The 111988-nt window shown below is 65.1% G+C and carries 114 protein-coding genes, 3 tRNA genes and 1 pseudogene (1 of these 118 cut by a window edge); 82 read left to right on the forward strand and 36 right to left on the reverse strand.

The genetic code is table 11. The features are described 5' to 3' along the window. Positions 1-150: 150 nt before the first annotated feature. Positions 151-447, reverse strand: coding sequence for a ferredoxin FdxA (fdxA, locus tag WS69_RS00475; RefSeq protein ID WP_331457964.1), 297 nt, complete (start codon positions 445-447; stop codon positions 151-153). Further along, positions 392-657: pseudogene (locus WS69_RS35415) on the reverse strand (hypothetical protein). Before WS69_RS35415 ends, fdxA begins: the two are co-directional and overlap by 56 nt. Before the next feature lie 81 nt (positions 658-738). Between WS69_RS35415 and pncB the strand changes: the two are divergent. From pncB to WS69_RS00500, 5 genes are all read left to right on the forward strand, one after another. Next, positions 739-1938 carry a nicotinate phosphoribosyltransferase gene (gene pncB, locus WS69_RS00480; protein WP_059468889.1) on the forward strand — a complete coding sequence of 400 codons (1200 nt, stop codon included), beginning with the start codon at positions 739-741 and terminating at the stop codon, positions 1936-1938. 172 nt (positions 1939-2110) lie between these two features. Next, positions 2111-2773, forward strand: a complete 663-nt coding sequence (locus WS69_RS00485; RefSeq protein WP_059468890.1) for a LutC/YkgG family protein — start codon at positions 2111-2113, stop codon at positions 2771-2773. A 68-nt stretch (positions 2774-2841) separates the two neighbouring features. Continuing rightward, positions 2842-4281 carry a sodium:proton antiporter gene (locus WS69_RS00490; protein ID WP_059468891.1) on the forward strand — a complete coding sequence of 480 codons (1440 nt, stop codon included), beginning with the start codon at positions 2842-2844 and terminating at the stop codon, positions 4279-4281. A gap of 73 nt (positions 4282-4354) precedes the next feature. Next, positions 4355-5344, forward strand: a complete 990-nt coding sequence (locus WS69_RS00495; RefSeq protein ID WP_059469009.1) for a 2-hydroxyacid dehydrogenase — start codon at positions 4355-4357, stop codon at positions 5342-5344. Further along, positions 5341-6816: a DNA recombination protein RmuC gene (locus tag WS69_RS00500; protein WP_059468892.1), complete on the forward strand. Its 1476-nt coding sequence runs from the start codon at positions 5341-5343 to the stop codon at positions 6814-6816. The genes WS69_RS00495 and WS69_RS00500 overlap by 4 nt, the downstream gene beginning before the upstream one ends. Before the next feature lie 226 nt (positions 6817-7042). Here the strand turns inward: WS69_RS00500 and WS69_RS00505 are convergent, their stop codons facing one another. The 7 genes from WS69_RS00505 to WS69_RS35610 all read right to left on the reverse strand — a co-directional run bounded on the left by WS69_RS00505 (position 7043) and on the right by WS69_RS35610 (position 15184). After that, positions 7043-7546 (reverse strand): GNAT family N-acetyltransferase, encoded by a 504-nt coding sequence (locus tag WS69_RS00505; protein WP_059468893.1) that lies wholly within the window; start codon positions 7544-7546, stop codon positions 7043-7045. Continuing rightward, complete coding sequence (locus WS69_RS00510; protein WP_010105369.1) at positions 7543-7818, reverse strand: hypothetical protein; 276 nt, start codon at positions 7816-7818, stop codon at positions 7543-7545. Before WS69_RS00510 ends, WS69_RS00505 begins: the two co-directional genes overlap by 4 nt. A gap of 35 nt (positions 7819-7853) precedes the next feature. Then, on the reverse strand, positions 7854-9152 hold the full coding sequence (gene moeA, locus WS69_RS00515) for a molybdopterin molybdotransferase MoeA (RefSeq protein ID WP_059469010.1): 1299 nt from the start codon (positions 9150-9152) through the stop codon (positions 7854-7856). Between the two features lie 113 nt (positions 9153-9265). Next, positions 9266-9889: a molybdenum cofactor guanylyltransferase MobA gene (gene mobA, locus WS69_RS00520; protein WP_059468894.1), complete on the reverse strand. Its 624-nt coding sequence runs from the start codon at positions 9887-9889 to the stop codon at positions 9266-9268. Between the two features lie 36 nt (positions 9890-9925). Beyond that, positions 9926-11038, reverse strand: a complete 1113-nt coding sequence (gene moaA, locus WS69_RS00525) for a GTP 3',8-cyclase MoaA (RefSeq protein ID WP_059468895.1) — start codon at positions 11036-11038, stop codon at positions 9926-9928. A 139-nt stretch (positions 11039-11177) separates the two neighbouring features. Further along, positions 11178-14324 carry an Rne/Rng family ribonuclease gene (locus WS69_RS00530; RefSeq protein ID WP_059468896.1) on the reverse strand — a complete coding sequence of 1049 codons (3147 nt, stop codon included), beginning with the start codon at positions 14322-14324 and terminating at the stop codon, positions 11178-11180. A 731-nt stretch (positions 14325-15055) separates the two neighbouring features. Next, positions 15056-15184, reverse strand: a complete 129-nt coding sequence (locus WS69_RS35610; protein WP_269434726.1) for a hypothetical protein — start codon at positions 15182-15184, stop codon at positions 15056-15058. Between WS69_RS35610 and WS69_RS00535 the strand changes: the two genes are divergently transcribed. The 4 genes from WS69_RS00535 to WS69_RS00550 are packed head-to-tail and all read left to right on the forward strand — an operon-like array spanning position 15152 to position 18122. Next, on the forward strand, positions 15152-16054 hold the full coding sequence (locus tag WS69_RS00535; protein ID WP_231747046.1) for an RluA family pseudouridine synthase: 903 nt from the start codon (positions 15152-15154) through the stop codon (positions 16052-16054). The two genes, WS69_RS35610 and WS69_RS00535, sit on opposite strands and share 33 nt — an antisense overlap. Before the next feature lie 5 nt (positions 16055-16059). Further along, positions 16060-16719 (forward strand): HAD-IA family hydrolase, encoded by a 660-nt coding sequence (locus WS69_RS00540; protein WP_059468898.1) that lies wholly within the window; start codon positions 16060-16062, stop codon positions 16717-16719. After that, positions 16716-17111 (forward strand): Rieske (2Fe-2S) protein, encoded by a 396-nt coding sequence (locus WS69_RS00545; RefSeq protein ID WP_059468899.1) that lies wholly within the window; start codon positions 16716-16718, stop codon positions 17109-17111. The genes WS69_RS00540 and WS69_RS00545 overlap by 4 nt, the downstream gene beginning before the upstream one ends. A gap of 9 nt (positions 17112-17120) precedes the next feature. After that, positions 17121-18122, forward strand: coding sequence for a S49 family peptidase (locus WS69_RS00550; protein ID WP_059468900.1), 1002 nt, complete (start codon positions 17121-17123; stop codon positions 18120-18122). Between the two features lie 19 nt (positions 18123-18141). On the opposite strand, the gene WS69_RS00555 is transcribed toward WS69_RS00550, so the two are convergent. Further along, entirely contained in the window at positions 18142-18864 is a 723-nt protein-coding gene (locus WS69_RS00555; RefSeq protein ID WP_059468901.1) for an SAM-dependent methyltransferase, read from the reverse strand. Continuing rightward, positions 18861-19508 (reverse strand): Maf-like protein, encoded by a 648-nt coding sequence (locus WS69_RS00560; RefSeq protein ID WP_059468902.1) that lies wholly within the window; start codon positions 19506-19508, stop codon positions 18861-18863. Before WS69_RS00560 ends, WS69_RS00555 begins: the two co-directional genes overlap by 4 nt. Positions 19509-19803: 295 nt before the next feature. Between WS69_RS00560 and WS69_RS00565 the strand changes: the two genes are divergently transcribed. From WS69_RS00565 to nagZ, 22 genes are all read left to right on the forward strand, one after another. Then, a complete protein-coding gene (locus tag WS69_RS00565) occupies positions 19804-20436 on the forward strand; it encodes a DUF177 domain-containing protein (protein ID WP_059468903.1) in 633 nt (210 codons plus the stop codon). A 101-nt stretch (positions 20437-20537) separates the two neighbouring features. Then, the gene (rpmF, locus tag WS69_RS00570) at positions 20538-20717 is read left to right on the forward strand and encodes a 50S ribosomal protein L32 (protein ID WP_012735017.1); all 180 of its coding nucleotides are present in this window, start codon (positions 20538-20540) and stop codon (positions 20715-20717) included. A 139-nt stretch (positions 20718-20856) separates the two neighbouring features. Next, complete coding sequence (gene plsX / locus WS69_RS00575; RefSeq protein ID WP_059468904.1) at positions 20857-21963, forward strand: phosphate acyltransferase PlsX; 1107 nt, start codon at positions 20857-20859, stop codon at positions 21961-21963. Continuing rightward, complete coding sequence (locus tag WS69_RS00580; protein ID WP_059468905.1) at positions 21963-22952, forward strand: beta-ketoacyl-ACP synthase III; 990 nt, start codon at positions 21963-21965, stop codon at positions 22950-22952. Before plsX ends, WS69_RS00580 begins: the two co-directional genes overlap by 1 nt. 73 nt (positions 22953-23025) lie before the next feature. Continuing rightward, positions 23026-23958, forward strand: a complete 933-nt coding sequence (fabD, locus tag WS69_RS00585; RefSeq protein ID WP_059468906.1) for an ACP S-malonyltransferase — start codon at positions 23026-23028, stop codon at positions 23956-23958. Between the two features lie 53 nt (positions 23959-24011). Beyond that, the gene (gene fabG / locus WS69_RS00590) at positions 24012-24761 is read left to right on the forward strand and encodes a 3-oxoacyl-ACP reductase FabG (RefSeq protein WP_059468907.1); all 750 of its coding nucleotides are present in this window, start codon (positions 24012-24014) and stop codon (positions 24759-24761) included. Between the two features lie 144 nt (positions 24762-24905). Continuing rightward, positions 24906-25145 (forward strand): acyl carrier protein, encoded by a 240-nt coding sequence (acpP, locus tag WS69_RS00595; RefSeq protein ID WP_004197638.1) that lies wholly within the window; start codon positions 24906-24908, stop codon positions 25143-25145. A gap of 156 nt (positions 25146-25301) precedes the next feature. Beyond that, entirely contained in the window at positions 25302-26540 is a 1239-nt protein-coding gene (gene fabF, locus WS69_RS00600) for a beta-ketoacyl-ACP synthase II (RefSeq protein WP_059468908.1), read from the forward strand. Positions 26541-26551: 11 nt separating this feature from the next. Further along, positions 26552-27025, forward strand: a complete 474-nt coding sequence (locus WS69_RS00605; RefSeq protein WP_059468909.1) for a hypothetical protein — start codon at positions 26552-26554, stop codon at positions 27023-27025. 90 nt (positions 27026-27115) lie between these two features. Then, positions 27116-27715 (forward strand): RNA polymerase sigma factor RpoE, encoded by a 600-nt coding sequence (gene rpoE, locus WS69_RS00610; protein ID WP_059468910.1) that lies wholly within the window; start codon positions 27116-27118, stop codon positions 27713-27715. A gap of 83 nt (positions 27716-27798) precedes the next feature. Then, entirely contained in the window at positions 27799-28413 is a 615-nt protein-coding gene (locus WS69_RS00615; RefSeq protein WP_059468911.1) for a sigma-E factor negative regulatory protein, read from the forward strand. Positions 28414-28418: 5 nt separating this feature from the next. Continuing rightward, positions 28419-29474 carry a MucB/RseB C-terminal domain-containing protein gene (locus WS69_RS00620; RefSeq protein WP_059468912.1) on the forward strand — a complete coding sequence of 352 codons (1056 nt, stop codon included), beginning with the start codon at positions 28419-28421 and terminating at the stop codon, positions 29472-29474. A gap of 16 nt (positions 29475-29490) precedes the next feature. After that, positions 29491-30999, forward strand: coding sequence for a DegQ family serine endoprotease (locus WS69_RS00625; protein WP_059468913.1), 1509 nt, complete (start codon positions 29491-29493; stop codon positions 30997-30999). Beyond that, the gene (locus tag WS69_RS00630; RefSeq protein WP_082715849.1) at positions 30996-31250 is read left to right on the forward strand and encodes a glutaredoxin family protein; all 255 of its coding nucleotides are present in this window, start codon (positions 30996-30998) and stop codon (positions 31248-31250) included. The genes WS69_RS00625 and WS69_RS00630 overlap by 4 nt, the downstream gene beginning before the upstream one ends. A gap of 213 nt (positions 31251-31463) precedes the next feature. After that, positions 31464-33257 carry a translation elongation factor 4 gene (lepA, locus tag WS69_RS00635; RefSeq protein WP_059468914.1) on the forward strand — a complete coding sequence of 598 codons (1794 nt, stop codon included), beginning with the start codon at positions 31464-31466 and terminating at the stop codon, positions 33255-33257. Positions 33258-33272: 15 nt separating this feature from the next. After that, entirely contained in the window at positions 33273-34166 is an 894-nt protein-coding gene (gene lepB, locus WS69_RS00640) for a signal peptidase I (protein WP_059468915.1), read from the forward strand. Positions 34167-34318: 152 nt separating this feature from the next. Further along, positions 34319-35782, forward strand: a complete 1464-nt coding sequence (gene rnc, locus WS69_RS00645) for a ribonuclease III (RefSeq protein WP_059468916.1) — start codon at positions 34319-34321, stop codon at positions 35780-35782. Positions 35783-35851: 69 nt separating this feature from the next. Continuing rightward, entirely contained in the window at positions 35852-36751 is a 900-nt protein-coding gene (era, locus tag WS69_RS00650; protein ID WP_059468917.1) for a GTPase Era, read from the forward strand. Further along, the gene (recO, locus tag WS69_RS00655; protein WP_059468918.1) at positions 36738-37589 is read left to right on the forward strand and encodes a DNA repair protein RecO; all 852 of its coding nucleotides are present in this window, start codon (positions 36738-36740) and stop codon (positions 37587-37589) included. Before era ends, recO begins: the two co-directional genes overlap by 14 nt. Then, positions 37586-38359 (forward strand): pyridoxine 5'-phosphate synthase, encoded by a 774-nt coding sequence (gene pdxJ / locus WS69_RS00660; RefSeq protein WP_059468919.1) that lies wholly within the window; start codon positions 37586-37588, stop codon positions 38357-38359. The genes recO and pdxJ overlap by 4 nt, the downstream gene beginning before the upstream one ends. A 5-nt stretch (positions 38360-38364) precedes the next feature. Then, positions 38365-38796 (forward strand): holo-ACP synthase, encoded by a 432-nt coding sequence (gene acpS / locus WS69_RS00665; protein ID WP_059468920.1) that lies wholly within the window; start codon positions 38365-38367, stop codon positions 38794-38796. Positions 38797-38823: 27 nt separating this feature from the next. After that, on the forward strand, positions 38824-39852 hold the full coding sequence (gene nagZ, locus WS69_RS00670) for a beta-N-acetylhexosaminidase (RefSeq protein ID WP_059468921.1): 1029 nt from the start codon (positions 38824-38826) through the stop codon (positions 39850-39852). A gap of 46 nt (positions 39853-39898) precedes the next feature. Here the strand turns inward: nagZ and WS69_RS00675 are convergent, their stop codons facing one another. The 3 genes from WS69_RS00675 to earP all read right to left on the reverse strand — a co-directional run bounded on the left by WS69_RS00675 (position 39899) and on the right by earP (position 43534). Next, the gene (locus WS69_RS00675) at positions 39899-41296 is read right to left on the reverse strand and encodes a sigma-54-dependent transcriptional regulator (RefSeq protein ID WP_059468922.1); all 1398 of its coding nucleotides are present in this window, start codon (positions 41294-41296) and stop codon (positions 39899-39901) included. 270 nt (positions 41297-41566) lie between these two features. Further along, on the reverse strand, positions 41567-42124 hold the full coding sequence (gene efp / locus WS69_RS00680; protein ID WP_059468923.1) for an elongation factor P: 558 nt from the start codon (positions 42122-42124) through the stop codon (positions 41567-41569). A gap of 189 nt (positions 42125-42313) precedes the next feature. Further along, positions 42314-43534: an elongation factor P maturation arginine rhamnosyltransferase EarP gene (gene earP, locus WS69_RS00685; RefSeq protein WP_059468924.1), complete on the reverse strand. Its 1221-nt coding sequence runs from the start codon at positions 43532-43534 to the stop codon at positions 42314-42316. A 160-nt stretch (positions 43535-43694) separates the two neighbouring features. On the opposite strand from earP, the gene uvrC reads away from it, so the two are divergent. The 6 genes from uvrC to WS69_RS00715 all read left to right on the forward strand — a co-directional run bounded on the left by uvrC (position 43695) and on the right by WS69_RS00715 (position 48544). Then, positions 43695-45902, forward strand: a complete 2208-nt coding sequence (uvrC, locus tag WS69_RS00690) for an excinuclease ABC subunit UvrC (RefSeq protein ID WP_059468925.1) — start codon at positions 43695-43697, stop codon at positions 45900-45902. Positions 45903-46025: 123 nt separating this feature from the next. Next, complete coding sequence (gene pgsA / locus WS69_RS00695) at positions 46026-46619, forward strand: CDP-diacylglycerol--glycerol-3-phosphate 3-phosphatidyltransferase (RefSeq protein WP_059468926.1); 594 nt, start codon at positions 46026-46028, stop codon at positions 46617-46619. A gap of 157 nt (positions 46620-46776) precedes the next feature. Further along, positions 46777-46852, forward strand: a tRNA-Gly gene (locus WS69_RS00700). A gap of 60 nt (positions 46853-46912) precedes the next feature. Continuing rightward, positions 46913-46988, forward strand: a tRNA-Gly gene (locus WS69_RS00705). Between the two features lie 113 nt (positions 46989-47101). Continuing rightward, positions 47102-47175, forward strand: a tRNA-Cys gene (locus WS69_RS00710). Between the two features lie 172 nt (positions 47176-47347). Beyond that, the gene (locus tag WS69_RS00715) at positions 47348-48544 is read left to right on the forward strand and encodes a site-specific integrase (protein WP_059468927.1); all 1197 of its coding nucleotides are present in this window, start codon (positions 47348-47350) and stop codon (positions 48542-48544) included. 36 nt (positions 48545-48580) lie between these two features. Here WS69_RS00715 and WS69_RS00720 read toward each other — a convergent pair whose 3' ends face one another. From WS69_RS00720 to WS69_RS00750, 7 genes are read right to left on the reverse strand one after another with little or no spacing between them, the layout of a single operon-like run. Further along, positions 48581-48919: a helix-turn-helix domain-containing protein gene (locus WS69_RS00720; RefSeq protein ID WP_059468928.1), complete on the reverse strand. Its 339-nt coding sequence runs from the start codon at positions 48917-48919 to the stop codon at positions 48581-48583. Then, entirely contained in the window at positions 48916-49176 is a 261-nt protein-coding gene (locus tag WS69_RS00725; protein WP_059468929.1) for a hypothetical protein, read from the reverse strand. The genes WS69_RS00720 and WS69_RS00725 overlap by 4 nt, the downstream gene beginning before the upstream one ends. Beyond that, entirely contained in the window at positions 49173-50306 is a 1134-nt protein-coding gene (locus tag WS69_RS29725; RefSeq protein ID WP_082715851.1) for a hypothetical protein, read from the reverse strand. Before WS69_RS29725 ends, WS69_RS00725 begins: the two co-directional genes overlap by 4 nt. After that, positions 50303-50761, reverse strand: coding sequence for a hypothetical protein (locus WS69_RS00735; protein WP_059468931.1), 459 nt, complete (start codon positions 50759-50761; stop codon positions 50303-50305). The genes WS69_RS29725 and WS69_RS00735 overlap by 4 nt, the downstream gene beginning before the upstream one ends. Beyond that, positions 50758-52230, reverse strand: a complete 1473-nt coding sequence (locus WS69_RS00740; protein WP_059468932.1) for a hypothetical protein — start codon at positions 52228-52230, stop codon at positions 50758-50760. The genes WS69_RS00735 and WS69_RS00740 overlap by 4 nt, the downstream gene beginning before the upstream one ends. Further along, positions 52230-52676 carry a hypothetical protein gene (locus WS69_RS00745; RefSeq protein ID WP_059468933.1) on the reverse strand — a complete coding sequence of 149 codons (447 nt, stop codon included), beginning with the start codon at positions 52674-52676 and terminating at the stop codon, positions 52230-52232. Before WS69_RS00745 ends, WS69_RS00740 begins: the two co-directional genes overlap by 1 nt. After that, positions 52673-53032: a hypothetical protein gene (locus WS69_RS00750; RefSeq protein WP_059468934.1), complete on the reverse strand. Its 360-nt coding sequence runs from the start codon at positions 53030-53032 to the stop codon at positions 52673-52675. The genes WS69_RS00745 and WS69_RS00750 overlap by 4 nt, the downstream gene beginning before the upstream one ends. Positions 53033-53293: 261 nt before the next feature. Between WS69_RS00750 and WS69_RS00760 the strand changes: the two genes are divergently transcribed. After that, on the forward strand, positions 53294-53743 hold the full coding sequence (locus tag WS69_RS00760) for a hypothetical protein (RefSeq protein WP_059468936.1): 450 nt from the start codon (positions 53294-53296) through the stop codon (positions 53741-53743). Positions 53744-53879: 136 nt separating this feature from the next. After that, on the forward strand, positions 53880-54077 hold the full coding sequence (locus WS69_RS32805) for a hypothetical protein (protein ID WP_156437879.1): 198 nt from the start codon (positions 53880-53882) through the stop codon (positions 54075-54077). Here WS69_RS32805 and WS69_RS00765 read toward each other — a convergent pair. Further along, on the reverse strand, positions 54074-54283 hold the full coding sequence (locus WS69_RS00765; RefSeq protein WP_156437880.1) for a hypothetical protein: 210 nt from the start codon (positions 54281-54283) through the stop codon (positions 54074-54076). The two genes, WS69_RS32805 and WS69_RS00765, sit on opposite strands and share 4 nt — an antisense overlap. Before the next feature lie 566 nt (positions 54284-54849). After that, positions 54850-55377, reverse strand: a complete 528-nt coding sequence (locus tag WS69_RS00770; protein WP_197419187.1) for a helix-turn-helix domain-containing protein — start codon at positions 55375-55377, stop codon at positions 54850-54852. A 374-nt stretch (positions 55378-55751) separates the two neighbouring features. On the opposite strand from WS69_RS00770, the gene WS69_RS00780 reads away from it, so the two are divergent. From WS69_RS00780 to WS69_RS00800, 5 genes are all read left to right on the forward strand, one after another. Further along, positions 55752-56276 carry a phage regulatory CII family protein gene (locus WS69_RS00780; protein ID WP_059468939.1) on the forward strand — a complete coding sequence of 175 codons (525 nt, stop codon included), beginning with the start codon at positions 55752-55754 and terminating at the stop codon, positions 56274-56276. A gap of 8 nt (positions 56277-56284) precedes the next feature. Continuing rightward, on the forward strand, positions 56285-56677 hold the full coding sequence (locus tag WS69_RS00785) for a hypothetical protein (protein WP_059468940.1): 393 nt from the start codon (positions 56285-56287) through the stop codon (positions 56675-56677). Positions 56678-56831: 154 nt separating this feature from the next. Continuing rightward, positions 56832-59570 carry a VapE domain-containing protein gene (locus WS69_RS00790; RefSeq protein WP_059468941.1) on the forward strand — a complete coding sequence of 913 codons (2739 nt, stop codon included), beginning with the start codon at positions 56832-56834 and terminating at the stop codon, positions 59568-59570. A 279-nt stretch (positions 59571-59849) separates the two neighbouring features. Further along, a complete protein-coding gene (locus WS69_RS00795; protein WP_059468942.1) occupies positions 59850-60647 on the forward strand; it encodes a hypothetical protein in 798 nt (265 codons plus the stop codon). Positions 60648-60865: 218 nt separating this feature from the next. Continuing rightward, positions 60866-61624, forward strand: a complete 759-nt coding sequence (locus WS69_RS00800) for a hypothetical protein (protein WP_059468943.1) — start codon at positions 60866-60868, stop codon at positions 61622-61624. Between the two features lie 88 nt (positions 61625-61712). On the opposite strand, the gene WS69_RS00805 is transcribed toward WS69_RS00800, so the two are convergent. After that, on the reverse strand, positions 61713-62021 hold the full coding sequence (locus WS69_RS00805; protein WP_059468944.1) for a hypothetical protein: 309 nt from the start codon (positions 62019-62021) through the stop codon (positions 61713-61715). Positions 62022-62130: 109 nt separating this feature from the next. Here WS69_RS00805 and WS69_RS32810 point away from each other — a divergent pair, with 109 nt between their 5' ends. The 30 genes from WS69_RS32810 (at position 62131) to WS69_RS00950 (ending at position 89546) form a co-directional block, all read left to right on the forward strand. Further along, complete coding sequence (locus tag WS69_RS32810) at positions 62131-62337, forward strand: hypothetical protein (protein ID WP_156437881.1); 207 nt, start codon at positions 62131-62133, stop codon at positions 62335-62337. A gap of 199 nt (positions 62338-62536) precedes the next feature. Continuing rightward, positions 62537-63115 (forward strand): hypothetical protein, encoded by a 579-nt coding sequence (locus WS69_RS00810; RefSeq protein WP_082715853.1) that lies wholly within the window; start codon positions 62537-62539, stop codon positions 63113-63115. Beyond that, positions 63078-65147 (forward strand): phage terminase large subunit family protein, encoded by a 2070-nt coding sequence (locus tag WS69_RS00815; RefSeq protein ID WP_059468946.1) that lies wholly within the window; start codon positions 63078-63080, stop codon positions 65145-65147. Before WS69_RS00810 ends, WS69_RS00815 begins: the two co-directional genes overlap by 38 nt. A gap of 2 nt (positions 65148-65149) precedes the next feature. Continuing rightward, positions 65150-65356: a phage head-tail joining protein gene (locus WS69_RS00820; RefSeq protein WP_059468947.1), complete on the forward strand. Its 207-nt coding sequence runs from the start codon at positions 65150-65152 to the stop codon at positions 65354-65356. A 1-nt stretch (position 65357) separates the two neighbouring features. Next, positions 65358-66881 carry a phage portal protein gene (locus tag WS69_RS00825; RefSeq protein WP_059468948.1) on the forward strand — a complete coding sequence of 508 codons (1524 nt, stop codon included), beginning with the start codon at positions 65358-65360 and terminating at the stop codon, positions 66879-66881. Further along, positions 66871-68949 carry a prohead protease/major capsid protein fusion protein gene (locus WS69_RS00830; protein WP_231747044.1) on the forward strand — a complete coding sequence of 693 codons (2079 nt, stop codon included), beginning with the start codon at positions 66871-66873 and terminating at the stop codon, positions 68947-68949. The genes WS69_RS00825 and WS69_RS00830 overlap by 11 nt, the downstream gene beginning before the upstream one ends. 66 nt (positions 68950-69015) lie before the next feature. Beyond that, the gene (locus tag WS69_RS00835; protein WP_059468950.1) at positions 69016-69351 is read left to right on the forward strand and encodes a DUF2190 family protein; all 336 of its coding nucleotides are present in this window, start codon (positions 69016-69018) and stop codon (positions 69349-69351) included. Between the two features lie 2 nt (positions 69352-69353). Then, positions 69354-69650, forward strand: a complete 297-nt coding sequence (locus tag WS69_RS00840) for a head-tail joining protein (RefSeq protein WP_059468951.1) — start codon at positions 69354-69356, stop codon at positions 69648-69650. Beyond that, the gene (locus WS69_RS00845; RefSeq protein ID WP_059468952.1) at positions 69647-70072 is read left to right on the forward strand and encodes a hypothetical protein; all 426 of its coding nucleotides are present in this window, start codon (positions 69647-69649) and stop codon (positions 70070-70072) included. Before WS69_RS00840 ends, WS69_RS00845 begins: the two co-directional genes overlap by 4 nt. Before the next feature lie 30 nt (positions 70073-70102). Next, on the forward strand, positions 70103-71041 hold the full coding sequence (locus tag WS69_RS00850) for a phage tail tube protein (protein WP_231747045.1): 939 nt from the start codon (positions 70103-70105) through the stop codon (positions 71039-71041). 58 nt (positions 71042-71099) lie between these two features. Next, positions 71100-71438, forward strand: coding sequence for a hypothetical protein (locus WS69_RS00855; protein WP_059468954.1), 339 nt, complete (start codon positions 71100-71102; stop codon positions 71436-71438). Between the two features lie 71 nt (positions 71439-71509). Further along, on the forward strand, positions 71510-71815 hold the full coding sequence (locus WS69_RS00860; RefSeq protein WP_059468955.1) for a DUF1799 domain-containing protein: 306 nt from the start codon (positions 71510-71512) through the stop codon (positions 71813-71815). A gap of 44 nt (positions 71816-71859) precedes the next feature. Beyond that, positions 71860-74640 carry a phage tail length tape measure family protein gene (locus WS69_RS00865; protein ID WP_059468956.1) on the forward strand — a complete coding sequence of 927 codons (2781 nt, stop codon included), beginning with the start codon at positions 71860-71862 and terminating at the stop codon, positions 74638-74640. Beyond that, a complete protein-coding gene (locus WS69_RS00870; protein ID WP_059468957.1) occupies positions 74630-74968 on the forward strand; it encodes a phage tail protein in 339 nt (112 codons plus the stop codon). The genes WS69_RS00865 and WS69_RS00870 overlap by 11 nt, the downstream gene beginning before the upstream one ends. A 1-nt stretch (position 74969) precedes the next feature. After that, entirely contained in the window at positions 74970-76469 is a 1500-nt protein-coding gene (locus WS69_RS32815; RefSeq protein ID WP_156437882.1) for a hypothetical protein, read from the forward strand. Further along, on the forward strand, positions 76466-77158 hold the full coding sequence (locus tag WS69_RS00880; RefSeq protein ID WP_059468959.1) for a phage minor tail protein L: 693 nt from the start codon (positions 76466-76468) through the stop codon (positions 77156-77158). The genes WS69_RS32815 and WS69_RS00880 overlap by 4 nt, the downstream gene beginning before the upstream one ends. Before the next feature lie 4 nt (positions 77159-77162). Then, positions 77163-77894, forward strand: a complete 732-nt coding sequence (locus tag WS69_RS00885) for a C40 family peptidase (protein WP_059468960.1) — start codon at positions 77163-77165, stop codon at positions 77892-77894. Beyond that, positions 77891-78472: a tail assembly protein gene (locus WS69_RS00890; RefSeq protein ID WP_059468961.1), complete on the forward strand. Its 582-nt coding sequence runs from the start codon at positions 77891-77893 to the stop codon at positions 78470-78472. The genes WS69_RS00885 and WS69_RS00890 overlap by 4 nt, the downstream gene beginning before the upstream one ends. Then, entirely contained in the window at positions 78469-81840 is a 3372-nt protein-coding gene (locus WS69_RS00895) for a host specificity protein J (RefSeq protein WP_059468962.1), read from the forward strand. Before WS69_RS00890 ends, WS69_RS00895 begins: the two co-directional genes overlap by 4 nt. Next, positions 81840-82145, forward strand: a complete 306-nt coding sequence (locus WS69_RS00900) for a hypothetical protein (protein ID WP_080309572.1) — start codon at positions 81840-81842, stop codon at positions 82143-82145. The genes WS69_RS00895 and WS69_RS00900 overlap by 1 nt, the downstream gene beginning before the upstream one ends. Before the next feature lie 794 nt (positions 82146-82939). Beyond that, a complete protein-coding gene (locus tag WS69_RS00905) occupies positions 82940-83233 on the forward strand; it encodes a phage holin family protein (protein WP_059468963.1) in 294 nt (97 codons plus the stop codon). After that, positions 83226-83645 carry a glycoside hydrolase family protein gene (locus WS69_RS00910; protein WP_059468964.1) on the forward strand — a complete coding sequence of 140 codons (420 nt, stop codon included), beginning with the start codon at positions 83226-83228 and terminating at the stop codon, positions 83643-83645. The genes WS69_RS00905 and WS69_RS00910 overlap by 8 nt, the downstream gene beginning before the upstream one ends. Next, positions 83642-84136 carry a DUF2514 family protein gene (locus tag WS69_RS00915; RefSeq protein ID WP_059468965.1) on the forward strand — a complete coding sequence of 165 codons (495 nt, stop codon included), beginning with the start codon at positions 83642-83644 and terminating at the stop codon, positions 84134-84136. Before WS69_RS00910 ends, WS69_RS00915 begins: the two co-directional genes overlap by 4 nt. Positions 84137-84304: 168 nt before the next feature. Next, the gene (locus tag WS69_RS00920; protein WP_059468966.1) at positions 84305-85093 is read left to right on the forward strand and encodes a DNA adenine methylase; all 789 of its coding nucleotides are present in this window, start codon (positions 84305-84307) and stop codon (positions 85091-85093) included. Positions 85094-85201: 108 nt separating this feature from the next. Beyond that, positions 85202-86035 (forward strand): hypothetical protein, encoded by an 834-nt coding sequence (locus tag WS69_RS00925; RefSeq protein WP_059468967.1) that lies wholly within the window; start codon positions 85202-85204, stop codon positions 86033-86035. Positions 86036-86440: 405 nt separating this feature from the next. Continuing rightward, a complete protein-coding gene (locus WS69_RS00930; protein ID WP_059469012.1) occupies positions 86441-86938 on the forward strand; it encodes a glycoside hydrolase family protein in 498 nt (165 codons plus the stop codon). Further along, positions 86935-87372: a lysozyme inhibitor LprI family protein gene (locus WS69_RS00935; protein ID WP_059468968.1), complete on the forward strand. Its 438-nt coding sequence runs from the start codon at positions 86935-86937 to the stop codon at positions 87370-87372. Before WS69_RS00930 ends, WS69_RS00935 begins: the two co-directional genes overlap by 4 nt. 212 nt (positions 87373-87584) lie before the next feature. Beyond that, complete coding sequence (locus WS69_RS00940; RefSeq protein WP_059468969.1) at positions 87585-87827, forward strand: type II toxin-antitoxin system Phd/YefM family antitoxin; 243 nt, start codon at positions 87585-87587, stop codon at positions 87825-87827. Continuing rightward, positions 87814-88107, forward strand: a complete 294-nt coding sequence (locus tag WS69_RS00945; RefSeq protein WP_059468970.1) for a type II toxin-antitoxin system RelE family toxin — start codon at positions 87814-87816, stop codon at positions 88105-88107. The genes WS69_RS00940 and WS69_RS00945 overlap by 14 nt, the downstream gene beginning before the upstream one ends. A gap of 449 nt (positions 88108-88556) precedes the next feature. After that, positions 88557-89546, forward strand: coding sequence for a CPBP family intramembrane glutamic endopeptidase (locus WS69_RS00950; RefSeq protein WP_059468971.1), 990 nt, complete (start codon positions 88557-88559; stop codon positions 89544-89546). 265 nt (positions 89547-89811) lie between these two features. On the opposite strand, the gene WS69_RS00955 is transcribed toward WS69_RS00950, so the two are convergent. Both WS69_RS00955 and WS69_RS00960 read right to left on the reverse strand, forming a co-directional pair. Next, on the reverse strand, positions 89812-90324 hold the full coding sequence (locus WS69_RS00955; RefSeq protein ID WP_059468972.1) for a GAF domain-containing protein: 513 nt from the start codon (positions 90322-90324) through the stop codon (positions 89812-89814). 144 nt (positions 90325-90468) lie between these two features. Further along, complete coding sequence (locus WS69_RS00960) at positions 90469-91374, reverse strand: LysR family transcriptional regulator (protein ID WP_059468973.1); 906 nt, start codon at positions 91372-91374, stop codon at positions 90469-90471. A 132-nt stretch (positions 91375-91506) separates the two neighbouring features. On the opposite strand from WS69_RS00960, the gene WS69_RS00965 reads away from it, so the two are divergent. Both WS69_RS00965 and WS69_RS00970 read left to right on the forward strand, forming a co-directional pair. Next, positions 91507-92373: a pirin family protein gene (locus WS69_RS00965; RefSeq protein WP_059468974.1), complete on the forward strand. Its 867-nt coding sequence runs from the start codon at positions 91507-91509 to the stop codon at positions 92371-92373. Between the two features lie 231 nt (positions 92374-92604). Then, complete coding sequence (locus WS69_RS00970; RefSeq protein ID WP_059469013.1) at positions 92605-93111, forward strand: GNAT family N-acetyltransferase; 507 nt, start codon at positions 92605-92607, stop codon at positions 93109-93111. A gap of 54 nt (positions 93112-93165) precedes the next feature. On the opposite strand, the gene WS69_RS00975 is transcribed toward WS69_RS00970, so the two are convergent. The 4 genes from WS69_RS00975 to WS69_RS00995 form a co-directional block, all read right to left on the reverse strand. Beyond that, positions 93166-94038 (reverse strand): cytochrome c oxidase assembly protein, encoded by an 873-nt coding sequence (locus tag WS69_RS00975; RefSeq protein WP_059468975.1) that lies wholly within the window; start codon positions 94036-94038, stop codon positions 93166-93168. A gap of 10 nt (positions 94039-94048) precedes the next feature. After that, positions 94049-94495 (reverse strand): copper chaperone PCu(A)C, encoded by a 447-nt coding sequence (locus WS69_RS00980; protein WP_059468976.1) that lies wholly within the window; start codon positions 94493-94495, stop codon positions 94049-94051. A 26-nt stretch (positions 94496-94521) separates the two neighbouring features. Further along, positions 94522-95190, reverse strand: a complete 669-nt coding sequence (locus WS69_RS00985) for an SCO family protein (RefSeq protein ID WP_059468977.1) — start codon at positions 95188-95190, stop codon at positions 94522-94524. A gap of 165 nt (positions 95191-95355) precedes the next feature. Further along, positions 95356-95577, reverse strand: coding sequence for a hypothetical protein (locus tag WS69_RS00995; RefSeq protein WP_059468979.1), 222 nt, complete (start codon positions 95575-95577; stop codon positions 95356-95358). Here WS69_RS00995 and otsB point away from each other — a divergent pair. Then, positions 95510-96319: a trehalose-phosphatase gene (gene otsB / locus WS69_RS01000; protein WP_082715856.1), complete on the forward strand. Its 810-nt coding sequence runs from the start codon at positions 95510-95512 to the stop codon at positions 96317-96319. The two genes, WS69_RS00995 and otsB, sit on opposite strands and share 68 nt — an antisense overlap. Next, positions 96316-97692, forward strand: coding sequence for an alpha,alpha-trehalose-phosphate synthase (UDP-forming) (gene otsA, locus WS69_RS01005; RefSeq protein ID WP_059468981.1), 1377 nt, complete (start codon positions 96316-96318; stop codon positions 97690-97692). The genes otsB and otsA overlap by 4 nt, the downstream gene beginning before the upstream one ends. Positions 97693-98022: 330 nt before the next feature. Here otsA and WS69_RS01010 read toward each other — a convergent pair whose 3' ends face one another. Then, entirely contained in the window at positions 98023-99879 is a 1857-nt protein-coding gene (locus tag WS69_RS01010; protein ID WP_059468982.1) for an ABC transporter ATP-binding protein, read from the reverse strand. A gap of 557 nt (positions 99880-100436) precedes the next feature. Between WS69_RS01010 and WS69_RS01015 the strand changes: the two genes are divergently transcribed. From WS69_RS01015 to WS69_RS01025, 3 genes are all read left to right on the forward strand, one after another. Beyond that, the gene (locus WS69_RS01015; RefSeq protein ID WP_059468983.1) at positions 100437-101501 is read left to right on the forward strand and encodes a glycosyltransferase family 4 protein; all 1065 of its coding nucleotides are present in this window, start codon (positions 100437-100439) and stop codon (positions 101499-101501) included. A gap of 292 nt (positions 101502-101793) precedes the next feature. Then, positions 101794-102666, forward strand: a complete 873-nt coding sequence (locus WS69_RS01020) for a hypothetical protein (RefSeq protein WP_059468984.1) — start codon at positions 101794-101796, stop codon at positions 102664-102666. A gap of 55 nt (positions 102667-102721) precedes the next feature. Next, positions 102722-103183, forward strand: coding sequence for a DUF2214 family protein (locus tag WS69_RS01025; protein ID WP_082715857.1), 462 nt, complete (start codon positions 102722-102724; stop codon positions 103181-103183). Between the two features lie 280 nt (positions 103184-103463). On the opposite strand, the gene WS69_RS01030 is transcribed toward WS69_RS01025, so the two are convergent. From WS69_RS01030 to pdxY, 4 genes are all read right to left on the reverse strand, one after another. Beyond that, a complete protein-coding gene (locus WS69_RS01030; RefSeq protein WP_059468985.1) occupies positions 103464-104636 on the reverse strand; it encodes an NAD(P)/FAD-dependent oxidoreductase in 1173 nt (390 codons plus the stop codon). Between the two features lie 98 nt (positions 104637-104734). Beyond that, positions 104735-105883 (reverse strand): branched-chain amino acid ABC transporter substrate-binding protein, encoded by a 1149-nt coding sequence (locus WS69_RS01035; RefSeq protein ID WP_059469015.1) that lies wholly within the window; start codon positions 105881-105883, stop codon positions 104735-104737. A 730-nt stretch (positions 105884-106613) separates the two neighbouring features. Then, a complete protein-coding gene (locus WS69_RS01040) occupies positions 106614-108716 on the reverse strand; it encodes a phosphocholine-specific phospholipase C (protein WP_059468986.1) in 2103 nt (700 codons plus the stop codon). A 481-nt stretch (positions 108717-109197) separates the two neighbouring features. Then, the gene (gene pdxY / locus WS69_RS01045) at positions 109198-110061 is read right to left on the reverse strand and encodes a pyridoxal kinase PdxY (RefSeq protein ID WP_059469016.1); all 864 of its coding nucleotides are present in this window, start codon (positions 110059-110061) and stop codon (positions 109198-109200) included. 185 nt (positions 110062-110246) lie between these two features. Here pdxY and WS69_RS01050 point away from each other — a divergent pair, with 185 nt between their 5' ends. Next, positions 110247-111470 (forward strand): alpha/beta fold hydrolase, encoded by a 1224-nt coding sequence (locus WS69_RS01050; RefSeq protein WP_059468987.1) that lies wholly within the window; start codon positions 110247-110249, stop codon positions 111468-111470. A 291-nt stretch (positions 111471-111761) separates the two neighbouring features. On the opposite strand, the gene WS69_RS01055 is transcribed toward WS69_RS01050, so the two are convergent. Further along, positions 111762-111988, reverse strand: partial view of an LLM class flavin-dependent oxidoreductase gene (locus WS69_RS01055; protein WP_059468988.1) — the 3' portion only. 784 nt of this gene lie beyond the right edge of the window; only the last 227 of its 1011 coding nucleotides appear in the window; its start codon lies off the right edge, out of view; its stop codon occupies positions 111762-111764.

A 111988-nucleotide genomic window follows, 5' to 3' on the forward strand; every position in this document is an offset into this window, starting at 1 on the left:
ACGCCGGCTTGCCGCCCCCGCCAACATGCGGACATTTCATTTGCTACAAAACCGGACATTTCTATTTGTCCGCGACATACCTTTGAGACATACCTTCGAGCATCGGCGTGCGTCGTGCGGTGCCGGGCCGCGTCCCGGTAGCGCTTGCGATCAGCGCTCGAGCAGGTGCAGCTTGTCCTGCACGTCCTTCCACTCGTCGGCGTCGGCGGGCGCGGGCTTCGTCTTCGTGATCGACGGCCAGACCTTCGCGAGGTCGGCGTTCAGTTCGGTGAACTGCTGCTGGTCGCCCGGCACGTCTTCTTCCGCGTAGATTGCGTTGGTCGGGCATTCAGCGACGCACACCGCGCAGTCGATGCACTCGTCCGGATCGATCGCGAGGAAGTTCGGGCCTTCACGGAAGCAGTCCACAGGGCATACATCGACGCAATCCGTGTATTTGCACTTGATGCACGCTTCAGTCACAACGTGGGTCATTCAAAACGCTCCTGCGGCGGTATCTAGGTATGTATGGGGCGGCGAGTGGCGCCAAAAGCGGCATTGTAACTGATGCGTCAAACCCGCATCGCGCGCTCGACTTTCCCGCTTATACCGTTTCGTGATTAGTTTATGGCGGATCGCGCGGTGTGCCGGGCGTTTCGGCACGGATTCGCGCCGCATTCGGGTAACATGCGTCAACCCGGCGGGCGCGCAGGGCGCGCAAACGCTCGGGCTCCGTCTCGATTTTGGCAGTCTGGAATCATGATCATCACTTCGCTGCTCGATACCGATCTGTACAAATTCACGATGATGCAGGTCGTCCTGCATCATTTTCCCGCCGCAAGCGTCGAATACCGGTTCAAGTGCCGGACGTCCGGCGTCGACCTCGTTCCGTACATCGACGAGATCCGCGCCGAGGTCCGCTCGCTGTGCGAGCTGCGCTTCACCGACCCCGAGCTCGACTACCTGCGCCGGCTGCGCTTCATCAAGAGCGATTTCGTCGATTTCCTCGCGCTCTTTCATCTGAACGAGAAGTACATCTCGATCGCGCCGTCGCCGAAGGGCGGCGGCGAAATCGACATCGAGATCAAGGGGCCGTGGCTGCATACGATCCTCTTCGAGATCCCGGTGCTCGCGATCGTCAACGAGGTGTACTTCCGCAACACACAGCGCAGCCCGGACTACCGCGAAGGGCGCGATCGGCTGCGTGAGAAGATCCAGCGGCTCGGCGCGAAACCCGAATTTGCCGACTGCAAGATCGCCGACTACGGCACGCGCCGCCGCTTCTCGAAGGTCTGGCACGAGGAAGTGCTGCGCACGCTGCGGGACGGGCTCGGTGCGCAATTCGCCGGCACGAGCAACGTCTATTACGCGATGACGCACGAGATCACGCCGCTTGGCACGATGGCGCACGAGTATCTGCAGGCGTGCCAGGCGCTCGGCCCGCGGCTGCGCGATTCGCAGACATACGGTTTGGAGATGTGGGCGAAGGAATACCGCGGCGACCTCGGGATCGCGCTGTCCGACGTCTACGGGATGGACGCGTTCCTGAACGACTTCGACATGTACTTCTGCAAGCTCTTCGACGGCGCGCGCCACGACTCGGGCGATCCGTTCGAGTGGGGCGAGCGGCTCGTCAAGCATTACGAGGCGAACCGCTGCGATCCGCGCACGAAGGTGCTCGTGTTCTCCGACGCGCTCGACGTCCCGAAGGTCATGCAGCTGTACGAACGATTTCGCGGCCGCTGCAAGCTCGCGTTCGGCGTCGGCACGAACCTGACCAACGATCTCGGCTACCAGCCGCTGCAGATCGTCATCAAGATGGTGCGCTGCAACGGTCAGCCGGTCGCGAAGCTGTCCGATTCGCCGGGCAAGAGCATGTGCGACGACAAGGCGTATCTCGCGTATCTGCGCCAGGTGTTCGGGATTACGCAGCCGCCCGACGACGACGCGGGCAAGTGACGCCGCCGCGCGGCGGCGCGCGAGCGCGGCCGCATCGACATCGGGACGGAACGCACGCAGGCCGCGCGGGCCGTCCCCGGCCTGCATTTTTCGTATCCGCCGCCACGGGCGCGCGCCGCATCGGCCGGTATAATCGGGCCGGTATCGAAGGCCATCGTCACGAGGACCGTCCATGGACACATCGGCTGCCCGCCGCAACATCCTCGCGCGCGTCCGCGCGGCGCAGGGCCGTCCGGCCGAGCTGGCCGAGGTGGAGCGCGAGCATGCGGCCGATTACGTCGCGCGCCATCCGGCGGGGCCGCGCCCGCCGCTCGAGGGCGATCTCGTCGCCCGCTTCGTCGACGAGGCGCTGCGGCTCGCGACGACTGCCGACACCGTCGCGTCGATGCATGACGCGCCCGCCGCGGCGGCCGCTTATCTGCGCCGGATGGGGCTCGGCACGCAAGCGATCGCGTGGCCGGCGCTCGACGGGCTCGACTGGGCGGGCGCGGGGCTCGCGGTCGAATTCCGCAAGCCGGTCGACGGCGATCGCGTCGGCATCACCGGCTGTTTTTGCGCGACGGCGGAAACCGGTTCGCTGGTTCTGCTGTCTAGTCCGAAGACGTGTTCGTCCGCCGCGCTGCTGCCGGAAACCCATATTGCGCTCGTGCCCGCGTCGCGGATCGTCGCGGGGCACGAGGATGCGTTCGCGCTGATCCGCGCAGAGCGCGGCGTATTGCCGCGCGCGGTGAACTTCGTGTCGGGGCCGTCGCGCACCGGCGACATCGAGCAGACGATCGTGCTCGGCGCGCACGGCCCGTATCGCGTGCACGCGATCGTCGTGCGCGACGCGTGACGCCGTCGCCGCCTTTGCCGCCGTTGCGTCACGCGCCGTATTCCACCCGTATTTCAAGAGGAAATCACATGAAACGACATGCCGCCTGGGCGGGCATGGCGCTGGGAGGCGCGTTAGGCGCCGCTCCCGCGCTCGCATCGGCCGCAACGCTCGACGGTGCCGCGCTTTCCGCGTTCTGGGCGATCCCGTTCGCGGGCATCCTGTTGTCGATCGCGCTCTTCCCGCTGATCGCGCCGGTGTTCTGGCATCACCATTTCGGCAAGATCGCCGCGGCCTGGGCGGTCGCGTTCCTGATCCCGTTCGCCGCGACGTTCGGCTTCGGCACCGCGTTCGGCACATTGATGCACGCGCTCTTCGAGGAGTACATCCCGTTCATCGTGCTGCTGACGTCGCTCTATACGGTCGCGGGGGGCATCTGCGTGCGCGGCAACCTGCACGGCACGCCGAAGCTCAACACCGGCATCCTCGCGCTCGGCACCGTGCTCGCGAGCGTGATGGGCACGACGGGCGCCGCGATGCTGCTGATTCGGCCGCTCCTGCGTGCGAACGACAACCGCAAGCACGTCGTGCATGTGGTCGTGTTCTTCATCTTTCTCGTCGCGAACGCGGGCGGCTCGCTGTCGCCGCTCGGCGATCCGCCGCTCTTCCTCGGCTTCCTGAACGGCGTCGATTTCTTCTGGACGACGACCCATCTCGCGCTGCCGATGCTCTTCATCTGCGGAATCCTGCTCACGCTCTTCTTCGTGGTCGATACGTACTTCTATCGAAAGGGCGGCGAGGAGAGGAAGCCGTTCCTCGATCCGACACCTGATTCGCACGGCGTGTCGATCGAGGGCAAGATCAACTTCGTGCTGCTCGGCGCAGTGATCGCGCTCGTGCTGATGAGCGGCCTCTGGAAGCCCGGCGTCACGTTCGACTTGTTCGGCACGCACGTGGCGCTGCAAAACGCGGTGCGCGACGTCGCGCTCGCCGTCGTCGCGCTTGTATCGCTCGCGATCACGCCGCGCTCGGCGCGCGAGGGCAACGCGTTCAACTGGGCGCCGATCGAGGAGGTCGCGAAGCTGTTCGCGGGCATCTTCGTGACGATCGCGCCGGTGATCGTGATCCTGCGCGCGGGCGGCGACGGCGTGTTCGCGCCGATCGTCCATCTCGTCACGGATGCCGACGGCAAGCCGATCGACGCGATGTATTTCTGGGCGACGGGCGTGCTGTCGTCGTTCCTCGACAATGCGCCGACCTATCTCGTGTTCTTCAATCTCGCGGGCGGCGACGCGCAGGCGCTGATGACGACCGGCGCGACGACGCTCGCGGCGATCTCGGCGGGCGCCGTGTTCATGGGCGCGAACAGCTACATCGGCAACGCGCCGAATTTCATGGTGAAGGCGATCGCCGAGTCGCGCGGCGTGAGGATGCCGAGCTTCTTCGCGTACCTCGGTTGGGCGCTCGCGATCCTCGTGCCGGTGTTCTTGCTGACGACGTGGGTGTTCTTCAGCGGTCAGGCAGGGTGACGATAACGGCCGCGAGGGCGGCGGGCGGCGCGATGCGCGCGTTCGCCGCCCGCGCGGCATGACGGAGACGGCAATGCAGAAAATCCTGGTCGCGCGCTCGATCTTTCCGGACGTGATCGAGCGGCTCAAGCAGTATTTCGACGTCGACTGGAACGACGTCGACGCGCTCCCACCCGACGCGCTCAAGGCGCGTCTTTCGGACAAGGACGGCGCGCTGACGGCGGGCGACGTGATCGACGCGTCGGTGCTCGCGGCCGCGCCGCGGCTGCGCGTCGTGTCGAACATGGCGGTCGGCTATAACAATTTCGACATCGGCGCGTTCAACGCCGCGCACGTGCTCGGCACCAACACGCCCGACGTGCTGAACGAGACGACGGCCGACTTCGGCTGGGCGCTGATGATGGCGGCCGCGCGGCGGATCGCCGAATCCGAGCACTGGCTGCGCGCGGGCCAATGGCGCAAGTGGTCGTACGACGGCTTCCTCGGCGCGGACATCCACGGCGCGACGCTCGGCGTGATCGGCATGGGCCGCATCGGCCAGGCAATCGCACGCCGCGCGCGCGGCTTCGACATGCGCGTGATCTACCACAACCGCTCGCGCGTCGCGCCCGAGATCGAGGCGGAGCTGAACGCCGAGTACGTGTCGAAGGCGGCGCTCCTCGCGCAGGCCGATCACGTCGTGCTCGTGCTGCCGTACTCGGCCGAGAGCCGCCATACGATCGGCGCGGCCGAGCTCGCGCTGATGAAGCCGACCGCGACGCTCACGAACATCGCGCGCGGCGGCATCGTCGACGACGCGGCGCTCGCCGACGCGCTGCGCGACAAGCGGATCGCCGCAGCCGGCCTCGACGTGTTCGAAGGCGAGCCGGGCGTGCATCCGGCGTTGCTCGAGGTGCCGAACGTCGTGCTGACGCCGCACATTGCGAGCGCGAGCGAAGGCACGCGGCGCGCGATGGCGAATCTCGCCGCGGACAATCTGATCGCCGCGTTGGGCGAAGGGCCGCGTGCGGGCCTTCCGCCGAATCCGATCAATCCCGGCGTGTTGGGGAAGGCACGCATATGACCGAAACGCTGTGGTTGGCCGCCGTCGTCGCGCTGGCGGTGGCGCTCGTCGTCGCGCTCGTCGTGCTGTTGCGCGGCGGCTCGCGCGGCGACGGCGTCGAGCGGCTCGCCGAGCAGATCGACGACGCGAACGACGCGCATGCGCACGCGGCCGAGCGCCTCGAGCGCGAACTGCGCACGGAGATCGTCGACGGCGCGCGCCACTCGCGCACCGAGCTCGCCGGCAACTTCGCGCAATTGCAGCAGACGCTCGCCGCGCAGCTCTCGAGTGTCGCGACCGTGCAGAACAACCAGATCGACGGCTTCGCACAGCAGCTCGTGAAGCTCGTCGCGGGCAACACGCAGCAGTTCGACGCGATGCGCGAGACGCTGCAGCGGCAGTCGCAGCTCGCGCGCGATGAGCAGGGCGCGGCGCTGCGGCATTTCGGCGACACGCTCAACCAGCAGTTGACGCAACTGACGGAAGCGAACGATCGACGGATCGGCGAGGTGCGCGCGACGCTCGAGATGCGGCTGAAGGAGATCGAGGCGAACAACGCGGCGAAGCTCGAGGAGATGCGGCGCACCGTCGACGAGAAGCTGCACGCGACGCTCGAGCAGCGTCTCGGCGAATCGTTCAAGCTCGTGTCGGATCGCCTCGAGCAGGTGCATCGCGGGCTCGGCGAGATGCAGACGCTCGCGGCGGGCGTCGGCGACCTGAAGAAGGTGCTGACGAACGTGAAGACGCGCGGCACCTGGGGCGAAGTGCAGCTCGAGGCGCTGCTCGAGCAGATGCTGACGCCGGATCAATACGCGAAGAACGTCGCAACGGTGCCGAAGAGCAGCGAGCGCGTCGAGTTCGCGATCCGCCTGCCGGGGCGGCACGGCGCGAACGAGACGGGCGGCGCGCAGCCGGTTTGGCTGCCGATCGATGCCAAATTCCCGCGCGAGGACTACGAGCGCCTGATCGACGCGCAGGAGCGCGCGGACGTGGCGGCCGTCGAGGAAGCGGCGCGCGCGCTCGAGGCGCGGATTCGCGCGGAGGCGCGCACGATCGCCGAGAAATACGTCGCGCCGCCGCATACGACCGATTTCGCGCTGCTGTTCCTGCCGACCGAAGGGCTCTATGCGGAGATCCTGCGCCGCCCGGGCCTGACCGATCTTTTGCAGCGCGACTATCGCGTGACGATCGCCGGTCCGACGACGCTGACCGCGCTCCTGAACAGCCTGCAGATGGGTTTTCGCACGCTCGCGATCGAGAAGCGATCGAGCGAGGTGTGGCAGGTGCTCGGTGCGGTGAAGACCGAGTTCGGCAAGTTCGGCGACGTGCTCGCGCGGACGAAGTCGCAGCTCGAGACGGTCACGCGCTCGATCGAAGCGGCCGAGCAGCGCACGCGCGTGATGAACCGCAAGCTGAAGGAGGTCGAGGCGCTGCCGGGCGAGGCCGCGAGCGGTCTGTTGGGCGCCGATGGAGCGGAGGCGGACGAGCGCTGAGGTGCGCGTCGCGCGAAAGGCGGACGGATTGCCGAGCGCGCATGCAAAATGAAAAACGGGGCGCCGCGTGCGCCCCGTTTGCTTGGCCGGTTCGATCGAGTGTCGGCGGTTTTGTCCGGCCTCGACCGAGCGGCCCGTCGTTCATCGCCTCGCGCGACGATTGGGCGTCAATGCCAGCCGCCAGCCACGTTACCGTGTGCCGTCCGGCAGCCGCGCCGCGCCTGCGCTAAGCGGCGCCGTTCGCGAGCTGCGCGAGCGCGTCGCCCGTCACGCGCACGACGCGCCAGTCGGACAGCACGTCCGCGCCCATCTTCCGATAGAAGTCGATCGCCGGCTGGTTCCAGTCGAGCACGGTCCACTCGAAGCGCCCGCAGCGGCGCTCGACCGCGATCGCCGCGAGCCGCCGCAGCAGTCGCGTGCCGAGCCCCGTGCCGCGTTGCGACGGCTGCACGTACAGGTCTTCGAGATACAGGCCCCGGCGGCCGATGAACGTCGAATAGTTGTGAAAGTAGAGCGCATAGCCAACGATCGCGCCGCCGTGCACCGCGACGAGCGCCTCGGCCGACGGCCGTGCGCCGAAAAGGGCGTCGGCGAGATCGGTTTCGGTTGCGACGAACAGATGCGTGAGCTTCTCGAACGCCGCGAGCTCGCGCATCAGCGAGAGCATCGCGGAGACGTCGGCGGGCGCTGCCGCGCGGATCGAGATCGTCTCGTTCGCCGTGGCGCTCATGCTTCCTCCGGCGCGTCCGACAGCACGATCTCGATGCCGCCGAAGCGCGATGCGACCCAGTTGTACGCGTGGCACGCAATCCACAGCAGCACGAAGCCGAGGATCGCGTTCAAGAGCAGCGCGCTGAAGATCGTGCTCAGCTCGACGCGCCCGTAGCGCACGAACGCGACGAGAATGCCAAGCAGCACGATCGGCACGCTGAACGTCAGATAGACGAGGATCAGCGCTTTCGCGGTCTGCCCCGGCGCGATCGAAGAGATTTGTTTTTTCATATGCGAGTTGCCCCGTGGAAGTGCTGAGAACGGATTCAGATGGCGCCGTCGAACGGCAGGATGTCGACCGTCGCGCCGGCGTCGACGCGCGCGGCGTCGTGCGCGAGCACGATGAAGCAGTTTGCGTCGCTCAGGCTCTTGAGCGACGCCGAGCTTTGCGAGCCGGCGGGCGTTACGTGCCAGACGCCGCCCGCGTCGCGCGCCGCGTGGCCGCGCAGGTATTCGGTGCGGCCCGCGCGCTTCTTGAGCGGCGCGCTGCAGACGGCCGGATAGCAGGGAAGCGGCTTCGCGTCGGCGCCCATCATCGCGAAGAGCGCGTCTCGCACGATCACGAGGAACGTCGCCGCGACCGCGACCGGATTGCCCGGCAGGCCGAAGAAGAGCGCAGGCCGTCCGTCGCGCCCGCTCGCCCAAATGCGGCCGCAAGCGAGCGGCCGGCCCGGGCGCATCGCGACGCTCGCGAACGTGACGTCGCCGAGCTTGTCGAGCAGCGCGCGCGTGAAATCCGCGTCGCCGACCGACACCCCGCCCGACGTGATCACCGCGTCCGCCTGCGCGGCCGCAGTCTGCAGCACTTGCTCGAGTGCGACGGGATCGTCGCGGACGATGCCGAGATCGATCGTGTCGACGCCGATACGCGCGAGCATCCCGGCTAGCGTCGCGCGGTTGCTGTCGTAGAGACCGCCGTCGCGCAGCGGCTCGCCCGGCACGCGCAGCTCGTCGCCCGTCGAGAAGAACGCGACGCGCACGCGGCGGCGCACCGCGACGTCGGCGATGCCGAGCGATGCGAGCAGGCCGAGATCGGTCGCGCGCACGACGCGGCCGGCGGCGAGCGCGCTCGCGCCGCGTGCGAGGTCTTCGCCCGCGCGCCGGCAGTGGTCGCCGCGCGCGACGGCCGATGCCGGAAAGCGCACGACATCGCCCATCGTTTCGACTTTTTCCTGCGGGATCACGGTGTCGCAGCCCGTGGGCACCTGCGCGCCCGTCATGATCCGCACGCATGCGCGTGGTGCGACGCGCGGGCCGTCGAACGGATGGCCCGCGAGCGCGCGGCCGGCGATCGCGAGCTCGAGCGTGCCGCCGGCGGCCGGTGCGGCGAGCGCCGCACCGTCGAACGCATAGCCGTCCATCGCGGCGTTGTCGTAGGCGGGGATGTCGAACGGCGATGCGACGTCGTCGGCGAGCACGCGGCCGAGCGCATCGCGCAGCACGACGCGCTCGACTTGCGTGACTGGCTCGGCGAAGCGCAACGCGAGCGCGCGCGCTTCGTCGACAGTCAGCGCGACGGCGTTCTCGGACGTGGAGGATGGCGTAGGCGTGGTGTGCGTGGTCATCGATGACGAGGCGCCGCTAGGCGGATTGTATTCGGGGCCGGCGTCCCGGCCGCCGCGCTGTGAAACGCACGCGTCGTGAGCGGCGGGCGGCGCGCGGAACGACGTGCGGCCCGTCATGGACGTTCGAGGCCGGCTAAGTCCCGCAAAGAGTTTGCATTGTAAAACGCCCGCTCGTCGTCAAACGGCACTTCGACCGTCTTGTGGCGTGCGTACCACGCGCGCATCTTGCGCTCGCCGGACGCGAGATACGCGGCGAGATCGTCGGCGAGCGCGGTGTTCACGAGCGCGAAGACCGGCTGCGGAGAGACGTCGCCATGCGCGTCGACGGTCGTCGCGAACGCGATTTCCGCGTGCTGCGCGTCGAGCGCGGCGGCAAGACGCGCGGCGAGATCGGCGGGCAGGAACGGCGAGTCGCACGGCGTGCACAGGACGAGCGGCGTGTCGGCCGCGCGCATGCCGGCGGCGAGCCCGGCGAGCGGGCCGGCGAAGTCCGCATGCGTATCCGCGACGACACGCGCATCAAACGGCGCGCCGAGCGACGCGTACTTATCGAGATGACGATTCGCGCTGATGACGAGCGCGTCCACCTGCGGCGCGAGCCGGCGCAGCACGTGCAGCGCGAGCGGTTTGCCGTGGAGCGGCTGCAGCCCCTTGTCGACGCCGCCCATCCGCGCGCCGCGTCCGCCCGCGAGCAGCAGGCCGGTGATCGTGGAAGAGGGGGCGGCGTGCGGCGGCATCGCGAAAGCGGCGAGCGCGTGAAGCGGGCGGCGCGCCTAGCCGCCGATGTAGGACATTTCGACGCGCTTCGCTTCGCCCGCCGCTTCTTCTCCCGCTTGCGCGCTGCCGCGCAGTTGCGAGTAGCGGTCGGTGCGCGCCTGCCAGACGTGGCCGATCACGGTGGCGATCTGCTCGTCGGTCGCGCCGCCGCGCACGAGACTGCGCAGGTCGTGGCCGGACGATGCGAAGAGGCACAGGTACAGCTTGCCTTCCGTCGACAGCCGCGCGCGCGTGCAGTCGCCGCAGAACGCGCGCGTGACGCTCGAGATCACGCCGATCTCGCCGCTGCCGTCCGCGTAGCCCCAGCGCTGCGCGGTTTCGGACGGTGTGTGCCGTTCGAGCGGCACGAGCGGGAAGTGCTCGGCGACGCGCGCGATCACGTCTGCGGACGGCAGCACCTCGGCCATGTTCCAGCCGTTCGACGTGCCGACGTCCATGTATTCGATGAAGCGAAGTACGACGCCCGTGCCTTTGAAGCGGCGCGCCATCTGCACGATCTCGGCGTCGTTCGTGCCGCGCTTGACGACCATGTTGACCTTCACGGGCGTGAGGCCCGCCGCCCGGGCGGCGAAGATGCCGTCGAGCACGTCGGCGCTTGCGAAGTCGGCGTCGTTCATCCGCTTGAAGAGCGCATCGTCGAGCGCGTCGAGGCTGACCGTCACGCGCGACAGCCCCGCATCCCGCAGGCTTTTCGCCTTGCGCGCGAGGAGCGAGCCGTTGGTCGTGAGCGTAAGGTCGAGCGGCCGGCCCGCGACGGTCGTCATTTGCGCGAGGCGCTCGATCAGGAATTCGATGTTCTTGCGCAAGAGCGGCTCGCCGCCCGTAATGCGGATTTTCTCGACGCCGTGTGCGACGAAAAGCCGCGCGAGACGCTCGATTTCCTCGAGTGTCAGGAGCGCGCTGTGCGGCAGGAACGGATAGTCCTTGCCGAACACGGTGCGCGGCATGCAGTACACGCATCGGAAGTTGCAGCGGTCCGTGACCGAGATGCGCAGGTCGCGCAACGGGCGCGCCAAGGCGTCGCGCAGTGTGCCGCTCGGCGCGAGCAGGGCGCCGGACAGATCGGGCGCTGCGCTGACCGGGGTCACGGGAATGATGCGTCGGGACATGAGCGTTGCAAGATGAGCTAGACCTCCATTCTAGCTGGAAGCGGCAGGCGGGGCCGGGCATGGAAACCCGCAGAATCCGAGCACAGACAAAAAAGCCCGCCTTTTCGGGGCGGGCTTTTTCGTGCGATGGACGACCGAATCAGCGGTGCGTCGTCTCGACTTGCTGCATCGGCGCCGTTTCGACGGGCGGCAGCGGCTTGCGTTCGCGCGGCGCACGGACGGGCGGCGCGATCTGCGCGGCGGCGGCTTGCGCCGCGCGCAGCTTGTCCGTGTCCGTGTTGACCCAGACGAGTCCGGCGGATTCGAGCACCGTTTCGAGGCTCGCGCTCGGGGCTGCTACCGCAGCCGGTGCGACGGCCTCGGCGACGGCCGCCGACGGTGCTTGTGTCTCGGCGACGGTGGCCGGCTCGTGCGCGACGCTTGCCTCGGCAGGGGCGACTGCGGCGGGCGCGGGCTGCGGCTCGACGACTGCCGGGGCCGGCTTGGCGATCGGGGTCGGTGCAACCGCCGGGGCGGTGGCTTCGGACGCTTCCGCGGCAGGCGCTTCGGCCGGCGTGGCTTCAGCGGGAGCAGCGTTGGCCGGAGCGGCTTGCTCGTGCGTGCTTTCGACCGGAGCCGGTTCGGCATGCGTCGCAGCCGGCGCGGCTTCCGCAGGTGCTTCGACGGCACGAGCCGGCGCTGCGGCGATCGGCTCGGCCGAAACGGCAGGCGCTTCGGCGGCCGCTTGCGCCTCGACCTTCACGCCGCGCTCGACGTGAGCGATCGCTTCCGTGGCGACTGCCGCGGCCGCAACCGCCGCCACGCCTGCACCCGCTTGTCCGGCGTGCTGCGGCTCGTGGTCGGCGATTGGCGCGAAGCCTTGCGGCGCTTCGGCTGCGTATGCGGCCGTTTCGGCCGTCGCGCCTTCGCTGGCTTCCGCCGCTTGTGCTGCGCCTGCGGTTTCGTCTTCACGCTCGCGGCGGCCACCGCGGCGACCGCGGCGGCGACGGCGGCGTTCCTCGCCGTCGCGGGCGTTCGAATCCGCTTCGACGCCGGCTTCCGCGCCGGGCGCATGAGCCGGCTGCTCGATCGGCTCCGCGTGGGCGCTTTCGCCGCGGTTCACGGTTTCGAGCGTTGCGACGTGCGGGACCGGCTTGCGGCGCTCGCCGCGTTCACGGCGCTCGCTGCGCGGCGCTTCAGCGGCATCGGCCGTCTCCGCGCGCTCACGCGGCTCACGTTGCTCGCGCGGCTCACGGGTTTCGCGTGCTTCGCGGCCTTCGCGATTGTCCCGGCCGCCGCGTGCTTCACGACCTTCACGACCTTCTCGGGCCTCGCGGCCTTCGCGCGGTTCGCGGGTTTCCTTGGCTTCGCGCTCGGCGCGCGGGGCCTGACCGCGTCCGCCGCCTGCAGCGGCCTGGTCGCGTCCGCCTGCCTGCTGCGCGCCGCCACTGCCGCGACGGTTGCGGTTGCGATCGCCGCCGCGCTCGGCCTTCTCACCGCGCTCACCGCGCTCGCGCGCCGGACGCGCGGCCGGTTCCTTGACAGCGGGCGCCGGTGCGGGCGCCACGGCCGGCTGCATGCCGAACAGGTTCTTCAGCCACTTGACGAAGCCGCCACTTGCCGGCGCGACGGCCACGGGCGCCGCCTCCGGTGCGGGCTGGCGCTGTGGCGCGGGGCTCGGTGCGGGGCGTTCGGGCGTGATGCCCTTGACGGCCGCTTCCTGGCGCGGCTTCGTTTCCTCGGCGCGCTTGCTGTAGCCGGTTTCCGCCTCGAGCTCGCGGGCGGCTTCCTCGGCCATCTTCCACGAGGCGCGCGGATCGTCGAGGCGCGCATCGTCGTGACGCAGGCGCTCGAGCTTGTAGTGCGGCGTATCGAGATGCTTGTTCGGGATCAGCACGACGCCGACCTTGAAGCGCGACTCGATCTTGTTGATTTCCTGACGCTTTTCGTTGAGCAGGAAGGCGGTCACCTCGACGGGCACCTGACAGTGGATCGCCGCGGTGTTCTCCTTCATTGCCTCTTCCTGAATGATCCGCAGCACTTGCAGCGCGGACGATTCGGTGTCGCGGATGTGGCCCGTGCCGTTGCAGCGCGGGCAGGTGACGTGGCTGCCTTCGGACAGCGCCGGGCGCAGGCGCTGGCGCGACAGCTCCATCAGGCCGAAGCGCGAGATCTTGCCCATCTGCACGCGCGCACGGTCGTGCTTGAGCGCGTCCTTCAGACGCTGCTCGACTTCACGCTGGCTCTTCGCCGACTCCATGTCGATGAAGTCGATCACGATGAGGCCGCCCAGGTCGCGCAGACGGAGCTGGCGCGCGACTTCGTCGGCCGCTTCGAGGTTCGTGCGGGTCGCCGTCTCCTCGATGTCCGCGCCCTTCGTCGCGCGCGCCGAGTTCACGTCGATCGCGACGAGCGCCTCGGTGTGATCGATCACGATCGCGCCGCCCGACGGCAGCGGCACCGTGCGCGAGTACGCGGTCTCGATCTGGTGCTCGATCTGGAAGCGCGAGAAGAGGGGGACGTCGTCGTGATAGCGCTTCACCTTGCCGACGTTGTCGGGCATCACGATGTCCATGAATGCGCGGGCCTGATCGTAGATCTCTGTCGTGTCGATCAGGATTTCGCCGATGTCCGGCTGGAAATAGTCCCGGATCGCGCGGATCACGAGGCTCGATTCGAGGTAGATCAGCATCGGCTGGCCGGGATGGCCGCTTTGCGACGCCGCCTCGATCGCGTGCCAGAGCTGCAGCAGGTAGTTCAGGTCCCATTGCAGTTCCTCGGCGCTGCGGCCGATGCCCGCCGTGCGGGCGATCATGCTCATGCCGTCGGGGATCTGAAGCTGCGCCATCGTCTCGCGCAGCTCCTGGCGCTCGTCGCCCTCGATGCGGCGCGACACGCCGCCGCCGCGCGGGTTGTTCGGCATCAGCACGAGGTAGCGGCCGGCGAGCGAGATGAACGTGGTGAGCGCCGCGCCCTTGTTGCCGCGCTCCTCCTTTTCGACCTGGACGATCAGCTCCTGGCCTTCGCGCAGTGCGTCCTGGATGCGCGCGGAGCGCATGTCGACGCCTTCCTTGAAGTACTGGCGGGCGACTTCCTTGAACGGCAGGAAGCCGTGGCGGTCTTCGCCGTAGTTGACGAAGCAGGCTTCGAGCGACGGTTCGATGCGGGTGACGACGCCCTTGTAGATATTGCCTTTGCGTTGTTCGCGTCCGGCGGTTTCGATGTCGATGTCGATGAGCTTCTGCCCATCGACGATGGCGACGCGCAGTTCTTCCTGCTGCGTCGCATTGAACAGCATGCGTTTCATTGAACGACTCCAGGCGGTTCTGTCGGCGGCGCGCTCCGCTTGTCATGCGGAACGCGGGACGACGGCAGGCCGCGCCTTGTTGTGTTGTCACAAGCACGCTGGAGCGGGAACGATGGCGGGAGAATGGCCTGACGAGGCGCGCGCCCATACGACGGGGCGGCGGCCAGAGGGCGCCTGCGAACACGGCTTCAAAGCACACGGCGTCGACACTCCGCGCGCCACTGGGCGCGCTAAGCCTCTGACCGGGCACAGCCGCAGGGCGCGGCGCAAAGTGCGCGCGGCGCCGGATGACGGCATGTACTGCGGCTCGGCCGCAGCGGGGAGTATCGAATCCAGCCCGACTTTCCCGCCTGGGGTGTCCTTCCTTGGTTTTGACGTCGCCAAGTTCCGCGCTATGGCGGAACCACATCGGGCGCACGCCGTTCTATTCGCAACAGGGAGCTGCGTCGGGCTTACATCGCGCCGCGCCGCAGCTTCCTACAAATTCTTTTTGTCCAACATTCCGTTACCGCGGCACGGCTCGGACCGAATCCGCCTGTGGGCGCGATCCCTGCCTGAGCGGGGTGCCGTGCGTGCAACTTGCTGCTTTCATTCATGAGGACGAGCAGCGCGCCCCGGGCGCAAGTAAAATAACAGTTTGCGCTTGCGCCTCGCGCAGTCCGCCCGAAAACCGGCCGATCAGGCCGCTTCGCTACGGAAGGCTGCGCAAAATTATATTCAGTATGAATGAGTTAGGCAAAAAATCCCATAATTCGGTCGCAAGCGGTCAGGTTTCGCTCATCGAGATCGACGACGGCGCCGCCGGTCAGCGCATCGACAACTTCCTCTTGCGTGTCTGCAAAGGCGTGCCGAAGAGTCATATTTACCGGATCCTCCGCAGCGGCGAAGTCCGCGTGAACAAGGGCCGGGTCGACGCGCAATACCGGCTTGCGCACGGCGACGTCGTGCGCGTGCCGCCCGTGCGCGTCGCGGCGGCCGACCTCGCGCGCGCGGCCGGGCCTGGGCCCGTGCCCGCCGCGGAATTCGAGATCCTGTTCGAGGACGACGCGATCATCGCGCTCAACAAGCCGGCGGGCGTCGCCGTGCACGGCGGCAGCGGGGTCGCGTTCGGCGTGATCGAGCAGATGCGTCATGCGCGGCCGCACGCGAAATTCCTGGAACTCGTGCACCGGCTCGACCGCGAGACGTCGGGCATCCTGATGCTCGCGAAGAAGCGTTCGGCGCTCGTCGGACTGCACGAGCAGATCCGCGAAAACCGGATGGACAAGCGCTACTTCGCGTGCGTGCACGGCGAGTGGGCGCCCGACTGGGGCCGCCGCCGCGCGGTGAAGGTGCCTCTGTTCAAGTACTCGACGCCCGACGGCGAGCGGCGCGTGCGGGTTCAGGAAGACGGACTGCCGTCGCATACGGTGTTCAATCTCGTCAACTGCTGGCCGGGCTACGCGCTCGTCGAAGCGGAACTCAAAACGGGGCGGACCCATCAGATTCGCGTGCACCTCGCTCATCTCGGCCTGCCGATCGTCGGCGACGCGAAATACGGCGATTTCGCGCTGAACAAGGCGCTCGCCCGCGCGAACGCGGTGCCGTCGCTCAAGCGGATGTTCCTGCATGCGCACCGGCTGCGCCTCGCGCATCCGCTGACGGGCGAGCCGCTGCAGTTCGACGCGCCGCTGCCCGCCGAGTGCCGGCACTTTCTCGATCAACTCACCGACTTGCGCGATTCCGCGTGACACGCATGGCCCGACAGCAATTTGATCTGATCGTCTTCGACTGGGACGGCACACTGATGGATTCGACCGCGCACATCGCGCAGTCCATCCAGGCCGCGTGCCGCGATCTCGGCTTGCCTGCGCCGTCCGACGAGGCCGCCCGCTACGTGATCGGGCTCGGCCTGCGCGACGCGCTCGCCGTCACCGCGCCGAGCCTCGACCCCGTCGATTATCCGCGGCTCGCCGAGCGCTACCGCTTCCACTATCTCGTCAAGGATCAGCGGATCGAGCTTTTCGCCGGCGTGCGCGAGATGCTCGACGAGCTGCGCGACACCGGTTATCTGCTCGCCGTCGCGACGGGGAAGGGGCGCGTCGGCCTGAACCGCGCGCTCGACCAGGCGAAGCTGACGAGCCTTTTCGACGGCACGCGCTGCGCGGACGAGACCTTTTCGAAGCCGCACCCGGCGATGCTGCAGGAGTTGTCGCGCGAATTAGGGCAGGATCTGGCGCGCACCGTGATGATCGGCGATACGACGCACGACCTGCAGATGGCCGCGAGCGCGGGCGCGGCGGGCGTCGGCGTCGCGTACGGCGCGCATCCGGCCGATGCGCTCGCGGCGCTGTCGCCGCGTTTCGTCGCGCCGGACGTCGCGTCGCTTGCCGGCTGGCTGCGGGAGCACGCATGACAGGCGGCGACGACGCCCGCTTCGTGTGCGCGGCCGACGCGCTCGTCGACGGCGGCGCGGGCGTGCGGCTCGACGCGACGCTGCGCGGCGAGCCCGTCGTCGTGTTCTTCGTTCGCTACGAGGGGCGCGCGTACGGTTACCTGAACCGCTGCGCGCACGTGCCGATGGAACTAGACTGGGCAGAGGGACAGTTCTTCGAATCGTCGGGTTTATACTTGATGTGCGCGACGCACGGCGCGATTTATACGCCGGACACCGGCAAATGCGTCGGCGGCCCGTGCCGCGGCGCGCGGCTGCGCGCCGTTCAGGTCGACGAGCGGGACACGCCCGACGGCCGCGCGGTGTTTTGGCTGCCCGACGGCGAACTGCGCCCGGCCTTCTCTGACCACTGATTTTCACGCATGTCCGATCAAATCAACCCTCCCGATTCGTCATCCCAATCCGCGGCGCGCGCCGCCGCCCGTGAACCGAACTGGGAGCGCGCCGCGCTCGAGCGCATCGCGCTCGCGGCGATCAAGGAGCAGCGCGCGGCGCGGCGCTGGAAGATCTTCTTCCGATTCGCGTTTCTGTTCGTGCTCGCCGCGCTCGTCTTTGCATTTTTCAGCTTGTCCGGCGACGGCGGCAAGCTCGCGAGCGGCCGCCACACGGCGGTCGTGACGATCGACGGCGAGATCGCCGCGAGCACCAACGCGAATGCCGAGGACATCAATTCCGCGCTCGACAGCGCGTTCGAGGATTCAGGCACGGCAGGCGTCGTGCTGCGCATCAACAGCCCGGGCGGCAGCCCGGTGCAGGCGGGCATCGTCTACGACGAGATCCGTCGGCTGCGCAAGAAATATCCGGCGAAGCCGCTCTACGTCGTCGTCACCGACATGTGCGCGTCGGGCGGCTACTACATCGCGTCGGCGGCGGACAAGATCTACGTCGACAAGGCGAGCATCGTCGGCTCGATCGGCGTGCTGATGGACGGCTTCGGCTTCACCGGGCTGATGGGCAAGCTCGGCGTCGATCGGCGCCTGCACACGTCGGGCGAGAACAAGGGCTTCTTCGATCCGTTCTCGCCGGAGACGCCGAAGATGGACGCGCACGCGCAGGAGATGCTCGACGAGATCCACGCGCAGTTCATCAAGGCGGTGAAGGACGGCCGCGGCGCACGGCTGCACGACTCGCCGGACATCTTCTCGGGGCTCTTCTGGACGGGCGCGAAGAGCATCGAGCTCGGCCTCGCCGACGATTACGGGACGACCGACACCGTCGCGCGCGACGTGCTGAAGGCGCCCGACCTCGTCGACTACACGGTCAAGGAAAGCCTGACCAACCGCGTCGCGCGCCGGTTCGGCGCGGCGGTCGGCAGCGCCGCGCTGAAGGCGGCCGTCGCCGGCAGCGAGCTGAAGCTGCGCTGACAGCGCGGCTCGCTCACGCTCAATTCGCGAGCAGCAGGAAAATCGCCGGGCGCTTGTGCAGATCGGGCACAGGCGCTTTTTTCCATGCTCCGGCCGGCCGGCTCGCGATCGTCTCGGTCGGCAGCGTCAGGTCGGCCGCGACGCACACGAGCGTCGACGGCGCGCACGTCGCGACGAGCGTATCGAGCATCGCGTGATTGCGATATGGCGTCTCGATGAATATCTGCGTCTGCCTCGCCTTGCGCGACTGCTGCTCGAGCTCGCGCAGGCGCTTCGCGCGCGCGGCGGCGTCGACGGGCAGGTAGCCGTGAAACGCGAAGCTCTGGCCGTTCAGGCCGGACGCCATCAGCGCGAGCAGGATCGAGCTCGGCCCGACGAGCGGCACGACCTTCACGCCGCGCTCGTGCGCACGCCGCACGAGAAGCGCGCCGGGATCGGCGACGGCCGGGCAGCCGGCTTCCGACACGAGCCCCGCGTCGGCGCCCGCGAGCACCGGCGCGAGCAGCTTGTCGATCTCGCCTGCGGGTGTCTTCACGTTCAGCTCGCGGATCTCGATTTCCTGGATCGGCCGTTCGGCGCCGACTTTCTTCAGGAACGCGCGGGTCGTCTTCGCGTTCTCGCCGATGTAATAGCCGAGCGATGCGGCGCGCGCCTGCACGGCGGCGGGCAGTACGGCCGCCAGCATCGCGGCGTCGCCTTCGCCGAGCGTGTTCGGAATCAGATAGAGGGTGCCTGCCGTCATCGTCCGTCCGCTCCTGTGGCAGCCGGCGCCGGCGCGCCGAAGAGCGGGTAGCCGGCCGCGCGCAGCATCCGCGTGAGCGCGATGAGCGGCAGGCCGACGAGCGCGGTCGGATCGTCGGAATCGATCGCGTCGAGGAGCGCGATGCCGAGCCCTTCCGATTTCGCGCTGCCCGCGACGTCGTACGGCGTCTCCGCGTGCAAATAGGCGTCGAGTTCGGCGTCGGTCAGCGTGCGGAATCGCACGCGCGTCACGATGTCCTCGACTTGCGTCGCGCCGGAGCGGCTGTCGTACAGGCAGAGCGCACTGTGGAATTCGACTTCGCGGCCGCGCATCGCCTGCAACTGCGCGAGCGCGCGCGCGTGCGAGCCCGGCTTGCCGATCTGCAGCCCGTCGAAGGTCGCGACCTGGTCGGAGCCGATCACGAGCGCGCCGTGCGGCGAATTCGCGCGTTCGGCGGCGGCGCGCGCCTTCGCGGCGGCGAGCCGCAGTGCGGTCGCGGACGGCGTTTCGTCCGGCAACGGTGTTTCGTCGACAGCGGGCGTGACGACGTCGAACGGCACGCGCAGGCGTTCGAGGAGCTCGCGCCGGTAGCGCGAGCTGGAGGCGAGAATCAGCCGCGGCGGACTGGAAAGGTTGTCCTGCATGATGGTGTCGGGTGTCGGTCGGTTCGAAAGATCCGGGGTGGAGGGATCGCCGTTGCCGCGCGGCACGCGGGCGCGTCGCGGCGTCGTGTCAGGCGAAGTCTTAAGTGTTTGACTCGAAAAGATAAAACAGGTATGCTCTTGCGCTTTTCATCGGCAGGGGTTTTGCGAGCGCCCAACGCGCCAACGGCGGCGCCGGATGCGTCAGGCATCGGCGCGCGGGACGCGGGGTTGCGCAGGCTGCCTGCACGAACGAGTTGTACCGAGGGTTGATACGGCAGATACGGCAGGAGCGCACATGAACCCGTCCTCAAGCAAGCCCGCGGTTTCGCTCGATCCACACGCGATCGATCTGTTCGAATTTGCACGCAGCGCTCGGCAGGCGGCGGGTGCCGTCCGGCTCTCGCAGTTGCCGCGCATGTTAAACGAAGTGCCGGAGGACGCGCCAGACCGCGACACGGTATTTACCTGGCAGGCGGAGGGCTCGACGCAGCCCGAGCTGCAGGACGACGGCACCGAGGGGGCGCAGCCTTATCTGCGTCTCGCGCTGCATGGCGCCGCGTGGCTCGAGTGCCAGCGCTGCGTGACGCCGTACCAGCAGTCGTTCGATATCGACGTCGTGTACCGGATCGTCGCCACCGAAGAAGAGGCGGACGAATTCCCGCTCGACGAAGATGAAGTCGACGTGATTGTCGGTTCGCGCCAGTTCGATCTCGTGGGCTTGATCGAAGAGGAGTTGCTGCTTTCGCTGCCGCTCGTGCCGAGGCACGATGTCTGTCCGGCGGTGCACGAAAGCCTCGTATCGGGCGCGAGCGGTCCCGCGGCCGATACGGACGATACGTCCGACGAAGCGGCGGGCGAAGGCGGCAGGCCGAATCCATTCGCGGCGCTCGAAGCGCTCAAAAAGGGCGGGGACGGCAACAAACACTAGGCAGTTGGGTTGGGGCGCGGGAAGGCGTGAGGCCGCAGGGCCGGGGTAGCAAGCGCCGGATCGGGCTGTGTTAGAATTCGGAAAATTTTTAGGAGTTAGTCATGGCAGTTCAACAAAACAAGAAGTCGCCGTCGAAGCGCGGCATGCACCGTTCGCACGATTTCCTGACCACCACGCCGCTCGCCGTCGAGCCGAGCACGGGTGAAGTGCATCTGCGTCACCACATCAGCCCGAACGGCTACTATCGCGGCAAGAAAGTCGTCAAGACGAAGAACGACTAAGCGTTTCCGTCTCCGTGGCGCGCGTCTGATGGTCACTCAGGCTTCGCGCGCGACAACCGGTTCGCTTGACACTTTCCTGGCTCAACAAAAAGGCGGCATTCAACTGCCGCTTTTTTGTGCCTGAAATTCGTCGCATTCCATGACTGTAAAGCTCACAATCGATTGCATGGGAGGCGACCACGGCCCGTCCGTGACCGTTCCCGCGGCAGTCAAGTTCGTTCGCTCGCATCCCGACGCGCAATTGATGCTCGTCGGCATCGAAAGCGCGATCCGTGCGCAGCTCAAGAAGTGCAAGGCGCTCGACGAGCCTGCGCTGTCCGTCGTGCCGGCCACCGAAGTGGTCGCGATGGACGACCCCGTCGAAGTGGCGCTGCGCAAGAAGAAGGACTCTTCAATGCGCGTCGCCCTCAATCACGTGAAGGAAGGCGAGGCGCAGGCGTGCATCTCCGCCGGCAACACCGGCGCGCTGATGGCGGTGTCGCGCTACGTGCTGAAGACGCTGCCCGGCATCGAGCGGCCCGCGATCGCGTTCGCGCTGCCGAATCCGACGGGCTACACGATGATGCTCGACCTCGGCGCGAACGTCGACTGCGAGCCGCAGCATCTGCTGCAGTTCGCCGAAATGGGGCACGCGCTCGTCGCGGCGCTCGAGGGCAAGGAGCGGCCGACGATCGGTCTTCTCAACATCGGCGAGGAGATCATCAAGGGGAACGAAACAATCAGGCGCGCGGGCGAGCTATTGCGTGCGAGCACGTTGAATTTCCGCGGCAACGTCGAAGGCAACGACATCTACAAGGGCACCGTCGACGTGATCGTCTGCGATGGCTTCGTTGGCAACGTTGCATTGAAGACGTCCGAGGGCCTCGCGCAGATGCTCGCGGACATCATCAAGGAAGAGTTCAGCCGCTCGCTGCTGTCGAAGCTGATGGCGCTCCTCGCGCTGCCCGTGCTGCTGCGCTTCAAGAAGCGCGTCGATCATCGCCAGTACAACGGCGCGGCGCTGCTCGGGCTGCGCAGCCTCGTCATCAAGAGCCATGGCTCCGCGGACGCGTACGCGTTTGAGTGGGCGATCAAACGCGGGTATGATGCCGTCAAAAATGGTGTGCTGGAGCGCCTTTCGCGAGCGATGGCGGAGAACGCCGCGCCGCTCGGCGAAAGCGGGCGCGACGCGGACGGGGCGGGGCAGGCGAGCCCGTCCGCAGGCCAGCCAGCCGAGCCCTCCGCCGCGCTTTCCTCGAAGACATAATGGCCCAATCGACCCTCTATTCCCGCGTGCTCGGCACGGGTAGCTACCTGCCGCCCGACCGCGTCACGAATCAAGACCTTGCCGACCGGCTCGCGAAGGACGGCATCGAGACGAGCGACGAGTGGATCGTCGCGCGTACGGGCATTCACGCGCGGCACTTCGCCGCGCCCGACGTCACGACGAGCGATCTCGCGCTCGTCGCGGCGCAGCGCGCGATCGAAGCGGCCGACGTCGATCCTCAGTCGATCGACCTCATCATCGTCGCGACGTCGACCCCCGATTTTGTGTTCCCGAGCACGGCCTGCCTGCTGCAGAACAAGCTCGGCATCAAGAACAACGGCGCCGCGTTCGACGTGCAGGCGGTGTGCGCCGGCTTCGCGTACGCGCTCACCATTGCCGACACGCTCATTCGGGCCGGCCAGCACCGCACGGCGCTCGTCGTCGGCGCGGAGACGTTCTCGCGCATCCTCGATTTCAAGGACCGCACGACCTGCGTGCTGTTCGGCGACGGCGCGGGCGCCGTCGTGCTGTCGGCGTCCGAAGCGCCGGGCATCCTCGGCAGCGCGCTGCACGCGGACGGCAGCTACTCGAATATTCTCTGCACGCCGGGCAACGTGAACCGCGGCGTCGTCGCGGGCAGCGCGTTCCTGCACATGGACGGCCAGGCCGTCTTCAAGCTCGCCGTGAACGTGCTCGAGAAGGTCGCGGTCGAAGCGCTGTCGAAGGCCGATCTTGCGCCGGAACAGGTCGATTGGCTGATTCCGCACCAGGCCAATATCCGTATCATGACAAGCACGTGCCGCAAGCTCGGCCTGCCGCAGGAGCGCATGATCGTCACCGTCGACGAGCACGGCAACACGTCCGCCGCGTCGATCCCGCTCGCACTCGACGTCGCGGTGCGCGACGGCCGCATCAGGCGCGGCCAGCACGTGCTGATCGAAGGCGTCGGTGGCGGCTTCACGTGGGGCGCCTCGGTCTTCCGCTTCTGATCGGCTCTTCTCCGCATCCCATCGGCGCGCACGGTCCGTGCGCGCCGCTCGAATCGATTCAATTGGGGACGATATGAAATTTGCATTCGTTTTTCCGGGCCAGGGCTCGCAATCGGTCGGCATGCTCAATGCATTCGCCGACGTCGCCGTCGTGCGCGAGACGCTCGACGAAGCGTCCGACGCGCTGGGTCAGGACATCGGCAGGCTGATCGCCGACGGCCCGGCTGACGAACTCAATCTGACGACGAATACGCAACCCGTGATGCTGACGGCCGCGTATGCGTGCTACCGCGCGTGGCAGCATGCAGGCGGCGAGCGGCCGTCGATCGTCGCCGGCCACAGCCTCGGCGAATACACGGCGCTCGTCGCCGCCGGCGCGATCGCGTTCCGCGATGCGCTGCCGCTCGTGCGCTTCCGCGCGCAGGCGATGCAGACGGCCGTGCCCGTGGGTGAGGGCGGTATGGCGGCGATTCTCGGCTTGGACGACGACACGGTGCGCGCGGTGTGCGCCGAGGCGTCGGCGGCCGGCGTCGTCGAAGCGGTGAATTTCAATGCGCCCGCGCAGGTCGTGATCGCCGGGACGAAGGTGGGCATCGAGAAAGCCTGCGAGATCGCGAAGGCGAAGGGCGCGAAGCGCGCGCTGCCGCTGCAGGTGTCGGCGCCGTTCCATTCGTCGCTGCTGAAGCCCGCGTCCGACAAACTGCGCGAATACCTCGCGAACGTCGACGTGAAGGCGCCGCAGATTCCCGTCGTCAACAATATCGACGTCGCGGTGGCGTCCGATCCCGCGGCGATCAAGGATGCGCTCGTGCGCCAGGCGGCGGGTCCCGTGCGCTGGGTCGAATGCGTGCAGCACATCGCCGGGCAGGGCGTGACGCACGTGATCGAGTGCGGTCCGGGCAAGGTGCTGGCCGGCCTCACGAAGCGTATCGACGCCAATCTGGTCGGCGCGTCGGTGTTCGATCCGGCGTCGCTCGACGAAGCGCTCAAGCTCGTCGCCGCTTGAATTCAAGTCAAGCGCGCAAGCTTGCCGATTCACCTGAAACACGGAACCACTGCATGGACAAGACTCTCGACAAACAAGTCGCGATCGTCACCGGCGCGTCGCGCGGGATCGGTCGCGCGATCGCGCTCGAGCTCGCACGTCGCGGCGCGACGGTGATCGGCACCGCGACGACCGAAGCCGGTGCCGAGGGCATCTCCGCCGCATTCAAGGAAGCCGGGCTCGAAGGCCGCGGCGCCGTGCTGAACGTCAACGACGCGTCGGCGGTGGACACGCTCGTCGAATCGACGCTCAAGGAGTTCGGTGCGCTGAACGTGCTCGTCAACAACGCCGGCATCACGCAGGATCAGCTCGCGATGCGGATGAAGGACGACGAGTGGGATGCCGTGATCGACACGAACCTGAAGGCGGTGTTCCGTCTGTCGCGTGCGGTGCTGCGCCCGATGATGAAGGCGCGCGGCGGACGCATCGTCAACATCACGTCGGTGGTCGGCTCCGCGGGCAATCCGGGGCAGATCAACTACGCGGCGGCGAAGGCGGGCGTGGCGGGGATGACGCGTGCGCTCGCGCGCGAGATCGGCAGTCGTGGCGTCACCGTGAACTGCGTCGCGCCGGGCTTCATCGACACCGACATGACGAAGGTGCTGCCGGAAGAGCAGCAGACCGCGCTGAAGACGCAGATCCCGCTCGGCCGCCTCGGCAGCCCGGAGGACATTGCACACGCGGTCGCGTTCCTCGCGTCGCCGCAGGCCGGCTACATCACGGGTACGACGCTGCACGTGAACGGCGGCATGTACATGTCGTAACGGAATTCGTTTACCATCCGCGCCGTGCATGCGTAACAGCGCATCGGGCGCTTGTTTGGCGGCAAAGCCGGCGCGCATTTTGGGCAGCATCAAACCTGTTAAAATGCGCGCACTTGTAAATCTGAACTTTCCCTCGGAGGGGTAATGGACAACATCGAACAACGCGTCAAGAAGATCGTCGCCGAACAACTGGGCGTCGCCGAAGCTGAAATCAAGAACGAAGCGTCGTTCGTGAACGACCTCGGCGCAGATTCGCTCGACACGGTCGAGCTGGTGATGGCGCTCGAAGACGAGTTCGGCATGGAAATCCCGGATGAAGAAGCCGAGAAGATCACGACCGTTCAGCAAGCAATCGACTACGCTCGCGCGAACGTCAAGGCGTAACACGCGCGTCGCCTGCAAGTTTTTGCACACGCTGCGCTGGATGCGCGATCGCGTCGGCGTCCTTGCCGGCCGAGCTAACAGCCACAGGGCTCGCAGGGGTGGTTCCTGTGGCCGCTGTGGCTTTTGTTTTTGTCATTCAATGGAAAAGAGGTTACCGTGAGCCGCCGTCGTGTTGTTGTTACAGGCCTTGGGCTGATTTCGCCTGTTGGCAATAATGTTGCCGACGGCTGGGCCAATCTCGTGGCCGGCAAGTCCGGCATCGTCAATATCACGAAGTTCGACGCGACGAACTTCTCGACCCGCTTCGCAGGCGAGGTGAAGGGCTTCAACGTCGAGGACTACATCCCGGCGAAGGAAGCGCGCCACATGGATACGTTCATCCATTACGGGATCGCGGCCGGCATGCAGGCAATGCAGGACAGCGGCTTCGAGGTCACCGACGAGAACGCGGAGCGCGTCGGCGTCGTCGTCGGCTCGGGCATCGGCGGGCTGCCGATGATCGAAGTCACGCAGACCGAGCTGCTCAACCGCGGCCCGCGCCGGATCTCGCCGTTCTTTGTGCCGGCGTCGATCATCAACATGATCTCGGGTCACCTGTCGATCAAGTTCGGCATCAAGGGACCGAATCTCGCGATCGTCACCGCGTGCACGACCGGTCTGCACTGCATCGGCGAGGCGGCGCGCCTCATCGAGTACGGCGACGCCGACGTGATGATCGCGGGCGGTGCGGAAGCGACCGTGTCGCCGCTCGGCATCGGCGGCTTCGCGGCCGCGCGGGCGCTGTCACAGCGCAACGACGATCCGGAGACGGCGAGCCGCCCGTGGGACAAGGACCGCGACGGCTTCGTGCTAGGCGAAGGTGCAGGCGTTATGGTGCTCGAGGAGTATGAGCACGCGAAGGCGCGCGGCGCGAAGATTTACGCCGAGGTCGCGGGCTACGGGATGAGCGGCGACGCCCATCACATGACCGCACCGCTCGAAGACGGCGACGGCGCCCGCCGCTGCATGCTGGCCGCGCTGCGCAACGCCGGCATCGGCGCCGGGCAGGTGAGCTATCTGAACGCGCACGGCACGTCAACGCCGCTCGGCGACGTTGCCGAAACCGTCGCGATCAAGCGTGCGTTCGGTGATCACGCGAAGCGCATCGTCGTCAACTCGACCAAGTCGATGACGGGCCACCTGCTCGGCGGTTCGGGCGGGCTGGAATCGGTGTTCACGGCGCTCGCCGTCCATAACCAGGTGTCGCCGCCGACGATGAACATCTTCAACCAGGACCCCGAGTGCGATCTCGACTATTGCGCGAACGAAGCGCGCGAAATGAAGATCGACGTCGCGCTGAAGAACTCCTTCGGCTTCGGCGGGACTAACGGCACGCTGGTCTTCAAGCGCGTCTGACGCGGGGTCGCTTGACGGAGCCGTTCCAAGCCGCATCGGCAGGCGCGCAGCACGTCGTGCTGCGCGCGTCGGTGTGGCTGCGCGTCGCGTGCACGCTGTTCGTGCCCGCCGTCGGCGCGGCGGTCCACGCCGGCGCCGAGGCGCTCGTCGGCGGTGGCGGGGCGGCGGTGCTTGCCGTGCTGGTCGCCGCGCTCGTCGCGCTGCGTGCACGGGCCGCTTGCGGACGGTGCCAGCCAGCGGCGCTGCGGATCGACGTCGGTGCGGGCATGCTTGCCGCGTTCGGTCGCGACGGGCGGCTGCTCGCGCACGGCCAGATCGCCGGCTGCACGCAATGGAGCGATCTGCTCGTCGTGCTGACGGTGCAAGGCCGCAGCCGGCGCGCGACATCGCTCGTGATCCTAGCGGACGCGGTCGACGCGCCCGTGTTCCGCGCGCTCTGTGCGCTGGGCCGGCGCGCCGCGCGCGGGACGCTCGCGGCGGCATGACCGTTTCCGATCGCAAACGCTCATGAGCGGCTCGAGCGGGAACGTTACAATAACGCTCCGCGTTGCTTCCCTCGTTTACGGATTTGTCAGGTGAGTGAAAAAGAAATCGATCAGGTACTGGTCGAACGCGTACAGAATGGCGACAAGGCGGCGTTCGAACTCCTGGTCGCCAAATACCACCGCAAGATCATCAGGCTGATCTCGCGTCTCGTGCGAGATCCCGCGGAGGTCGAGGACGTGGCCCAGGACGCGTTCATCAAGGCGTATCGCGCGTTGCCGCAGTTTCGCGGCGAGTCGGCGTTCTACACGTGGTTGTACCGGATTGCCGTCAATACGGCGAAGAACTACCTTGCGACCCAGGGCCGCCGGGCGCCCACGTCCACCGACGCGGATGCCGAAGAGGCTGAAACTTTCTCCGACGCCGACCAACTAAGGGATATCAACACGCCGGAATCGATGTTGATGAGCAAGCAGATCGCCCAAACGGTCAACGCCGCGATGGCGTTGCTGCCGGAGGAACTGCGAACGGCCATCACGCTGCGCGAGATCGAAGGTTTGAGCTACGAGGAGATCGCGGAGATGATGGGATGCCCGATCGGCACCGTCCGCTCGCGAATCTTTCGTGCCCGCGAGGCGATCGCGGCAAAATTGCGGCCGCTGCTCGATACGCCGGAGGGTAAGCGCTGGTAAGCGCTCGCGGCGGGTCGGAGCGGGTTGGGGTCTAGTTACGGAGTCGTGTATCACGACGGGGTGTGTGCAAGATGGGGAGCATCATGGGGTCGGTCTCTACGCAGTCGCAGGCGTGCTCGCAACGCGAGCGCGTGTCCGCTCTGGTCGACGGCGAAGCGCCTGAAGGCCTTTCGCTGAAACAGATTCTCGCGGGGCTGGGCGACGCCGAGCGCGCGACGTGGGCGCATTATCACGTGATCGGCGATGCGCTGCGATCCGACGAACTCGCGTTCGAGCCCGCCGAGAGCGGCGCGTTCATGGCCCGCCTCTCGGCGAGCCTCGCGGCCGAGCCGCATCTGCTCGCGCCCGCCGCCGCGCCTGTCGCGCGCCGGCTGCTGGCGCTGCGCCGCCGAGCCGTGCCCGCGTTCGCGGTCGCGGCCGCCGCGGCGACACTGACTTGGATCGTCGTGCCGCAGATGCAGGGCGTCGGCGCGCCGGGCGGCGTCCAGGTCGCGTCGGTGAGCCCCGCGCAGCAAGGCGCGCTGCAACGCGTGACGGCCGCCCAGCCGAGCGCGCAGCCCGCGCTGCAGGACGCAAACATCATTCGCGACGCGAGCCTCGATCAATATCTCGAAGCGCATCAACAGTTCGCGCAGCAGCCCGTCGTGACGGGTTCGATGCCGGTCATTCGCACAGCCGTCACCACGCAAGGCCAATAAACTCGATGCGGACGTTGCAGTTGAATCAAGCCATCCTCGGATGGAGACGGCTGCCGGCGCTTTTGCTGTGCGCGGCAGCGCTGTTGTCCGTCCAATCCGCCGCCTTCGCGCAGCAGCCCGACGACCCCGTGGCCACCCCGCGCTCCGCCGCCGAGTGGCTCGATCGCATCCAGCAGGCCGCGCAGCAGCAGAACTACGAAGGGACGTTCGTCTATCAGCGCGGCGCGTACGTGCAATCGTCGCGAATCGTCCATCTTGCGTCGAAGGGCGACGGCGAATACGAGCGGGTCGAAAGCCTCGACGGCAAGCCGCGCACGCTGCTGCGCCACAACGACGATCTCTATACGTTCGTGCCCGAGCGGCGGCTTTGCGTCGTCGAGCGCCGCCAGAACAAGGATTCGTTCCCCGCGCTGCTTGGCGCGAGCGGCGAGCAGGTCCTGTCGGTCTACGAGCCGAAGTCGCTCGGCCGCGACCGCGTCGCGGGCCTCGACGCGCAGGTCGTCGAGCTCGTGCCGAAGGATGCGTACCGCTTCGCGTACAAGCTGTGGACCGACGCGAAGACGGGGCTTCTGCTGCGTTCGCAGACGCTCGACGCCGACGATCACGTGCTCGAGCAGATCGCATTTTCGCAATTGCAGCTCGGCGCCGCGGCGCCGAGCCAGAAGACTGCGATCGCGGCCGGCATGCGCAATCTCGGCGGCTGGACCGTCGTTCGGCCGCCCGTCGCGCCGATCGACATCGAGGCGCAGGGCTGGCAGATCGCGCCGACCGTCGCGGGCTTCCGAAAGATCCGCGAGGTGCGCCGCCCGATGGCCGCGCGCGACGCGAGTGATCCGCCGATTCCCGTCGATCAGGCCGTCTTCACCGACGGTCTCGCGACGATTTCGGTCTTCATCGAGCCCGCCGAAAAGAACAGCCGCAAGGAAGGGGCGGGCAGCACGGGCGCGACGCACGTGCTCGTCAAGCGCCGCGGCGATTTCTGGATCACCGTTCTTGGCGAGGCGCCGCCCGCGACGTTGCAGCAGTTCGCATCTGCCATAGAATACAAGGCTTCCAAGTAACCCTTCGGCTTCCGACATGATGAAACTCTCGCTGCGCACCTGGCTCGTCGCCGCAGCGGTGGCGGCCTCTGCGCCGTTTGCCGCGCAATCGGCGACGGCGGCTCCGAATGCTACGACCGCGCCCGCCGCAACGGGCGCCGCGCCCGCGCCGCGCGCGGGGTTGCCCGATTTCGCGGACCTCGTCGAGAAAGTCGGCCCGGCGGTCGTCAACATCCGGACCACGGCGAACGTGCCGGCCGATACGCGCGGCGCGCTGCCGCCCGGCCTCGACAACGGTGACATGTCGGAATTCTTTCGCCGCTTCTTCGGCATCCCGCTGCCGCAGCCGCCCGGCGGGCAGAAGAACGCGCCGAGCACGCCCGATGCGCCCGACACGGAGCAGAACCGAGGCGTCGGCTCTGGCTTCATCCTGTCGGCCGACGGCTACGTGATGACGAATGCGCACGTTGTCGACGACGCGGACACGATCTACGTGACGCTCACCGACAAGCGCGAGTTCAAGGCGAAGCTGATCGGTGTCGACGAGCGCACGGACGTCGCGATCGTGAAGATCAGTGCGTCGAACCTGCCGACCGTCGCGATCGGCGATTCGAACAAGGTGCGCGTCGGCGAATGGGTCGTCGCGATCGGTTCGCCGTTCGGCCTCGACAACACGGTGACGGCCGGCATCGTCAGCGCGAAGGGCCGCAACACCGGTGATTACCTGCCGTTCATCCAGACCGACGTCGCCGTCAACCCCGGCAATTCGGGCGGCCCGCTTATCAACATGCAGGGCGAGGTGATCGGCATCAACTCGCAGATCTACAGCCGCACGGGCGGCTTCATGGGCATCTCGTTCGCGATTCCGATCGACGAGGCGATGCGCGTCGCCGACCAGTTGAAGGCGTCGGGCAAGGTGACGCGCGGCCGGATCGCGGTCGCGATCGGCGAGGTGACGAAGGAGGTCGCCGACTCGATCGGCTTGCCGAAGGCGGAGGGCGCGCTGGTGAGCAGCGTCGAGCCGGGCGGTCCCGCGGATCGCGCGGGCCTGCAGCCGGGCGACATCATCCTGAAGTTCAACGGCCGTCCGGTCGAAACGGCGTCGGATCTGCCGCGGATGGTCGGCGACACAAAGCCGGGTGCGAAGGCGACGGTGACGGTATGGCGAAAGGGGCAGTCGCGCGATCTGCCGATCACAATCGCCGAATTCCCGACTGACAAGGCCGCGAAGACCGACAGCCGCCAGGCACCGCAGCAGAAGCCGCGCAGCAACGCACTCGGCCTGACGGTCAGCGACCTGTTGCCCGACCAGTTGAAGACGCTCAAGCTGCGCAACGGCGTGCAGATCGATGCGGTCGACGGCCCGGCCGCACGCGCGGGCCTGCAGCGCGGCGACATCGTGCTGCGCGTAGGCGACGTCGATATCACGAGCGCGAAGCAGTTCGTCGACGTGACGTCGAAGCTCGATCCGCAGCGCGCGGTCGCGGTGCTCGTGCGGCGCGGCGACAACACGCAGTTCATCCCGATCCGGCCGCGCCAGAAGTGAGCTCCACCGCGCGCTTCACGCTGTACGGCCGCGGCTGGTGCCATTTGTGCGACGACATGCGCGACGCGCTCGCGCCCGTCGCGGCCGAATGCTCGGCAGGCGTCGACTACGTCGACATCGACGCGGATCCGGCGCTCGTCGCGCGCTATGACGAGGACGTGCCGGTGCTGCTGCTCGACGGCGTCGAGGTGTGCCGGCATCGCTTCGACGATGCTCGGGTCAGGGCGGCGCTCGCGTGGCGTGGGCGCTGAACGAAAAACGGCGCGCCGCTCGCACCGGCGCAAGCCTGTGGCTTCCCACGGCCGTTGAGCGGCCGAGCCGCGCCGGGTGGGCCACGGCACGCCCGAGCGTCCAAAATGCCGCCCCTGACGGGGCTTTTCGGCTAAAATAGGCCGTTTTTTCACCGACTTACAAGGCGTGCTCCGCAGTCGTCGAGCGCGCCTTTTTCGCTTGATCGGCACTGAATGGATCATATTCGCAATTTCTCGATCATCGCGCACATCGACCACGGCAAGTCGACGCTCGCGGATCGCATCATCCAGCTTTGCGGCGGCTTGTCCGACCGCGAGATGGAAGCGCAGGTGCTCGACTCGATGGATCTCGAGCGCGAGCGCGGCATCACGATCAAGGCGCAGACCGCCGCGCTCACGTATCGCGCGCGCGACGGCAAGGTCTACAATCTGAACCTCATCGACACGCCGGGGCACGTCGACTTCTCGTACGAGGTGAGCCGCTCGCTGTCCGCGTGCGAGGGCGCGCTTCTTGTCGTCGACGCGAGCCAGGGCGTCGAGGCGCAGACGGTCGCGAACTGCTACACGGCGATCGAGCTCGGCGTCGAAGTGGTGCCCGTGCTCAACAAGATCGACCTGCCCGCCGCGAACCCGGAGAGTGCGATCGGGGAGATCGAGGACGTGATCGGCATCGACGCGACCGACGCGGTGCGCTGCAGCGCGAAGACGGGCCTGGGTGTCGAGGACGTGCTCGAGTCGCTGATCGCGAAGGTGCCGCCGCCGAAAGGCGACGCCGACGCGCCGCTGCAGGCGCTCGTCATCGATTCGTGGTTCGACAACTACGTCGGCGTCGTGATGCTCGTGCGGATCGTCAACGGCACGCTGCGTCCGAAGGACAAGATCAAGATGATGGCGACGGGCGCGCAGTATCCCGTCGAGCACGTCGGCGTGTTCACGCCGAAATCGCGCGATCTCGACTCGCTGTCAGCGGGGCAGGTGGGCTTCATCATCGCCGGCATCAAGGAGCTGACGGCCGCAAAGGTGGGCGACACCGTCACGCTTGCGAACAAGCCGGCTCCGGAACCGCTGCCGGGCTTCAAGGAGGTGAAGCCGCAGGTGTTCGCGGGCTTGTATCCCGTCGAGGCGAACCAGTACGACGCGCTGCGCGAGTCGCTCGAGAAGCTGAAGCTCAACGACGCGTCGCTGCAGTACGAGCCGGAAGTGTCGCAGGCGCTCGGCTTCGGCTTTCGCTGCGGCTTCCTCGGCCTCTTGCACATGGAAATCGTGCAGGAGCGGCTCGAGCGCGAGTTCGACATGGATCTCATCACGACCGCGCCGACGGTCGTCTACGAGGTCGTGCAAAGCGACGGCTCGACGATCATGGTAGAAAACCCGGCGAAGATGCCGGAGCCCGCGAGGATCATGGAAATCCGCGAGCCGATCGTCACCGTGAATCTCTACATGCCGCAGGACTACGTCGGCTCGGTGATCACGCTGTGCACGCAAAAGCGCGGCTCGCAGATCAACATGCAGTATCACGGCCGCCAAGTGCAGCTCACGTACGAGATCCCGATGGCCGAGATCGTGCTCGATTTCTTCGACCGCCTGAAGTCGGTGTCGCGCGGCTATGCGTCGATGGACTACGAGTTCAAGGAATACCGCGCGTCCGACGTCGTGAAGGTCGACATGCTGATCAACGGCGACAAGGTCGACGCGCTGTCGGTGATCGTGCATCGCTCGCAGTCGCAGTATCGCGGCCGCGAGGTCGCGGCGAAGATGCGCGAGATCATCCCGCGCCAGATGTACGACGTCGCGATCCAGGCAGCGATCGGTGCGCACATCATCGCGCGCGAGAACATCAAGGCGCTGCGCAAGAACGTGCTCGCGAAGTGCTACGGCGGCGACATCACGCGCAAGAAGAAACTGCTCGAAAAGCAGAAAGAAGGTAAGAAACGGATGAAGCAGGTGGGTTCGGTCGAGATCCCGCAGGAGGCGTTCCTGGCGATCTTGCGAGTCGAAGACAAATAACAGGACTGATCCTTTATGAATTTTGCGCTGATTCTTTTTGTGCTCGTCGTTTTGACGGGCATTGCGTGGGTGTTGGACAAGCTGTTTTTCCTGCCGCAGCGGAAGAAGGCGGCGGACGCGGCGGTCGCCGAGTTCGAGCGCCAGCAGGAGCGGATCGGCGAGCGCTTCGCCGACGAGAACGCGCCGCAGACGCGTGCGCGTCTGCGTGAAGAGAAACTGCGCCAGCCATGGTGGCTCGAATACACCGCGAGCTTCTTCCCGGTGATCCTCGTCGTGTTCGTCGTACGCTCGTTCATCGTCGAGCCGTTCAAGATTCCGTCGGGCTCGATGGTGCCGACGCTCCTCGTCGGCGATTTCATCCTCGTCAACAAGTTCGACTACGGCCTGCGCCTGCCGATCACGAATCAGAAGATCACCGAAGGCCGTCCGCTCCAGCGCGGCGACGTCGTCGTGTTCCGCTATCCGAAGGACGAATCGGTCGATTACATCAAGCGCGTGATCGGCCTGCCGGGCGACACGGTCGCGTATCAGGACAAGAAGCTGACGATCAACGGCCAGCCGGTGCCCGAGGCGCAGCTGCCCGACTACTTCGACGAAGAGCGGATGAACTATGCGAAGCAGTTCGAGGAAACGCTCGGCGCGCGCAAGAACGCGATCCTGAACAATCCGGCGGTGCCGCCGTTCGTGATGGGCGCGGACGATTATCCGTATCGCGACAACTGCCAGTACGACAGCCGCGGCGTCGTCTGCAAGGTGCCGCCCGGCCACTACTTCATGATGGGTGACAACCGCGACAACAGTGCCGACAGCCGCTATTGGGGCTTCGTGCCGGACAAGAACATCGTCGGTCGCGCGTTCTTCATCTGGATGAACTTCAGCGAACTGAAACGCATCGGCTCGTTCAACTAGGCCGTGCTTCGAACGTTGCAACACGCCGCGCGCGGGCTGCGCGGCGTGTTGCCGAATGACTTCAAGAGCCGGCGGCAACACCGCCTCGTCACGCCTTTTCGCGCCCGGCTGCGTTTCCCGGCCGAAGCGGCGCCCGCGTTATACTCCTGTCCATGCCCTTATCCCAGTTGGAAAGCCGGCTGCGCTACGAATTTCGCAATGCGGAATTATTGCGCCAGGCTTTGACCCATCGTAGTCATAGCGCCACGCATAACGAACGGCTCGAGTTTCTCGGCGATTCCGTTCTGAATTGCGCGGTGGCTGCCCTTTTGTTTCAGCGCTTCAGCAAGTTGGACGAGGGCGACTTGTCGCGCGTGCGGGCGAACCTCGTCAAGCAGCAGTCGCTCTACGAAATTGCTCAGGCCCTCAATATCTCCGACGGCTTGCGGCTCGGCGAGGGCGAACTGCGCAGCGGCGGGTTCCGAAGACCGTCGATCCTCGCGGACGCATTCGAAGCCATCATCGGGGCGGTGTTCCTCGATGGCGGCTTCGAAGCCGCCCAAGGGGTCATCAAGCGGCTCTACATCCCGATTCTCGACCATATCGATCCGCGCACGCTCGGCAAGGACGCGAAGACGCTGCTGCAGGAGTATTTGCAGGGCCACAAGATCGCGCTGCCGACCTATACCGTCGTCGCGACGCATGGTGCGGCGCACAATCAGCAATTCGAAGTCGAATGCACGGTGCCGAAGCTGGACGTGAAGGTGTCCGGCTCCGGCGCGAGCCGCCGCGCGGCCGAGCAGGCCGCCGCGAAGAAGGCGCTCGACGAGGTGCTGGCAGCTGCGCCGATGCTCGCCGCAAAGCCGAAGCGCTCGAAGAGCGCGCGCGGCGCGAAGCATGTGGAGCCGGAGATCGTGCCGGGCGTGAAGGGCGTGCAGGAGGCGCTCGATTTGCGTTCGCCGGATCGCAAGGAACGCGGCGCGAACCGCGTGGCGAGCGAGGAAGCGAAGGGAGCGGACCCGAAAGCCGTCGACGCGAAGCCGGGCGACGCAAGACCGGCCGACGTGAATGCGGCCGAGTCGAAGCCGGAGGATCCGAAGGCCGTCGAAGCGCGCTCCATCGAAGCGAAAGTGCCTGCCGAGTCGAAATCTGCCGAGATGAAAACCGTCGAAGCGAGGTCCGGTGCGCATGCGAGCGCCGCTTCGTCCGACGGGCCCGCGCAGGCTGACGATGCGGCCGCTCGTGCGCCCGCTGCTGCGCCCGTCGCGGTCATCCGCGCGGCGCATGTCGAGCACTCGGCCGACAAGGCCGAGCCGCGCGCGGCAAAGCCGGCCGACAAGCCCGCTTCGGCAGCGGACAAAGCGGACAAGCCCTTGTCGGACAAGGCGCCGGAAAAAGGCCCGGACAAGGCGCAGGCACTGGACAAGACGCAGGTCCAGGAACCCGAGCAGGCGCAGGACAAGTCGTCCGATCCTGTTTCTGCGAAGGCGTCCGACAAGGCGCTGGATAAGCCCGACGCCGCCGCGGGGCTGGCCGACCGGTCGCCGCGCGCCCGCGACGCATCGCTCGCGCCGCCGTCCGCAGCCGAGCCCGATCTGGCCGCCGCGCCCGTGCGCGTCGCCGATGCAGGTCATTGACATCGTCCCAATCGACATCGCGGCCGCGCACGGATGTGCGGCCGCTTCCGAACCCAGCAGCAACCTGATATGAACGCACCCGCTCCCACCGGTTTCCGTTGCGGCATGATCGCGATCGTCGGTCGTCCGAACGTTGGCAAGTCGACGCTGATGAACGCGCTCGTCGGCCAGAAGATCAGCATCACGTCGCGCAAGGCGCAGACGACCCGCCACCGGATCACCGGTATCCGCACGCTCGACGACGCGCAGTACATCTTCGTCGACACGCCCGGCTTCCAGACGCGCCACAGCACGGCGCTCAACCGGTCGCTGAACCGCGCGGTGACGTCGACGCTGACGTCGGTCGACGCGATCCTGTTCGTGATCGAGGCGGGCCGCTTCGGCCCCGACGACCAGAAGGTGCTCGACCTGATTCCGCCCGGCACGCCGACGCTCCTCGTCGCAAACAAGCTCGACCGCGTGTCGGACAAGGACACGCTGTATCCGTTCTTCCAGAAGATGGGCGCGCTGCGTGAGTTCGCGGAGATCGTGCCGCTGTCCGCGAAGCATCCGGAAGACATCCTCCGGCTGACGGACACGATCAAGCCGTATCTGCCGGAAGGCGAGCCGATCTACGGCGAAGACGACCTGACCGACCGCAGCTCGCGTTTCCTCGCGGCCGAGATCCTGCGTGAGAAGGTGTTCCGCTGGACGGGCGACGAGCTGCCGTACACGAGCACCGTCGTCATCGACAAGTTCGAGGAGGAGGGGCGCCTCACGCGCGTGTTCGCGACGATCCTCGTCGAGCGCGATTCGCACAAGGCGATGGTGATCGGCAAGAAGGGCGCGAAGCTCAAGCAGATCAGCACCGAGGCGCGGCAGGACATGGAGAAGCTGTTCGACGGCCCCGTCTATCTCGAGACCTTCGTCAAGGTGAGGAGCGGCTGGGCCGACAACGAAGCGGGGCTGCGCGCCTATGGGTACGAATGACGGAACGTCCGATGTCGGGATGACCGACGAGGTCGACGCCGACCCGCAACCGCCGGCCGCGCAGCCCGTGCCGGCCACCGACAAGCCGCTGCGCAAGCCGCGCCGCGCCGCCGCGCGTACCTCCGAGTTCCGGATCGCCGAGCAGCCGGCGTTCGTGCTGCACAGCCATCCGTATCGCGAGACGAGCCTCGTCGTCGACGTGCTGACGCGCGATCACGGCCGCATCGCGCTCGTCGCGAAGGGCGCGAAGCGCCCGCATTCGGCGCTGCGCGGCGTGCTGCAGACGTTCCAGCCGCTGTCGCTGTCGTGGTCCGGCAAGTCCGAGCTGCGCACGCTGACGGGCGCCGAATGGGTGGGCGGCATGCTGCCCCTCGCGGGCGACGCGCTGTTGTGCGGCTTCTACGTGAACGAGCTGCTCGTCAAGTTCTGCGCGCGCGAGGATCCGCATCCTCCGCTCTTCAAGCACTATCTCGTCACGCTCACGCGCCTCGCGCACGGCGAGCCGCCCGTGCAGGTGTTGCGTTCGTTCGAGCGCGTGCTGCTGCGCGAGACGGGCTATGCGATGTCGCTCAAGCGCACGGTCGCGCGGCGCTCGGTCGAGCCCGACAAGCTCTACGTGTTCGATCCGGAGCGCGGCGTGCGCGACGCGGGCGACGACATACCGTCGCACTGGCCGGTGATCGCGGGCCAGACGTTGCTCGACATGGAAGAGGACGATTACCATCGGGCGCAGACCGTCGCGCAAAGCAAGACGTTGATGCGCTTCCTGCTCAACACCTATCTGGGCGGCACGCCGCTCGCCACGCGTCAGATCCTGATCGACCTGCAAAACCTATGAGCTTCTTCCTGACCTCGCCGACCGCCATCGAACTGGGCGTCAACATCGACCACGTCGCGACGCTGCGCAACGCGCGCGGCACCGCGTATCCGGATCCCGTGCGCGCGGCGCTCGCCGCCGAGGACGCCGGCGCCGACGCGATCACGCTGCATCTGCGCGAAGACCGCCGGCACATCGTCGACGCGGACGTGCGCACGCTGCGTCCGCTCCTGAAGACGCGGATGAACCTCGAATGCGCGGTGACGCCGGAGATGCTCGACATCGCGTGCGAGATCCGTCCGCACGACGCGTGCCTCGTGCCGGAGAAGCGCTCGGAGCTGACGACGGAGGGCGGCCTCGATGTCGTCGCCCATTTCGATGCGGTGCGTGCCGCATGCAAGCAGCTCGCGGACGTCGGCGCGCGCGTGTCGCTCTTCATCGATCCGGACGATGCGCAGATCCGCGCCGCGCACGAGACGGGCGCGCCCGTGATCGAGCTGCACACGGGGCGCTACGCGGACGCGCACGACGAGGCCGAGCAGCACCGCGAGTTCGAGCGGATCGCGGCGAGTGTCGACGCGGGCATCGCGCTCGGGCTGAAGGTGAACGCGGGCCACGGGCTCCACTACACGAACGTGCAGGCGATCGCCGCGCTGCCCGGCATCGCCGAGCTGAACATCGGCCACGCGATCGTCGCGCACGCGGTGTTCGTCGGCTGGGACAACGCGGTGCGCGAGATGAAGGCGATCATGGTCGCGGCGCGCGTCGCCGCGCTGCACGGCGGCCGCTGACGCGCATGGCGATCTACGGCATCGGCACCGACCTCGTTCAGGTGAGCCGCGTCGCCGCCGTGCTCGAGCGCACGGACGGCCGCTTTGCCGAGAAGGTGCTCGGCCCCGACGAGCTGCATGTCTTTCATGCACGGCGCGCGCGCTCGGAGGCGCGCGGCATCGCGTTTCTCGCGACGCGCTTTTCCGCGAAGGAAGCATTTTCGAAGGCGATCGGCCTCGGCATGCACTGGCCGATGACGTGGCGCGCGCTGCAAACGCTCAACAGGCCGAGCGGCGAGCCGTACGTCGTCGCGTCGGGCGAGCTCGCCGCATGGCTCGACGCGCGCCGCATCACCGCGCGCGTGACGGTCAGCGACGAGCGCGACTACGCGGTGACGTTCGTCGTCGCCGAGGCGCCCGACGATGTCGTCGCCGCGCGCTCGGGCGCCGCTTCCTGATCCATTCTCCGCAAGGACGCTGATTCGATGAAACTGACCCCCGGTCCGGTAATGCTCGACGTCGCCGGCACGACGCTCACGCGCGACGACGCGCGCCGTCTCGCGCACCCGCAAACGGGTGGCGTGATCCTGTTCGCGCGCCACTTCGAGAGCCGCGCGCAGCTCGTCGCGCTGACCGACGCGATCCGCTCGATCCGCGACGACATCCTGATCGCGGTCGACCAAGAAGGCGGGCGCGTGCAGCGCTTTCGCACCGACGGCTTCACGGTGCTGCCGGCGATGCGCCGGCTCGGCGAGCTATGGGACAAGGACGTGCTGCACGCGACGAAGGCGGCGACCGCGGTCGGCTACGTGCTCGCGTCCGAGCTGCGTGCGTGCGGCGTCGACATGAGCTTCACGCCCGTGCTCGATCTCGATTACGGCCGCTCGAAGGTGATCGGCGATCGCGCGTTCCATCGCGATCCGCGCGTCGTCGCGCTGCTCGCGAAGAGCCTCAACCACGGGCTCGCGCTCGCCGGAATGGCGAACTGCGGCAAGCATTTTCCCGGCCACGGTCATGCGGAAGCCGACTCGCACGTTGCACTGCCGACCGATGACCGTCCGCTCGACGAGATCCTCGCGAACGACGTCGCGCCGTACGACTGGCTCGGGCTGTCGCTCGCGGCCGTCATTCCGGCGCACGTGATCTACACGCAGGTCGATTCGAAGCCGGCGGGCTTTTCGCGCGTGTGGCTGCAGGACGTGCTGCGCGGCCGGCTGCGCTTTCCGGGCGCGGTGTTCAGCGACGATCTGTCGATGGAGGCGGCGCGCGAAGGCGGCACGCTCGCGCAGGCGGCGCAGGCTGCGCTCGAAGCGGGCTGCGACATGGTGCTGATCTGCAATCAGCCGGACGCCGCGGAACGTGTGCTGGACGAACTGCGTGCGACGACGTCGCGCGAATCGCTGCAGCGGATCAAACAAATGCGGCCGCGCGGCAAGGCGCTCGAGTGGAGCAGGCTGATGCGCGAGCCGCGCTATCTGCGCGCGCAGGAACTCCTGCGCAGCACGTTCGCGTAACGCGGACGGGCGAGGAGGGCGGCGCGCAGCCGCCCTCGCGTCGACGTCAACTGATCTTCATGCGCTGCAGCTTGTTGTAGAGCGTCTTCGGGCTGATGCCGAGGAGCGTCGCCGCGCGGTGGCGTGTGCCGCCGACCGCATCGAGGGTCGCGCGGATCAGCAGATCCTCGACGTCGGCGAGCGGCGTGCCCACGCGCACCTGCACGCTGCTGCCGTTCAGCGCCGTGCCGGGCTGCGGGTATGTGTCGCCCGCGCGCAGCGTCTCGATGAAATCGCCCGACTGGTCGTACGCGAGCCGTATGCGCTCATGCAACTCGCGCACGTTGCCCGGCCAGTCGTATGCGAGGCATTCGCGGACGAAGCCGGGCGCGATGCGCTTGTCGGTGATGTTCAGGCCGGTGGCGCGTGCGTCGCGGTTCAGGTCGTCGACGAATGCCTCGGCAATCCTGATCACGTCGTCATCGCGCTCGCGCAGCGGCGGCAGGCCGATCGAGGCGGCGTCGAGGCGCAGCCACAGATCCTCGCGCAGCGTGCCGTTCGCGACCGCTTCGCGCGCCGGGCGGCGAGTCGTCGCGATCAGCCGGAAGTCGCTCGCGATCTCGGTCGTGCCGCCGATGCGCATGAAGTTCTGCGAATCGAGCGCGCGCAGCAGCGCCTCCTGTAGCGAAAGCGGCAGCGTGGTGATTTCCTCGAGGAACAGCGTGCCGCCGCTTGCCTGCTCGAACAGGCCGGGATCGCGGCGCTCGACGCCCGTGTACGCACCGCGCTCGCGACCGAGCAGCATGCTCTCGATCGCGCGGCCGTTGGTTTCGATGTTGCGCGGCGACTGAACGGCCGCGCGGCAGTCGAACGCGACGAACGGGCCCTTGCGGCGGCGGCTCAGGTCGTGCAGCGTGCGCGCGGCCGTCTCCTTGCCCGTGCCGGGCTCGCCCCACAACAGCACCGCGGTTTCGGTGCGCGCGTTGTGCTCGATCATGTCGTAGGCGTGCTGGATCGCGTCGCTGCGCCCGACGAGCGAGCCGAAGCGGCCGAGGCGGCGCAGCGACGCGCGCAGCGCCTGCACTTCCTCGATCAGTTCGTACGGGCGTGGGATCCGCCCGAGCAGGCTGCGCAGCCGCGGGATGTTGACGGGCTTCAGCAGATAATCCCAGACGCCATGCCGCAACCCCTCGATCGCGCTTTCGACGGTCGCGTTGCCGGTCAGGATGATCACCGGCAGCGAGCCGTTCGGCTGTTGCTGCGGCAGGTTCTGCAGCAAGTCGAAGCCGCTGCCGTCGGGCAGGTTCAAGTCGACGAGGACGACATCGGGAATCGAGCGGGCGAGTGCGCCGCGCGCCTCGGCGAGCGATGTCGCCGTATCGACCGAGAACCCGTCCGCGGCGAGGAGCGCGGTCAGGCCGGATAAGCTATTGGGATCGTCTTCGACAATCAGGGCGTGTGGCATGGTGTGCGCGAGTTGAAAAGCCGGGCCATCGGCCGGACCGGCATACAGCCCCCATTTCGGGATGAGAAATGAATTTTATGCCCCATCGCGCACTTGGCGTACGGTATTTGTTATCGACTATAAAACAGTTACGGATGATACAAATTGAATCCCGTCAGGGTTTCTTCAAAGCATTGTTTATGATGTGGCGCCTTTATGCAATAAGCGGCGTCGAATAAACAAAAAGCGCCCCGAAGGGCGCTTTGTTCGGCCTGCTCGCGCAAACGTTTCTTATGCGCGGCTGCGATACTCGTTCGTACGCGTGTCGATTTCGATCTTGTCGCCGGTATTGCAGAAGAGCGGCACCTGCAGCTCGAAGCCCGTCGAGATCTTCGCGTTCTTCAGCACCTTGCCCGACGACGTATCGCCCTTGACGGCCGGCTCCGTGTACGTGATCTCGCGCACGAGGATCGTCGGCAGTTCGACCGAGATCGCCTTCTCGTTGTAGAACACGACTTCGCACGCCATGCCGTCTTCGAGGTAATTGAGCGCGTCGCCCATCATTTCCGCTTCGACTTCGAACTGGTTGTAGTCGGCGTCCATGAACACGTACATCGGGTCGGCGAAGTACGAGTAGGTCACTTCCTTGCGGTCGAGCACGACGACGTCGAACTTGTCGTCCGCCTTGTAGACCGATTCCTGGCCCGCGTTGGTCAGCAGGTTCTTCAGCTTCATCTTGACGACGGCGGAGTTGCGGCCCGACTTGTTGTATTCGGCCTTCGAGACGACCCATGCGTCGTTGCCGACCATCACGACGTTGCCTACGCGGAGTTCCTGTGCGGTTTTCATAACTAAAACTATCCTGAACGAGAGAAATTTCCTGAGCGTTGCTCAACGGCTAACGGCGCAAGCGGACTCGACCCGGCAGCCTGGGCGACCGCGTGTGCGATCCGCCGTGGCCGGAACTGGCGGCCCCTTTATCCTGGAGCGTCGCGCCGAAAACGACGCGCTTGCGCGCGTCATCCGTTGGATAACCGTTTATTTTAACTGAGTTTTTGCAAAATTCGCCAGATTTCCGGCGAGGTCGCCGACGGTCGCGAGCTCGTCCGCCCAACTCGCCGCGCGCGCGGCGAGCGCCGCGCGGTGCTGCCAGAAGTCGGCCCAATCGGGCGTGCCGGAACCGTTCCAGGCGTGCCAGAAGCGCTCGGTCGCCGCGCGCGTCGCGTGATCGACGCGCGCGGTGAAGTGCGCGAGCGCCGCGTCGAGCTTCGGCAGGTGCGCGTCGTCGGCCTGCGGGTAGATCTGCCAGACGAACGGCCGGCGCGCCCATTGCGCGCGGACGAACGAATCCTCGCCGCGCACGAAGTTCACGTCGCTCGCCCATAGCAGCAGGTCGTAGTCGGGCTGAGCGACGAATGCGAGGCCATGCGCGGCGACGCTGCCGCACTCCGCGTGCGTGCCTGCGTCGAATGCGCCGACGCCGAAGAAGCGCGCGACGCTCGCCGAGATGCGGCCCTCCGGCACCAGCAGCACGATCGGCTCGCGGCCGTCGCGCCATTGCTCGAGCAGCGCGTCGAGCGCCGGATTCTCGTATGCGAAGAGCGACGCGACCGTCGCGTCCGGGCCCGGCATCGGCGCATCCGCGACGTTTTGCCACCACGTGCGGCGTGCGTCGTCGTTCGCTTCGAACGCGAGCCGGCGCGCGTCGAGGTCGCGCTCCTTCAGCACGCCGCCCGTGCCAGGCCCGAGGCCGGGGAAGTAGAACGTCTTCGTCAGCGGATAGCGCGGGTGCGGCGACGGCCGCAGATGGAAGTCGCAGACCCAATCCTCGGCGCTCAGGTATTCGAGATTGATCCATACGGGCGGCCGCGCGCGGCGCGCCATCGCGGCGACGTACGCGCCCGGCAGCTCGCACGCGAACGCCTCGATCACGACGTCGGCGATCTCGAGCGTATCGCCCGCATGCGCGGGCGCGCGCCAGTGCTCGACGACGATGCCGTCGATGGTCTGGCGCGCGGCGTCAGGCCGTGCGGCCGGCTGCAGCCGCGCGAGCGTCGTGAGATCGTCGACGAAGATCCGCACCTGCCAGCCGTGCTCGGCCGCGAGCTGGCGCGCGAGACGCCAGCACACGCCGATGTCGCCGAAGTTGTCGACGACCGCGCAGAAGATATCGCACGCGATCGGGCCCGACACGTCTTGCGGCGGGCGAACGGCGGCGGTGGCGGAAGCGGGCGGCGCGAGCGGGGCGGACGACGTCATCGGAGCTGTGAAAGCAGGGCGAGATGGGAGCAAACCGGAAAGCAAACGGGGCGCGGCAGGGCTGCCGCGGCGATCGCGCCGCGAACGCGCGCGGCGAATGCTCTAAACTGGCGATTCTAAATGACCTTGTTCGCGCGCGCCGCTCGCGCCCGGATTGAGCATGACATCCCCCGACGCACCCGAATCTCCTTTCGAACCCAAGCCGATCCTCGCCCAACTGCCGCACCTGCCGGGCGTCTACCGTTACTACGACACGCAAGGCGCGGTACTGTACGTCGGCAAGGCGCGCGATCTGAAGAAACGCGTGTCGAGCTACTTCACGAAAACGCAGCTATCGCCGCGGATCGCGATGATGGTCACGCGCATCGCGCGCATCGAGACCACGGTCACGCGTTCGGAAGCCGAGGCGCTGCTGCTCGAGAACAACCTGATCAAGGCGCTCGCGCCGCGCTACAACATCCTGTTTCGCGACGACAAGTCGTATCCGTACCTGAAGCTGACGGGCCACACGTTCCCGCGAATGGCGTACTACCGCGGCGCGGTCGACAAGAAGAACCAGTACTTCGGGCCGTTTCCGAGCGCTTGGGCGGTGCGCGATAGCATCCAGATCCTGCAGCGCGTGTTCCAGCTTCGGACCTGCGAGGACTCGGTGTTCAACAATCGCACGCGTCCGTGCCTGCTGCACCAGATCGGCCGCTGCTCGGCGCCGTGCGTCGGCGCGATCGGCGAAGAGGACTACGCGCGCGACGTCGACAACGCGTCGCGCTTCCTGCTCGGCCGGCAAGGCGAGGTGATGGGCGAGCTCGAACGGAAGATGCACGCGTTCGCGGCCGAGCTGAAGTTCGAGCAGGCGGCGCTCGTGCGCAACCAGATGAGCTCGCTCGCGAAGGTGCTGCATCAGCAGGCGATCGACGTCGGCGGCGACAGCGACGTCGACATCCTCGCCGTCGTCGCGCTGGGCGGCCGCGTGTGCGTGAATCTAGCGATGGTGCGCGGCGGGCGGCATCTCGGCGACAAGGCGTATTTCCCGACGCACGTCGAGAGCGCGCTTGCGCTCGCCGGCGAGGCGGGCACGGAAGCGGACATTGACGCGGGCGGGGAAGCGGACGGTGGAGCGCACACCGAAGCGGACGCGCAGGCCCGGCTCGCCGGCGAAACGGCGGCGGCCGCCGAGCGCGCGGGCGGCGGCGCGGCAGCGCATGCCGGCGCGAGCGCGGGCGAGAACATCGACGAAAACACCGAAGGAAGCGCGGAAGCGGACATCGAAGCGGCGAATGCCTTCGAAGCCGCTGCACCGTCCGAAATCGACGACGGCGCCGCGTCGCAGGAAGCCGAGCCCGGCGCCGCGCCGCTCGAAACCGAAGTGCTCGAAGCGTTCATCGCGCAGCACTATCTCGGCAACCGGGTGCCGCCGATTCTCGTCGTGAGCCACGCGCCCGCGAACCGCGAGCTGATCGATCTGCTCATCGAGCAGGTGGGGCACAAGGTAGCGGTCGTGCGGCAGCCGCAGGGTCAAAAGCGCGCGTGGCTCACGATGGCCGAGCAAAACGCGCGCCTCGCCCTCGCGCGGCTGTTGTCCGAGCAGGGCTCGCAGCAGGCGCGCACGCGCTCGCTCGCCGACGTGCTCGGCTACGAGAGCGACGATCTCGCGCTGCTGCGGATCGAATGCTTCGACATCAGCCACACGATGGGCGAGGCGACGCAGGCGTCGTGCGTCGTCTATCACCACCACAAGATGCAGTCGTCCGAGTACCGCCGCTACAACATCACGGGCATCACGCCCGGCGACGACTACGCGGCGATGCGCCAGGTGCTCACGCGCCGCTACGAGAAGATGGTCGAGGAGGCGGCCGCAGAAGCGTCGGCCGACGCGGCAGCCGGCATCGACGGCAACGCGGTGCATGCGGCCGCGTCGGCCGGGGGGCTGCCGAACATCGTGCTGATCGACGGCGGCCGCGGTCAGGTCGAGATCGCTCGGCAGGTGTTCTCCGAGCTCGGGCTCGACATCTCGATGCTCGTCGGCGTCGCGAAAGGCGAGGGGCGCAAGGTCGGGCTCGAGACGCTGATCTTCGCCGACGGCCGCGCGCCGCTCGAGCTCGGCAAGGAGAGCGCCGCGCTGATGCTCGTCGCGCAGATCCGCGACGAGGCGCACCGCTTCGCGATCACCGGCATGCGTGCGAAGCGCGCGAAGACGCGCCAGACGTCGCGGCTCGAAGAGCTCGAAGGCGTCGGCGCGAAACGCCGGCAGCGGCTGCTCGCGCGCTTCGGGGGCTTGCGCGGCGTCGTCGCGGCGAGCGTCGACGAGCTCGCGAGCGTCGACGGCATCTCGCGCGCGCTCGCCGAGCAGATCTACCGACAGCTACACTGAGCGTCGGGCCATCCGCGCCGCCTCGGCCGGCAAGCCGGGCGGCGCGGCCCGCGCCGGGCGCTTCGCTTGTGGCGGCGCGGGTGACGCGGCACAATGGCAAATCCCTCAACCGTGTCGCGTGCCATGCCGTTCAACTTCCCGATTTTCCTGACGTGGGTGCGAATCGTGCTGATTCCGCTCGTCGTCGGCGTGTTCTATTTGCCGGACGCGATGCTGAGCGCCGACCACCGCAATATGGCGGCGGCGGTGATCTTCATTCTCGCCGCGCTGACCGATTGGTTCGACGGCTATCTCGCGCGCAAGTGGAACCAGACGTCGGCGTTCGGCGCGTTTCTCGATCCCGTCGCCGACAAGCTGATGGTGACGGCGGCGCTCCTGATGCTCGTGCAGCTCGCGCGCATCGACGCGGCGATCGCGCTCGTGATCGTCGGCCGCGAAATCGCGATCTCGGCGCTGCGCGAATGGATGGCGCAGATCGGCGCGTCGAAGAGCGTCGCGGTGAATTCGCTCGGCAAGTTCAAGACCGCGTGCCAGATGGTCGCGATTCCGATGCTGCTGTACTACGGGCGGCTGCCGTTCGGCGGCGGCGTCGCGATCGACACGCGCGTATGGGGCGAATGGCTCATGTATCTCGCGGCCGTGCTGACGATCTGGTCGATGCTCTACTACATGAAGCTCGCGTGGCCGCAGATTCGCGAGCGCGGCGGTGCGGCGTGAACGCGTGAAACGCGCGCCCGGATCGCGCGTCGAAGCGGGCGATGACGTGATCGAAGAAAAAGGGTGCGAAAAATGCTTGACACATAAATCCAGTTTCACCATAATCTCCTTTCTCCGCTGCACGGCGACTGACGCAGTGCGGTGGGTGAAGCAAAACGCGGGAGTAGCTCAGTTGGTAGAGCGCAACCTTGCCAAGGTTGAGGTCGCGAGTTCGAGACTCGTCTCCCGCTCCAGATTTGAAGGCAGCGTTTTGCTTGACGTGTTGTTCGGCAAACCTGCAGATGCAGGACGATGCGGGAGTAGCTCAGTTGGTAGAGCGCAACCTTGCCAAGGTTGAGGTCGCGAGTTCGAGACTCGTCTCCCGCTCCAGAACAAGGGGAAGCCGAGCTTCCCTTTTTGTTTGATAGGCCCGACGGCCTTCAATCAAAATCTGTTGATCGTTGCAAGCCGGCCGGTTTCGCGACGTTTGGCAGTCCGCTTACGGCGCGATAGCAAAGCGGTTATGCAGCGGCCTGCAAAGCCGTGTAGGCCGGTTCGACTCCGGCTCGCGCCTCCAAGTAGCAAGAGATAAAGCCCTGATTCGTCAGGGCTTTTCTTTTTTCTGCAAGTTTCCAAAGATGGAAATGGGTCGCCAAGAGTGGTAAAAAGTCGTCTCTAACCACTCAAGAAACACGCGTAACCACGCCTAAGTCGGCTCTTTGGCCGTATAGGCTAGTTCGCATTAGCGCATGGCGACCAAGCGACTACGACCCTCTGGAACGTGGGAATACATCATCCGACGTTCGAAGCTTCTTCCAAAGCCACTTTCCCTGACGTTTCAATCTGAAGAAGAGGGCGATGCGTACGTCGCCCGGCTGGAGCAGCTGCTCGATGCCGGCATTGTGCCGACGGACGTCGTTGAGCAACGCGAAGCGATCGCAACGACGCTCGACGCCGTTCGAGAATACCTGCGACGTGTGTCGGTGCCTGATTCCGACGCCCAGGTGCTAAATACGTTGCTCGGCGGCCGACTCCCCTCGAAAGCGCTCTCTACTGTGGACTACGATTGGGCGGAACGATGGGTGACGGCAATGAAGCGCGAGCATCATTTGTCGCCGTCGACGATTCGCCACAATGTCGGGGCGCTCGCTCGTTGTTTTGATTGGGTAGTGAAGTCAGGTACTCCGATGCTTGCCGTGAATCCGCTGCGGCTGTTGCCGAAGCGCTACGCGACGTATACCGATGATGATCGCGTGGCAGTGGAGGCGCAGGACCGTGCGCCGAAAGAGGATGTGCATCGAGACCGACGGCCAAGTGAGGAAGAGTTGGCCGAGATCCGGCGCATCATGGCAGGGGGAAAGCCCAAGGACCGGGAGCGGGCGCTTGAGTTGCCGTATCGGCCGGCGCTGGTATTCCTGTTCGATCTGGCGATCGAGTCCGCAATGCGGATGCGCGAGATGTACACGCTCGACGTTGCGCAGTTTGACGTCGGCCGCCGGACGGCCGCGCTCGAGCGGACAAAGAATGGTAGCAAGCGTTCAGTGCCGCTCACGACAGTAGCAGTGGCGGCGTTCGAGCGCTACGTCGCGGCCGTGAACGGTCATGACCCGACGATGTGTGGGTTCTCGTTCGAGGGCGGCAGGCTCTTCCCTTGGGTCGATGAGATCGAGGCGGGCATGCGCGCGAAGAACATGCCAGTTCTCCGTCGGAAAGTCCTTGAACGCGTCACCGTGCGGCTGTCGGGCCAGTTCGGCCGACTATTCAACGCGGCCGGCTGCCCTGATCTGGTTTTCCATGATCTGAGGCATGAGGCGACATCTCGGCTGTACGAGCGTACGACGTTGAGCGACGTTCAGATCGCGAAGATCACCGGGCACACGAATCCCAAGGTCTTGATGCGCTACGCAAACCTGCGGGGGAGTGATCTGGCGGAAAGGCTTTGGTGAGCCCCCGGCCGGGCGGCCGGGGTGGCTTTGGAGCGATCACGCGGCCATCGCGGCCGATGCGTCCAGTTCGGGGAGGCGAGGAAGGGGGCGTGCTTTGCGGCCGGGCCGGCGCGGGTCGGTCTGCGAAAGTTGCTTTCGGATCGCCTTGTCGACCCGCGCATCAGTTTCCGGAGACCCGCACCGGATCTGCTCGATTCGCTTCTGCGTTTGCGCCTGCACCTGTTCGCGCAGGTAGGCGACGACATCGTCCTCCAGAAAGACCCATGCTCGGCCGATCTTGGCACCGAGGATGTCGCCGCGATGAACGATGTCCAAGAGCGTAGTCCGGTCGATTTTCAGGAATTCCGCGCATTCGATCAGGTCGAGCGTCCTCACGCATTGCCTCCTCGATTTGCCGTGATGCGATCGCGCCACTGTTCCAGCTCGCGGATGTATTCGGCATGCGTCGGGCGATCCGCGACTGTCAGCCAGCATTCGTGGCTGCTGAAAGCACCGCCACTGATCGCGTGCGTACTCAATTTGCCGGCGCAGATCTGCGTGGCCAGATCGGTAAGGGCGGTGACCAGGTGGTCGACGGTGTCCGCCTGCAACTCCAGGCGAAACTGGACCGCGCGCTTCGGGGGCGTCGTCATCGGCTACCTCCTGCGCGTGCAGCTGCGCGATCAAGCCGCTCGATCTCGGCGAGGATCAGTGCGCCGGCCTTGACCAGTTCGCGTCGACGGTCATCACCAACCTTTGCGCTCCAGCCAGCAGGCAGGATCGCTTGGCCGAACGTGGCGCCATAGCCGGTATCGGTTGCCGGCCAGTCGCGGACGCCGGCGGGCATCGCGTAGAACGCGGCGAGCGATGCGATTTCGCCGCATGCATGCTCGTCGTCGTGTTCTACCGTCCAGCCTTTTTCGGTGATCTGCCGACGGCGCTCGGCACGCACATCGACCACTGCGGCCGTGACGTCGTGCGACGCGTTTATCACGATTCCGCCGTCCTTTCGCATCATCCAGCCGCGCTTGCCCGGCACATAGTCGCCGGACATAATCGCCGGGATCTCTGCCGGGTCCGCCGCCGGCGCGGGGGTGTGAGATTCAAGCGCTTCGGTTGCCGCGAGGATCGGATTGTTCGCGCTCGACCACTCGCCGACATCCACGTCGAGAAACTCGCCGACCGCTTTTGCGAGACGCGTGCCATCCTCTTCCATCTGGTCGCGCTCGTCAATCGTTCGCGACAGATCGCGTTCCGTCGCCCCTTCTAGCGTCTCGTTGGCAGATGCTGTGCGGGCCGTTAAATCCGACTGGCGCATGGCCATGGCCGCTGCGATGGCCAACGGCGCGTTTCCATGGTTGGGCCACGTTTCAGGATCTGCGCCGATGATCGCGGCAACAGCTTTGCGCGTTTCATTCAGGGCATCCCATGCGGTACGGTGCGGGCCAAGCCACTCCACCCGCTCGTCCGTCGGCGCGAGCGCGGGTTTTGTTTTCACCCACTCGGAACAACCCTCACGCACTCGCGGCAGGTCGCCACCGCACACGCAACCGCCTGCCCGTTCGCAATACCCGCTGGGCGCTGCTGCGGGCTGCTCGGCATGGGATGCTGCGAGGAGGTTGCGCGCGAACAGTACGACGCTCAGATCGCTGCCGTGATACTGCGGGTGCGGGTTGAACTCTTTCCCGTACCGGCTTTCTTCGACGCTGAAGTGCGGCTCGGCGATTGAGAGAATCTGCTCGTCCGTCAGCGCATCAGTGTGGATCTTGTCGGTAGTGTTCATTGTTGGTCTCCGGAGGTGAGTGTAGGCAGGGCGCGGCCGAGTTGCATCAGGCCGGTCTCAAGCGTGACGCCGGCAGTGGTTGCCCATGTGCGGGCCTCCTGCGCGGCTTTGTGGCGGGCGAACGAACCGACCTCGTCGGCCATCAGGTCGAGCAGCTCGACGTCGGCCGCGTGCGAGATCTCGACGACCAGGTCGCGGATCGTGGCGCGAAGCGCTTCGATGCGCTCGGCTCTGCCTCGGCGGGCAACCGCCGAGGCATCGTTCACCTGGATAGGTTTGCGACGCGCAAGCGTCGCTTCGTCCTTCTGGATCGCTTTTGCGGGCGCACGCCCGCGCTGTTCGGTCGCGATTGCCTTGCCGTCGACACTCTCGAGCGCAATCGCGGTGCGCTGTTTTCTGTGTTCCCGCTTACGCGACAGCGGACGTTGGGTAGAAAGAGCCGGGCGCGGGGTCATTTCGCGCCTCCGGACGGGAACGGCCATGCAGCAGCGGGGTCGAGGCCGCGACGTTCCGCTGCCGCCGGGAGGGCGCTATCCAAGAGGGCGCGGCCTGACGCGATCCGACGCTTGTCTTCGATGGCCGTCAGTACGTCGGTCACGTCCGGTCGCTTCCCTCTAGCCGACGCAGTCGCAAACTCGGGCTTCCAGTCAGGGTCGGGCATGTCGATGACATCGTTCGCCCACGCGAGAATCCGCTGGAAGGCTACCTGTTCCGATTTCGTGCTGCCGTGGCTGGGGGACTTGATCATCTTGACGAGCTTTGCTGCGCCCGAGCGAATGGCTTGCACGCGCGTCCATACCACAAGGGTTGCCGACGAGATCTTCAGCGGGCCACTCGCAAAGCTGGTGCCGGTGTTGTACTCGACCGAGTAAATCCATGCACCGGGAGCCGGCTGTGCGACGCGAATGTATGCGAGAGGCCCCTTGATCCTTCCGGTCCGCTCGGGGCCGCATAGCGTATCGGCCGGCTCGCAGCACCCGTTTTCGTCTGGTTCCGCGATGGGCCAGTCCTTGCCAGCAGGTTTGGTATCGAGCAAGTCAGTGAGGGGCATCAGCGCTGTGTGAACTGCTTCGATCGTCGCTTGTGTCAGCTTGCCGAAACCGTCGTCGTGCAACACCGCCTGCAGCGCCTGCAAAAGTTGCTTTGCACGCGGTTCGTCGATCTTCGTTGGTTTGCGCGATGCTGGCTTTTCTGACGGCTTGCCGCAAGCCAGATGTTTCTTTGTGACCTTGCTTTTGCCGGCTTCCTTTGCCTTCGAAAGCCCGGACACGATGCGTTCGAGCGCCTTGTCGCTGCCATGCGCGCGGATCTCTTCAATCGCGAGGGTGCCGGCGATCGAGCCATTTCGCACGAGGTCGTGCAGCTCGGCTGGTGCTTTCTCAAGCAGTGCAGCGTCGCGGATCGACTGCTCAGTGATGTTGAGGCGCGCGCAGATGGTTTTCGAGTCGAGGCCATGAACATCGCGCAGCTCGGCGATCGATGTAGCGAGATCGAGCGGCGAAGACGTCTTCGAGACGTTGCTCACGTAGCCGTCGATGACCATTTCCGCTCGGTTCACCTCGCGCGAGTCCCGCACTACGATCGGAATCTTTCCGAGATCTTTCCCCGCCTTGATTGCCGCGCCGGCCGCGAGGTAGCGGTGCTGGCCCTTGTAGACGTAGAAGTAATCCTTCCCGTCGACTTTTCGCGCGTAGCAATGCAGCGGAGAACCCTTGTCGTACCCGTTCTGCATCATCAGTGCGGTCAGTTCCTTGACCCACTGCGGATCCACCGGACGGACGTTGTCGAGCGGGTCGTAGCGCAGCGCTTCGTATGGCGTCATCCACAGGTCCGCCGACGTTGCGCCGGCGGCTGCGGCAGCGGCTTTGGTATTCCCGGTCTGGATCGGCGCAGTCGGGTCGAGCTGTTGCGTGTGGTCGTTCATCACGCGACCTCCTGCAGTTCAAGGCTGCTGGCATACGCGAGCGAGCAATCGAGCCTGAGTCGCAACTGCGTCTTAGGTCGGCGCAACACGACCTTCGTGCAGTGGCCGTCGAGGTCAATGCGCTCGACGGCCCAGCCAAGCGAAAGAAAACCTGCTACTAACCGATCGGGCGCATCACCGAGCGACATGCTCGGCAGAATTCGAAGTCCCCATTGAGCGCGACCGACGTAGTCTCCGATTTTCCGGCAGTCGACCAGGTGCATCGAGTATCGATCGATGTCGACATAGATCCTCGATTCAGCGAGTTTCGTGAGATCTCGTTCAACAGCAGTAATGTGCTTTGCTGCTCGCTTCAGCTCGGCAATCCGTTGTTCGTGTTGGCGATTGGCAGCGGCGACGATCTCAGAGTAAGTTGTCGGCGGCATGTAGGAGGTCGCGCGCTTCATGCGACCTCCTTCGCGCCGCGCTTGCTGCGGCGCTTTGCCTGTTGTGCTGCAGTGGCGATCGCGTCTTGCGCGGCCTGCTCGGCCGCCTTTCGCTGGCGACGGAATGCATTGATCGCACTCTCACAGTCGGCCTCGCACGGGATGGAGATCTGCGTGCGGACGACGTCGTGGCCGTCCATGATCAGGTATTCGATATAGATGCTGTCCGCGATCGGGCGGCGCATGACGACGGTTTGGCCGACGAGAATCGGTGTCGACGGCCGGCGGGCATCGCGGTCGTAGCGTACGATGGTCCGCAGGCTGAGGGTGTCGCCGCGTGGCGTATCGGGTTCGAAGCGTTTGATCGGGCGGGGCATGGTGTTACTCCTGTTCACTTTCGCCGGCCGCGCGACTCTTCAGGTCGACGTGTCTGGCGTGTGGTTGCTGGTCGCGCGTCCGGAGCGCCGCGCAGTTCGCGAGGCAGATCCGGAGGGCTGGATTGGTCAGGGATGCGGAGGCAGGGCCGGGCAGGCAGCGAAGGCGATGCTCGCGAACGATTTCTTCGTCGGAGATCAAATCCGCCGCTGTCATGGCCGGGTTATCCCGCGTGCGAGCTCGAGGTGACGACGGCGATGTGATTGACCATCGACATTTCCGAGCGAAACGTGCTCACGGAAACGCTGATGAAAATCACGATCAGGGCAGCGATATATGCTCTGCCGTGGCGCGGTTTGTTATGTCGGCTCATTGATGGCGCTCTCCGGATTGCTTTCCAGAAATGGAGCAGGAGTGAGCTATGCTGTCCCTTTCTACAAATGGGGATTCAGATTGCCGATCTTTTTCCGACCGTTGATCATGGCGACACTCACTTCGACGCGTACGTGGATCGTCTGCGTCGGCAGCGGGGCATTTCGTCGGAAGCGGTGAATGTGCTTGAGGATCTGAATGAGTTGCTTTCGGCAAGTCGTGCGCTTGCGAAGGCCCATTTTGGGAGCGATGCATCGCCTGACCATGCCGTTGCACTGTTTCATGTGTTAGCGATGGAAATCCGTCACCGGACAGGCACTCCCCGCAAGGGCACGGAGTGACGTCGTGGCTGAAGGGATGGCGGCCGAAATAGCCGGTGCAGACGATGCACTGGCGGAACCGCTTGTGACCCGGCATCGGATCAGCGTAGCCGGGCGCCGCGTAGAAGTATGACTCAGGGCCGTCCGTGCCAGGCTGGTGAAGCCAGTCGATTTCTTTCATGACCTTCGCCAGTCGGGCCTGCGCCTCGATCGTCCACTCATGCTGATCGAGCCTCGCGACGCAGCAGAGCAGATCAATCGCGGGAACCCGAATGCGGTCTCTCAAGTATTCCTGCAGGCGAGCTTTGAACTCGCCGTCTTTCAGAGTGATCGTGTGCATGGCGATCCCCCTTAAACCATCGGGCGCTGGTGCACGACCGGCGCAACTGGAGCATCGCTGCTCGGCAGGAGGTTCACGAGGATCACGACAGCTGCCGCGACCATCACGAATCGCCATGCAGTCGACGACTCGACCGGCTTGGGCTGCGGAAAGTAACTTTGCTGCATGCGCTGGATCGCGGCCCGACGGGCTGCACCATGCGCGTCAAAAATGGGTTTCATGAAAACCTCCGGTGGGCGCGTCGGGTGACGCGTTCCGCCGGAGGATATCCGCATACGGAATTTAATGTCAATCCGTATGCGGAATTTTAGTGCGCAATAATTGGGGATGTATCAGCTTATGCGGAAGCGACTAGCGCCTCCGGTTCCATAGCATTGCTGCGCAAAATTGGCCGGCGAAGGAGAGTGCGGCATCGATCAAGGGGTACTCGTTGATGTAGGTGGCGGTCACGAACGTCAGCGTCGCGATTGCGGCGAGCGTGGCGGACCCGCGCTGGCGGGGAGACGGGGCGCGTGGGGGAAGCGCGCGCGCCAACTTATCGGTGAGGCTTCTAAGGCCGCGCGTGAGAAAGGGGGCGAACTCTGCTTCTAAGCCGGTAGTCGTGGAGTCCAGCGAGCCGTCGGCGCGTAAAAGGACGAGCGCGGCCGCAACAGCGTAAGTCCCATTAGATTCGAGTCGTGAGCTGAGGTGTGATGCGATTCGCAGGTGCCGCGCTTCGAGATTACTTTGCGCGGCCTGCTTGGTTTGATTCGCGGCAACGCGATCCCGCGATCGATATGACGAAAGACTAGTGACTGTTGCTTGCGCCTCGGATTTTGCCGCGTCTTCGGGCCGGTTGGCTATTGGTCTCATGTTCGCTCAGCGTATCAGTGGTTAGATCACGTTGAGCGACGCGCTCGACGAGCGAGCGCTCGTCATCCGTAGCCGGAATGGTTTCCGACAGCGATTTCAGTTCGTCAGCACCGCCAGTGCTGGCTTCGTATGCAGCAACTACAAATTCGGCAAACGCTCGAATCTTTTCCTTTTCGCTGGCTGGAAGGCGCGCGAAGCGCTTGGGGTCGACAGGAAACGCGGCGATCCCCTCTGCGTCGTTGTCATCGAGCAGTTGCGCGATCGAAATGCCAAACGCCGAGGCCAGCTTATAGGCGGTCGTCAGCTCCGGCTCCGTGTCCTGATGCAGCACGCGGTGAATCGAACTCTGCGACATCTTAGCCCGTGCCGCGAGCTTCGCTTGCGTGTCTGCGGCCGGAACTCTCCCCATCCACAGACGCACCTTGTCTGCTAGGAATTTCCGCATCGAAAGGTCTTTGCTCATGGGGCCAATCATTCCACATGTGGAATTCCCTATGAGGAAGTTTCGATCTTGTGTAAAATTCCGCATACGGAAGTTTTCCAAATTGGGGGAGCTATGAAAAGCAACCGCGAACCGATGCTCGAGACTGTGCTACGCCGTCTGAATCAGGTGAAGGGTGATTGGCCCCGAATCGCAGACGAAAGCACGGTGCCGTACCAAACCATCACGAAGATCGCATGCGGCTTCGTTCGCGATCCGAGGGTATCGACCGTACAGGCGCTCTACGACTACTTCGACAGTCGTCCGGAGCACGCGGCCTAGTCTGCATCGTAGGCCTCAGCCAGCTAGGTAAACAGAATGAAAGTCCACCATCACCAAGAACAGACGGGGCTCCAATGACCTGCAGATACAGCGGGACCGAATGGCTCGACGTCCTCTACACCTCGATTCGAAACACGCCGGGCGGGGTGGCGGATGCTGCGAATTTCCTGACCGCGCGACGCGGCCGATCCATTTCTGCCGAGGCGTTGCGGTTGCGCCTTCGTGCCGTCGATGAGAACCGGCTCTCGATGGAAATGTTCGAGTTGCTGATCGAGTGGATGGACGAGCGTCGGTCAGTGTACGCGCTGGATGCGCTATATGCCCTGAACGAGCGGTTCGGGCTGCGGGCATCCGAGGCTCACGCCATGCCAACCGGAGATCCCGCCGAGGCTCTGATCGACGAAGCACTACAGATCGCGAAGCATACGGGTGAGGTCGCGGATTCCGTGCGTGCAGCGCTCGAAGATAAGGTTGTCAGTGAAGGCGAGGCGACCACGATCACGACGGCGGCCCGGTCGCAGCAGCGTGCCCTGGACCGCCTCATCCGGCTGGTTCGATTTGCCGTTCGTGCCACGAAGCCCCCGTTCCATCGGGACTGAGTCGGCATATGCGATTCAGCAATGGAATGCAGTGCTGCAACCCGTTTCGCGCGGAGGCAGGACTGTCATGCGACTACGGCAACCAATTGTGTTGCGCCAGTAATGCGCTCGAGCGGATGGCGACAAACATGCCGTCCGGTGTTCCACGTCTCATCAATACGCTGCTCGATACGTTCCCGGCTTCGGCCGGATACGTGATGCAGCACGCCTTGCGCTATGCCGATCCCGTCATCGCAATTGACGTCGCAGCGAAATACTGCGCGTCTCTCCCGGCGCGTGCGGATCGGCTGGCATTCAAAGATCAGGTTGCTGGCTTTCTCAGCGGCGAGCAGCTGGCTCAATTCGAAAGTTCGACGCGAGCTGAATTTGATCGGCGCAAAGCATCAACCAACCGGGGGTAACAAAGTGACTTTGCCGAAAATCTCGATCGCGCTTCGTGCGCGTCATATTCGTGCAGCACATCGTTTTGTTGTGGGTCAATCGGCCTTCGTTGCAGGACGCGCATCGTTCCGTCGTCGCCGGGCCGCCCGGATCTTTTCGACGGGGGCGTAAGTCTTGTCCACGATCGATCAGATCATTGTGCAGCTCGACGCTGCAGGGCATCCGCGATTGCCCGACGGACACCCCATCGCGGACGGCAAACCGCACCGCTATGGCCCGAAGAAAAAGCACTGGTACTCGCTGCACGAGATCGTTCGGGGCGGACAGGTCGTCGGCTACACGGGCGCGTTTGGCGAGTGGGGCGGTGACGACAACGGGGCGCAGAAATTCGTGTGGCAAGGCGGTGCGCTCCCTCCTGACGTTCTAGCCGAAACTCGTCGTCGACAAGAGGCGACCGAGCGGGCAGAAGAAGAGAAGCGGCGCAATGCGGCGAAGCTCGCCGCAAACCGCGCGCGCCAGCAGTGGGGCGAGGCTGCCGAAGAGGGCACGTCCGCTTACCTCGAGCGCAAGCAGATCACGGCCGAGGGCGTTCGATTCGCCGAGGACGGGACGGTGTTCGTTCCGCTACTGCGGTACACGGTCGACGATGTTCGCATGGTCGGCCTGCAGAAAATCACGCCTGACGGCGCGAAGCGCTTCAACAAGGGGACCGAGAAGAAAGGCGCGGAGTGCCGCCTTGGCACCCTGAGCAGCGACGACAAGATCGTGATGGTCGCGGAAGGCTATGCTACCGGTCGCTCGATTCGCATGGCGACCGACGAGGCTATCCCGTTGTCAGTGTGCGTCGACGCCGGCAATATCATGACCGCCGCGCGAGCATTGCGCAATGCATACCCCGACGTTCATATCCTGATCTGCGCCGATGACGACTGGAAAGTCGAACAGCAGATGCGCAGTTGGTTGGCCGACAAGCTCGGGTATCGCGGCGACCTGGTCGTCGGTGCGGACCCAGTTGCGATCGAGCATCGCGGCGTCGTTCATCACGTCAGCGCGGAAGTTGCGCAAATCAATGGCGGCGTTCCCTTTCTCGAACTGCGCGTTACTACGGAGTCGCGGCCGGAACAGATCAAGCGGTTCGAGAACACGGGCCGGGCACGCGCGGAAGAGGCTGCGGCGGCGGTTGGCAACGCGAGCGTGACGTTCCCGGTCTTTTCGAACCGCGAGGATCGAAAGCTCACGGACTTCAACGACCTGCATTGCGAGGAAGGCATCCACGTCGTCAAAGAGCAGATCGCGCGCGCGATCCTCGCCGCGCTCGCTCCGGACGAAAGCGATGTGAAGCCGTTTCCGCACTTGCATGCGGTCGAGCGCGGTGTGGACCCGATGTTCGATCAAGCGGTCGCAGCGGTGCGAGAGGCGCATCGTGCGTCCGTCTCGCTCGTGCAGCGGCAGCTCAAGATCGGCTACAACCGTGCGGCTCGCTTGCTCGAAGACATGGAGAAAGCCGGGATCGTGTCGGAAGAGAACGACAAGGGCTCCCGTCGAGTGCTCGGCGCAGGCGACGAGTTACCCCCTTCGTCCGCTGGCGCTGCCGACGATGAACCGCCGATCGGAGAGGAGCGGCCACCACGATCGTGGTACGCGGATCTGCGGCGCACGAACAGCGGCGCGTTGCTTCCGACCGTCGACAACATCTTCGCGATTCTGTCGAACGATCCGAAATGGGACGGCGTCCTCGGTTTCGAGCTGTTCGCGCTGCGGATCGTGAAACTGAAGCCGCCCCCGTTTCCGGGTGGCGAGGTTGGTGAGTGGACCGATCGTGACGACGCGCGCTGCGCGTTGTGGCTCGGTCAGCGCTACGCAGTCAGCCCGCGCGCGGATCTGATCGCGGACGCCGTGTTTTTGGTGGCCGAGCGCAATTCGTATCACGAGGTGCGCGACTACCTCGCGGGCCTGACATGGGACGGCACTCCGCGGCTGAGGAACTGGCTCGTCACGTACCTCGGGGCGGAGGACACGGAATACGTGCAGCTCGCCGGCTTCAAGTGGCTTGTCGCGTCGGTTGGCCGTGTGATGAAGCCCGGATGCAAGATGGACAACGTGCTGATCCTCGAAGGCGCGCAGGATGCGGGCAAGTCGTCGGCGTTCCGGACGATCTTCTCGCAGCGGTGGTTCACGGACGCGAACATCATCATCGGCGACAAGGATTCATATGCCGTGATGGCAGGAAAGTGGGTGATCGAGCTGGCGGAGCTGGACGCGCTATCGAAGTCGGAGTCATCCAACTCGAAGCGCTTCTTTTCGACGGCCGTCGACACGTACCGGCCGCCGTATGCGAAACGAGCCATCGACGTGCCGCGTCAGAGCGTGTTCGCCGGCACGGTCAACTTCGACACATACCTGAAAGACGAATCGGGCAACCGACGCTACTGGCCGGTCAAGGTGGCGGACGTGTTGAACCTGAAGGGGCTTGCGGCCGACCGTGACCAGATCTGGGCAGAGGCATACCAGACCTATTGTGAATGGGATGCAGCCAACATGGAGGCCGACGGCGTGCTGCCCGCCCCGTGGCAGGTCTTGCCCGAGGAAAAGCCGCTGTTCCGCGTCGAGCAGGACGCGCGGTACGAAGGCGACGTGTTCGAGCCGATGATCGCGCGTTTCATCGAACTGCGCGACAAGGTGACGATGGAGGAGATTCTCGGCGAGTGCCTGAAGCTGGACATCTCGAAGTGGACGCCGGCGGAGCAACGTCGCATCGGCAAAGCAATCAAGTCGATCGGATGGGTGCGAAAGCGCGAGTCGAAGGGTGCGCGAGGCTGGTATTACGAGCGGCCGGAAGAGGCCGAGATCGTCGCGCGGCCTGCGTCAGCAGCGCTCGCGGCAGCGGAGGTCGGCGATGAATCGTGCTTCTGACGACCGCATGCAGGGCGCATCGTTCGGCGCGCTGCGTCAGCGTTGCTTGTCGCGCCATACCGGCTATCTTGCCGCGCCTCGTGGGCGCAATCGGCGCGCCGATTATCGTCCCGTGTCCCGACGTCCCAAGCGTCCCGCCTCACGTACGTGCGTGTGCGCGTGCGACGTGCGCGACACGTGCACACGGATGGGCGCACGTCGCAAGCGCGTGCGCGCGCACCTGACCTTCTTTCCTTGGGACAGTGGGACAGTAGGACAACATAGAGAACGGGGTGAGGGATGATCGACCTGAAAGAACAAGCCGGGACCGCGATGAATGTTCAGAGCCAGCTCAACGATCAGGCCGTCAATGCAGAGACCACGTTAGCTGCGCTCGCATTCGCGGGCGATCTCGGAAAGTTACTTTGGCATATGAAGTACGGTCAGGACGTGTCGTATGTGCATGACGTGAAGCGGTCGCCGCTTCGACGTGCGGTTCTGCTGCTGTCACATCGCATTCGAACGTCGCGGAAGTTCTCACGTGCGAAGTTCACTGGCCTCGATCATCAGCAGGCACTCGAAAAGCGACGAGGTCACAAGGTCGACGTGGCGAAGGCAGACATCGTTGAGCGCTTCGCGCGTCGAGTGATCATCGAGTGGTGCGCGGACATCTGCACTGATTGCGATGGTCACGGTGTGATCGGTCGATCACGTCGCGACGAACCGACCGACCGCGACGTTGAGTGCCCGGCTTGTCATGGTCGTCGAAAGGTTGTGGTCGACGAGCAGCGCGTGCCGTTTGCACACAATGGTCGCAGTCCGATGGTGCTGCGCGAGTACGGCACATGCGGCGAGTGCGATGGTGTCGGCAAGATTCGTGTCTCGGCAACCGGTGTTCGCGTTGGGCGGCAAATCTGCAAAAGCTGCGGCGGATCGGGGAAAGCTGCGATCGACGAGCCGGCGCGTGCGCGCGCGCTCGGAATCTCGCTCGATCTCTACCGGGCGCAGTGGCCTCGGCATTTTGTTGCGGCGTTGGCGCTGCTGGATAATGTCGATGGCAGCGTGTCGGACACGGTGCGACGGAAGATGCAACGATGAAAATCTTGCAAACCAAGAAGAGCCCGCATAAAATTCGGCCATCCTTTACCGAGTCACTGGATATTCGCTGGCACCGCGCGTTAGTCGTGCAAACCTCTCGGAGACATAACAACAATTAAGGGTGCCCGTTAGGTCAGTGGGAGGCGCTCGCCTTCACGAAATGGAATTCTCGAAGCCTCGAGTGCGCAAGCCTCGGGGCTTTTTGCATTGGAGGCCGCATGACTGGTGGCTCTTTCACGCTGCGTGTCGATTCGTCTCGCCTCGAAGCGTCGTTCGAAGATCACGTGCAGCGGCAATTACCGTTCGCGATCTCGAAGGCATTGAACGACACGGCCGGTGCGGCCAAAGCTGCTTTGGGCGATGAGATTCGCGAAGTGTTCGATCGACCGACGCCGTACACGCAACGCTCGTTGCGCATCAAGTCGGCGACGAAGAAGCGGCTCGAGGCGCGCGTTGGGTTCATCGACGAATCGTTCAAGGGCACGCCTGCAACGAAGTACCTGATGCCGCAAGTGACGGGCGGCCCGCGTAGCGTGAAGCGAGTTGAAGCGTTGCTGCGAGCGCGGGGATTGCTGCCGTCCGATATGTACGTTGTGCCAGGTGCGACGGCGCAGCTCGACCAGTACGGCAACTTCAGCCGTGGCCAGTACTCGAAGATCCTTTCGCAGCTGCAGGCGTCGCGTGATCGAACGCAGAACGAAACGGACCGGTCTCGAAAGCGTCGCAAGCGCGATCCGCTTCGCGACGCGCGCTACTTCGTCGGTCGACCGGGTGGAGGCAGGATGGCGCTCGGCGTGTGGGCGCGATACAAGTTCGCTTCCGGCTATGCGATTCGGCCGGTCCTGATGTTCGTTCGTGCGCCTCGCTACGGTGTGCGCTTTCGATTCAATCAGGTGGTCGAGAACACGACGGTGCGCACGCTGCCGACCGCCTTCGAGGCCGCGTTGAAGTTGGCGATGGCAACACGGAAACCTTGACCGTGTTGGGAGGCAACTCGAGTCATTCATTGTCCCGGCGGGTAGGGCCGCCGGGAGTGCAACCTAGAGGTCTATATGATCAACAAAATCAGAGAATTGGCTTCCCTGCTTCGAGCTCTGCTTGCTTCTGCTCGAAAAATTCCCGACCGACGAGATGGATCAACTCAGCGAATCGCGCCTCCTTTGTCAGAGCGCTACCGACTTGTGCTAGGTACGCACGGCCAGGTGCTTGGGTTTCGGATGCTTGATGAGCAAGCCAATCCGCGAGATTAGCTTTCTGCTCAGGCGACAGGATGGTGTCGACAATGTGGGCCGTAATGCTTGATGCGCCGGCCAACATGTTGTAGAGCCCTGCAATGTTGATCTCGAGCTGTTCGATTTTCTTATTGATGTCCATTAGCGCTCCGTGGCGTGGTTAAGGAGCCCGTAAACTAACATCAACGCTGACATCGGCTTCGGCAGGTCAGTCGAGTAGACGTTGATCTCAATGCACGTATGGAGAAAGCATGGAACTGATCACCGTATCGCAATGTGAATTGACGGATGTATTGACCGAGATGCAACGGAAATACCGTGAGTCTCCCGAGCTGTTTTGGACGACCGAGGAAACACGAGCTGGCACGCCGGAGGAATACGGTGCCGCGCTTTCTCGCTATATCGTCGAAGAGGTAAGGGAGCGCCGTGGAATGCCTGCCAGTCCCGGTTCTCAGTGACCGGTGTGCCTGAAGTCGGATGGGGTAGGGTTTTCACGGGTCCTCCCTGGCCCCCTGCCGATGCGGGTAATTCGAGCCACGTCAGACGTGCAGTGTCAAAGATATTTCAGGGTGGTCACCGGGGTGGTCAGGTGGTCGGTTTTGGTGGTCAACGGGTGGTCATATGGCTGAGATGAGTCAACGCGGTTTCGCGCGTCACATGAACGTTGCGCTCAACTCGGTCCAGAAAGCCATCAAGGCTGGGCGGATCTCGCTGAACGCGAACGGCAAGATCGACTCCGATGCGGCCGAGGTCGCATGGCGACGCAACACTGACGAATCGCGCCGATCGTTCGAAGATCTGTCGCGGGCGACGCCTGCGCTTTCCTCGGCTTCTCTGCCGTCGCCGCTGGGCGACGACGAAGACGACTTCCCTGCTGGCGCGAAGAACGAAGACCCGCACATGGCGAAGTATCGCGCTGCACGTGCGCATCGCGAAGAGACTCGCCTCGAGCGCGAACGCATGGAGCTGGCGCGAGAGCTCGGCAACACGCTTGCGCTCGCGGATGCGCAGCGGATTGCCTTCACGACCTTCCGAACGGTGCGCGACAACGTGATGAACGTGCCCGTGCGCGTGAAAGACATCCTCGCGGCCGAGGACAGCCCGGCCCGAGTTGAATCAATACTTGAGGAGGAACTCGCACGAGCGCTGTCCTCGGTCGACGTAGACACGTTGATGCAAGATCAAGACGGTGACGCCGATGGGAGCGATCGAAGCCTTCCTGAAGACGATCAATGAGGCGATTCAGCCTGACGACCGCATCGGTATCGCCGAATGGTCTGAGCGGCATCGCATCTTGCCCGAGAACAGCCCGGAGCCGGGTCAGTGGCGAAACAGTCGGACGCCGTACCTCGTCGGCATCATGGATGCGCTGTCCGGCATGGCGAGCAACGTCACGCGATACACGCACGACGATCTGCGTCCGTTCGACAACAGTTGGGTCGTGGTCGTCGGCCTTCAGAAAGGGCACCAGCTCGGCGGCTCGGCGCTCGGCGAGAACTTCATCGGTCGCAGTATCACGACAGCGGCCGGCAACATCTTGTGCGTGTTCGCGACGAAGGACGACGCTGAGAAGTGGGAGATGGACCGCTTCGAGCCGATGAGGCTCGCGACGCGTGCGCTGCGCCGCCGCGTGAAGGATTCAAACCGGAAGAACAGCGCCAACACCAAGCTGCGCAAGCGCTATCCCGGCGGCATGATGAACCTCGTGAGCGCGACGCGCGCAGGTCGCCTCAAGTCAACGACGGTTCGTTACGCGTTGCTCGAGGAGGTTGACGAGTACGAGCTCAACGTCGACGGACAGGGCAATCCGATCGACCTTGCCGTCAATCGGACAAGCAACTTTGGCCGCCGGGCAAAGGTGTTCGCGAACAGCACGCCGACGATCAAGCGTCGGTCGCAGATCGAGAAGCTGCACGAGCAAGGGGACCAACGCCGGTACTTCGTGCCATGCCCGCATTGCGGGCATCCGCAGTTCTTCGATTGGCACAAGGGGATGAAGTACACAGCGGGCGAGCCGGAAACCGTGCGCTACTACTGCGAATCATGCGGGGCCGGCAGTCGTGAGCACGAATGGAAACGGGGGTATGACAGTGCGTACTGGATGCCGACCGCGAAGGGCGACGGAAAGACTGCCAGCTTCCACCTTAGCGCCATCTATGCACCGCTCGGCTGGCGTCCGTGGGACGAGATGGCGGCCGAGCACGAGGCCGGTAACCTCGACGTCGAGAAGAAGATCGCTTTCTTGAACAACGGCCTCGCCGAGACGTACGAGGACAAGGCCGCCGAGATGAAATGGCAGACGGTTAAGCGCCGCTCGCAGCCGTACAAGCTGCGTACGATCCCCCTCGGGTGCCTCATCCTGACTGCGGCTGTCGATACCCAGAACGATCGTCTCGAGGTCGAGATCGGCGGCTGGGGGCGAGGGATGCGGAACTGGACGATCGATCACATTGTGCTGCGCGGAGATCCCGCGACGAAGGCTCCATGGGCCGCGCTCGACAAGCTGCTCGAGACACCGATCGTCAACGCTTTTGGTGTGCCGATGCGCATCGAGCTGTGTGCGGTCGACTCGGGCGGTGGCCGCACGCAGGACGTGTACGACTACTGCCGGCTTCGTAAGCACCGTGGCGTGTTCGCGATCAAGGGGGCGCGTGACAAACACAAGCCGATCATCGGACGCCCGACCGATCAGGACGTGACGAAGAACGGTCGGATGTACAAGGGCGGGGTGCAGCTTTGGCCAGTGGGTACTGATACAGCGAAGTCTCGGATCTACAGCGCGTTGTCGCGCGACGAGGAGCTAGAGGTCGCTGATCATCAGATGCTGTTCTCGACGGATCTCAAAGACGAGTACTTCGAGCAGCTCTGCGCTGAGGCATACAACCCGGCGAAGGATCGGTGGGACAAGCTTCGCAAGCGCAACGAGGCGCTCGACCTGAAGGTCTACAACCTCGCATGTGCGTACCACCCGAAGCTGCGGCTCAACGCGTTTCAGGACGCCGATTGGGCCGCTGTCGAGGCTGTTGTCGAGCCGCGTGTCCGTGATCTGTTCGCCGAGCCGGCTCCGGAGGTCGAGGTCGACACCGATCCACTCGGGAGCGCTGTGGAATCGAATCGCGGTGACCTGGCGGTCGAGCCGGAAGCGGCCGAATCGGCAGTTGTGGAAGTTGAACCCGTCGTATCCGCTCCCGTGCCAGAGGAGACGGAGGCTCATCCGGTTACGACCGGATGGGTTCCACGACGTGATAACTGGTTGAGGCGTAGGTAGCTATGGCATTCACACAGAACGACCTGATCGCCGTCGAGCGAGCCATCGCGAGCGGGGCGCTGACGGTGGAATACAACGGCAAGAAAACGACGTTCCGCAGCATCGCCGACCTGCTCGCAGCTCGCGACCTGATCAAGGCAGACGTCGACGCGGCCGCAGGCGGATCGCGCCGGCCGCGATCGAGCATCGCAATCATCAAGCGATTCTGATATGCGCACGAACATTCTCGACAAGATGATTGCGGCGGTCTCGCCCGTGTGGGGCGCTCGCCGGATGCAGGCACGTGTCGCGCTCGATGCTGTTCGCGGCTTCGACGGCGCGAAGCGCGGTCCTCGCGCTGTCGGCTGGCGCGCAAGCGGGGCCAGTGCGACCGCAGAGCTTGCGCCTGCGTTGGCGACTCTGCGTAACCGGTCGAGGGATCTCGTCCGGAACAACGGATACATCAAGCATGCGTTGAACGTGAAGGTCGCGAACCTGATCGGGACAGGCATTCGCGCGAAGTTTGACAACAAGGCGCTGCAGAAGCTGTGGAAGCATTGGATCAAGCAATGCGATGCGGCTGGTCTGCTCGACTTCAATGGCATTCAGGCGCAGTGTTACCGGGCGATGGATGAGGCCGGGGAGGCGTTCGTTCGGTTCAGGACGCGCCTGCCTGACGATGGCCTCGAGGTGCCGCTGCAGCTCCAGGTGCTGGAAGCGGAATATCTCGATAGCGCCAAGACGGGGCCGACCGACAACGGGGGATTCATCATCACCGGGGTGCAGTTCGATGCGATAGGCCGCCGCGTCGGGTACTGGTTCTTCGATCGGCACCCCGGCGAGATCGCGCTCGTTCCCCGCGACATGCAAAGTCACTTTGTGCCGGCATCCGAAGTCATCCATCTGTTCGATGCGATCAAGCGCCCCGGTTCGGTGCGAGGTTTCCCGGAGTTCTCCACGTCGATCTGGAAAGTGCGCGATCTCGACGAGTATCAGGATGCGGAGCTGGTCCGGAAGAAGATCGAGGCGTGTTTCGCAGCCTTCGTGAAGACGAACGATGAGGGCTATCAACCCGGCCGACCGGTTGCCGTTGCCGGGGCGAAGGCCGATGCGCCGCGCGTCGAGGCTTTGTCGCCGGGGATGATCGAGTATCTGCGCAACGGCGAAGAGATCCAGTTTGCAGCACCCGCTGCGAGCGACGGTTACGAAGAGCATGTGCGCATCGAGCTGCGTGCGATTGCGGCCGGTTGCGACATCACGTACGAGCAGCTGACAGGCGACTATTCGCAGGTCAACTTCACAAGCGGGCGCATGGGGAAGATGGAGTTCAAACGGATCATGGAGCAGCGGCAATGGTTGATCGTGATCCCGATGCTGTGCGAGCGCGTCGCAATGCGCTTCGTATCGACTGCATTCCTTGCGGGTAAGACGAAGCTTTCCACATGTGACGTTACTTGGACGCCGGAACGGATCGAGTTCATCGACCCGGTTCGCGAAGCGGCCGGTCTGATCTCGCTGATCGAGGCGCGGCTCAAGAGCAGACGGCAGGGCATCCGCGAGCTGGGCGACGATCCGGAGGAGGTCGACGAGGAGATCGAGGCCGATCCGCTCAACGCGGATGAACCTCCACCCGGCAGCCGAAGTACCGGAGCCGGCGGGGCGAGATCTGCGCCCGCGATCCGACGACGTACGTTTTCCACCCACAAGCGCCCGCGTAAGCGGGCGTGTTCATTTGGAGGCGAGCATGCCCCGTAGCACTAACAGCCCGACGAGTCCGCAGGCGCGGGGCACGTCGATGCCGCTCATGTCGCGCCTGATGCCGGTCTCATCGTTCAACGCCGACGCGCGCACTGTCGACGTGACATGGACGGCCGGCGCGCAGGTCGCGCGATACGACTGGATGCGCGATCGGCCGTATCTCGAAGAGCTCAGTACCGCGCCCGGTGCCGTTCGCATGGAGCGCTTGTCGTCGGGCACAGCGCCCGTCATCAACAACCATGAACGTTGGCGAGGGCTGGACGGCGTTCTTGGCGTCGTCCAGGCGGCCGATCTCGACAGCGCCGCCGGCACCGGATCTGCGACGCTGCGATTCTCCCGCCGTGATACGGCGGAGCCGTACTTTCAGGACGTTCAGGACGGCATTCTGCGAAACGTCTCCGTCGGCTATCGAACCTACCGCATCGAAATGATCCCGCCCGGCCAAGAGGGCAACGAGATGTGGATCTATCGCGCGATCGATTGGGAGCCGACCGAGATCTCCGTCGTCGATATCAATGCCGATGCGGGATCGACGACGCGCGCCGATCCCGGCCAATCGTTCATGGGGCAAATCCCCACTTTCCCGTGCGAGTTCGTCGAGCGCGGGGCTGCAGCACAACCAACCGGGGCGGCTGCCCCGTCGATCAATCAAGGAGCAGAGACGCAAATGCATGTTCAAGACAACATCCGTACCCAATCGACGCCCGTTCAAGCCCCGACGCCGACACCCGACAACGTCACTACGGCGCCGGCGGCCGACAACGCGCGTGCTGAAGGCGAACGCGCCGAACGTCAACGCATCATCGATATCGGCGCGGCCGTTCGCGCGAGCACGCTCGACGGCCAGCAAGCGCTGATCGACGCTTTCATCGAGCGCGGTGTGGCGATCGACGTCGCGCGTGCCGAGGTACTGCGGCTGCAGGCCGAGCGCTCGAACGTGACGAATATCCGCGGGCAGGCGGACATCCAGACGGTCAGCGACGAGACGGACGTACGCCGTGCCGCAATGACCGATGCACTGATGCATCGCCTCAACCCGCGCCACACGCTCACCGACGCGGCTCGCCAGTATCGCGGCATGACGCTGCGCGAGCTGTGCCGCGTTGGCCTCGAGGCGGCGCACGTCGACACTCGCGGCATGGATGTTCGTGCGCTCGCCGGTGTCGCTCTCGGCATGGGGGAGCGCGGTGGCTACCACACGACGTCGGACTTGCCGGTCGTGTTCGGCAACGTGATCAACCGCACGTTGCGCGACGCGTACACGGCCGCACCGCGCTCGTTCGCGGCGTGGGCGCGTCAGGGCGTTCTGACCGACTTTCGTGCGGCAACGCGTGTGATGGTCGACGGCAACCTGAAGCTCGAGAAGGTGAATGAGGCCGGCGAGTACAAGTACGGCACGCTGCTCGACGGCGGCGAAGTGATCCAGCTCGGCACGTACGGGAAGGTGATCAGCTTCACGCGCCAGATGATCATCAACGACGATCTGTCCGCGCTCGAGCGCGTGCCTCTGTTCTTCGGTCGCGCCGCTGCAAACTTGGAATCGGATCTCGTCTACGGTGCGCTCACCGGTGCCGGCAAGATGGCCGACGGCAAGCCGCTGTTCGATGTCGCGCACAACAACGTCGGCACGGCCGGGCCGATCGGAATCGACCCGCTGTCCGAGGGCCGCGCGAAGATGCGGACGCAGAAAGCGCCCGGCGATGACTCGGTGGTGAACGTGACACCGAAGTTTCTGCTCGTGCCCGCTGCGCTCGAGACGGCGGCCGGCCAGTACACGAGCAATCAGTACACGCCAAACGTCGCGAAGGAACAGAACCCGTTCTTCGGCGTCTTGACGCCGGTCGTCGAGCCGCGACTCGACGCTGTCAGCACGACGGCGTGGTATCTCGCGGCCGATCCCGCGACGATCGACACGATCGAATACTGCTACCTCGAGGGCGAGCAGGGGCTGTACACCGAGCAATCGCTCGACTTCGACGTCGACGGCATGAAGGTCAAGGCGCGGCTCGATTTCGCGGCGAAGGCGACCGACCATCGCGGCCTGTTCCGCAACGCCGGCAAGTAACTTTCTCGGCGGCGCACTTCTGGTGCGCTGCCGTGTTTCGATTCACGGTTCAACAGGAATGCATGCATGAAAAACTACATTCAAGACGGTGACATCCTCACCGTGACGCTGGCGAAGGACGTCAATTCGGGCGATCTCGTTCTGCTCGGCTCGTCGAAAACGCCTGCTGTCGCGTACGGTTCGTACGCTGCGAACGTGCCGGGTGAATACGCGCTCGACGGCGTGTTCGAGCTTCCGGCGGTTGCGGCCGATGCCGCGATCGTCGGCGACGCGGCGTATTTCGACGTGGCGGCCGGCACGGTGACCGCGAAGGCGGACGGGAACACGCCGGTCGGGATCTATGCCGACGTGAAGCGTGCAAACGTCGGTGTCGCACGTGTGCGCCTGCTGCGCACGCAGTGACGATGTTTGACCCGTCCGTGATTTGGGAGTCGATCGCGGCCGTTGGCATGCTCAAGCCGGCCGTGATCGAGGAATCGGGTGCCGAGCTGCAGGTCGGATTCTTTGCTCCCGATGAGGTCGACCTCGACGGCCGTGTGACGGTCTCGAAACATCGGATCGAGTATCCGACGGCGGCCGCCCCCGATCTGCGTCGTCATTCTGTCGTCTTGATCGACGGTGTTCGGTATTCGATATATCGACCGCCGCGACGCACTGACGACGGTTTCTTCTCTGTCGCCGAGCTGGAGGTGAAGCCGTGACGACGCTGCGCGAGCAATTCATCGAGCAGTTGATGGTGGCGCTGTCGAACGACACGCGCTTGCGTAATGCGGGCGTTGTGGTCGAGCGCTCGCTCTTCGCCGCGTTCGCGAGCACTGAGTCGCGCGTCTTGGTCGTGCATCGCGGCTCCGATCCCGTGGTCGACGAGAACATCGGTGTGACGACTCGCGAGTGCGGGGTCGCGGTGTCTGCCGTTGTCCATGCTGATGCGCCAGATCGGGAAGCAGATGTCATGTTCGAAGTTACGCATCCGGTCGTGATGGGTTTTCAGGCCGATGGCCTGATCGGCGTGCGCGAGGCGGGCACCGACGAGCCGCAGGCCGGCGATGCTGACGGTGGCGTCGGCGTTGTCACGATGCGGTATCTCTTTCTTTATCAGACGCGCGCTGGTCACCTCGATTGAGGTCGCGGCGGCGCATTGTCAGGAGTTGAAATGGGTAGTCCCAAATCAATGCGAAATTCCGTCGTACTGGCCGCGCTGCAAACTGCAGTGGGTACGCCGGCCGTGCCGAAAGGCGCAACGGATGCCATCCTCGTAAGCAATCCGTCGGCGAAGCCGATCTCGGCCGAATACACCGGCCGGGATCTGGTCCGCCCGTTCTTCGGGAGCAGCGAGCAGCTCCCGGCCGGCGCGCACGCCGAGCTGGACTTCGAGGTCGAGGTCGCCGGTTCCGGCACTGCCGGGATTGCGCCGGCATGGGGCCGGCTGCTCGTCGCGTGCAACTTCGCCGAAACCGTGACGGACAAGGTCGACGTGAAGTATCGACCGGTTAGCACCGCTGTACAGACGCCACTGACGTTGTACTACTACCTCGACGGCCTGCTGCACAAGTTGACGGACGCACGCGGTACGGTGTCGTGGGACTTCACGGTGAAGCAGATCCCGAAGATGAAGTTTCACTTCATGGGCGTCTACAACCCGGTCGTCGATTCGCCGCTTCCAGCCGACACGGATTTCTCCAAATTTCTGCGGCCGAAGCTCGCGAGCACCGAGGCGACCACGTGGGCAATGCACGGCTACACCGGGCCGCTGCAAGCGTTGTCGTTTGATCTGGCCAACTCCCTCACGTGGGCGGCGCTGATCGGCTACGAGGGCGCGGAGATCAACGACCGGCAGCCGACGGGGAAGATCACGATGCAGCTCGGGTCGGTGGCCGACAAAAACTGGTGGCAGTCGGTCAAGGATGCAACGACCGGTGCTCTCACGATCACGCAGGGCAACGTACCCGGCAACATCGTCCAGTTCGACGCTCCGAAGGTGCAGTTGACCGATCCGTCGTACTCGGACCAGGACAAGAAGGTGATGCTCGACGCAACGCTGACGGTCAGCCCGGATCGCGGCAACGACGAGCTGGTGATCACCGTAAAGTAACTTTTCGAAAACCGAATCAACGGCCGCGTGAAGCGGCCGTTTCTATTTGCGAGGCCGTATGTCTTACTGTCTGACCAAAGCGCCGACCTTCACGATGAAAGTCACTGTTGTCGAGCCGGGAACGAGCTCGAGTGGGGATGTGGAAACCCATGAATTCGTCGCCGTGTTCAAGCGGATTTCGATGACCGAGTGGGACGAGATGCGTGCGTCTGGCCGTACCGACCAATCGATCATCGCTGACCTTCTCGTCGGCTGGCACGGCCTCGTCGACGCTACGAGCAACGAAGTGCCCTTCACGAACGAGACGCGCGATGCGCTGTTGTCCATTCCGCACGCTCTGCGCGGTACGGTCGTGGCGTTCATGACGGGCGCTTCGGGGGCTGGCCTAAAAAACTGATCGACGCGGCCCGGCATTGGGCCGGTGCTTCGTCGACGGCACCAACCGTTGACAGTGGCGTTGTAGAGGCATTGGCCGCGTTCGGCGCACGTCCGGTCGATCTCGAGGCGGCAGCCTCGCAGGCGACAGATTCGGCGTTCGAAGTCTACCCGGAGAACTGGGAGGCCGTGCGGGCATTCGTCGCAATGACGACGCAATGGCGCATGACCGGGATTTCGGGTTTCGGTGGGGCGTCGATGCTGCATACCGGCCTCGACTATTCCGCGCTCGAGTCAGTGTTCCGATTGCTCGGTGTGAAGCGCAAACGCCGTGCCGCGTTGTTTCAGCAAATCAGGGTCATGGAAGAGGCGGCGCTCGAAGTGCTGCTCAGTGATTGACCCGAGGTAGTGGGGAAGGCGATATGAACGGAACAAGCGGAAGCTTGGGGCAGCTCGTCGTACAGTTGACGATGGATCCCGCGACGTATCGCGCGAGCCTGCGGACGGCGGAGAACGACACGAAGGCGTTCTCCGATGCCGTCGACAAGTCGGCGCAGAAGGCCGGACAGTCGATGCACAGCGTCGGAGTGCATACGGCAGGCGCGCGTCGCGAGTTGATGGTGATGGCGCACGAGGTCGTCACGGGGAGCTGGAAAAATCTCGCGGGCTCCGCGATGGTGTTCGCGGAGCAGATTGACCTGATGTCGGTCGCGCTCAGTCCGGTCGGGCTGGCTGTCGGCGCGGTCGCGGCGGCTATCGGGACGTTCGCGGTCGGGATCTACAAGGGCGCGCAGGAGGTAAGCACGTTCAACAAGTCGATCCAGCTCACTGGCAATTACGCGGGCATGACAACAAGCAGCATCGCGGCAATGTCGGTAGCCGTTGCGGACGCCACGCACGCGAGCGTCGGAACTGCTCGGCAGAGCGTGCAGGCGCTCGTGTCGACCGGGCAGATCACGGGCGATGCGCTCCAGGCGCTCGGGCAGAACATGATCCGCCTGCACGAACTGACGGGGGCCAGTCTCGACGAGATTTCGAAGGACTTCGCGAAGATGCCCGAGGGCGTCGCGAAGTGGGCGGAAGAGCACAACCGCAGCATGCACTTCATGACGACCGCGCAATATGAGCATATCCGCGCGATCGAGGAGACCGGCGACCGCCAGAAAGCCATGCTTGAGACAGCGAAGCTGCTCGACGCGCACCTGCGTGGCGAATCGCTATCGAACCTCGGGGCGCTAGAGCGTGCTTGGCGCGGGGTGGGGAGCGCGATCGGTGGGGCGTGGGAGTGGATGAAGTCGATCGGCAAGGCCGAGACGACGGCCGAGCGTGTCGCGCAGGCGAAGGCTGACCTGCGGCAGCTCGAGGACGCCTCTCGCTCGGGCACGGTCGCAATGCGGCCGGGTGCGATGGATGCGGCACGCGCCCGGCTCGCGGCGGCGGAGAAAGCGGCTGCTGACGAAGCAGCAACCGCGAAGAAGAAGTCGGACGATGCGCGGACGCAGGAGATGGGCATTGCGGCGTCGGACTATCTCAAGCGGCTGCGGGATGAGGCAAGGGGCATCGCGCGCGTCAACGATGCGCTCGACGACTACAAGCGCAAGATTGCCGACTACAACAAGGCGAATCCCGAGAACAAGGTGTCTGCGGCTCAGATGACCGCTGACATGGCCGAGATCCGGAAGAAATACTCGGACCGCTCGGGCGCGTCCGATGCGAACCGGATCCGGAAGAGCCTGCTCGACGCGGCGCTACAGGAGACGAAGAACAGCCTCGATCTGATCCAGAACGCCTACAAGAACGCAGACGATCAGTTGCAGGCGTTGCACAAAGCAACTTTGATTTCCGATCACGCGTTCTATGCGGCGCAGGTCGCGCTGGTCGATGATACGACGACGAAGAAAATCGACACCTACGAGCGCGAGAAAAAGACGCTTCAGTCGGCTTATTGGAAGGCTCCGGCCGACGAGCGGATCCGCATCACGAAGGAGATCGGCGAGGTCGACACGAAGATCGCGAAGACCCGCGAGGAAAACGCGTCTCGCGATCTGGTGCTGTTGACGCAGCAAGAGGATGCGCAGCGCCGCTATCTGAAGTCGATTTCCGACACGCGTGACGCACTCTTGGCGCAGGCCGGCGTGTCCGTACCGCGCGCGATGCACGAGTACGACTACCGCAATCGTGGCGCATTGCTGCAGGCGGCCTCGACCGGGGACGTGCAAGGGGCTGCGTTCCTCGAGCAGAACCGGCAGCTCACGAAGCTATCCGCGCAGTACAACGACATCATCGCGCAGGCGAGCAGCGTGCAGCGGAAGATCTCACTCGATCAGCAAGAAGGGCTGACCGGCTGGATCGACGGGTTGTCGCAGTTGCGTGCGAATTCGGCTGACACGGTGACGTCGCTGCAGGCGCTGTACGACGAGGTCAACCGGCTTTCGTGGCAGACGACGGATGAAGGTGTGCTGCGCAATCTGGATGTGATGCGCGACCGCATTCGTCAGTCGATGCTCGACAGTTCGAACTATCTGAAGGACTTCACCGACGCTGGCCGTAGTGCCTTCAGCGGTCTGTTTCAGGACATCGCAGCCGGCACGAAGACGCCGGCCGAGGCCGTCCGCTCGATGGTCGTGAGCATGCTGAGCTCGTTCGCGCAGCTTTTCGCGAATAAGGCATACACGGGGTTAATGGGGATGCTCTTCGATGGTGCCCTGTCGAGCGCCGGTGGCATGGGAGGGAGCGCATACGGCTTTACGGCGCTGTCGTCCATTGCCGGCAGCGGGTCGCTGTTCGGTGTTGGTGCCGGCATGAAATTCGCGAGCGGTGGGCTGATCAACGGACCGGGGACGGGGACGAGCGACAGCATCTTGGCCCGTGTGTCGAATCGGGAATTCATCGTGCGGGCCGATGTCGTTTCACAGCCGGGCGTGCTCCCGATGCTGGAGGATCTGAACAGCGGTCGTGGTATGTCGCGGCTTCCGAAATTTGCCCGTGGGGGGCTGGTCTCTGGTGGGCGTGCTGCCGGCGGCGACGATTCCGGCGGCGGTCTGAGCCTGTCCGTGGCGACGCCGGTCTATATCCAGTCGGGCGACAGCGAGCAGTCGACGCAGTCGTCAGCGAGCGCTGCTCAGGCGCTTGCGGATGGCCTGAAACAAAAGATGCGTGCCTTCGTGCTTGGCGAGACCCGGCCGGGCGGCATCATTTACGCGTTCATAAAAAATGGCAGATGAAACTTTCGCATGGGTGGTTCGGACTGGCGACTCCGGACAGATCGATTTCAAGGTGCGGACTGCATCGTTCGGTGACGGTTATCAGCAGCGCGTCGGAGACGGTATCAATTCAAGGCGCGCAAAGTGGCCGATTACCGTCATCGGCACGCTGACGGAGGTTCAGCCGATCATGGACTTCCTTGATCGGCACGCCGGCATCAAATCGTTCCTGTGGGCGTCGCCTATTGGTGCTCCGGGGCGTTATGTTTGCGCGTCGTATACGCCGCGTCGTGGGGCGGGAAGCATAGTTACTTTGACCGCGACTTTCGAAGAGACATTCGGAGTTTGATATGGGGCAACTTGAAAAAGTCGATCTCGGAGCGCCGGGTTCGGGGGCGGGTGGAGACTCGCCGCGAAATGCCAATGAACGCATGAATCACAACGTCGATGTTCTATCGCGGCAACTCCCCGTGCGGTCTGGAACGACCATCTCAGCGTCGCGAACGTTGGTGATTGACGACATTGGCAAGCGCTTGTCGATCAGCACCCCGGCTGGTGGTGTGGTCAAGTTGTTGCGTGCATCTTTGTGCCAACCCGATTCGATTGTTTGGTTGGTCAACGTCGGCGCGAATCGCGTGGTGCTTGCTCCCGACGACGGATCGGGCGACACGCTCGCCTTAAGTAGGCTAAACGGCGGTGAGGCGGCTGTACTAGATACGGATGGCGTCCACGCATGGCGAGTACTGCTTCGCGGGCGTGCAAGTGCCGATAATGAGTTCATCAACGAGAATCTCTCCGTCGGAGGGGCGGCGACCGTCTCAGGAGATAGCACGTTGTCCGGCAACCTTGCAGTTTCCGGAGATAGCACGTTGTCCGGCAACCTTGCAGTTTCCGGAGATAGCACGCTATCTGGCAACGTCGCGCTGGGCGGTAGTGGAAAGCGAATTCTCGGCGAATTCTCAGGCGGCTCGACGGATGTGTTGTTCCGGAACAGCAGTTCGAATAAGTCTACTCTGGTGGGGGCCGTGCCAAACGGCACAGGGAATCTGGCGGGCTGGCTTGGCTGGTCGGCCGATCTGTCGAAGTGGGCGGGTGTCTACTACGACGGCGCATCATCGAGCGGGGCGTTCGCTGTATCGAATATTGAATGGCGGCTCATCCAGAACAGTGCTACGAAGGCCCGTGTTGCTCTTGATGGAAGCTACTACTATGGGTTTGCCGCATCGAATGGTCTGAGCAACGCCAATCTGGTTGCGGGTAACGTTGGCACAAACTCCAACGGGCTAGGTATCTCGCCGGAAGGTGCGTATCTGGCGATCATGAACACCGCAAATGCAGGCAATCTGTATTTGTCGAAGGGGCCGTCGGCTGCCAATGGGCAGTACGTCCAATTCTCCAATGCGGGGGGCGCCGTCGGTAGCATTACGGCATTGTCTGGATTTACCGGTGTTGCGTATAACACCACGTCAGATTACCGCTTGAAGGATGGTCTTGAGCCGATGACTGGGGCGCTGGCAAGTGTGCGCAAGGCGAAACTGTATACCGGTTACTTTAAAGCGGACCCGTTGAGGACGCTGCAGGACATGATTCTTGCGCACGAAATTGCTGAGATTGTCCCGGCGGCCGTGTCAGGCAAGAAAGATGCAGTCGAGTACATCCCGACTTACCGCGATGGTTACGATCGGAATAATGTTCAGCCCGATGACATTTTGTCGATTGAGCAAGTGATCGTTCCGCAACAGGTAGATCACTCTCGGCTTGTGCTGAGGCTGTGGGGCGCGATTCAGGAACTCGCCGATGAGTTAGACGCTGCGTGTATGCGGATCAATCGGTTGGAGCCGCGCCAATGAGCATTTCTGCCGATATCCAACAGCTCGAGCCGGGGCAACTTGTAGAGTTCTTCGAGCTCGACGCGACCGACATCGGCGGACAGGTCGCATACTTTCACCCGCACCGGCAGGCGGGGTCAATTGTGTGGCGTGGTGTTGCATATTCACCTTGGCCGATCGTCGCAGAGGGGTTCGAGCGAACGAGCGCGGGACGGCAGCCCGTGCCGATACTCAAGGTCGGGAATGTTGACGGGTCGATTTCGTCGCTGTGCCTCGCACTCGCCGATCTTGTGGGGGCAAAAATCACCCGGCGTAGAACGCTGGCCAAGTATCTCGATGCGACGAATTTTCCGAATGGTCAGAACCCGTCTGCTGATCCGAACGAGGAAATGCCTCCTGAGGTGTGGCTAATCGAGCGAAAGTCACACGAGGACAACGAATCGGTCGAGTTCGAGCTATCGTCTCCGCTGGATTTCGACGGCGAGCAACTTCCTCGCCGGCAAATCATCCCGAACCTGTGTATCTGGCTTTATCGCGGCCCGGAGTGCGGATATACCGGTGGGCCGTGCGCCGACGCGAACGACGCTCCGACCGACGATCCTGCCAAGGACCGCTGCAGCCATAGCCTACGTGGCTGCAAGCTTCGCTGCGGCGTCAACAACCCGCTGCCCTACGGCGGCTTTCCTGCTGCGGGCCTCGTCCGCACCTGAACCTATGCAAAAAGCTACTTTGGACGTGATCCGCGCGCACGCGGTTCGCGTGTATCCGCGCGAGTGTTGCGGTCTGGTGATTATCGAGCGGGGGCGCGAGCGCTATGTGGAAGGTAGTAATTCCGCAGTTGGTAGCGAACATTGCCGGTTGCCTGCGGACGAGTATGCGGCAGCCGAGGATCGGGGTGCCGTTGTCGGTTTCGTGCATTCGCATCCCGACGACTCTGCGCAGCCGTCTGAAGCGGACCGATCAGCCTGCGAAGGGTCTGGGTTGCCGTGGCACATCGTCGAAGTGCGGCGCGGTGATGACGGTGTCGTGAGATCGGGCGCGCTCGTGACCGTCGAGCCGGTCGGGTTTCAAGTGCCGCTCGTGGGTCGGTCTTTCGCGCACGGTGTGCTCGACTGCTACACGCTTGTCCGTGATTGGTATCGCATCGAGCAAGAGATATGGCTTCCCGATTTCGATCGCAGGGATTCGTGGTGGGAGAACGGGGGCGATCTGTACATGCAACATTATCGCGATGCCGGATTTGTCGCATTGCCCGGCTCGGATCCGGTGCCAGAGCGCGGCGATGTCATCTTGATGCAGATCCGCGCTCCGGTTCCGAACCATGCGGGGGTCTACCTTGGTGACGGCACGATGCTGCATCACCTCTACGACCGACTGTCGAGCCGTGACGTGTACGGCGGCTACTGGCGGGAAGTAACCCGCCTCATTCTGAGGTTTGAAGGATGAGTGAGAAAATTCGAACCATTCGGCTGTACGGCTATCTCGGTGCACGATTCGGCCGCGTGCGCAAGCTTGTCGTTAGCTGCCCCGCTCAGGCAATCCGTGCGCTCTGCGTAATGGTGCCCGGATTCGAGCGTGAGCTGATGGAAAGCCGCGAAAAGGGAATCATGTACGCAGTCTTCGCCGGCCGCCGAAACCTCGGTGTCTGCGATCTCAAGTTTCCGTGCGGTGACGAGGACATTCGTATCGCGCCGATCCTGCAGGGTGCGAAAGCGGGTGGCCTTTTTCAGACTGTCCTGGGTGCCGTCATGGCCGCCGTCGGGTACTACTTCGGTTGGACGGGGATCGGCGCGGTGATCGGCAACATGGGTGTCGCAATGATGGCCGGGGGCATCTCGCAGTTACTTGCGCCGTCGCCTCGCGGTTTGTCTGCAAAGGATAGTCCGCAGAATCAGGCGAGCTATGTGTTCAACGGGCCAGTCAACACGACTGCGCAAGGTGGCCCGGTTCCGGTGCTGTATGGCGAGCTCGAGATCGGATCGGCGGTCGGATCGGCGGGCATTTATGCGGAGGATCAGCTATGAGAGTCGGCGGAATCCGTGATGTCGTCGGTTTTAAGAAAAGCGGCGGAGGCCGTGCGCCGATCGAGGCAAGCGATACGGCGCGGTCGGTTTCCTACGCGCGTGTGCTCGATATCCTGTCGGAAGGCGAAATCGAAGGGCCGGTGAACGGGTTGAAGTCGGTGCTTCTTGACGGCACGCCTTTGGCTGGAGACGACGGCTCGATCAACTTTCCGGGCGCATCCGTTGAGTTCCGGACTGGCTCGCAGGATCAGGACTACATTCCCGGATTTCCGGCCGTCGAGAACGAGATCGGCGTTAGCGTCGAGCTACGCGGTGATACACCGTACTCGCGAGCCGTTACCAACCTCGAGTTGTCCGCTGTTCGCGTACGGTTGTCGACCCCCCAGTTCCAGCGGGTCGATCCGAATACGGGCGACGTGAAGGGCTACCGAGTCGACTACCAAATCGAGATCGCGACGGATGACGGCGCTTACGAGATCGCGCTGAAGGCCGCATTCGATATCAAGGTGTCGGGGAAGTACGAGCGGTCGCACCGCGTCAACTTGCCCCCGGCACGGCGTGGTTGGACGGTGCGTATTCGCAGGCTGACGCCGAACGCGAATAGCACGACCATCGCCGACACGACGACGGTCGAATCGGTCACTGAGATCATCGATGCGAAGCTGCGGTATCCGAACACGGCACTTGCGGGCGTCATGATCGATGCATCGCAATTTCAGCGTGTGCCGACGCGCTCGTATCATATGCGTGGTCGGCGTGTGCGCATCCCGTCGAACTATGACCCGACCACGCGCGGATACTCGGGGGATTGGGACGGGACGTTCAAGGTCGGCTACACGAACAACCCAGCATGGGTGTTCTACGACATGGCGACGCATCCGCGCTACGGGATGGGGCATCGGATCGCAGCAGACCAGTTGGACCGATATCAGCTCTACAAGATCGCACGCTATTGCGACGAACTCGTGCCCGATGGAAAGGGCGGGCAAGAGCCGCGGATGACGTGCAACGTATATTTGCAGTCACGTGCCGATGCATACAAGGTGCTGGCTGATCTGGCGTCGGTGTTTCGCGGCGTGACCTATTGGTCGGCGTCGCAGATCTGGGCGGTCGCAAACATGCCGGCCGAGCCGGTGTACACGTACACGGCCGGGAATGTGATCGACGGCAAGTTTGTTCGTCAGGGTACCGATCGCAAGACGCGTTACACAGCTGCTTTGGTGTCGTGGTCCGATCCGGCCAATCACTATCAGCAGGCGGTCGAGGCGGTTGAAGACCGCGATGGCAAGCTTCGCTACGGCGTGCGGCAAACGGAGATCACGGCGATTGGTTGCACGTCTCAGGGACAGGCGCAACGCGTCGGGAAGTGGGCGTTGCTCACGTCGCGGATGGAGACGCAAGAAGTCACGTTCTCGGTTGGGCTGGATGGGATTTTCGCCTTGCCGGGACAGATTATTCGCATCGCGGATTCGGCGCTTGCCGGCCGACCAATCAGCGGCCGTGTCCATGCAGTCGCTGGCCGCACCATTACGGTCGACCGTGACGTGACGGTGAAGCCGGGCGATCGCTTGATCGTGAATCTGCCGAGCGGTCGAAACGAGACACGGATCGTATATGGGGTGTCGGGGCGCGATGTCACGGTCTCATCGGATTGGTCTGCGTCGCCGCAGCCCGAAGCAGTGTGGGCGGTAGAGAGTGACGACTTGGCAGTGCCGATGTATCAAGTCGTGTCGGTGGCGGAGCGGACGGACGATCAGTCACTGCGTTTCGAGATCACGGTCGTTCAGCACGAACCCGGCAAGTTTGACAACGTCGACTTTGGAACGCGTATCGAGGAGCGGCCAGTGACGGTCATTCCGCCGTCTATTCAGCCGCCGCCGGCAAACGTCCGCCTGAGCTCATATTCGCGGATCGATCAAGGTGCTGCATCGACGATCATGGTCGTGGCGTGGGATGCGGTGCAGGGGGCGGTTCAATACGAGGTGCACTGGCGCAAGGACAATGGTGACTGGAATTTTGCGGGCCGCACGGGTTCAGTGAATGCCGACGTACCGGGCATTTACGCGGGGGCCTATATGGCGCGGGTCGTGGCGATCAACGCGATGAACGTGCCTTCGTTGCCGGCGTTCAGTGCGTTGACCAACATGCAGGGCAAGACGACACCCCCGCCGGCCGTCACGTTTTTGCGTGCGACGTCGCAGATCATGGGGATCGGGTTGGAATGGGGCTTTCCGGAGGGGGCGCTCGACACGCAGCGCACCGAGCTTTGGTACTCCACGACGTCGGATCGCAGCACTGCGAAGAGACTGGGCGACTTCGCCTTTCCGCAGCATCTGTACACGATGGACGGCCTGCACGCCGGAGCGTCGTTTTTCTTTTGGGCGCGGCTCGTCGATCGCTCCGGTAACGTCGGACCGTGGTATCCGGATGGGGCGGGGGAGAATGGGCAGTCGAGCTCCGATGCAACAGCGATTCTCGACTACCTAAAAGGGGAGATCGGGAAGGAGGAGCTGACGAAAGAGCTGCAATCCGAGATCAAGGGCGCCACAGATTTTATCGGCGACGCCAAACAGCAGCTCGAGCAGCTCGCGGAAGCAGTGGGTGATGTTAAGTCGGACGTCGAGCGTGTCGACGGTGTCGTGGCGCAGTGGTCGCCGGAATGGGCGGGGGCGACCGACGGATATGCGGGCGACACGAAGAAGCTGGCCGGCGTTTGGACGCAGTGGTCGGCGCTGACCGACAAGATCTCGGCGCTCGCTCGGCGCGTGGATCGAGTCACGTCCGTGGCGGGCGAATCGGCCGCCCAGGTACGAATCGAACAGATCACGCGTGTTGATGAAAACACGGCGATGGCGCAACGGATCGAGACGACGGAGGCAAGCGTTGGAACCGTAAGCGCGGCGGTTCAAGAAAATTCGCAAGCAATCGCGAGCGTCGACGGGCGCGTGAAGGCGTATTACACCTTGAAGGTGCAGGCGGCCGTCGGCGGCGGCATGTATGTCGCGGGCATGTCGGTCGGCATCGACAATGACAATGGCGTCACGCAATCGCAGATCCTGTTTCAGGCGGACCGCTTCGGACTTCTGAGCATGGCAAACGGAAGCTGGTACACGCCGTTCGTCATCGAGAACGGAGAAGTTTTCATTAATCGAGGCTTCATCGGAAAGGGGTGGATCACGAACCTCATGATCGGGGATGTGATTCAGAGCAACGACTACGTAGCAGGCCAACGAGGTTGGCGGATCGACAAAAACGGCTCGATTGAGATGAACGACGCCGATGGTGGCGGCCGAACGGTAATCAATCGATTCGGCGGTCAAGTGTATGGACCAAACGGTGGCCTGCTTGTTCGTTGGGGGAGGTGGTAATGCCGGCTGGACTGCAGATCTTTGATGCGAATGGTCGATTGCTTCTCGATGGGACGACGCGATGCGGACGCCTGCGCGGGATGTGCAGGATTGTCGGGGCGGATGGCAGCGAGTCCGCTGATCTGTCTGGAGGGGAGCCGTTCTGGGCGTTCATGCCTGATTGGCTGTTTAAACACATTTCGATGAAGGCCCCCGTGCCGAACATCGAGATTAACGCGAGCGGCGTGCGTTGGTGGTATAGCACGGAGGGCGGGGCCGATTATCGTACGCCGGTTTTTGGTTGGCTGATCTACGGGGTATTTTGATGAAGGCGGGCTTTCAGGCGTTTACGGATAGTGGCGTTTTTCAGATCGATGGTCTGACGCCGAATTACCAACTAGTTCAGCGGCTTGAGGCGGTATCGCAGTGGATCACGGTGGACACGGTCCGTAACAATAAGGATATTCAGTATCAAGGTAGGTATTGGGTTTGTTCATTCACATTCTCTGCGGATCGACCTTTATACGCATTTTCTGCCGACTCTGGCGTTGGGGTTTCACTTTGGGATGCGATGGGATCAGATGATGGGCGAACCTATATCGTCCGGTTTATCACGGAGATTCAAGCGAGTGTTCGATTGTTCGTTTTCTCGAACGTGCCAGCGACCGGGAGTCGTTACGGATTGCAAGTTTTTAGTCCGAATGGAACGTTGATCGCGGATGCCACTAGTCCCTTTTATCGTGTTCTCGACGTCATCGAGGAGAGGTACTTGGGAGACACGGGGTGGGCGGTCATTGGTTCGCCCAATCCTCCATGGTATCAGCGTGCATACGGGCGGCCGGTGCTCATTTCTGGACTGTGGCCGGCTCACCACATATGGGGGTCATCGAACAGCAATCAGCGACTCTGGGACATTCTAGAGATTGGGACGGTTCGAGTCAGCGGCGACGTTGTCTCATGGGGGACGCGTATTTACAACGGTGGGAGATCACCAAACATTGCAGCATTCAGAGAGTGCTGGCACACGAGATTCATGGTGCTAGATGGAACAGGGATTGTGTAACAGGCCGCCAAGTTTGGCGGCCTTTTCATTTGTGGGGTACGGGGAACAGGAGTCCTAATGCAAGAGCATGAAAAAACCATCTTGGAGTTGATTCTCATGGGCGGATTGATCGGTATCGCGAAGGTGCTGGTCGGCAGCGAGCCGTTGTCGTTTCGGCTCGTGATCGGCCGTGCCGTATTGGGATCTGCGACGTCGATGGTCGCAGGCATCGCGCTGTTGCAGATCCCGGATCTGCCGCCGATCGCGCTGCTTGGTCTCGGGAGCGCGTTCGGCATTGTCGGGTCGCAGTACCTCGAGGTGCTGCTGCGCAGGAAGGCAAAGCAACTTTTTGGGGGACGTGAGAATGGGTAATTACGACACGTTGAAGCTGAAGGCTGAACTGACGCGCGACGAGGATCGGCGGTATCGAATCTATACGGACACCGTCGGCAAGGTGTCGGGCGGCATCGGCCGCAACCTGACCGACAAGGGGTTCCGCGACAACGAGATTGATCTGATGTACCAGAACGATGTCGCCGAAACCGAGGCGTGGCTCGATCGCTATCTGCCGTGGTGGTCGTCTCTCGATCCGGTCCGCCAGCGTGTGCTGATGAACATGGCGTTCAACATGCAGGGGAAACTGCTCGGATTTCGCAATTTCCTCGCGGCGGCGCAGCGTGGCGACTGGAGCACGGCTGAGGCTGAAATGCTCGATAGCCTGTGGGCGCGGCAGGTCGGGGATCGCGCGAAGCGCCTTGCGTCGATGATGAGGAGTGGCGCATGACCTGGCTAGATCCTCGTCTCTGGCTTGTCGTCATCATCGCTGTATTCGTTGGCGCGGCTGCTGGCTATTCGAAGGGGCATCGCGATGCCGACCAGTCCGCCAAGGTCGCAAATCAGGCGAAGCAGATTGACGATCTGACGACTGAACGTGATGAATTTAGCCGTCGCGTGGCGGCTCAACAGGAGATCGCAACCCGTGCTGCGAAAGAACGTGATCAGGCGCGCGCTGATGCTGCTGCTGCAGATGGTGCTGCTATCGGCCTGCGCAAGCAGGTCGCCGCGCTCGTTGTCGATGTTCGGCGTGCCGGCGCTTCCGCCGCAGGCCCGGCAACCGGCGACGCCCTCGATTTGCTTGCCGACGTGCTCGGCCGGACTGACGAGCGCGCGGGAGAGTTGGCGAAGATCGCTGATGAGCGTGGCATCGCCGGCCAGCAGTGTGAGCGTAGTTACGACGCGTTGATGGGCGACGCGCGAACCGATCTGCCGCGATAACGCGGCATGCGAGGCGGCGGCCTCGAGAGAAACAGGGCGGCCGAGGGGCGTGCGGGAACACGCTCCCCGGTCGCCTTTCCACTGAGTGAGCCAGTGAATCGGCCAAGGCCCTGCTACCTACCGGTAGGCGGGCCGGATTCTACACCAAGTTTAAAAACGGCTTTCACAATGGCAAATCCGATTGTTCCTTGGATCGGCGGCAAGCGCCGCCTTGCAGATCATCTGATCCCGCGCTTTCCGGCGCACGACTGCTACGTCGAGGTGTTCGCGGGCGGAGCTGCGCTGTACTTTTTGCGTCCGCCGGCGAAGGTTGAGGTCATCAACGATGTCAACGGTGAACTAATCAATCTGTACCGCGTTGTGCAGCATCACCTCGAGGAATTCGTGCGGCAGTTCAAATGGGCGCTGACGAGCCGGCAGGTTTTCGAATGGCTGAAGCTGACGGTCCCGGAAACCCTCACCGATATCCAGCGAGCGGCACGTTTCTACTACCTTCAGAAAATTTGCTTTGGCGGGAAGCTGGAAGGGCAGACGTTCGGGACGGCGACGACGACGCCGCCCGGTTTGAATCTCCTCCGGATCGAGGAGGAACTGTCGGCGGCGCATCTGCGATTGGCGAATACGTTCGTTGAGCGCCTCGATTGGGCGGCCTGCATCGATCGATACGACCGACCGCACACGCTGTTTTATCTCGATCCGCCGTATTACGAGACGGAGGGGTACGGCGTGGCGTTTCCGTTTGCTGAGTACGAAAAGATGGCGGAGCGCCTGCGGTCGATCAAGGGACGTGCAATGGTCAGCCTGAACGACCATGCGGAGATCCGTCGTGTGTTCGACGGATACCACATCGAAACGGTGCCGATTGACTACACGGTCGGGGGCGGAAAGGGAGTCAGCCGGAGCGAGCTGGTCATCTTCAGTTGGGATGATGCTGCGCAACCGGTCGGGTTGTTCTGATCTAGGCCGGGGCATCGACCCCGGTTCAATTTCAACCGTTGTCCAGTCGTAATTTTTGTAAAATGAGATCGCGGGGGCATACCAATTCAACTAGTACCTGAGACTTCAATGAAAAAAAAGTTACTTGCAACTTCCTTCATCGCGATTGCGCTGTCGGCCTGCGGTGGTGGTGACGACGCTGCGTCTTCTACGCCGAGCAAATTCGCGATCAAATTGACGTATTCCGGGCTGCCGCTCGTTAGCCAGCAGAAAACAATGCGCATGGCCGCAGTTGACGCTGCATCCGGGGTTGCGACAGATTCGCAGAAATCGGACGGCCAAGCGACGGTCGACGAGCTTCAGAAGAGGTTCAGCGAGGCAGGGACGGGGATCACCGTTTATCCCGGCGTGATAGACGGAACGACGCTTCACCAGATCGTCATGTCGGTGAACAATGGCGTCGGTCCTACTGCCGACGAGAAACGTAATGCCAAGGTGCCTGTCGTGCAGTCCGAGTGGGTTGTGCTTAATTTCGAGCTGGATGATATGCAAACGGGGAGGAATGATCCGGCTCAGGTTGCAGCATTGGACCGGTTCAAGAGGGATCTGGTTGTGTTTCAAGATCGGCTCTACATCGAGGGCAAGCAGGTCTATAAGATCCTTCCGATTCTTACGTGCGAACTGCCGGCGGGGCAAACGGCTGCGGATGGTTTGAGCGACGTCCTAAAGAGCGTCCCCAACTCGGGTTACCTTCTCGGGTTGCGAGATGCGCCGGATAGGTCGCACATGGGCAATGACTGCCGCACCCCCGATCAAGCGACACGTGATGCTCACATGGCTGCTATCGTGAATCCGGTTGTCGCGAGTTACAACGCAGTCAATCAGCAAGTGAACGACTGTCGAACGAACCCGGCGAGTCGTCCGGAATGGGAGTGCTGGGGCATCGAGCCGGTGAAGAAGTAAATCGGTTGTCTGCTATTCCGGCAACAAGTCGAGCTATGCGGTTGCTCGACTTGTCCTCTAAACTTCCGTCGTCATGTCGGAGGTCGTATGGACAAGCCCGAGATCGACTGGAAAAGGCTCTAAAGAGCACGCAGTGGTGGGCTGGATGCTGACGGCCAAGTGTATTGGTTCGTCGCTCCCAATGCGGCGGCTTGGACCGATTTTCGGTTTTCCGACCCGATTCCGGCTCCTCAATTTGGCTACCTTGGGGACTGGCGAACCAGTCTCACTGAGCGATCGGCCTGAACCGGAGCTGGCCCGCCTCCCGCTGGCGGGCCATTTCACGTTTGCATTCTTAGTCTGATGGTAAAGTGCCTCGACCACGCGGTTGTCGCGGGATACGAAAAGCGCTTTGAGAGGGCGACGATGGCAAATGAAAATATGCGGTTAAGCGAGGCCGGCTGGGCCGCACTGCGGACTCGGGAACAAGCGGTCATGGCCTACTACAACGATCAGGCGAACAACTGCACCTACGGCGTGGGGACGCTCGCCCATACCGGGCCGTGTACGCCCGAAGAACTGCACCGCCCAGTCACTATCGCGCAGGTCAATGCGCAGCTCGCCGCGCGGGTGGGCCGAGCGGAGGCTCAGGTGCGCAGAACCGTCACGCAGCGGGAACTGACGCAAGCGCAGTTCGATGAGCTCGTCAGTTACACCTACAACGCCGGCAATACCGGTGCGTTGGCCGCGTTGCACTCCGCGAACCAGAACAATGACGCCGGAGTCGTGTCGCACATGAATCAGCGCGTCTATGTCCATCCGCGCGATGCCCAAGGGCATCGCCTTCGCCCGATCCGGTCGAACGGACTCGTCAACCGGCGTCGATTGGAAGCCGCCCCGTTTCAACCGCGGGGGGCGCGATGAAGAAGCATTGCCTCTGGTTGCTCATGATGGTGTCGGCGGCCGCGTTCGCTGACCAGACGCCGGCTGACGAGATCTCGGCGCGCAGCGGGCTGCCGGCGAACGAGGTCAACGCGCTGTTGAGCAATTGCGATTCGAGTCAGACCAGCATGAATTTCTGTGCGTGGCGGGACCAGATCGTCGCCGAGCGCGAGCTGCAGCAGGTCGTCGACAGGCAGATCAGCGAGCATCCGGAGCGCAAGGCCGCACTCGAGGCGAAGATTGCGAAGTGGAAGAAGGCCCGTGATGCTTCGTGCGAGAAGTCGGCGCGGAAGGAGTGGGGCGACGGGTCGATGCGGCCGGCGGCGCAGGCAATTTGTGCGACGGCGGTAACGAAGAAGATGACGAAGAAGCTCTCTGCGATCGCCCCCTCAAGTCGTCCTGATCGCGCAAAGTAGTTTTCAATCGTCACGCTAGAACCGCAAATCCACTCATCTATTTCGATTCCGTCCCCAAAACTAACTTCACCTGCCTTTTCGCATACCGGGCCCTGAAATGCCCGGCTGGGCCGACCTTTGACGGAACCAAATAAAAGACCTATTATTAGGTTTCTTGGTGGCGTGCACTGAACGCATCGCAGACACCGCAGACACCGAACGAAGGTAGAAAGATGGAAAGCATTCTTGCGCGCACATCGATTGGAATCAGCGAGCTCAAGGTCAATCCGACCGCAGCAATTGAGCAGGCAGATGGTCCGGTCGCGGTGCTTAACAGAAACAGGCCGGTGGCGTACCTGATCCCTGCTGCCGAATGGGAAGCGATTTGCGACAGACTCGAAGACGTCGAGCTGGCGGCAATCGTACGGGCGCGTCTCGGTCAAGAAGCCGTGAGCGTGAATCTTGAAGACCTATGAACTGAAGTTTGTAGTAGACGCACTAAAAGAGTGGGAGAAGCTGGACAAGACCGTCCGAGAGCAGTTCAAGAAGAAGCTGGCAGAGCGACTCGAAAACCCGCGCGTTCCGTCTGCCAAGTTGAACGGTGACCTTGACAACTGTTACAAAATCAAGTTATTGGCATTCGGTTACCGGCTCGTGTACCACGTCGACGACACGGTCATTACAGTCACGGTGATTTCTGTCGGCAAGCGGGAGCGCAGCGCGGTATATGCGGCTGCGGTGGCGAGGTTGAAGTAAGAGTGAACTGCGCAGAGTCGTTGGTAAAGTGGTTAATGTGGGCGGTTATGATGCGTAGGTTATTGATTTATATCGATTTATGACGGCCTGCAAAGCCGTTTAGGCCGGTTCGACTCCGGCTCGCGCCTCCAAGTAGCAAGAGATAAAGCCCTGATTCGTCAGGGCTTTTCTTTTTTCTGCTCCACTCCATCCTTGTAAGACACTCGCTTGGAGTGGTACAAAGTCGCCTCTAACCAACTAAGAAGCACCGCCAACCACCCGTAGATTGGCTAATTGGCAATCGAGGCGAGCGGACCGCGCATGGCGAACAAACGACTGCGGCCGTCAGGCACGTGGGAATACACAATCAAACGAGCAAAGCTTCTACCAAAGCCACTTTCGCGGATGTTCCAATCCGAGGAGGAGGGTGACGCATACGTTGTCCATTTCAACTTCGAGCGGGAGCGCACTTGGAGCCGATCCATTCGAATTCGCCCGCGTCGTCGGGCGGCGCGTCGACGTCGGCATCGGCCAGACGACGCGGTGGCCGTTTGCGCCGGATCTTCTTCGGCCATGACGGCTTGCGCGCGCCGTGGGGCGTATTGCTGTTCGTCGCGATTTTCGTCGGCGCGATTGCAGGATTCGCGTACGTCTCGCACCGGCTGTTGCCATCGCCCGCCGACGACCAGGCGCTGCCCGTCGCAAACGGCGCGGTCATGGAAACCATGCAACTCGTGTCGGTTGCGCTCGCAACCATCGTGCTCGCTTGGATCGAGCGCCGCTCGCCGTTTTCCTACGGGCTGCAAGGCCGCGCGCGTGCGTCGCGCTTCGCGGCTGGCATCGCGTGCGGCTTCGCGGCGATTTCGGCGCTGGTATTCGTGTTGTCGCAAGCCGGACTGCTGCGCTTCGACGCGCCGGCGATCCACGGCATCCGCGCGTGGGAATACGCGGCCGTCTGGGCCGTGATGTTCCTGATGACCGGGATCTTCGAGGAGTCGCTGCTGCGCGGCTACCTGCTCTATACGCTCGCGCGCTGGCTCGGCTTCTGGTGGGGCGCCGTGTTGCTGTCGGCGCTCTTCGGCGTGCTGCATGTCGTCAGCCCGGACGAGTCGATCATGGGGCTCGCGTCGGCGATGCTGTTCGGTCTCGTCTTCTGTCTGTCACTCTGGTACACGGGGTCGCTCTGGTGGGCGATCGGCTTTCATGCGGCGTGGGATTGGGGCGAATCGTATTTCTACGGCGCGCCGGACAGCGGCCGGCTCGTCGAAGGCGTGCGGCTGACCGCGCATCCCGTCGGCCATACGCTGCTGAGCGGGGGGGCGGCCGGACCCGAAGGCAGCGTGCTGGTCGTGCCGCTGCTCGTCGTCATCGTGCTTGCGATGTGGCGATGGTGGGGGCGCGGTGAGCGAGCTTCGCGGTTCGAGCGGCGCAGCGTCGGTGGCCAGAAAGCGCAGCGATAGAGGCGGATGGCGGGATGCGCAGAACGCGAAGCGGCCGTCTTCAGCCGAATCGGCAGGCGTGCCGATCGTGTGCACGGCCCGCGCCGCGCTTGACCGACCGGGGCGCGAATCCGTCGACTGGCGCGTCTGTCGAAATTCGGTGCGGGTCCCGAGCGTGCCGCCGCGGTGACGGATGAATGCGCGCCTGGGTTCGGGCGTCGATCGTGCCGCTCGGCGGCGATACCGTCCGCAGTGCGTGCGGCCCGGCATCGTCCGGATGCCTGACTTACTTGCCGCGCCGCGCCGCGTTCTCCCACGCGATGTCGACGAACACCCGGCACAGCGCTTCCATGCCTTTTGTATCCTCTTCGTCGAAGCGGCCGATCAGCGGGCTGTCGACGTCCCACACGCCGATCAACGCGCCGTCGCGCGCGACGAGCGGCACGACGATCTCCGACTGCGAGGCCGAATCGCAAGCGATGTGGCCGGGAAACGCGTGCACGTCGTGCACGACCTGCGTGCTGCGCGTCTGCGCAGCCGTTCCGCACACGCCTTTGCCGAGCGGAATGCGCACGCATGCGGGCTTGCCCTGGAACGGGCCGACGACGAGCTCGCGGCCGTCGTAGAAATAGAAGCCGGCCCAGTTGAGGCCGTCGAGCGAGTGATAGACGAGCGACGAGAAGTTCGCCGCATTGGCGACGACGTCGGTTTCCGTCTCGACGAGCGCGCGCGCTTGTGCGACGAGCGTTTCGTAGAGCGCGGGCTTCGACGACGGAAGGGCTTCGGGGAGCGCAAACATGAGCAATGTGACGTGACGGTTGAACGGCGGCCGCGCGCGGCCGTGGTGGCTTGCGCAGTCTACGGGAATTCGGCGTCGCGCGCGGCGTAACCGCGCGCGATCTGGGCTCGAATCGCGCGTCGCGTCGGACGCTCGCCCGCACGCCTAATCGGGCTCGAGCGCGGCGAAGCGCTGCGCGAGAAAGTCGAGCAGCGCGCGCACGGACGGCAGCAGCCCGCGGCGCGACGCGAACACCGCATGCACGATCTCGCGCCGCGGCGCCCAGCCGGGCAGCAACTGCCGCAGCTCGCCGCGCACGATCTGGTCGTGAACCATCATCGTCGGCAACTGGACGACGCCGACGCCCGCAACGGCGGCCGCGCGCACCGCGAACATCCCGCGCGTGACGAGCCGCGGCCGATGATGGATCGCCGCGTGCGCGCCGCCGGGGCCATGGAGATTCCACGTGTGCTCGTCCTGCGGCGCCCCGATCGCGAGGCTCGGCAGCGCGGCGAGGTCGGCAGGCACGTGCGGCACGCCGGTACGGTCGAGAAGCCGCGGGCTCGCGACAAGGCATTGTCCGCGTTCGGCGAGGACGCGCAGCACGAGATCGCTGTCCTCGAGCGGCGGCGGCCGCACGCGCAGCGCGACGTCGATTCCCTCGCCGACGACGTCGACGCGCCGATTGGTTTCCTCCAGGTGGATCTCGACGAGCGGACATTCGGCCATGAACGCCGCGATCATGTCGCCGACGAGCGTATCGAGTAGCGCGACGGGGCACGTCATCCGGACGATGCCGCGCGGCTCGGCGCGCATCAGCGCGACCGCTTCGTCGGCCGCATCCGCCTCGACAAGCATCGCGCGGCAATGCGTGTAATAGGTCTGCCCGACGTCCGTGACCGCGAAGCGGCGCGTCGAGCGCTGGATGAGGCGCATGCCGATTCGCTCTTCGAGGAGCGCGATCCGCCGGCTGAGCTTCGACTTCGGCATGTTGAGCGCGCGCCCGGCGGGCGCGAAGCCGCCGTGGTCGACGACCTGGACGAAGTAGTAGAGATCGTTCAGATCCCGCATGATTTATCGTTCTCCAGATGGAACGCTGAGTACGATTTGCGCAGACTACCGAAGTTATCGTTCCGATTCTATCTTCTATCCATCGATCGAAGCGATCGCTTCGACCATGAACGAAAGCGAAAGGAGAGGAAGATGAAGAAAATCGTCGGCGTGTACAGCGCGCCTCGCTCGCATTGGGTCGGCGACGGCTTTCCGGCGCGGTCCCTGTTCAGCTACGACAGCCACGGCGCGCATCTGAGCCCGTTCCTGCTGCTCGATTACGCCGGCCCCGCACGCTTCGAGCCGACGACCCGCCGGCGCGGCGTCGGCCGGCATCCGCACCGCGGATTCGAGACGGTGACGATCGTCTATCAGGGCGAAGTCGACCATCGCGACTCGACGGGCGCGGGCGGTCACATCGGTCCGGGCGACGTCCAGTGGATGACGGCGGCGGGCGGCATCCTGCACGAGGAATTCCATTCGGAGCAGTTCGCGCGCAACGGCGGCATGCTCGAGATGGTGCAGCTGTGGGTGAACCTGCCCGCGAAGGACAAGATGTCGGAGCCCGGCTATCAGACGCTCTTGAACGACAGCATCCCGTCCGTCGAGTTGCCCGACGGCGCCGGCCGCGTGCGGGTGATCGCGGGCGAGTTCGACGGCCGTCGCGGGCCGGCGCGCACGCACACGCCGCTCGACGTGTGGGACGTGCGCCTCGAGCAAGGCGGCCGCGCGCGCTTTGGCGTCGACGAAGGCCGCACGCTCGCGCTCGTCGTGCTGCGCGGCACCGTGCTCGTGAACGGCGACGAAGTCGTGCGCGAAGCGCAGTTCGTGCAGTTCGCGCGGGACGGACGCGACGTCGAGATCGAGGCGAACAACGATACGACGCTGCTGTGGCTGAGCGGCGAACCGATCGACGAGCCGATCGTCGGCTACGGGCCGTTCGTGATGAATAGCGAAGCGGAGATCCGTCGGGCGGTCGACGATTTCAACAGCGGCCGCTTCGGCAAGATGAGCGCGTAAGCGCGGCGCCCCGCGACGAGCGGGGCTTTTTTCTATGCGCGGCTGTCGCGAACGAGCGCGCGTGTGCGGATGATGTCGCTGAGACGAGCGTCGGCATTGCATCCGCATCCACATCCACATCCACATCCACATCCACATCCACATCCGCGTTCGCGGCCGCGAGCCCGTCCGAGGCATAATCGATCATTCCGCGCTTTGCAGCAGCGCCGCCATTCATTCGGAATTTCGATCATGTCTTCATCCACGACCGCCGCTTCGTCCGTTATCGCCGGGGAGCCGCCGGCATCGCTCGAATGGCGCTGGAAGCCGTTCGACGCGCTGACGCCACAGGAAATCTACACGATCCTCGCCGCGCGCAGCGACGTGTTCGTCGTCGAGCAGAACTGCGTGTACCGCGACATCGATCACGCCGATTCCGACGCGTGGCACCTCGGTGCATACGACGCGCAAGGCCGTCTCGCGTGCTATCTGCGCGTGCTGCTGCCCGACGCGGCGGAGCCGGATATCCGCATCGGCCGCGTGCTGACGACGCAGCCGTTTCGCGGAATGGGTCTTGGCAACGCGATGCTCGCGGCCGCGCTCGAGCGCATTCGCGCGCAATGGCCCGGCACGCCGGTCAGCCTGCACGCGCAGGCGCATTTGCAGAAGTTCTACGGCGCGTTCGGTTTCGCGCCCAGTTCGGACGTGCACGACGAAGACGGCATTCCGCACGTGTGGATGCGTTCGCCCGCGCGATGAACGCCGCGCCGAACCCGCCGATGCGGCATGCGGGTTCGGTGCGTATCGCGATCGTCAAGATGCCGAGCGGGCGGCGCGGGCGCGCGCGAGTTCGGCGTGCGCCGATCGCTCGTCGGCCAGCCGGCCGCGTGCGGACAGCCGCATCCAGTGCCGCAGCGCGATCAGCGCGCCGATCACGCTCATCATCGAGCCGGGAATCCACAGCAGCAGCCCGCCGATCTGCTGGTCGCGCAGCGGGCTCAGCCACGTGAACGCGCGTCCGCAGATCGAATAGATCGGATAGAGCTCGTGCGGCGTGAAGAAAATCAGCGCGCCGAGCAGGATCTGCGGCGGGATCGCCGCGACGGCGATCAGGATGCGGCGCCCCGGCGCGAGCCGCGCGGGCGGCGCGGGACGCGGATCGACGACGAGCCACCAGAACAGCAGTCCGTCGATCACCATGCTCCAGTTCATCACGCGATAAAGCCGCCAGTCGAGCATCGCGACGAAGTGGATCGGCGACAGCAGCCAGAAATAGATCAGGCCGACGAACAGCACGACCGCGACGACCGGATTGAACACGACGTCGAGCGTCGCGCGCACGACCGGCTGCGCGAGCGCGGGGCGCACGTAGCGGCGCCGCCACGCGAACGGGATGCCCGCGCGGATCGCCGCGCCCGGATACGACAGCGCAATGAAGAACGGCCCGAGGTGATGCAGCACCAGATGCTGCGCGCGGTGCATGAAGAACTCGTGCTCGAAGAAGTAGTCGAGCCGCGTGTGCAGCGCGACGTAGAGCGCCGTCAGCCCGAGCCAGAACGAGAACTGCCGCAGCGGCGACACCTTCGCCTTGCGCGCGCCGCGCGCGAACAGCACGCCGGCGACGAGCACGGCGATCACGACGGTGGGCGACGGCTCCCACGGCTCGAGCCAGTACAGCAGGTTCATCGCGCGGGACTTACTTGGCGGTCGCGGGCGACTTCACGACGAACGGCGCATCGAGCTTCTCGCCATCGGAGAACTGCATGTGCAGATGCACGGTGTCGCCCGGCTTGATCGCGCGCTTCGGCTCTTCGAGCATGAAGTGATAGCCGCCCGGCGCGATGTCGGCCTTGCCGCGCGCGGGGATCGTCAGCTTGTCGACCATCTCCATCTTCTGCGTCGAGCCGTTCGACACGGTCTGATGCAGCATCGTCATGCCGTACTCGGGACTCTCGACCTCGACGAGGTCGATCGGCTTGTCGCTCGTGTTGACGAGCGTTACGTAGCCCGCGGCGGGCAGCTTGTTCGGCAGCCAGCGCACCCATGCGTTCTGCGCGCTGATCGAAGCGGCGCCGGCGGCATGGGCGTGCAGACTGAGCGAGAGGGCGGCGAGCGCGGCGAGGGATTTCAGTTTGAGCGTCATCGGCTAGGCGGTAAGTGAGTTCCGGTTCAGGAACGGTTGACGATGATCCGGCGCAGATCGGCGGCGATCGCGTCGGGGGAATCCTGATCGGTCGCGAGCAGGCGCGCGCGGCCTCGTGCATCGAACACGTAGACGGCGGAGCTGTGCGTGACCTCGTAGTTGCCGTTCGGATCGCGCTTTTCCATCTGATACGCGACGCGGTAGCGCTTCGCGAGCGACTCGATCTGCCGCTCGCTGCCGGTGAGGCCGTACGCATGCTCGGCGTCGAATGCGCCGACGTAGTCGCGCATCGCGGCCGGCGTGTCGCGCGCCGGGTCGACCGACACGAACAGGATGCGCACGTCGTCGCGCGCATCGGGACCGAGCAATGCGAGTACCTGCATCAGGCGTGCCATCGTCTCGGGGCACACGTCCGGGCAATGCGTGTAGCCGAAGTAGACGAGGGCGGCGCGGCCGCGGAACGCAGATGCTTCGATCGGCTTGCCGTCTTCGCCCGTGAGCGAGAACGTCAGGTCGGGCAGATGGCCCGTCACGTTCGCGAGGCGCCAAGGCTCGCCGCGCGGCGTGCAGCCGGCGAGCGCGGCCGCCGCCGCACCTGCGGCGGCGAAGCGGATCACGCGCGGGATCACGCCCGTGCGGCGGGCGGAAGCCGGCGATGCGGCGCGCGTGCGCGTCGCGAAAAGGGGAAACGGCATCGGCGAATTCGGTTCGAAGCAATCGTGCGCGACGGCGACGCGCGGCAGTCTCGGGCTCGATCGCGGCGCGTGGCGCGGACGCCATGGATGTCGCATCGATCGCGCCGCGCCCGGCTGCGGGCCGCGAGCCGAGCGCCGCGGCGGATCGGCGTCGCGCTGTTTCTGTTAGCGGTTGCGACTGTAGCGCAATTTGATCGGGATCGTCTTTTCGAAACGCGCGCGGCGCACCGAACCGGGGCAAAATGTCGCAGCGATGCGCATGCGTCGGCCGCGCGTCGCAGGTCCGCGCTTTTGTTCATCCTGCACGAGGCGCGGTAAGATGCGCACATTCGCCCGGCGGGCGCGCCCGCCGGCAGCCATTCTCATCAGCGAATCGATGCAATCCATCCCGCTTTCCCTTCCTCTCACCCGCACCGCGTTCTTCTTCGATTTCGACGGCACGCTCGTCGACCTCGCACCGACGCCCGACGCGATCCAGGTGCCGCCCGACGTGCCCGCGCTCGTCGACGCGCTGCGGCGGCTGGCGCACGGCGCGGTCGCGATCGTGTCGGGGCGCGGCATCGACAGCATCGACGCGTTCCTCAAGCTGCCCGATCTGCCCGTGGCCGGCCTGCACGGCGCCGAACGGCGCGACGCCAACGGCGACACGCAGCGGATCGGCTTCGACGATCCGCGTCTGCTGCGCATCGAGCGCGAGCTCGCGGCGGTCGTCGACCGGCATCCGGGCATGCTGCTCGAGATCAAGGGCGCGGCGCTCGCGCTGCACTTTCGCAACGCGCCCGAGCGCGAAAGCGTCGCGCGTGCGGCGGCGGAGCGGCTCGTCGCAGACTATCCGGACGCGTACGTGCTGCAGCCGGGCAAGATGGTGTTCGAGATCAAGCCGAAGGGTGTCGACAAAGGGCGCGCGGTCGCCGCGTTCCTGAACGAGCCGCCGTTCGCCGGCCGCATGCCGGTGTTCGCCGGCGACGATCTGACCGACGAGCAGGGCTTCGCCGTCGTCAACGCGAACGGCGGGCTGTCGATCAAGGTCGGCGCGGGCGACACGACGGCGCGCACGCGCATCGATTCGGTCGCCGCGTTCCGCGAGCAGGTCGCGCGCTGGATCGACGCGGGGCGCGCGTCGGCATGAGTCGTCTCATCATCGTCTCGAATCGGGTCGCGCCGATCTCGGAGGGGGAGCCGGCCGCGGGCGGCCTCGCGATCGGCGTCTACGACGCGCTGAAGGAAACGGGCGGCATGTGGTTCGGCTGGAGCGGCGACGTGGTCGCGTCCGGCGCGCCGCAGATCCGCGTCGAAGAGCACGGCCCCGTCACGTTCGCGACGATCGGCCTGTCGCGCCGCGACTACGACCAGTACTACCGCGGTTTTTCGAACGCGACGCTGTGGCCCGCGTTCCATTACCGCGCGGACCTGATCCAGTTCGATCGCCACGAGTTCGAAGGCTACTCGCGCGTGAACGTGTGGCTCGCGCAGCAGCTCGTGCCGCTCTTGCGCGACGACGACGTGATCTGGGTGCACGACTATCACCTGATTCCGTTCGCGCAAGCGCTGCGCGCGGCGGGCGTGAAGAACCGGATCGGCTTCTTCCTGCACATTCCGTTTCCGGCCGCGCAGGTGCTCGTCAACGTGCCGCCGCATCGCGAGCTCGTCGAGGCGCTGTGCTCGTTCGACCTGCTCGGCTTCCAGACCGAAACCGATTTGCGCGCGTTCTTCGAGTACGTCGAATACGAAGCGGGCGGCGCCGTCGATCGCGCCGCGCATCCGGCGCGCGTCCACGCGTTCGGGCGCACGCTGCGCGCGGCCGCGTATCCGATCGGCGTCTATCCGGACGAGATCGCCGCGCTCGCGAAGGCGGGCGAGAACGGCCGCGCGGTGAAATCGCTCGCGGCGTCGCTGCGCGGCCGGCAACTCGTGATGAGCGTCGACCGGCTCGATTATTCGAAGGGACTCGTCGAGCGTTTTCGGGCGTTCGAGAAGCTGCTCGAGCACGAGACGTCGTTTCGCAATCACGTGTCGTTCCTGCAGATCGCGCCGTCGACGCGCGCCGACCTGCGCGCGTACCAGGACATCCGCCGGCAGCTCGAAGGCGAGTCGGGGCGTATCAACGGCCGTTTCGCGGAGCTCGACTGGGCGCCGATCCTCTACATCCACCGGCAGTACGAGCGCACGGTGCTCGCCGCGCTGTACCGGCTCGCGCGCGTCGGCTACGTGACGCCGCTGCGCGACGGGATGAACCTCGTCGCGAAGGAGTACGTGTCCGCGCAGGACCCGGACGATCCCGGCGTGCTCGTGCTGTCGCGCTTCGCGGGCGCCGCGTACGAATTGACGGGGGCGCTGATCGTCAATCCGATCGATATCGGCGGGATGGCCGACGCGTTGTCGCGTGCGCTGTCGATGCCGCTCGCCGAGCGGCGCGCGCGTCACGCCGACATGCTCGCCCGGCTGCGCGAGAACAACGTGTCGGTGTGGCGCGACAACTTTCTGCGGGATCTCGGGCGATAGGGCGCGGCGCAGGCTGGCTGCTGCTGCTTCCCGGTGTTCGGGGCAACGCGTTCGCGTGCGCAATGTGTGTCGAGATCGATATTTGCGAAGCCAGAGAGCCGGGACGCAACGTGCGAGACGCTAGACGCGAAAGGCTGGACATGGCGACTGCCGGGCGCCGCGCCAATCGTTCATGGCGCGTACAACGAAAAGGCCCGACCGGCATATGCCGGTCGGGCCTTTTTACTGTTGAGGCCCGTGCTGTCCACTTCGTGCCGATCGAGGCCGAGCAGTATCGACTGACACCGTCGCGCGCTGCGGCCCGCGAGGCGTGCCGCACGGCACGCGACGTTACGCGACGCGCTCGTCTCCCGCCGCCGACGAGTCTTCGCCGCCACGGCGCTCCGCCGGCGCGGGCAGGTGCCGGCCGCCGTGCTGTTTCGCGAGCAGGTCGCGATAGAGGCCCGGGCGGCTGCGCAGCACGTCGGGGCTGCCGTCGTCGATCACCTTGCCTGCGCTCATCACGATGATCCGGTCGAAGTTGCGCAGCGTCGACAGCCGGTGCGCGATCGCGATCACCGTGCGGCCCGTCATCAGCCGGTCGAGCGCCGCCTGGACCGCTTCCTCGGATGCGCTGTCGAGCGCCGACGTCGCCTCGTCGAGGAGCAGGATCGGCGCGTTCTTCAGGATCGCGCGCGCGATCGCGATCCGCTGACGCTGGCCGCCCGACAGCTTCACGCCGCGATCGCCGACGATCGTCTCGAAGCCTTCCGGCATCGCCTCGATGAACTCGGTGCAGCGCGCTTCGCGCGCGGCGGCGAGCACTTCCTCGTGCGTCGCGTCGGGGCGGCCGTACGCGATGTTCTCGTAGATCGACCGGTGAAAGAGCGAGATGTCCTGCGGCACGAGCGCGATCGACTGGCGCAGGCTCTCCTGCGTGATCGAGCCGAGGTCCTGGCCGTCGATCCGGATCGCCCCTTGCTGGATGTCGTAGAAGCGCTGCAGCAGCGCGAGCACCGTCGACTTGCCCGCGCCCGACCTGCCGATCAGGCCGACGCGCTGGCCGGGTTCGATGTGCAGGTCGAAGTGGTCGAGGATCGACCGGCGGTGCGGATACGCGAACGTCACGCGCTCGAAGTCGACGCGGCCGCCGCGCGGCGCGAGCGCGACGGCGTCCGAGCGGTCGGGCATCCCGTGCGGCTCGAGGAGCGTCTTCACCGCTTCGGCGAGGCGCGCGACGTGCTGCGTGACGTCGACGAGCGCGACGGCGAGGTCGCGCGTGCCGTGCAGGATCGTGAAGCCGAGCGAACTGACGAGGACGATGTCGCCTGACGTCGCGCGGCCCTGGTCCCACAGCCACAGCGCCCAGCCGAGGAGGCCCGCCGACAGCATCGCGGTGATCACCGCGTGCAGCAGACGCAGCTTCTCCAGATAGAGCAGGCTCTGCTGGCGCGCGTCCATTTCGGCCTTGACGGTCGCGCCGAAGCGCTTCTGCTCGCGCAGCGTCATGCCGAACGCGCGCACGAGGCCCATATTGCCGATTACGTCGACGAGCTCGCCGTCGACGGCCGCGGCCTTCGCGGCGAAGCGGTGGTGGCGCACCGAGCCGCGCCTCGCGAGCTTGAACAGCACGATCGCGAGCACGGCCGAGCACGACAGCAGGCCGAGCGCCATCAGCGGATTGACGACGATGATCATCAGGATCGCGCCCATCACCGCGATGCACGGCGGCAGCACGTTCCACGCCATCGTGTTCTCGGCCGTGTAGATCGCGTTCGACGTCGCCGTGATCCGGCTCGCGAGCGTGCCGGGCTGCTTCTCCGCGTAGTAGGTCTGCGAGTGGCCGCTCAGATACTGGAACAGGTCGCGGCGCAGGTCGCCCGTCACCGCGACGAACGTGTGCGCGGCGACCCAGCCGCCGACGCGCCACAGCAGGTTGTCCGCGGCGATGAGGCCGACGAGGAGCGCGAACGCGCCCCAGAGCGGGCCCGGATGATGGCGGCCGGCCGCGAGCACGTCGATCAGGTGCTTGATCGCATATTGCGAGCCGAGTGCGCAGCCGACCGCCGCGAGTACGCTCGCGAGCACGATGACGTGCGCGACGGGGTGCATCCGGATGTAGCGGAACAAAAACGCGAGCGGCCGATTGGCGTAGCTCGCGAGCTTCGCGTTGTAGACGTTGCGCTGGGCAGGGTTGAGAGCTTCCAAAATCAGTGCGTGTGGTGAAACGAGGGTTGAACGCCGCGTCCGAACGTCGCGCCGAGAAGCAGGCGAAAGCCGGCATTGTAATCAAGCCGGTGCGTCGCGCTGCGCCCGAGTTGCGTAACGCCGGGGTATGCGACTCATTTTGGGATAAAATTTTGCGTCTTGTGGCGCGTTCCTCTCGTCGTTCGACGAAACCGCCGCGCGCACGGCCTGTCCGCGCATGGAGCGGGGCAGACGCAACTACTCTAAGACGGTCTTCAGGTCAGGAGATTGGCAAAGTGTTGCGTCTTTGTAACAACGTAAAGACTTTGAAATGTTGTGCGCCGCACTGTCCGCGACACCCGATAATCGCCCTCGGGTTTGCCCTTAGGTGTTTTACTGGAACCTGTCAACGGATTCTCCGCTGAAACGTTAACTGCGCGTGCGGCGCGGCCTGCGAGGCAACGCAGCTTCAGTGTCGCGAGCCGGCTCGCCGGACGTCCAACCGACGTCGCGGCGGCGTTCGGCAGGCGGGCGATCGACCCGCTGCTTTATTTTTTGCCGTTTTTTAGGAGTTACACATGCGAATCGCTCAAATCGCTCCGTTGCACGAAGCGGTTCCCCCGAAACTGTACGGCGGTACCGAACGGGTGGTGTCCTATCTGACCGAGGCGCTCGTCGAGATGGGACATGACGTCACGCTCTTCGCGAGCGGCGATTCGCAGACCTCCGCCAAGCTCGAGGCCGTGTGGCCGCAGGCGCTGCGCCTGGATCCGACGATCCGCGACGTGATGGCGCCGCACATGCTGCTGCTCGAGGAAGTGCGCCGCCGCGCGGACGAATTCGACGTGCTGCACTTCCACATCGACTATTACCCGTTTCCGCTGTTCTCGCGCCAGCCGGTGCCGCATCTGACGACGCTGCACGGCCGCCTCGACCTGCCGGAACTGCAGCCGATCTTCAACACGTTCGACAACGTGCCCGTCGTGTCGATCTCCGACAACCAGCGTGTGCCGCTCCCGCAGGCGAACTGGCTGTCGACCGTCTATCACGGCCTGCCGGAAAACCTGCTGAAGCCGATCCCGGACGTGAAGCCGGGCTATCTCGCGTTCCTTGGCCGCATCTCGCCGGAGAAGCGCGTCGACACGGCGATCCGGATCGCCGAGCAGGCCGGCATGCCGATCAAGATCGCGGCGAAGCTCGACAAGGCCGACCGCGCGTACTACGAAGAGAAGATCAAGCCGCTCTTCTCGCTGCCGCACGTCGAGTACATCGGCGAGATCAGCGAAGCCGAGAAGGCCGAGTTCCTCGGCAACGCGCACGCGCTGCTGTTCCCGATCGATTGGCCGGAGCCGTTCGGCCTCGTAATGATCGAGGCGATGGCGTGCGGCACGCCCGTCATCGCGTTCAAGCGCGGCTCGGTGCCTGAAGTGATCGACAACGGCGTGTCGGGCTTCGTCGTCGAGGACGAGCTGTCGGCCGTCGCCGCCGTCAAGCGTCTGCACACGCTGCCGCGCGAGCGGGTGCGCGGCGCGTTCGACGCGCGCTTCACGTCGAAGGTGATGGCGCAGAACTACCTGAAGGGCTACGAAGAGTTGCTGCGCCAGAAGCGCCGCACCGTGCTGCGCGAAGTCAACGCAGGCTGACGCGTCGCGTCTTTCCAGCGCGCGAGGTCTGCGGGGATGTGCTTGCGCGCCGCACGCTTCATCGATGCCCCGCCCGGGCCCACCGGGCGGGGCATTTTGCATTCGGGGCCGGGAACCCGGCCGATCCGGGCGCGCGCGCCCGGCATCTGTTGTATCCGCGCCGCGCCGCCGCGCTCCGAAACGCCGCAAACCGGCGATTTGCGGCGCGGGGGCGTCAGCCGACCTAGTAATGTCCCTATAATGGCCGTGCCGTAAAATCAGGCCCCGGCAAGGCCGTCAAGAGGAGAGAGTTTTGGCGAGAACGAAAACCACGCGCGCGAATCCGGCTCCCGGCTCGGGCGTCATTTTCGCGTTGCGAGCCATCGGTCTCGTGCTGCTCGCCCGCTGGCTCTTCTCGATGTCTCTGATGGGCTATCGCGCGTCGCTGTCGGCGATGGCGTCGTCGCCGTGGGCATGCATCAACGTCGTCCTCATCTTCCTGCTGCTCGTGCTCCCCGGCGCGCAGGCGCGCGCCGAGCGGCCGTTCCATCCGCTTCCGCAGTGGCTGCGCCAGGCGCTGCGCTTCTTCGCGTTGCTCAGCTTCCTGTTCGCCGTATGGTCGGTCGGCGTGTTCGCATGGGCGGCCGGCTGGCGCCGCGCGCTGCACGCGCTGACGGTCAGCAACGGCTGGCTCGTCGCCGCGCCCGCGCTCTATGCGGCCGTCGTCTGGATGTGCCGGCCGCGCGCGCTGTGGCGCACGAACGTCGCCGCGCGCCGCTACGCGATCGGCCGCTATGCAATCTCGCTCGATACGCTGACGCGCACCGTCGTCGTCTGGATGGAAAGCCGCAAGGTCGGGCAATACGACGCGCGCGAGCTGTCGGTCCGCTGGCCGAAGGGCGCCGCGCCTCGGTCCGTCGAGCCGCGATCCGTCGCGCCCGCCGCAGCCGACGCGGCCGACGCCGACGCGCCCGCCGCATCGCTTTCTTCGCCGCGAACGGCAGCGTCCGCGCCGCCCGCGCAGGGGAACGGCCGGCGGTTCGCGCGACCGAAGATCGAGCTGCTGTGGGATTCGCCCGCCGCAGTCGGCCATAACCGCCAGATCGTGATGCGCGTGCCGCTCGCGACGGAAGGCGACCGCGTCGCGGCGCGCGCGCTCGACGCGTCGCTCAAGCAGATCGCGTGACGCGGGCGGGCCGGCTCGTGCCGCCGCGTTCGCTTCGCCGACACCAGGAGGACCGATGTTGACCGTTCGATGGTTGCTTGCAGCCGTCCATCTGCTCGCGTTCGGTTTCGCGTTCGCGTCGATCGCCGCGCGCAACCGCGCGCTGCGGCGCGTCGCTGCGTCGCGGCAGTCCGCCGATCTGCCCGCCGTGTTCATGGCGGACGCGATCTGGGGCGTGTCCGCGCTCGTGCTGATCACGACGGGCATTGTCCGTGCGTTCGGCGGCTTCGAGAAAGGCGGCGAATACTATCTGCACGCGCCGCTCTTTCATCTGAAGATGGGCGCGCTCGCGCTGATCCTCATGTTCGAACTGATTCCGATGATGGGGCTCGTCCGCTGGCGCGTCACCGCGCGCCGCGGGATGCTGCCCGACCTCGCTCGCGCGCCCGCGTATGCGCGGATCGGCCATGTTCAGGCGGCGCTCGTCGTCGTGATCGTGTTTGCCGCGGCCGGGATGGCGCGCGGCGTAGGGCTCTGACGCACGCCGGGCATCGCGCGTGCGCGGCGGCTGTCGCGTGCGCGGGGCTCGCGTGTCGATGCGTCGCCGACGGCGAATGCACCGATGCGCGCGGCGATCGACGCGTCGCGCGTGCGTCGGCCCTTTCCATGTGCGCGACGGCGGCTGCCCGCAAGGCATTGCGGGCGCGGTTGCGTGCGCGAGCCGGACGTGCGTCGGCGCATGACGACCCACGTCGCGTGACTGCCGCGCTCGCTTGCCGCTTCACATCTGGCCGCCCGCGCCGCGCGGGTTTCCTCCGTTAAACGACGTTCTTCTCGACGATCGGCCGGCCAGCCAGCACGCGCTCGAAGCCGAGCGGCGACAGGTCGAGCGACGCGTACCGTCCGTGCAGGATCAGCTCCGCGACGCCGCGCCCCGTCGCCGGCCCTTGCTGCAGCCCGTGCCCCGAGAAGCCGTTCGCGAAGATGCAGTTGTCGACGGCCGGATGCGGCCCGATGATCGCGTTCTGGTCGAGCACGTTGTACTCGTAGTAGCCCGACCAGCTGCGCACGACTCGCAGCGCCTCGAACTGCGGCACGCGATGTGCGAGCGTCGGCCAGATCAGGTCGTCGAAGAGCGCGTGGTCGACGTCGTCGAGCGGCAGATCGTCGAAGTCGCGCTCGGACGGCGGCGCCGCGCCGCAGATGAACGACGCGCCTTCCGGCCGGAAGTAGACGCCGCTCGGATCGACGACGAGCGGACAGCGCGGCAGCGCGGCCGGCGACGTCACGCTGAAGATGCTGCGGCGGCGCGCATGGACGGGCAGCTCGACGCCGACGAGCGCCGCGATCGTGCGCGCCCACGGTCCGGCCGCGTTGACCATCGCGTCGCAGTCGTATGCGTGGCCGTCGCTCGTCAGCAGCCGCGTCACGCGGCGTCCGTCGACGCGCGCGCCCGTCACGTCCGCGCTCACATACTGCGCGCCGAGCGCACGCGCTTTCTTGCGCAGCGCCTGCACGAGCCCGTAGCCGTCGAACCAGCCTTCGCCGCGCTCGCCGTAGCAGCCGGCCGCGAGATCGTCGGTGGAAAGCCACGGGAACGTCGCGGCGAGCGCGTCGCGGCTCAGATAGCGGATCTGCGCGCCGAGCGACGTCTGCAGCGCGTGGTTCTCGCGCAGCGTCGCGTCGCCTGCCGGCGTCGCGAGAAACAGATAGCCGCCTTCGTGCAGATCGATCGACGGATGCTCGCCGTCGATCGCGAGCCGCTCGCCGAGCGAGCGCAGGAACTCGATTCCGAAGAGCGACATCCGGATCGAGAGCGGCGTCGAGAACTGCTGGCGGATCGATGCCGCGGACAGCGCGGACGATGCGCGCGCATAGGTCGGATCGCGCTCGATGACGGTCACGGAGACGCCCGGATCCATCGTGCGCAGGAAATAGGCGGTTGCGCTGCCGATCACGCCGCCGCCGACGATGACGACTTTCGAATGCATCGAAACTCCATGGGATGGGCGCGATGCGCGCCGGTCGAGAGACGGGCCGCGCGCGTGCAGCGCGTCGCGTGCGGCCTGCGGAAATCAGGGATGGCCGATCAGCCTCCCTTCGTGACGATCGTCTGCCACGCGCCGTTCTTCACCTGGTAGAGCGTCGACATTCCGCTCTTCAGCGAGCCGTCGCCCGCGAACGCGATGCGGCCGGTGATGCCCTCGAAGTCGGCCTTCTTCAGCGTGGGCTGATAGGCGCCCGGATCGGTCGAGCCCGCCGCCTGCATCGCCTTGATCGCGGCCCACGTCGCGTCGTAGCCGAACTGCGCGTACGACAGCACGTCGACGCCGAATCGTTTCTTGAAGCGCGCCTCGAAGTCCTTGCCCTGCGGCAACTGGTCGAGCGGCCGGCCGTATTCCCACGCCATCGCGCCTTCCGCGGCGGGGCCGGCGATCTTGATGAACTCGGCGTCCTTCACGCCACCGCCGCCGACGAACTGCGCGGTGAGGCCCAACTGCTTCATTTGCTTGATGAAGTTCGCGGCGAGCGAATCGAGGCCGCCGAAGAAGATCAGATCGACGTTCTTGCTCTTCAGGCTCGTGATCTGCGCGCGGAAATCGACGGCCTGGTTGCTCGTGTATTCGCGCGCGACGATCGCGCCGCCCGCGGCCTTCACGGCCTTGTCGAATTCGTCGGCTTCGCCCTGGCCGAACGCCGTGCGGTCGTCGACGATCGCGATCCGCTTCGCCTTCGACACGTCGACCGCATAGCGGCCCGCGTTGCCCGCGTTCTGGCCGTCGGTCGCGATCACCATGAACACGTGCGCGAGCCCGCGCGACGTGATGACGGGATTCGTCGCGGCCGGATCGATGACGGGGATGCCCGCCTTGTCGTAGACGACCGACGCAGGAATCGTCGTGCCCGAATTGAAGTGGCCGACGACGACCGCCACCTTCTTGTCGACGAGGCTCTGCGCGGCCTGCACGCCGATCCGCGGATCGGCCTGGTCGTCCTCGACGACGAGCTCGAAGCGCGCGGGCTTGCCGGCGATCTTGATCTTCTGCGCGCGGGCGTCGTCGAGCGCGAGCTGCACGCCGTTTTGCAGATCCTTGCCGTAGCCCGCATTGACGCCCGTGAGCGGCGCGGCGAAACCAACCTTGACGGGGGTGTCGTCGGCGGCGCGCGCGGCGCCGGTTGCGCCGCACGCGAGCGCGGCGGCGAAGGCGAGGGAGGACAGTGATGGGCAGAGTCTCATGTTCATTCCTTGTAGCGATGCACGAACGGGACGCGAGAAGCGCGGATGCGAGATGCCGATGCCGCCGCCGGCTTGGCGGGAGCGGCGATGGCTATCCGATTTATAGAAGGCCAAATTGGACGAGTCTTGTTGATTTGCGGCGCATCGGATGCGGATTTGCGCATAGCCGTGCGGTGGCGCGAGAGGTCGGCGAGCGGCGGGGAAGCGTGGATTCTGCAGACTGTTGGCGAAGTTCGGCGTGCGCGTGCGCGAGCCTGTGTGTGGCGCATTGCAGCAGAAGTCGACGAAGCGATGTCGGGCGCTCGGAAGCGGTGGGGGAGGTTCGGACGGGCGGCGGCGGCTGGCTTCTCGCGGCGCAGGTGAGGCGGACGATGGACGGCCGGAGGGCCGCGTGTCCGGATGGCGGCGAGATAGCGAGATAGCGAGCGACGGGACGGCGCGCGCGTGACGTGCCGCGTAGCGAAGAGAGGACGGCGCGGTGCTTTCCTTTCACGCGAAGCGCCGATTTCGTATGACGGACCACCGGCGCGCGCCGGACCGATCGAAAAGTTGCGCGGCAAGTGCGCTGTGCTGCGCGCGTCTCGTCGCGAGTCCTGAAGAGCGGCCCGGCGGGCATCGATCAGTCATGCGGCTGCGCGACCGGGCGTCGCGCAGCCGGACGATCGCCTGCGTACGTCCCGTACGTCGCGCGCGCCGCTTCAGGGGCGCGCGCAATCGCACGAGGCGACGCTCAGACCGTCGCGATCAGCGGATCGCTCGTGCTCGGCCGGCCGGTCTCGACGTGCCCCGCGAAGCGGCGCAGGAAGCCGTTCGGCGTGCCGTCGGAGACGGTCAGGTCGTACCAGCTTTGGCTGTCGCGCAGATCCCAGTAGTCGTTGATTCGCTGACCGGGCTTCAGCTCGTAGACACGCGGGCTGTCGTTGCCGTACGCGTTCGCCACCGTGAGCCGCACCGTCGCGCGGCCGCGGTTCGACAGGCGCAGCGTGAGGTTGCCGTTCGCGACGTCGTAGCCGTAGATCACCTCCGGGTTCGCGGCGACGCCGAGCGCCGCCGCGGTCGAGCCGCGGAACTGGCACAGGAAGCCGTTCGGACCGTACACGGTCAGGTCGTAGAGGCTCAGCGTGAGCGCCGTGCTCCATTCGTCCGACAGCCGCTTGCGCGCTTCGACCGTGTACGCCCACGGACCGTCGATGCGATTCGCGGCCGTCACCTGGAACGCCGCGCCCGCGCGGCCCGTGTTCGCGAACGTCAGCTTGAACTTGCCCGTCGACGTGTCGATGCGGCCGAACGCGAAGAGCTCGTACGGCAGCGCGCGAGCGGCGCGCAGGCCCGCTTCCTGTTTCGGCATCGACTGCACGACGGGCGGCACTGGCACGTAGCTCGGATGGCGGTTGCGATCGGGCGGCGCGTAGCCGCTCGTGTCGGGCAGTTGCGGCCAACTGCCGTCGGGGCTCGAGAAGTTGAACGCGGACGTGAGGTCGCCGCACACCGCGCGGCGCCACGGCGTCACGTTCGGCGCGCGCACCGTATAGCGGTCATTGAAGCGCGCTTCGATGAATTGCAGCAGCGACGTGTGATCGAACGTCTGCGAGCAGACCCAGCCGCCTTTCGTCCACGGCGACACGACGAGCATCGGCACGCGCGGCCCGAGCCCGTAGGGCCCGGCCATGTGCTTCGCGTCGCCCGGGAAGATCTCGCCCGCGGTCGATACCGTCGACAGCCCGTTGTCGCGCGATTGCGGCGCGAACGGCGGCGCGACGTGATCGAAGAAGCCGTCGTTCTCGTCGTACGTGATGAAGAGCGCGGTCTTGCTCCACACGTCCGGATTCGACGTCAGCGCCTTCAATACCTGCTCGACGTACCACGCGCCGTAGTTCGACGGCCAGTTCGGATGCTCGGAATACGCTTCCGGCGCGCAGATCCACGACACCTGCGGCAGCGTGCCGTTCTTCACGTCCTGCTGCAGCACGTCGAAGAGGGTGCCGCCCGCGCTCACGTTCGTGCCCGTGCGCGCCTTGTCGTACAGCGGGCTGCCCGGCTGCGCGTCGCGGTACTGGTTGAAGTAGAGCAGCGAGTTGTCGCCGTAGTTGCCGATGTACGGATTCTGCGTCCAGCCCCACCCGCCCGCGGCGTCGAGGCCCGTGCCGATGTCCTGATAGATCTTCCACGACACGCCCGCCTGCTCGAGCGTCTCCGGATACGTGCTCCAGCCGTAGCCGGCTTCCTCGTTGCCGAGCACGGGGCCGCCGCCCGCGCCGTCGTTGCCGACGTAGCCCGTCCACATGTAGTAGCGGTTCGGATCGGTCGAGCTCGGGATCGAACAGTGGTATGCGTCGCAGATCGTGAACGCGTCGGCGAGCTGGTAGTGGAACGGGATGTCGTTGCGCTCGAGGTACGCCATCGTCGTCGTCCCCTTGTTCGCGATCCAGCGGTCGCAGCGGCCCTTGTTCCAGGCGCCGTGCGTGTCCTGCCAGCCGTGCGGCAGGTCCTGCAGGAACTGCATGCCGAGATTGGACGCGTTCGGATGGAACGGCAGCAGCTCGGCCGGGCCCGCGAGCACCGGCTGATGAAACACCGACTTGCCGTTCTGCATCACGAGCGGGCGCGGATCGCCGAAGCCGCGCACGCCGCGCAGCTTGCCGAAGTAATGGTCGAACGAGCGGTTTTCCTGCATCAGGACCACGACGTGCTCGATGTCGCGGATCGTACCGGTGCGGCGGTTCGCGGGAATCGCGAGCGCTTCGCGGATCACGGGCGGAAAGAACTGCAAGGCGGCGGCGCCCGCCGTGCCGGCGGCGAGGCGCAGAAAGTCGCGGCGATTCTGTTTGGTCATGTTGTCGCTTCCTTGTTTGGAGTGGGGGCAAGACCGCCGGAGCGGCAGCGGCCGAATGGAAGTTGGTCGCGATACGTGATGCCGTTTTGCGCGGCAGCGCCGCCGCGCAACGTCGCCGGGAGGATATCGGGGAAACGGTGTCATTCGGATGAACGCGCGCCGATGCGCATACGGATGCCGGATCGCGCGCTCGAATGCGACGACGCGGGTCGGGATCGACGCGGCGGATGCGGCGACGGGCGGAGGGCGGTTCGGCGGCGCGGCGGCGCGGCGCGAGCGGGCCGGCGACGAGCGTGGCCGAGATCGTGAGGATGGCGATTGCGGCGGTGGCTGCGAGAACTGCGAGAACTGCGAGAACTGCGAGAACTGCGAGAACTGCGAGAACTGCGAGAACTGCGAGAACGTTCCGCGCCGCGGCGGCCGAAGGAGATGCGGGCGAAAGCGCGTGCGGATCAACACGCGGACGGGCGCGCGCGCCGCATCAATCCGCGCCCGTGACCCACGCGCCGAACCACTCGCTCGGCTGCGCGATCTCGTCCTGCGCGGCGACGAGTTCGAGCTCGTAGCGGCGCGCGTCGTAGGTCGCCTTGACGACCGCGTGCACGGCGGCGAGCGTGTGCTCGAACGCGGCGCGCACGCTGTCGCCGCGCAGTCGCCGCGCGACGAAGACCGCGCTCGTCAGGTCGCCGACGCCGACCGGATGCCGCGGAAACGCATACAGCGGACGCTGGCCGATCCACGCTTCGGTTCCGGTGACGACGAGCATGTTGAAACGGTCGGCGGGGCTGTTGCGGTCGTGAAGATGCTTGACGAGGATCACCTGCGGGCCGCGGCGGATGATCGAGCGGCATGCTTCGACAGCCTCGGCGACCGTCTCGATGCGCTGTCCCGCGAGCTTTTGCAGCTCGCTGTGATTGGGCGCCATGCCGTCCGCGAGCTCGGGCAGCTCGGCGACGATGAATTCTTCGACGCCGGGCTCGGGCCGGATGCCGCCCGTCTGTCCCATCGCGGGATCGCAGAAGTACCACGCATTCGGGTTCGTCGCCTTCACGGTGCGCACGATCTCGACGGCAGCGCGCGCCTGCGCGGGCGAGCCGAGGAAACCCGAGAGGACCGCGTCGCAGCGCTTCAACGCGCCGATCGCGGCGATGCCGTCGACGAGCTGCTCCATCTTCGCCGCGTCGATCGCGCTGCCCGCCCAATGGCCGTACTGCATGTGGTTCGACAACTGCACGGTGTTGAGCGGCCAGACGTTGACGCCGAGCCTTTGCATCGGAAACACTGCGGCGCTGTTGCCCGCATGGCCGTAGATGACGTGCGACTGGATGCTGAGGACGTTTTTCATGATCGAGTGTGCCTGCACGCGGCAGGCGCGTCGGACTACGTCGAAAGATACATGACTTTCCCGCATTGGCGGAAACATCTGGTAATACAGTATCGCGGGTGTCGTCAGCCCGTCGAAAGTAAAATTGTGCGCGGCTTGCGCGAATGTCTGGCTTGCCGTTTCCTCCTCTTTTTTCGGCTTCGACAATGTTCCGGATTCGCATAGAGTGGTTCGCGCGGCTCGCCGCGATATCTGCGGCCGCCGTCATGGCGACGACGATGCCGGAAGCGTCGGCGTTCGCGGGCTCGCCGGGCGTTGTGTCGTCGGCAGGGGCATCCATGCCGTCGGCTGCCGTTCCAGTTGTCGCTTCGGGCGTCGCTTCGACTGCCGCCGCGCCGCAGGCGAGCGCTTCGCCTGCCGTCGCCGCGCAGACGAGCGCGGGCATGCGCGCGAAGGCCGACGGCCCTGCGTATGGCGCGGAGCTCGAGGGCTTCGCATACGCGTATCCGGTGCATCGCTACGCGTTCACGTCGCAGCGGGAGACGCTGCAGATGGCGTACCTCGACGTGCGCCCCGAGCATCCGAACGGCCGTACTGTCGTCCTGCTGCACGGGAAAAACTTCTGCGCAGGCACGTGGGAGCAAACGATCGACGTGCTGACGAAGGCGGGCTACCGCGTCGTCGCGCCGGACCAGATCGGTTTCTGCAAGTCGACGAAGCCCGCGCGTTATCAGTACAGCTTCCAGCAGCTTGCGCACAACACGCACGCGCTTCTCGAATCGATCGGCGTGAAGGACGCGACGATCGTCGGCCATTCGACGGGCGGCATGCTCGCCGCGCGCTACGCGCTGATGTACCCGAAGGACACGCGGCAGCTCGTGCTCGTCAATCCGATCGGCCTCGAGGACTGGAAGGCGCTCGGCGTGCCGGCGCTGCCGGTCGACTACTGGTACGCGCGCGAGCTGAAGACGACCGCGGACGGCATTCGCCGCTACGAGCAGCGCACGTACTACGCGGGCGAGTGGTCGCCCGCGTACGAGCGCTGGGTGCAGATGCTCGCCGGCATGTATCGCGGGCCGGGGCGGGACATCGTCGCGTGGAATTCGGCGCTCGTCTACGACATGATCTTCACGCAGCCGGTGGTCTACGAGTTCGGCGCGATCAAGGTGCCGACGTTGCTCCTCATCGGCGACAAGGACACGACCGCGATCGGCAAGGACGTCGCGCCGCCCAACGTCCACGCGAAGCTCGGACGCTATCCGGCGCTCGCGAAGCGCACGCAGGCGGCGATTCCGGGCGCGGTGCTCTACGAATTCCCGTCGCTCGGCCACGCGCCGCAGATCCAGGATCCGGCGACGTTCCACACGGCGCTGCTCGACGGGCTCGCGGATGTGAAGCCCGTGCACGCGATGCACTCGGCGAGCGAGTAGGCATCGCCGCGCCGGGCGCGGCGAGGTTCGGCGGGGCGGGGAGAGGCGCGCGTTCCCGCTTCGCGGCGGCGTCTTGAGTGTCCGGGCATCGCCGCGCAGTCGCTCATCGTCCGCTATGCGAGGGCTTTCACGCGGCGGCGTTCGTATTCCTGCACGACGTATCTTCGTACCGGCGTCGGCGTCGGCGTCGGCGTCGACATCGACATCGACATCGACATCGACATCGCCGTCATATCACGCCGGATTCGCGCCGCTACGGCGCGTCAATCCGCCACGCCGCCGCTTCCCCCGTCAACCCGCCGCTTCATCGCGCAGCTCGTCGCGCACCTGCGCGGCAATTTCATACGAACGCAGCCGCGCGCCGTGATCGTAGATCTGCGCGGCGACGATCAGCTCGTCCGCGCCCGTCTGCGCGATCAGCCGCCGCAGCCGCTCGCGCACGGTGTCGCGCGAACCGATCGCCGCGAACGACAGCGCGTGCGCGACGTTGGCGAGCTCCTGCTCGGTCGCGCCGAGCG

This window comes from Burkholderia sp. BDU5, from assembly GCF_001522845.1.
GTDB classification, from domain to species: domain Bacteria; phylum Pseudomonadota; class Gammaproteobacteria; order Burkholderiales; family Burkholderiaceae; genus Burkholderia; species Burkholderia mayonis.

What these genes read in the sequence shown, in the direction of transcription:
- pncB (WP_059468889.1), top strand. Translation starts at nt 739, where the DNA reads ATGATCATCACTTCGCTGCTCGATACCGATCTGTACAAATTCACGATG.
- WS69_RS00485 (WP_059468890.1), top strand. Translation starts at nt 2,111, where the DNA reads ATGGACACATCGGCTGCCCGCCGCAACATCCTCGCGCGCGTCCGCGCG.
- WS69_RS00490 (WP_059468891.1), top strand. Translation starts at nt 2,842, where the DNA reads ATGAAACGACATGCCGCCTGGGCGGGCATGGCGCTGGGAGGCGCGTTA.
- WS69_RS00495 (WP_059469009.1), top strand. Translation starts at nt 4,355, where the DNA reads ATGCAGAAAATCCTGGTCGCGCGCTCGATCTTTCCGGACGTGATCGAG.
- WS69_RS00500 (WP_059468892.1), top strand. Translation starts at nt 5,341, where the DNA reads ATGACCGAAACGCTGTGGTTGGCCGCCGTCGTCGCGCTGGCGGTGGCG.
- WS69_RS00505 (WP_059468893.1), bottom strand. Translation starts at nt 7,546, where the DNA reads ATGAGCGCCACGGCGAACGAGACGATCTCGATCCGCGCGGCAGCGCCC.
- WS69_RS00510 (WP_010105369.1), bottom strand. Translation starts at nt 7,818, where the DNA reads ATGAAAAAACAAATCTCTTCGATCGCGCCGGGGCAGACCGCGAAAGCG.
- moeA (WP_059469010.1), bottom strand. Translation starts at nt 9,152, where the DNA reads ATGACCACGCACACCACGCCTACGCCATCCTCCACGTCCGAGAACGCC.
- mobA (WP_059468894.1), bottom strand. Translation starts at nt 9,889, where the DNA reads ATGCCGCCGCACGCCGCCCCCTCTTCCACGATCACCGGCCTGCTGCTC.
- moaA (WP_059468895.1), bottom strand. Translation starts at nt 11,038, where the DNA reads ATGTCCCGACGCATCATTCCCGTGACCCCGGTCAGCGCAGCGCCCGAT.
- WS69_RS00530 (WP_059468896.1), bottom strand. Translation starts at nt 14,324, where the DNA reads ATGAAACGCATGCTGTTCAATGCGACGCAGCAGGAAGAACTGCGCGTC.
- WS69_RS35610 (WP_269434726.1), bottom strand. Translation starts at nt 15,184, where the DNA reads ATGACTCTTCGGCACGCCTTTGCAGACACGCAAGAGGAAGTTGTCGAT.
- WS69_RS00540 (WP_059468898.1), top strand. Translation starts at nt 16,060, where the DNA reads ATGGCCCGACAGCAATTTGATCTGATCGTCTTCGACTGGGACGGCACA.
- WS69_RS00545 (WP_059468899.1), top strand. Translation starts at nt 16,716, where the DNA reads ATGACAGGCGGCGACGACGCCCGCTTCGTGTGCGCGGCCGACGCGCTC.
- WS69_RS00550 (WP_059468900.1), top strand. Translation starts at nt 17,121, where the DNA reads ATGTCCGATCAAATCAACCCTCCCGATTCGTCATCCCAATCCGCGGCG.
- WS69_RS00555 (WP_059468901.1), bottom strand. Translation starts at nt 18,864, where the DNA reads ATGACGGCAGGCACCCTCTATCTGATTCCGAACACGCTCGGCGAAGGC.
- WS69_RS00560 (WP_059468902.1), bottom strand. Translation starts at nt 19,508, where the DNA reads ATGCAGGACAACCTTTCCAGTCCGCCGCGGCTGATTCTCGCCTCCAGC.
- WS69_RS00565 (WP_059468903.1), top strand. Translation starts at nt 19,804, where the DNA reads ATGAACCCGTCCTCAAGCAAGCCCGCGGTTTCGCTCGATCCACACGCG.
- rpmF (WP_012735017.1), top strand. Translation starts at nt 20,538, where the DNA reads ATGGCAGTTCAACAAAACAAGAAGTCGCCGTCGAAGCGCGGCATGCAC.
- plsX (WP_059468904.1), top strand. Translation starts at nt 20,857, where the DNA reads ATGACTGTAAAGCTCACAATCGATTGCATGGGAGGCGACCACGGCCCG.
- WS69_RS00580 (WP_059468905.1), top strand. Translation starts at nt 21,963, where the DNA reads ATGGCCCAATCGACCCTCTATTCCCGCGTGCTCGGCACGGGTAGCTAC.
- fabD (WP_059468906.1), top strand. Translation starts at nt 23,026, where the DNA reads ATGAAATTTGCATTCGTTTTTCCGGGCCAGGGCTCGCAATCGGTCGGC.
- fabG (WP_059468907.1), top strand. Translation starts at nt 24,012, where the DNA reads ATGGACAAGACTCTCGACAAACAAGTCGCGATCGTCACCGGCGCGTCG.
- acpP (WP_004197638.1), top strand. Translation starts at nt 24,906, where the DNA reads ATGGACAACATCGAACAACGCGTCAAGAAGATCGTCGCCGAACAACTG.
- WS69_RS00615 (WP_059468911.1), top strand. Translation starts at nt 27,799, where the DNA reads ATGGGGTCGGTCTCTACGCAGTCGCAGGCGTGCTCGCAACGCGAGCGC.
- WS69_RS00620 (WP_059468912.1), top strand. Translation starts at nt 28,419, where the DNA reads ATGCGGACGTTGCAGTTGAATCAAGCCATCCTCGGATGGAGACGGCTG.
- WS69_RS00625 (WP_059468913.1), top strand. Translation starts at nt 29,491, where the DNA reads ATGATGAAACTCTCGCTGCGCACCTGGCTCGTCGCCGCAGCGGTGGCG.
- lepA (WP_059468914.1), top strand. Translation starts at nt 31,464, where the DNA reads ATGGATCATATTCGCAATTTCTCGATCATCGCGCACATCGACCACGGC.
- lepB (WP_059468915.1), top strand. Translation starts at nt 33,273, where the DNA reads ATGAATTTTGCGCTGATTCTTTTTGTGCTCGTCGTTTTGACGGGCATT.
- rnc (WP_059468916.1), top strand. Translation starts at nt 34,319, where the DNA reads ATGCCCTTATCCCAGTTGGAAAGCCGGCTGCGCTACGAATTTCGCAAT.
- era (WP_059468917.1), top strand. Translation starts at nt 35,852, where the DNA reads ATGAACGCACCCGCTCCCACCGGTTTCCGTTGCGGCATGATCGCGATC.
- recO (WP_059468918.1), top strand. Translation starts at nt 36,738, where the DNA reads ATGGGTACGAATGACGGAACGTCCGATGTCGGGATGACCGACGAGGTC.
- pdxJ (WP_059468919.1), top strand. Translation starts at nt 37,586, where the DNA reads ATGAGCTTCTTCCTGACCTCGCCGACCGCCATCGAACTGGGCGTCAAC.
- acpS (WP_059468920.1), top strand. Translation starts at nt 38,365, where the DNA reads ATGGCGATCTACGGCATCGGCACCGACCTCGTTCAGGTGAGCCGCGTC.
- nagZ (WP_059468921.1), top strand. Translation starts at nt 38,824, where the DNA reads ATGAAACTGACCCCCGGTCCGGTAATGCTCGACGTCGCCGGCACGACG.
- WS69_RS00675 (WP_059468922.1), bottom strand. Translation starts at nt 41,296, where the DNA reads ATGCCACACGCCCTGATTGTCGAAGACGATCCCAATAGCTTATCCGGC.
- efp (WP_059468923.1), bottom strand. Translation starts at nt 42,124, where the DNA reads ATGAAAACCGCACAGGAACTCCGCGTAGGCAACGTCGTGATGGTCGGC.
- earP (WP_059468924.1), bottom strand. Translation starts at nt 43,534, where the DNA reads ATGACGTCGTCCGCCCCGCTCGCGCCGCCCGCTTCCGCCACCGCCGCC.
- uvrC (WP_059468925.1), top strand. Translation starts at nt 43,695, where the DNA reads ATGACATCCCCCGACGCACCCGAATCTCCTTTCGAACCCAAGCCGATC.
- pgsA (WP_059468926.1), top strand. Translation starts at nt 46,026, where the DNA reads ATGCCGTTCAACTTCCCGATTTTCCTGACGTGGGTGCGAATCGTGCTG.
- WS69_RS00715 (WP_059468927.1), top strand. Translation starts at nt 47,348, where the DNA reads ATGGCGACCAAGCGACTACGACCCTCTGGAACGTGGGAATACATCATC.
- WS69_RS00725 (WP_059468929.1), bottom strand. Translation starts at nt 49,176, where the DNA reads ATGACGACGCCCCCGAAGCGCGCGGTCCAGTTTCGCCTGGAGTTGCAG.
- WS69_RS29725 (WP_082715851.1), bottom strand. Translation starts at nt 50,306, where the DNA reads ATGAACACTACCGACAAGATCCACACTGATGCGCTGACGGACGAGCAG.
- WS69_RS00735 (WP_059468931.1), bottom strand. Translation starts at nt 50,761, where the DNA reads ATGACCCCGCGCCCGGCTCTTTCTACCCAACGTCCGCTGTCGCGTAAG.
- WS69_RS00740 (WP_059468932.1), bottom strand. Translation starts at nt 52,230, where the DNA reads ATGAACGACCACACGCAACAGCTCGACCCGACTGCGCCGATCCAGACC.
- WS69_RS00745 (WP_059468933.1), bottom strand. Translation starts at nt 52,676, where the DNA reads ATGAAGCGCGCGACCTCCTACATGCCGCCGACAACTTACTCTGAGATC.
- WS69_RS00750 (WP_059468934.1), bottom strand. Translation starts at nt 53,032, where the DNA reads ATGCCCCGCCCGATCAAACGCTTCGAACCCGATACGCCACGCGGCGAC.
- WS69_RS00765 (WP_156437880.1), bottom strand. Translation starts at nt 54,283, where the DNA reads ATGAAACCCATTTTTGACGCGCATGGTGCAGCCCGTCGGGCCGCGATC.
- WS69_RS00770 (WP_197419187.1), bottom strand. Translation starts at nt 55,377, where the DNA reads ATGAGCAAAGACCTTTCGATGCGGAAATTCCTAGCAGACAAGGTGCGT.
- WS69_RS00780 (WP_059468939.1), top strand. Translation starts at nt 55,752, where the DNA reads ATGACCTGCAGATACAGCGGGACCGAATGGCTCGACGTCCTCTACACC.
- WS69_RS00785 (WP_059468940.1), top strand. Translation starts at nt 56,285, where the DNA reads ATGCGATTCAGCAATGGAATGCAGTGCTGCAACCCGTTTCGCGCGGAG.
- WS69_RS00795 (WP_059468942.1), top strand. Translation starts at nt 59,850, where the DNA reads ATGATCGACCTGAAAGAACAAGCCGGGACCGCGATGAATGTTCAGAGC.
- WS69_RS00800 (WP_059468943.1), top strand. Translation starts at nt 60,866, where the DNA reads ATGACTGGTGGCTCTTTCACGCTGCGTGTCGATTCGTCTCGCCTCGAA.
- WS69_RS00805 (WP_059468944.1), bottom strand. Translation starts at nt 62,021, where the DNA reads ATGGACATCAATAAGAAAATCGAACAGCTCGAGATCAACATTGCAGGG.
- WS69_RS32810 (WP_156437881.1), top strand. Translation starts at nt 62,131, where the DNA reads ATGGAACTGATCACCGTATCGCAATGTGAATTGACGGATGTATTGACC.
- WS69_RS00810 (WP_082715853.1), top strand. Translation starts at nt 62,537, where the DNA reads ATGAACGTTGCGCTCAACTCGGTCCAGAAAGCCATCAAGGCTGGGCGG.
- WS69_RS00815 (WP_059468946.1), top strand. Translation starts at nt 63,078, where the DNA reads ATGGGAGCGATCGAAGCCTTCCTGAAGACGATCAATGAGGCGATTCAG.
- WS69_RS00820 (WP_059468947.1), top strand. Translation starts at nt 65,150, where the DNA reads ATGGCATTCACACAGAACGACCTGATCGCCGTCGAGCGAGCCATCGCG.
- WS69_RS00825 (WP_059468948.1), top strand. Translation starts at nt 65,358, where the DNA reads ATGCGCACGAACATTCTCGACAAGATGATTGCGGCGGTCTCGCCCGTG.
- WS69_RS00830 (WP_231747044.1), top strand. Translation starts at nt 66,871, where the DNA reads ATGCCCCGTAGCACTAACAGCCCGACGAGTCCGCAGGCGCGGGGCACG.
- WS69_RS00835 (WP_059468950.1), top strand. Translation starts at nt 69,016, where the DNA reads ATGAAAAACTACATTCAAGACGGTGACATCCTCACCGTGACGCTGGCG.
- WS69_RS00840 (WP_059468951.1), top strand. Translation starts at nt 69,354, where the DNA reads ATGTTTGACCCGTCCGTGATTTGGGAGTCGATCGCGGCCGTTGGCATG.
- WS69_RS00850 (WP_231747045.1), top strand. Translation starts at nt 70,103, where the DNA reads ATGGGTAGTCCCAAATCAATGCGAAATTCCGTCGTACTGGCCGCGCTG.
- WS69_RS00855 (WP_059468954.1), top strand. Translation starts at nt 71,100, where the DNA reads ATGTCTTACTGTCTGACCAAAGCGCCGACCTTCACGATGAAAGTCACT.
- WS69_RS00870 (WP_059468957.1), top strand. Translation starts at nt 74,630, where the DNA reads ATGGCAGATGAAACTTTCGCATGGGTGGTTCGGACTGGCGACTCCGGA.
- WS69_RS32815 (WP_156437882.1), top strand. Translation starts at nt 74,970, where the DNA reads ATGGGGCAACTTGAAAAAGTCGATCTCGGAGCGCCGGGTTCGGGGGCG.
- WS69_RS00880 (WP_059468959.1), top strand. Translation starts at nt 76,466, where the DNA reads ATGAGCATTTCTGCCGATATCCAACAGCTCGAGCCGGGGCAACTTGTA.
- WS69_RS00885 (WP_059468960.1), top strand. Translation starts at nt 77,163, where the DNA reads ATGCAAAAAGCTACTTTGGACGTGATCCGCGCGCACGCGGTTCGCGTG.
- WS69_RS00890 (WP_059468961.1), top strand. Translation starts at nt 77,891, where the DNA reads ATGAGTGAGAAAATTCGAACCATTCGGCTGTACGGCTATCTCGGTGCA.
- WS69_RS00895 (WP_059468962.1), top strand. Translation starts at nt 78,469, where the DNA reads ATGAGAGTCGGCGGAATCCGTGATGTCGTCGGTTTTAAGAAAAGCGGC.
- WS69_RS00900 (WP_080309572.1), top strand. Translation starts at nt 81,840, where the DNA reads ATGCCGGCTGGACTGCAGATCTTTGATGCGAATGGTCGATTGCTTCTC.
- WS69_RS00905 (WP_059468963.1), top strand. Translation starts at nt 82,940, where the DNA reads ATGCAAGAGCATGAAAAAACCATCTTGGAGTTGATTCTCATGGGCGGA.
- WS69_RS00910 (WP_059468964.1), top strand. Translation starts at nt 83,226, where the DNA reads ATGGGTAATTACGACACGTTGAAGCTGAAGGCTGAACTGACGCGCGAC.
- WS69_RS00915 (WP_059468965.1), top strand. Translation starts at nt 83,642, where the DNA reads ATGACCTGGCTAGATCCTCGTCTCTGGCTTGTCGTCATCATCGCTGTA.
- WS69_RS00920 (WP_059468966.1), top strand. Translation starts at nt 84,305, where the DNA reads ATGGCAAATCCGATTGTTCCTTGGATCGGCGGCAAGCGCCGCCTTGCA.
- WS69_RS00925 (WP_059468967.1), top strand. Translation starts at nt 85,202, where the DNA reads ATGAAAAAAAAGTTACTTGCAACTTCCTTCATCGCGATTGCGCTGTCG.
- WS69_RS00930 (WP_059469012.1), top strand. Translation starts at nt 86,441, where the DNA reads ATGGCAAATGAAAATATGCGGTTAAGCGAGGCCGGCTGGGCCGCACTG.
- WS69_RS00935 (WP_059468968.1), top strand. Translation starts at nt 86,935, where the DNA reads ATGAAGAAGCATTGCCTCTGGTTGCTCATGATGGTGTCGGCGGCCGCG.
- WS69_RS00940 (WP_059468969.1), top strand. Translation starts at nt 87,585, where the DNA reads ATGGAAAGCATTCTTGCGCGCACATCGATTGGAATCAGCGAGCTCAAG.
- WS69_RS00955 (WP_059468972.1), bottom strand. Translation starts at nt 90,324, where the DNA reads ATGTTTGCGCTCCCCGAAGCCCTTCCGTCGTCGAAGCCCGCGCTCTAC.
- WS69_RS00960 (WP_059468973.1), bottom strand. Translation starts at nt 91,374, where the DNA reads ATGCGGGATCTGAACGATCTCTACTACTTCGTCCAGGTCGTCGACCAC.
- WS69_RS00965 (WP_059468974.1), top strand. Translation starts at nt 91,507, where the DNA reads ATGAAGAAAATCGTCGGCGTGTACAGCGCGCCTCGCTCGCATTGGGTC.
- WS69_RS00970 (WP_059469013.1), top strand. Translation starts at nt 92,605, where the DNA reads ATGTCTTCATCCACGACCGCCGCTTCGTCCGTTATCGCCGGGGAGCCG.
- WS69_RS00975 (WP_059468975.1), bottom strand. Translation starts at nt 94,038, where the DNA reads ATGAACCTGCTGTACTGGCTCGAGCCGTGGGAGCCGTCGCCCACCGTC.
- WS69_RS00980 (WP_059468976.1), bottom strand. Translation starts at nt 94,495, where the DNA reads ATGACGCTCAAACTGAAATCCCTCGCCGCGCTCGCCGCCCTCTCGCTC.
- WS69_RS00985 (WP_059468977.1), bottom strand. Translation starts at nt 95,190, where the DNA reads ATGCCGTTTCCCCTTTTCGCGACGCGCACGCGCGCCGCATCGCCGGCT.
- otsB (WP_082715856.1), top strand. Translation starts at nt 95,510, where the DNA reads ATGCGCACATTCGCCCGGCGGGCGCGCCCGCCGGCAGCCATTCTCATC.
- WS69_RS00995 (WP_059468979.1), bottom strand. Translation starts at nt 95,577, where the DNA reads ATGGATTGCATCGATTCGCTGATGAGAATGGCTGCCGGCGGGCGCGCC.
- otsA (WP_059468981.1), top strand. Translation starts at nt 96,316, where the DNA reads ATGAGTCGTCTCATCATCGTCTCGAATCGGGTCGCGCCGATCTCGGAG.
- WS69_RS01015 (WP_059468983.1), top strand. Translation starts at nt 100,437, where the DNA reads ATGCGAATCGCTCAAATCGCTCCGTTGCACGAAGCGGTTCCCCCGAAA.
- WS69_RS01025 (WP_082715857.1), top strand. Translation starts at nt 102,722, where the DNA reads ATGTTGACCGTTCGATGGTTGCTTGCAGCCGTCCATCTGCTCGCGTTC.
- WS69_RS01030 (WP_059468985.1), bottom strand. Translation starts at nt 104,636, where the DNA reads ATGCATTCGAAAGTCGTCATCGTCGGCGGCGGCGTGATCGGCAGCGCA.
- WS69_RS01035 (WP_059469015.1), bottom strand. Translation starts at nt 105,883, where the DNA reads ATGAGACTCTGCCCATCACTGTCCTCCCTCGCCTTCGCCGCCGCGCTC.
- WS69_RS01040 (WP_059468986.1), bottom strand. Translation starts at nt 108,716, where the DNA reads ATGACCAAACAGAATCGCCGCGACTTTCTGCGCCTCGCCGCCGGCACG.
- pdxY (WP_059469016.1), bottom strand. Translation starts at nt 110,061, where the DNA reads ATGAAAAACGTCCTCAGCATCCAGTCGCACGTCATCTACGGCCATGCG.
- WS69_RS01050 (WP_059468987.1), top strand. Translation starts at nt 110,247, where the DNA reads ATGTTCCGGATTCGCATAGAGTGGTTCGCGCGGCTCGCCGCGATATCT.